The sequence below is a fragment of the Sphingobium sp. GW456-12-10-14-TSB1 genome, from assembly GCF_059424385.1.
Genome location: NZ_JBWKZI010000001.1, coordinates 1,525,645 through 1,640,987, shown reverse-complemented (window position 1 = coordinate 1,640,987; position 115,343 = coordinate 1,525,645). Strand labels below are relative to the sequence as shown.

At 63.6% G+C, this 115,343-nt stretch carries 105 protein-coding genes and 1 pseudogene (2 of these 106 only partly in view); 54 read left to right on the top strand and 52 right to left on the bottom strand.

Features of this window, described 5'->3' with window-relative positions; genetic code table 11:
- A protein-coding gene (locus tag AC07X9_RS07970) for an L-threonylcarbamoyladenylate synthase (RefSeq protein WP_017182780.1) crosses the window boundary here: on the bottom strand, positions 1–887 show its 5' portion. 70 nt of this gene lie to the left of the window's left edge; the window shows 887 of its 957 coding nt (coding positions 1–887); it begins with the start codon at positions 885–887; its stop codon lies off the left edge, out of view.
- A gap of 136 nt (positions 888–1,023) precedes the next feature.
- Here AC07X9_RS07970 and AC07X9_RS07965 point away from each other — a divergent pair, with 136 nt between their 5' ends.
- Positions 1,024–1,839: an ATP-binding protein gene (locus tag AC07X9_RS07965; RefSeq protein ID WP_017182781.1), complete on the top strand. Its 816-nt coding sequence runs from the start codon at positions 1,024–1,026 to the stop codon at positions 1,837–1,839.
- Between the two features lie 176 nt (positions 1,840–2,015).
- Here AC07X9_RS07965 and AC07X9_RS07960 read toward each other — a convergent pair whose 3' ends face one another.
- Together AC07X9_RS07960 and AC07X9_RS07955 are read right to left on the bottom strand one after the other, a co-directional pair.
- On the bottom strand, positions 2,016–3,341 hold the full coding sequence (locus AC07X9_RS07960; protein WP_017184731.1) for a PQQ-dependent sugar dehydrogenase: 1,326 nt from the start codon (positions 3,339–3,341) through the stop codon (positions 2,016–2,018).
- A gap of 60 nt (positions 3,342–3,401) precedes the next feature.
- Positions 3,402–3,575 carry a hypothetical protein gene (locus AC07X9_RS07955; RefSeq protein WP_017184730.1) on the bottom strand — a complete coding sequence of 58 codons (174 nt, stop codon included), beginning with the start codon at positions 3,573–3,575 and terminating at the stop codon, positions 3,402–3,404.
- Positions 3,576–3,810: 235 nt separating this feature from the next.
- Between AC07X9_RS07955 and AC07X9_RS07950 the strand changes: the two genes are divergently transcribed.
- The gene (locus tag AC07X9_RS07950) at positions 3,811–4,020 is read left to right on the top strand and encodes a hypothetical protein (protein ID WP_017184729.1); all 210 of its coding nucleotides are present in this window, start codon (positions 3,811–3,813) and stop codon (positions 4,018–4,020) included.
- Positions 4,021–4,047: 27 nt separating this feature from the next.
- On the opposite strand, the gene argC is transcribed toward AC07X9_RS07950, so the two are convergent.
- The 4 genes from argC to AC07X9_RS07930 all read right to left on the bottom strand — a co-directional run bounded on the left by argC (position 4,048) and on the right by AC07X9_RS07930 (position 7,721).
- Positions 4,048–4,992 (bottom strand): N-acetyl-gamma-glutamyl-phosphate reductase, encoded by a 945-nt coding sequence (argC, locus tag AC07X9_RS07945; RefSeq protein ID WP_017184728.1) that lies wholly within the window; start codon positions 4,990–4,992, stop codon positions 4,048–4,050.
- Entirely contained in the window at positions 4,989–5,897 is a 909-nt protein-coding gene (locus AC07X9_RS07940; RefSeq protein WP_017184727.1) for a C40 family peptidase, read from the bottom strand. Before AC07X9_RS07940 ends, argC begins: the two co-directional genes overlap by 4 nt.
- Positions 5,857–6,264 carry a MarR family transcriptional regulator gene (locus AC07X9_RS07935; RefSeq protein WP_017184726.1) on the bottom strand — a complete coding sequence of 136 codons (408 nt, stop codon included), beginning with the start codon at positions 6,262–6,264 and terminating at the stop codon, positions 5,857–5,859. Before AC07X9_RS07935 ends, AC07X9_RS07940 begins: the two co-directional genes overlap by 41 nt.
- A gap of 62 nt (positions 6,265–6,326) precedes the next feature.
- Positions 6,327–7,721, bottom strand: a complete 1,395-nt coding sequence (locus tag AC07X9_RS07930; protein ID WP_017184725.1) for a leucyl aminopeptidase family protein — start codon at positions 7,719–7,721, stop codon at positions 6,327–6,329.
- A gap of 144 nt (positions 7,722–7,865) precedes the next feature.
- On the opposite strand from AC07X9_RS07930, the gene AC07X9_RS07925 reads away from it, so the two are divergent.
- Together AC07X9_RS07925 and AC07X9_RS07920 are read left to right on the top strand one after the other, a co-directional pair.
- A complete protein-coding gene (locus AC07X9_RS07925) occupies positions 7,866–8,066 on the top strand; it encodes a hypothetical protein (protein WP_017184723.1) in 201 nt (66 codons plus the stop codon).
- Entirely contained in the window at positions 8,066–8,902 is an 837-nt protein-coding gene (locus tag AC07X9_RS07920) for a PdaC/SigV domain-containing protein (protein WP_017184722.1), read from the top strand. The genes AC07X9_RS07925 and AC07X9_RS07920 overlap by 1 nt, the downstream gene beginning before the upstream one ends.
- Before the next feature lie 222 nt (positions 8,903–9,124).
- On the opposite strand, the gene rimO is transcribed toward AC07X9_RS07920, so the two are convergent.
- The 5 genes from rimO to serS all read right to left on the bottom strand — a co-directional run bounded on the left by rimO (position 9,125) and on the right by serS (position 14,844).
- Positions 9,125–10,507, bottom strand: a complete 1,383-nt coding sequence (rimO, locus tag AC07X9_RS07915; RefSeq protein WP_017184721.1) for a 30S ribosomal protein S12 methylthiotransferase RimO — start codon at positions 10,505–10,507, stop codon at positions 9,125–9,127.
- 46 nt (positions 10,508–10,553) lie between these two features.
- Positions 10,554–11,543: a potassium channel family protein gene (locus AC07X9_RS07910; RefSeq protein WP_017184720.1), complete on the bottom strand. Its 990-nt coding sequence runs from the start codon at positions 11,541–11,543 to the stop codon at positions 10,554–10,556.
- A gap of 62 nt (positions 11,544–11,605) precedes the next feature.
- Positions 11,606–12,616 (bottom strand): M23 family metallopeptidase, encoded by a 1,011-nt coding sequence (locus AC07X9_RS07905; protein WP_017184719.1) that lies wholly within the window; start codon positions 12,614–12,616, stop codon positions 11,606–11,608.
- Between the two features lie 72 nt (positions 12,617–12,688).
- Positions 12,689–13,453, bottom strand: a complete 765-nt coding sequence (gene surE / locus AC07X9_RS07900) for a 5'/3'-nucleotidase SurE (protein WP_086485737.1) — start codon at positions 13,451–13,453, stop codon at positions 12,689–12,691.
- 110 nt (positions 13,454–13,563) lie between these two features.
- The gene (serS, locus tag AC07X9_RS07895; RefSeq protein ID WP_017184717.1) at positions 13,564–14,844 is read right to left on the bottom strand and encodes a serine--tRNA ligase; all 1,281 of its coding nucleotides are present in this window, start codon (positions 14,842–14,844) and stop codon (positions 13,564–13,566) included.
- 93 nt (positions 14,845–14,937) lie between these two features.
- Between serS and AC07X9_RS07890 the strand changes: the two genes are divergently transcribed.
- The 5 genes from AC07X9_RS07890 (at position 14,938) to AC07X9_RS07870 (ending at position 17,894) form a co-directional block, all read left to right on the top strand.
- Positions 14,938–15,378, top strand: coding sequence for a host attachment family protein (locus tag AC07X9_RS07890; protein ID WP_017184716.1), 441 nt, complete (start codon positions 14,938–14,940; stop codon positions 15,376–15,378).
- Positions 15,375–15,839 carry a hypothetical protein gene (locus tag AC07X9_RS07885; protein ID WP_254908062.1) on the top strand — a complete coding sequence of 155 codons (465 nt, stop codon included), beginning with the start codon at positions 15,375–15,377 and terminating at the stop codon, positions 15,837–15,839. Before AC07X9_RS07890 ends, AC07X9_RS07885 begins: the two co-directional genes overlap by 4 nt.
- Positions 15,840–15,866: 27 nt before the next feature.
- Entirely contained in the window at positions 15,867–16,427 is a 561-nt protein-coding gene (locus tag AC07X9_RS07880; protein ID WP_254908061.1) for a hypothetical protein, read from the top strand.
- A gap of 559 nt (positions 16,428–16,986) precedes the next feature.
- A complete protein-coding gene (gene dksA / locus AC07X9_RS07875) occupies positions 16,987–17,451 on the top strand; it encodes an RNA polymerase-binding protein DksA (RefSeq protein WP_006966545.1) in 465 nt (154 codons plus the stop codon).
- Between the two features lie 68 nt (positions 17,452–17,519).
- Positions 17,520–17,894: a PilZ domain-containing protein gene (locus AC07X9_RS07870; RefSeq protein ID WP_017184713.1), complete on the top strand. Its 375-nt coding sequence runs from the start codon at positions 17,520–17,522 to the stop codon at positions 17,892–17,894.
- A 146-nt stretch (positions 17,895–18,040) separates the two neighbouring features.
- On the opposite strand, the gene AC07X9_RS07865 is transcribed toward AC07X9_RS07870, so the two are convergent.
- Complete coding sequence (locus tag AC07X9_RS07865) at positions 18,041–18,199, bottom strand: YdcH family protein (RefSeq protein WP_006966541.1); 159 nt, start codon at positions 18,197–18,199, stop codon at positions 18,041–18,043.
- Between the two features lie 188 nt (positions 18,200–18,387).
- Between AC07X9_RS07865 and AC07X9_RS07860 the strand changes: the two genes are divergently transcribed.
- The 5 genes from AC07X9_RS07860 to AC07X9_RS07840 all read left to right on the top strand — a co-directional run bounded on the left by AC07X9_RS07860 (position 18,388) and on the right by AC07X9_RS07840 (position 26,329).
- Positions 18,388–18,567, top strand: a complete 180-nt coding sequence (locus AC07X9_RS07860; RefSeq protein ID WP_017184712.1) for a YdcH family protein — start codon at positions 18,388–18,390, stop codon at positions 18,565–18,567.
- A 121-nt stretch (positions 18,568–18,688) separates the two neighbouring features.
- A complete protein-coding gene (locus AC07X9_RS07855) occupies positions 18,689–19,168 on the top strand; it encodes a DUF1465 family protein (RefSeq protein WP_017184711.1) in 480 nt (159 codons plus the stop codon).
- 77 nt (positions 19,169–19,245) lie between these two features.
- Complete coding sequence (locus AC07X9_RS07850; RefSeq protein WP_174703634.1) at positions 19,246–21,288, top strand: BamA/TamA family outer membrane protein; 2,043 nt, start codon at positions 19,246–19,248, stop codon at positions 21,286–21,288.
- Positions 21,288–25,466 carry a translocation/assembly module TamB domain-containing protein gene (locus tag AC07X9_RS07845; RefSeq protein ID WP_086485734.1) on the top strand — a complete coding sequence of 1,393 codons (4,179 nt, stop codon included), beginning with the start codon at positions 21,288–21,290 and terminating at the stop codon, positions 25,464–25,466. The genes AC07X9_RS07850 and AC07X9_RS07845 overlap by 1 nt, the downstream gene beginning before the upstream one ends.
- 209 nt (positions 25,467–25,675) lie before the next feature.
- Positions 25,676–26,329, top strand: a complete 654-nt coding sequence (locus AC07X9_RS07840) for an outer membrane protein (RefSeq protein ID WP_017184708.1) — start codon at positions 25,676–25,678, stop codon at positions 26,327–26,329.
- Positions 26,330–26,411: 82 nt separating this feature from the next.
- Here the strand turns inward: AC07X9_RS07840 and pyrF are convergent, their stop codons facing one another.
- From pyrF to AC07X9_RS07820, 4 genes are all read right to left on the bottom strand, one after another.
- Positions 26,412–27,086, bottom strand: coding sequence for an orotidine-5'-phosphate decarboxylase (gene pyrF, locus AC07X9_RS07835; RefSeq protein WP_017184707.1), 675 nt, complete (start codon positions 27,084–27,086; stop codon positions 26,412–26,414).
- Positions 27,083–27,421, bottom strand: coding sequence for a LapA family protein (locus tag AC07X9_RS07830; protein ID WP_026002688.1), 339 nt, complete (start codon positions 27,419–27,421; stop codon positions 27,083–27,085). Before AC07X9_RS07830 ends, pyrF begins: the two co-directional genes overlap by 4 nt.
- 69 nt (positions 27,422–27,490) lie before the next feature.
- Positions 27,491–28,348: an aldose 1-epimerase gene (locus AC07X9_RS07825; RefSeq protein ID WP_017184705.1), complete on the bottom strand. Its 858-nt coding sequence runs from the start codon at positions 28,346–28,348 to the stop codon at positions 27,491–27,493.
- Positions 28,345–29,757 carry a sugar porter family MFS transporter gene (locus AC07X9_RS07820; protein WP_086485733.1) on the bottom strand — a complete coding sequence of 471 codons (1,413 nt, stop codon included), beginning with the start codon at positions 29,755–29,757 and terminating at the stop codon, positions 28,345–28,347. Before AC07X9_RS07820 ends, AC07X9_RS07825 begins: the two co-directional genes overlap by 4 nt.
- Positions 29,758–29,964: 207 nt before the next feature.
- On the opposite strand from AC07X9_RS07820, the gene AC07X9_RS07815 reads away from it, so the two are divergent.
- Positions 29,965–30,159, top strand: a complete 195-nt coding sequence (locus tag AC07X9_RS07815; protein ID WP_017184703.1) for a hypothetical protein — start codon at positions 29,965–29,967, stop codon at positions 30,157–30,159.
- 282 nt (positions 30,160–30,441) lie between these two features.
- Here AC07X9_RS07815 and AC07X9_RS07810 read toward each other — a convergent pair whose 3' ends face one another.
- Positions 30,442–30,882, bottom strand: coding sequence for an EF-hand domain-containing protein (locus AC07X9_RS07810; protein WP_017184702.1), 441 nt, complete (start codon positions 30,880–30,882; stop codon positions 30,442–30,444).
- A 281-nt stretch (positions 30,883–31,163) separates the two neighbouring features.
- Between AC07X9_RS07810 and purB the strand changes: the two genes are divergently transcribed.
- Entirely contained in the window at positions 31,164–32,480 is a 1,317-nt protein-coding gene (gene purB / locus AC07X9_RS07805; protein ID WP_026002687.1) for an adenylosuccinate lyase, read from the top strand.
- A gap of 92 nt (positions 32,481–32,572) precedes the next feature.
- Here purB and AC07X9_RS07800 read toward each other — a convergent pair whose 3' ends face one another.
- Positions 32,573–33,664, bottom strand: a complete 1,092-nt coding sequence (locus tag AC07X9_RS07800) for a LacI family DNA-binding transcriptional regulator (RefSeq protein ID WP_086485732.1) — start codon at positions 33,662–33,664, stop codon at positions 32,573–32,575.
- Between the two features lie 513 nt (positions 33,665–34,177).
- Between AC07X9_RS07800 and AC07X9_RS07795 the strand changes: the two genes are divergently transcribed.
- Genes AC07X9_RS07795 through AC07X9_RS07785 form a run of 3 tightly spaced genes read left to right on the top strand, consistent with a single transcriptional unit; the run spans position 34,178 to position 38,349 of the window.
- Entirely contained in the window at positions 34,178–35,464 is a 1,287-nt protein-coding gene (locus tag AC07X9_RS07795; RefSeq protein WP_017184699.1) for an MFS transporter, read from the top strand.
- Between the two features lie 3 nt (positions 35,465–35,467).
- The gene (uxaC, locus tag AC07X9_RS07790; protein ID WP_017184698.1) at positions 35,468–36,883 is read left to right on the top strand and encodes a glucuronate isomerase; all 1,416 of its coding nucleotides are present in this window, start codon (positions 35,468–35,470) and stop codon (positions 36,881–36,883) included.
- Positions 36,880–38,349, top strand: a complete 1,470-nt coding sequence (locus AC07X9_RS07785) for a mannitol dehydrogenase family protein (RefSeq protein ID WP_017184697.1) — start codon at positions 36,880–36,882, stop codon at positions 38,347–38,349. Before uxaC ends, AC07X9_RS07785 begins: the two co-directional genes overlap by 4 nt.
- 6 nt (positions 38,350–38,355) lie before the next feature.
- Here AC07X9_RS07785 and AC07X9_RS07780 read toward each other — a convergent pair whose 3' ends face one another.
- Positions 38,356–38,835 (bottom strand): Lrp/AsnC family transcriptional regulator, encoded by a 480-nt coding sequence (locus AC07X9_RS07780; protein ID WP_017184696.1) that lies wholly within the window; start codon positions 38,833–38,835, stop codon positions 38,356–38,358.
- 98 nt (positions 38,836–38,933) lie between these two features.
- Here AC07X9_RS07780 and putA point away from each other — a divergent pair, with 98 nt between their 5' ends.
- The gene (putA, locus tag AC07X9_RS07775) at positions 38,934–42,533 is read left to right on the top strand and encodes a trifunctional transcriptional regulator/proline dehydrogenase/L-glutamate gamma-semialdehyde dehydrogenase (RefSeq protein WP_086485963.1); all 3,600 of its coding nucleotides are present in this window, start codon (positions 38,934–38,936) and stop codon (positions 42,531–42,533) included.
- 31 nt (positions 42,534–42,564) lie between these two features.
- Here the strand turns inward: putA and AC07X9_RS07770 are convergent, their stop codons facing one another.
- The 9 genes from AC07X9_RS07770 to AC07X9_RS07730 form a co-directional block, all read right to left on the bottom strand.
- Entirely contained in the window at positions 42,565–44,235 is a 1,671-nt protein-coding gene (locus AC07X9_RS07770; RefSeq protein ID WP_017184694.1) for an MFS transporter, read from the bottom strand.
- Positions 44,236–44,414: 179 nt separating this feature from the next.
- A complete protein-coding gene (locus tag AC07X9_RS07765) occupies positions 44,415–45,437 on the bottom strand; it encodes a hypothetical protein (RefSeq protein ID WP_026002686.1) in 1,023 nt (340 codons plus the stop codon).
- Between the two features lie 91 nt (positions 45,438–45,528).
- Positions 45,529–45,942 carry a GFA family protein gene (locus AC07X9_RS07760; protein WP_017184692.1) on the bottom strand — a complete coding sequence of 138 codons (414 nt, stop codon included), beginning with the start codon at positions 45,940–45,942 and terminating at the stop codon, positions 45,529–45,531.
- A 1-nt stretch (position 45,943) separates the two neighbouring features.
- The gene (locus AC07X9_RS07755) at positions 45,944–46,789 is read right to left on the bottom strand and encodes an AAA family ATPase (RefSeq protein ID WP_026002685.1); all 846 of its coding nucleotides are present in this window, start codon (positions 46,787–46,789) and stop codon (positions 45,944–45,946) included.
- A gap of 87 nt (positions 46,790–46,876) precedes the next feature.
- Positions 46,877–47,557, bottom strand: a complete 681-nt coding sequence (locus AC07X9_RS07750; RefSeq protein ID WP_017184690.1) for a DUF6975 family protein — start codon at positions 47,555–47,557, stop codon at positions 46,877–46,879.
- Positions 47,558–47,929: 372 nt separating this feature from the next.
- Positions 47,930–49,987, bottom strand: coding sequence for an RNA polymerase sigma factor RpoD (gene rpoD / locus AC07X9_RS07745; protein ID WP_017184689.1), 2,058 nt, complete (start codon positions 49,985–49,987; stop codon positions 47,930–47,932).
- A gap of 77 nt (positions 49,988–50,064) precedes the next feature.
- Positions 50,065–51,966 (bottom strand): DNA primase, encoded by a 1,902-nt coding sequence (dnaG, locus tag AC07X9_RS07740; protein ID WP_017184688.1) that lies wholly within the window; start codon positions 51,964–51,966, stop codon positions 50,065–50,067.
- Positions 51,967–52,347: an endonuclease domain-containing protein gene (locus AC07X9_RS07735; protein WP_017184687.1), complete on the bottom strand. Its 381-nt coding sequence runs from the start codon at positions 52,345–52,347 to the stop codon at positions 51,967–51,969.
- Between the two features lie 63 nt (positions 52,348–52,410).
- Positions 52,411–52,863 (bottom strand): GatB/YqeY domain-containing protein, encoded by a 453-nt coding sequence (locus tag AC07X9_RS07730; protein ID WP_026002684.1) that lies wholly within the window; start codon positions 52,861–52,863, stop codon positions 52,411–52,413.
- Positions 52,864–53,020: 157 nt separating this feature from the next.
- On the opposite strand from AC07X9_RS07730, the gene carA reads away from it, so the two are divergent.
- The 6 genes from carA to AC07X9_RS07700 all read left to right on the top strand — a co-directional run bounded on the left by carA (position 53,021) and on the right by AC07X9_RS07700 (position 59,507).
- Entirely contained in the window at positions 53,021–54,199 is a 1,179-nt protein-coding gene (carA, locus tag AC07X9_RS07725; protein ID WP_017184685.1) for a glutamine-hydrolyzing carbamoyl-phosphate synthase small subunit, read from the top strand.
- Entirely contained in the window at positions 54,196–54,564 is a 369-nt protein-coding gene (locus tag AC07X9_RS07720) for a ribonuclease E inhibitor RraB (protein WP_017184684.1), read from the top strand. The genes carA and AC07X9_RS07720 overlap by 4 nt, the downstream gene beginning before the upstream one ends.
- Entirely contained in the window at positions 54,561–54,953 is a 393-nt protein-coding gene (locus tag AC07X9_RS07715; protein ID WP_140159581.1) for a hypothetical protein, read from the top strand. The genes AC07X9_RS07720 and AC07X9_RS07715 overlap by 4 nt, the downstream gene beginning before the upstream one ends.
- A complete protein-coding gene (gene carB / locus AC07X9_RS07710; RefSeq protein ID WP_017184682.1) occupies positions 54,953–58,288 on the top strand; it encodes a carbamoyl-phosphate synthase large subunit in 3,336 nt (1,111 codons plus the stop codon). The genes AC07X9_RS07715 and carB overlap by 1 nt, the downstream gene beginning before the upstream one ends.
- Positions 58,289–58,368: 80 nt before the next feature.
- Positions 58,369–58,845 carry a transcription elongation factor GreA gene (gene greA / locus AC07X9_RS07705; RefSeq protein WP_017184681.1) on the top strand — a complete coding sequence of 159 codons (477 nt, stop codon included), beginning with the start codon at positions 58,369–58,371 and terminating at the stop codon, positions 58,843–58,845.
- Between the two features lie 23 nt (positions 58,846–58,868).
- Entirely contained in the window at positions 58,869–59,507 is a 639-nt protein-coding gene (locus AC07X9_RS07700; protein WP_017184680.1) for a rhomboid family intramembrane serine protease, read from the top strand.
- A 4-nt stretch (positions 59,508–59,511) separates the two neighbouring features.
- Here the strand turns inward: AC07X9_RS07700 and AC07X9_RS07695 are convergent, their stop codons facing one another.
- From AC07X9_RS07695 to AC07X9_RS07675, 5 genes are all read right to left on the bottom strand, one after another.
- Positions 59,512–59,733, bottom strand: coding sequence for a DUF4170 domain-containing protein (locus AC07X9_RS07695; protein ID WP_017184679.1), 222 nt, complete (start codon positions 59,731–59,733; stop codon positions 59,512–59,514).
- Between the two features lie 104 nt (positions 59,734–59,837).
- On the bottom strand, positions 59,838–60,392 hold the full coding sequence (locus tag AC07X9_RS07690) for a DUF883 family protein (RefSeq protein ID WP_017184678.1): 555 nt from the start codon (positions 60,390–60,392) through the stop codon (positions 59,838–59,840).
- Positions 60,385–60,708 carry a hypothetical protein gene (locus AC07X9_RS07685; RefSeq protein WP_017184677.1) on the bottom strand — a complete coding sequence of 108 codons (324 nt, stop codon included), beginning with the start codon at positions 60,706–60,708 and terminating at the stop codon, positions 60,385–60,387. The genes AC07X9_RS07690 and AC07X9_RS07685 overlap by 8 nt, the downstream gene beginning before the upstream one ends.
- Positions 60,705–61,094, bottom strand: a complete 390-nt coding sequence (locus AC07X9_RS07680; protein WP_017184676.1) for a phage holin family protein — start codon at positions 61,092–61,094, stop codon at positions 60,705–60,707. Before AC07X9_RS07680 ends, AC07X9_RS07685 begins: the two co-directional genes overlap by 4 nt.
- Positions 61,095–61,134: 40 nt before the next feature.
- Complete coding sequence (locus AC07X9_RS07675; RefSeq protein WP_017184675.1) at positions 61,135–61,800, bottom strand: hypothetical protein; 666 nt, start codon at positions 61,798–61,800, stop codon at positions 61,135–61,137.
- Between the two features lie 231 nt (positions 61,801–62,031).
- Here AC07X9_RS07675 and eno point away from each other — a divergent pair, with 231 nt between their 5' ends.
- From eno to AC07X9_RS07655, 4 genes are all read left to right on the top strand, one after another.
- A complete protein-coding gene (gene eno, locus AC07X9_RS07670) occupies positions 62,032–63,306 on the top strand; it encodes a phosphopyruvate hydratase (protein ID WP_017184674.1) in 1,275 nt (424 codons plus the stop codon).
- Positions 63,307–63,383: 77 nt separating this feature from the next.
- Complete coding sequence (locus AC07X9_RS07665) at positions 63,384–63,695, top strand: FtsB family cell division protein (RefSeq protein ID WP_017184673.1); 312 nt, start codon at positions 63,384–63,386, stop codon at positions 63,693–63,695.
- Between the two features lie 224 nt (positions 63,696–63,919).
- Entirely contained in the window at positions 63,920–64,996 is a 1,077-nt protein-coding gene (gene pdhA, locus AC07X9_RS07660) for a pyruvate dehydrogenase (acetyl-transferring) E1 component subunit alpha (RefSeq protein ID WP_026002681.1), read from the top strand.
- Entirely contained in the window at positions 64,996–66,378 is a 1,383-nt protein-coding gene (locus AC07X9_RS07655; protein ID WP_017184671.1) for a pyruvate dehydrogenase complex E1 component subunit beta, read from the top strand. The genes pdhA and AC07X9_RS07655 overlap by 1 nt, the downstream gene beginning before the upstream one ends.
- Before the next feature lie 61 nt (positions 66,379–66,439).
- On the opposite strand, the gene AC07X9_RS07650 is transcribed toward AC07X9_RS07655, so the two are convergent.
- From AC07X9_RS07650 to AC07X9_RS07640, 3 genes are read right to left on the bottom strand one after another with little or no spacing between them, the layout of a single operon-like run.
- The gene (locus tag AC07X9_RS07650) at positions 66,440–67,117 is read right to left on the bottom strand and encodes a TadE/TadG family type IV pilus assembly protein (protein ID WP_017184670.1); all 678 of its coding nucleotides are present in this window, start codon (positions 67,115–67,117) and stop codon (positions 66,440–66,442) included.
- A gap of 10 nt (positions 67,118–67,127) precedes the next feature.
- Positions 67,128–67,748, bottom strand: coding sequence for a TadE/TadG family type IV pilus assembly protein (locus AC07X9_RS07645; RefSeq protein WP_017184669.1), 621 nt, complete (start codon positions 67,746–67,748; stop codon positions 67,128–67,130).
- Complete coding sequence (locus tag AC07X9_RS07640) at positions 67,745–69,814, bottom strand: TadE/TadG family type IV pilus assembly protein (protein WP_241763694.1); 2,070 nt, start codon at positions 69,812–69,814, stop codon at positions 67,745–67,747. The genes AC07X9_RS07645 and AC07X9_RS07640 overlap by 4 nt, the downstream gene beginning before the upstream one ends.
- A 71-nt stretch (positions 69,815–69,885) precedes the next feature.
- Between AC07X9_RS07640 and AC07X9_RS07635 the strand changes: the two genes are divergently transcribed.
- Positions 69,886–70,536 (top strand): hypothetical protein, encoded by a 651-nt coding sequence (locus AC07X9_RS07635; RefSeq protein WP_017184667.1) that lies wholly within the window; start codon positions 69,886–69,888, stop codon positions 70,534–70,536.
- Positions 70,537–70,571: 35 nt separating this feature from the next.
- Positions 70,572–71,036, top strand: coding sequence for an EF-hand domain-containing protein (locus AC07X9_RS07630; protein ID WP_017184666.1), 465 nt, complete (start codon positions 70,572–70,574; stop codon positions 71,034–71,036).
- Between the two features lie 77 nt (positions 71,037–71,113).
- Here the strand turns inward: AC07X9_RS07630 and trmFO are convergent, their stop codons facing one another.
- Positions 71,114–72,457 carry a methylenetetrahydrofolate--tRNA-(uracil(54)-C(5))-methyltransferase (FADH(2)-oxidizing) TrmFO gene (trmFO, locus tag AC07X9_RS07625; RefSeq protein ID WP_026002680.1) on the bottom strand — a complete coding sequence of 448 codons (1,344 nt, stop codon included), beginning with the start codon at positions 72,455–72,457 and terminating at the stop codon, positions 71,114–71,116.
- 126 nt (positions 72,458–72,583) lie between these two features.
- Positions 72,584–73,888 carry a dicarboxylate/amino acid:cation symporter gene (locus tag AC07X9_RS07620; RefSeq protein ID WP_017184664.1) on the bottom strand — a complete coding sequence of 435 codons (1,305 nt, stop codon included), beginning with the start codon at positions 73,886–73,888 and terminating at the stop codon, positions 72,584–72,586.
- A 329-nt stretch (positions 73,889–74,217) separates the two neighbouring features.
- Between AC07X9_RS07620 and AC07X9_RS07615 the strand changes: the two are divergent.
- Positions 74,218–75,584, top strand: a pseudogene (locus AC07X9_RS07615) (M20/M25/M40 family metallo-hydrolase).
- A 106-nt stretch (positions 75,585–75,690) separates the two neighbouring features.
- Here the strand turns inward: AC07X9_RS07615 and leuA are convergent.
- From leuA to miaA, 7 genes are all read right to left on the bottom strand, one after another.
- Positions 75,691–77,361 carry a 2-isopropylmalate synthase gene (leuA, locus tag AC07X9_RS07610; RefSeq protein ID WP_017184662.1) on the bottom strand — a complete coding sequence of 557 codons (1,671 nt, stop codon included), beginning with the start codon at positions 77,359–77,361 and terminating at the stop codon, positions 75,691–75,693.
- A 344-nt stretch (positions 77,362–77,705) separates the two neighbouring features.
- Positions 77,706–78,332 carry a YceI family protein gene (locus tag AC07X9_RS07605; protein WP_017184661.1) on the bottom strand — a complete coding sequence of 209 codons (627 nt, stop codon included), beginning with the start codon at positions 78,330–78,332 and terminating at the stop codon, positions 77,706–77,708.
- Between the two features lie 242 nt (positions 78,333–78,574).
- Entirely contained in the window at positions 78,575–79,594 is a 1,020-nt protein-coding gene (ilvC, locus tag AC07X9_RS07600) for a ketol-acid reductoisomerase (protein ID WP_017184660.1), read from the bottom strand.
- Positions 79,595–79,813: 219 nt separating this feature from the next.
- A complete protein-coding gene (ilvN, locus tag AC07X9_RS07595; protein WP_017184659.1) occupies positions 79,814–80,329 on the bottom strand; it encodes an acetolactate synthase small subunit in 516 nt (171 codons plus the stop codon).
- The gene (locus AC07X9_RS07590) at positions 80,329–80,688 is read right to left on the bottom strand and encodes a hypothetical protein (protein ID WP_017184658.1); all 360 of its coding nucleotides are present in this window, start codon (positions 80,686–80,688) and stop codon (positions 80,329–80,331) included. The genes ilvN and AC07X9_RS07590 overlap by 1 nt, the downstream gene beginning before the upstream one ends.
- A 10-nt stretch (positions 80,689–80,698) precedes the next feature.
- Positions 80,699–82,450 (bottom strand): acetolactate synthase 3 large subunit, encoded by a 1,752-nt coding sequence (locus AC07X9_RS07585; RefSeq protein ID WP_026002679.1) that lies wholly within the window; start codon positions 82,448–82,450, stop codon positions 80,699–80,701.
- A gap of 100 nt (positions 82,451–82,550) precedes the next feature.
- Positions 82,551–83,495, bottom strand: a complete 945-nt coding sequence (gene miaA / locus AC07X9_RS07580) for a tRNA (adenosine(37)-N6)-dimethylallyltransferase MiaA (protein WP_017184656.1) — start codon at positions 83,493–83,495, stop codon at positions 82,551–82,553.
- Between miaA and serB the strand changes: the two genes are divergently transcribed.
- The 3 genes from serB to AC07X9_RS07565 all read left to right on the top strand — a co-directional run bounded on the left by serB (position 83,494) and on the right by AC07X9_RS07565 (position 86,355).
- A complete protein-coding gene (gene serB, locus AC07X9_RS07575) occupies positions 83,494–84,372 on the top strand; it encodes a phosphoserine phosphatase SerB (protein ID WP_017184655.1) in 879 nt (292 codons plus the stop codon). The genes miaA and serB overlap by 2 nt on opposite strands.
- A 169-nt stretch (positions 84,373–84,541) precedes the next feature.
- The gene (locus AC07X9_RS07570; RefSeq protein ID WP_017184654.1) at positions 84,542–84,796 is read left to right on the top strand and encodes a hypothetical protein; all 255 of its coding nucleotides are present in this window, start codon (positions 84,542–84,544) and stop codon (positions 84,794–84,796) included.
- Positions 84,745–86,355, top strand: a complete 1,611-nt coding sequence (locus tag AC07X9_RS07565) for a L,D-transpeptidase family protein (protein ID WP_478048180.1) — start codon at positions 84,745–84,747, stop codon at positions 86,353–86,355. The genes AC07X9_RS07570 and AC07X9_RS07565 overlap by 52 nt, the downstream gene beginning before the upstream one ends.
- Positions 86,356–86,520: 165 nt before the next feature.
- Here AC07X9_RS07565 and ruvX read toward each other — a convergent pair whose 3' ends face one another.
- Together ruvX and AC07X9_RS07555 are read right to left on the bottom strand one after the other, a co-directional pair.
- Positions 86,521–86,991 carry a Holliday junction resolvase RuvX gene (gene ruvX / locus AC07X9_RS07560; protein WP_017184652.1) on the bottom strand — a complete coding sequence of 157 codons (471 nt, stop codon included), beginning with the start codon at positions 86,989–86,991 and terminating at the stop codon, positions 86,521–86,523.
- On the bottom strand, positions 86,988–88,106 hold the full coding sequence (locus AC07X9_RS07555; RefSeq protein WP_017184651.1) for a DUF3089 domain-containing protein: 1,119 nt from the start codon (positions 88,104–88,106) through the stop codon (positions 86,988–86,990). Before AC07X9_RS07555 ends, ruvX begins: the two co-directional genes overlap by 4 nt.
- A 140-nt stretch (positions 88,107–88,246) precedes the next feature.
- Between AC07X9_RS07555 and gatC the strand changes: the two genes are divergently transcribed.
- Genes gatC through gatB form a run of 4 tightly spaced genes read left to right on the top strand, consistent with a single transcriptional unit; the run spans position 88,247 to position 91,748 of the window.
- Positions 88,247–88,534 (top strand): Asp-tRNA(Asn)/Glu-tRNA(Gln) amidotransferase subunit GatC, encoded by a 288-nt coding sequence (gatC, locus tag AC07X9_RS07550; RefSeq protein ID WP_017184650.1) that lies wholly within the window; start codon positions 88,247–88,249, stop codon positions 88,532–88,534.
- A complete protein-coding gene (gene gatA / locus AC07X9_RS07545) occupies positions 88,531–90,015 on the top strand; it encodes an Asp-tRNA(Asn)/Glu-tRNA(Gln) amidotransferase subunit GatA (protein WP_017184649.1) in 1,485 nt (494 codons plus the stop codon). Before gatC ends, gatA begins: the two co-directional genes overlap by 4 nt.
- Position 90,016: 1 nt before the next feature.
- On the top strand, positions 90,017–90,250 hold the full coding sequence (locus AC07X9_RS07540; RefSeq protein ID WP_095687174.1) for a hypothetical protein: 234 nt from the start codon (positions 90,017–90,019) through the stop codon (positions 90,248–90,250).
- Entirely contained in the window at positions 90,243–91,748 is a 1,506-nt protein-coding gene (gene gatB / locus AC07X9_RS07535; protein WP_017184648.1) for an Asp-tRNA(Asn)/Glu-tRNA(Gln) amidotransferase subunit GatB, read from the top strand. Before AC07X9_RS07540 ends, gatB begins: the two co-directional genes overlap by 8 nt.
- 174 nt (positions 91,749–91,922) lie before the next feature.
- Here the strand turns inward: gatB and AC07X9_RS07530 are convergent, their stop codons facing one another.
- From AC07X9_RS07530 to AC07X9_RS07515, 4 genes are all read right to left on the bottom strand, one after another.
- Positions 91,923–95,126 (bottom strand): autotransporter outer membrane beta-barrel domain-containing protein, encoded by a 3,204-nt coding sequence (locus AC07X9_RS07530; protein WP_086485731.1) that lies wholly within the window; start codon positions 95,124–95,126, stop codon positions 91,923–91,925.
- 87 nt (positions 95,127–95,213) lie between these two features.
- Positions 95,214–97,637 (bottom strand): TonB-dependent receptor, encoded by a 2,424-nt coding sequence (locus AC07X9_RS07525; RefSeq protein WP_017184646.1) that lies wholly within the window; start codon positions 97,635–97,637, stop codon positions 95,214–95,216.
- Complete coding sequence (locus AC07X9_RS07520; protein ID WP_017184645.1) at positions 97,621–98,562, bottom strand: FecR family protein; 942 nt, start codon at positions 98,560–98,562, stop codon at positions 97,621–97,623. The genes AC07X9_RS07525 and AC07X9_RS07520 overlap by 17 nt, the downstream gene beginning before the upstream one ends.
- Before the next feature lie 55 nt (positions 98,563–98,617).
- The gene (locus tag AC07X9_RS07515) at positions 98,618–99,130 is read right to left on the bottom strand and encodes an RNA polymerase sigma factor (protein ID WP_017184644.1); all 513 of its coding nucleotides are present in this window, start codon (positions 99,128–99,130) and stop codon (positions 98,618–98,620) included.
- Positions 99,131–99,421: 291 nt separating this feature from the next.
- Between AC07X9_RS07515 and AC07X9_RS07510 the strand changes: the two genes are divergently transcribed.
- The 14 genes from AC07X9_RS07510 to istA all read left to right on the top strand — a co-directional run.
- On the top strand, positions 99,422–100,630 hold the full coding sequence (locus AC07X9_RS07510) for a serine hydrolase domain-containing protein (RefSeq protein WP_017184643.1): 1,209 nt from the start codon (positions 99,422–99,424) through the stop codon (positions 100,628–100,630).
- A gap of 85 nt (positions 100,631–100,715) precedes the next feature.
- Positions 100,716–103,184: a glycogen/starch/alpha-glucan phosphorylase gene (locus tag AC07X9_RS07505; RefSeq protein WP_017184642.1), complete on the top strand. Its 2,469-nt coding sequence runs from the start codon at positions 100,716–100,718 to the stop codon at positions 103,182–103,184.
- A 20-nt stretch (positions 103,185–103,204) separates the two neighbouring features.
- Complete coding sequence (gene glgB, locus AC07X9_RS07500; protein ID WP_017184641.1) at positions 103,205–105,364, top strand: 1,4-alpha-glucan branching protein GlgB; 2,160 nt, start codon at positions 103,205–103,207, stop codon at positions 105,362–105,364.
- Positions 105,365–105,420: 56 nt separating this feature from the next.
- A complete protein-coding gene (gene glgC, locus AC07X9_RS07495) occupies positions 105,421–106,683 on the top strand; it encodes a glucose-1-phosphate adenylyltransferase (protein WP_026002676.1) in 1,263 nt (420 codons plus the stop codon).
- An 8-nt stretch (positions 106,684–106,691) separates the two neighbouring features.
- Positions 106,692–108,140 (top strand): glycogen synthase GlgA, encoded by a 1,449-nt coding sequence (glgA, locus tag AC07X9_RS07490; RefSeq protein ID WP_017184639.1) that lies wholly within the window; start codon positions 106,692–106,694, stop codon positions 108,138–108,140.
- Positions 108,137–110,023, top strand: coding sequence for a glycogen debranching protein GlgX (gene glgX / locus AC07X9_RS07485; protein ID WP_017184638.1), 1,887 nt, complete (start codon positions 108,137–108,139; stop codon positions 110,021–110,023). Before glgA ends, glgX begins: the two co-directional genes overlap by 4 nt.
- Before the next feature lie 115 nt (positions 110,024–110,138).
- Positions 110,139–110,699, top strand: a complete 561-nt coding sequence (locus AC07X9_RS07480) for a PaaI family thioesterase (RefSeq protein ID WP_017184637.1) — start codon at positions 110,139–110,141, stop codon at positions 110,697–110,699.
- A 197-nt stretch (positions 110,700–110,896) separates the two neighbouring features.
- A complete protein-coding gene (locus tag AC07X9_RS07475; RefSeq protein WP_086485730.1) occupies positions 110,897–112,105 on the top strand; it encodes a tyrosine-type recombinase/integrase in 1,209 nt (402 codons plus the stop codon).
- On the top strand, positions 112,105–112,842 hold the full coding sequence (locus AC07X9_RS07470) for a hypothetical protein (protein WP_140159580.1): 738 nt from the start codon (positions 112,105–112,107) through the stop codon (positions 112,840–112,842). Before AC07X9_RS07475 ends, AC07X9_RS07470 begins: the two co-directional genes overlap by 1 nt.
- A 100-nt stretch (positions 112,843–112,942) precedes the next feature.
- Positions 112,943–113,143: a helix-turn-helix transcriptional regulator gene (locus tag AC07X9_RS07465; protein WP_086485729.1), complete on the top strand. Its 201-nt coding sequence runs from the start codon at positions 112,943–112,945 to the stop codon at positions 113,141–113,143.
- A gap of 177 nt (positions 113,144–113,320) precedes the next feature.
- A complete protein-coding gene (locus AC07X9_RS07460; RefSeq protein WP_140159579.1) occupies positions 113,321–113,506 on the top strand; it encodes a hypothetical protein in 186 nt (61 codons plus the stop codon).
- On the top strand, positions 113,503–114,414 hold the full coding sequence (locus AC07X9_RS07455; protein ID WP_254908060.1) for a DUF7146 domain-containing protein: 912 nt from the start codon (positions 113,503–113,505) through the stop codon (positions 114,412–114,414). Before AC07X9_RS07460 ends, AC07X9_RS07455 begins: the two co-directional genes overlap by 4 nt.
- Positions 114,411–114,701, top strand: coding sequence for an AAA family ATPase (locus tag AC07X9_RS07450; RefSeq protein WP_086485727.1), 291 nt, complete (start codon positions 114,411–114,413; stop codon positions 114,699–114,701). Before AC07X9_RS07455 ends, AC07X9_RS07450 begins: the two co-directional genes overlap by 4 nt.
- A 95-nt stretch (positions 114,702–114,796) precedes the next feature.
- Positions 114,797–115,343, top strand: partial view of an IS21 family transposase gene (gene istA, locus AC07X9_RS07445; protein ID WP_021238707.1) — the start only. Its footprint extends 968 nt past the window's final position; 547 of the gene's 1,515 nt are visible here — the first part of the coding sequence; it begins with the start codon at positions 114,797–114,799; its stop codon lies beyond the right edge, outside the window.

Below are 115,343 nucleotides of genomic sequence, written 5' to 3'. Positions count from 1 at the left end.
GCGATGCGCTGCTGCGCGCTCGCGTCGGCGATGTGCAGCGCGGCGAAGAGATTGGCCGCCGCCTCCCGCACGTCCGCCTCCGGGCTGAGATTGATGTGGCAGGGCATCAGGCCAAAGCCGATCAGATATTCGTCCCGCTCCGCCCGCATGGCGTCGAGCCGTACCGGCTTGGACGGCGCATAATGGCTTTCCAACTGGCCGGGCGCTTCGATCTTCGTTTCTCCCTTGCCGATCAGGACGGGCAGGCCGGTCGCTTCTTCCAGCATCGCCGCCGTCACTGAACCGGGGCGCAGCAGCCGCACATGATCATGCTCCGGCGCGGCGATGGTCGATTCCACGCCCTCGCTGGTTGGCCCTTCATCCAATATCAAGCGCACCCGGCCATTGAGGCTGGCCAGCACATGCTCGGCCCGTGTCGGGCTGATCGACCCGCTGCGATTGGCCGATGGCGCGGCAAGGGGGCGTCCGCTTTCGCGGATCAGCGCGCGCATCGCGGGGTGCGCTGGCAAGCGCAGCGCCACGGTGGGCAGCCCCGCCATCACCAGCGGGGACAGGCCGCTATCGGCCCGGACCGGCAGGACCAGCGTCAATGGTCCCGGCCAGAAACGATCCGCCAGACTGTTGGCGACGGGCGAGAAATCCGCCAGCCGCTGCGCCATCGCCCGGTCGGCGACATGGACGATCAGTGGATTGAAACTCGGTCGCCCCTTGGCGCTGTAGATGGCGGCGACGGCGTGGCTGTCGGTTGCATCGGCGGCCAGGCCATAGACGGTTTCGGTGGGCACCGCGACTGGCTCACCAGCGCGGATCAGCAACGCCGCCTCGCGCAGGGATTCTGCGCCGTAGCGGCAGGATCGGGTGGAATAGGCTGGATTTGGGATGGTCACGGCCCCCGCGATATAGACGGCGAACCGACCGAGTAAAAGGCCATTGCGTCAGTCGCATGACATGGGCTGACGAGTGGAGCCGATGCGAGGCGCGCCATGGCTTGCCGCGCTGTCGCTCGCCCGGTAAGTCCCCGCCATGACCGACGATCTCCTCATCCGCATTGCCGAGGCGCTGGAGCGGCTCGCGCCGCCGCCCGCGCCGTCCGCCGATCTTGCCGCGTCGCCTGCTTATGTATGGGACGGTCGGGCCATCCGGGCGGTGGAGGCATTCGCGCCGGTGGATTACAACCTGCTGACCGGGATCGACGCGCAAAAGGGCGCGCTGCTCGACAATAGCCGCCGTCATGCGGCGGGCCACGCGGCGCATGACGTGCTGCTATGGGGTGCGCGCGGGACGGGCAAGTCGGCGGTGGTGGCGTCCGTCGTCGGCCAGTTGCAGGGGGAGGGGCGGGACATCGCCCTGCTGCAATGCGCGATCGACGAACTGGCGAGCCTGCCCGCGCTATTCTCTCTGCTGCGCGGCACGAACCGGCCCTTCATCCTGTTCCTCGACGATCTGGGCTTTGACGAAGGGGTGGGCGATGCCCGGTCGCTGCGTTCCTTGTTGCAGGGGGGCACGGCGGCGCGTCCTGCCAATGTGCGGCTCTATGTGACGTCCAACCGCCGCCATATCGTGCCCCGGCATCTGTCGGAGCAGGATGACCCGATCAATCCGCGCGATGTGGTGGATGACCGGATGGCGCTGTCTGATCGGTTCGGTTTGAGCCTGGGCTTCCATGCGCTTGACCAGGACGCCTATGTCGCGATCGTGCGCGGCTATGCGGACAAGCTTGGCATCGGCTTCGATCCGATGGAGGCGGTCCAATGGTCGACCCAGCGCGGCAGTCGGTCGGGGCGGGTGGCATGGCAATATGTCGTCGAACTGGCGGGGCGCAACGGGTTGAAAGTCTAGCGGCAAAACCATCCTCCCCTTGCAGGGGAGGTGGCTGGCCGCAGGCCAGACGGAGGGGTGTTGGGCTATCGAGAGGGTGACACCCCTCCGTCATCGCTACGCGCTGACACCTCCCCTAAAAGGGGAGGATGAAGAACATCACACTCCCGCCTGCGCGGGAGTATGCGAGCCTTACATCACTTCCCTTTCGTCACCCGCCACACCACACCGCCGACATCGTCGCTGACCAGCAGCGCGCCCTTGGCGTCGGCGGTCACGTCGACCGGGCGGCCATGGGCCTTGCCATCCTGATCGAGGAAGCCAGTCAGCACATCGACCGGCTTGGCCTTGCCCGCCTCGCCATCGGTGAAGCCGACAAACACCACCTTATATCCTGAGGCAGGCTTGCGGTTCCAGCTGCCATGCAGGCCGACGAACGCGCCGTCGGTATAGGGCGCGCCCAGCGTCACCTTGTCAGCGAAGGTCAGACCCAGCGCGGCGACATGATTGCCCAGAGCATAGTCGGGACGCTTGGTATATTCACGGATTTCCGGGCGCTGCGGCTGGACACGACGATCCTCATACCCGCCCCAGTAATTCCACGGCCAGCCATAGAAGCCGCCAAATTCGATCCGCGCCAGATAGTCGGGCACCAGGTCGCTGCCCAGCATGTCGCGTTCGTTCACTACGCCCCACAGCGCGCCGCTCCTGGGTTCAAACGCCAGGCCCACCGGGTTGCGCAGGCCCGACGCCCAGATGCGATAGTCGCCGGTCCTGGGATTGACCTCCAGCACCGCTGCGCGATTGGCTTCCGTTTCCAGCCCGTTTTCGCCGATATTGCTGTTGGACCCGACGCCGACATAGAGCATCCCTTCGGGGCTGACGGTCAGGCTGCGCGTCCAGTGCATGTTGGGGGCCTGCGCGGGCAAGTTCAATATCTTGCGGCCCGGTGCGCTGATCCTGGTATCGCCCGGCTTGTAGGGGAAGGCCATCAGCGCGTCCGTGTTGGCCACGAACAGCGTATTGCCCAGCAGCGCCATGCCGTAGGGCGAATTCAACCCGGTCAGGAAGGCTGTCTTGGTTTCGGCCCGCCCGTCGCCATCGGCGTCGCGCAGCAGCGAGATGCGGTTTGGCGAAGGATCGCCAGCGCCCGCCTTGTTCATCAGATAATTCATCACCCGGTTGACGATGCCGCCGGTGGGGCGGGGCGGGCTGTTTGTTTCGGCCACCAGCACATCGCCATTGGGCAGGCGCAGCATGGAGCGGGGATGGGACAGTCCGTCGGCAAAACGGGCGACGGCCAGCCCCTTGGCGGGCACCGGCGCTTCGCCTGCGGTCCAGGGCTTTACTTCGGCGATATTGACCGTCGGGATCATCTCGCTGCGCGGTCCGGTGAATACCGGTTCGCGCCCCGTGTCCGCGCCGGGTGGCAACTGGGCCGTGTCCCCTTGCGCAAGATAGAGGAATGCGCCGCCGGCCAGCGTGAGGACGACGAGGGGGAGGGCGATCAGATGCTTGTTCATCCCCCACATCTATGTCGCCGTGCCGCATCGGGCAAGGTGGATGGGCGGCAGTTTCGACGCTTATTTGCGCCGGTCGCGCAGCCACAGCAGCACGGCGATCAGCACGCCAGCGGCCACGCCCGCCAGCAGGCCGATGCTGGGCTGGCCCATCATCCCGCCAGTGATCGCTCCCCCCAGGATGAGGAGGGCGATGATCGCGCCCGCGCCAGTCGGCTCTTTCCTGTCATTGCTCATGCGCAGCCCCTTGCCATGGACGATGCGACAAGGCCAGCGGCTTTGCTGTCACAGGGCCGCGGGCGTCGTTTCGGGACAGGCCGTGCCGTTGCGGGATGTTTGTCCCATCGTGGGACTTGGCTAATGACCTGTTCACCCTCGCATCCCGCCAACCCCGTCAAAGCGTTGAAATGGCACGGAGATTGAAGAAGGGAGCGAACCAATGGGTGTCGCCGGAAATATAATGGGGGTCGCAATGCAGTTGCCATATCTTTCGGGCCGAAAGAGCTATGAGGACGCCGCCGAACTGATGGCGCTGTTCGGCGAAAATGCCGGTTATGAAGCCGCTGCCCGCGCCGACCGCAGCCTGGACGTGGGCAATCATATCCATTTTTGCCACTGGCGGCAGATCGAACGCCTGATCGTGCTGCTGACCCATGATCAGCCGCTGGGCACGATTCACTGACGGTCGACCCGCGACGGGTTTGAAGTCCTAAAGGCGCAATCCGGCGGTTTCGGGCAGTCCCGCCAATATGTTCAGATTCTGCACCGCCGCGCCCGCCGCGCCCTTGCCCAGATTGTCGAGCGCCGCGACCAGCCGCGCCTGACCGGCGGCAGCATTGCCGAACACGAACAGTTGCAGCCGGTCGGTCGCGCCAACCTGTTCCAGATCGATCTTGCCCATGGCGTCGCTGTCGGCCAGCGCGGCGACGCTCACGATCGGCGATCCGGCATAGGCCGACGCCAAAGCCGCATGGACGTCCGCCAGCGTGGGCGATCCGGGCATCGCGCGCAATTGCAACGGCACTTCCACCAGCATCCCGCGATAGGCGTTGGCGACGGCGGGCGCGAACAGGGGCGCGTGAGCCAGTCCGGAATAGCGGGTCATTTCCGGCACATGTTTGTGCGCCAGGCCAAGGCCATAGGCGCGCAGAGCGGTCGGCGCGCCGTTGGTCCCTTCATATTCCGCGATCATCGCCTTGCCGCCGCCCGAATAGCCCGACGCGCCCGACACGGTGACGGGCCAGTCGGTCGGCAGCAGACCGGCCAGCGTCAGCGGCCGCACCAGCGCCAGAAAGCCGGTCGGCCAGCAGCCCGGATTGGCGACGAAGCGGCTGGCGGCCAGCTTCTCGCGATGCCCAGCTTCCAGTTCGGGAAAGCCATAGGTCCAGCCATCCGCCACCCGATGCGCGGTCGATGCGTCGATCACGCAGGTGCGGTCATTGTCGATTAGCGCTACGGCTTCGCGCGCAGCATCGTCGGGCAGGCACAGGATCACGACGTCAGCCGCGTTCAGTGCATCGCGGCGCGAGCGCGCATCCTTGCGATCCTTCTCGTCCAGACGGATCAGCGACAATTCGGGGCGTCCGGCCAGCCGGTCGGCGATTTCGATGCCGGTGGTGCCGACGCCGCCGTCGATGAAAACCTGTGTCGTCATGCGCCGATCCTCCGCCGCGCGATGATGGGTTGGGCATGATCCCCGGCCAGCCGCGCGACCACGTCGGCCAGGGGTTCCGCGACCACCGCCATCCAGTGTGCATTGGCGTGCAGCAGGGTCTTGCCGTCGATCATGATGCCGACATGGCGGGGGAAGAAGAGGATGTCGCCACGCTGCAACACGGCCTCGCTGTCGATCGGATTGCCGATCCCTTCGCATTGCAGGTCCGTGTCGCGCGGTACGGATATGCCGCACTGGCCGAGCGCGACCTGCACCAGCCCCGAACAGTCGATGCCGCGATGCCCGCGCCCGCCCCAGACATAGGGCTGGCCGAGATAACGCTCCGCCACGGCAACCCAATCGGCGGCGATGGTGTCCAGCGGGGTGGCATGACGCATATGGATGAAGCCTTCGGCGCAGGCGATGAAGCCATCCTCCGCCTCTCCCGAAAACAGCGCGCCGCCCGGCCAATAATCGGCGATCGGCGCCTTGATGTCCGGCGCGCTGAACAGCGGAGCGGTGTTGACGATGATCCGGTGGCTCACTGGCTCCAGCACGTCCAGCGCTTCCCGCCGGATATAGCCGACATAGCCGTCATGTCCGCAAAAGCCCCAGGCCCAGTCGGTCATCACGTCCAGCGCATGGAATGTTTCGCCGCGCAGCAATTCGCTGACCGCTTCGCCCGTCGCCGATGGCGCGGTCAGGATTGGCGAGCCGGGGGCGACGCAGGTAAGGGGAACGGCGCGGGCGTAATGGGCGGAAAATAATGTCCCCGCCAGCGCCAGGTCCGCCAGATCGCCACGCGCCGCGTGGACGCGGCGGTCGAGCGCGACGGAACGCCCGCCGAGCTTGAAGCGGGTTCTTTCAGGCGGTTCGTTCCGCGCGGGGTTGTTCGTACCTGTCATCGCGCGCGGTTCCTGCGATGAAAAGGTGAAAGGCGTCAAGAAATTCCGCCCCTTTGGTGGTCCGGGTGATAAAAATATTGCGCCGGTCGCTGACATCGCGTTCGCGGCGCAGATAGCCCAGGGCCGACAATTTGTTGAGCGCGCGGGTGATTACGGGCTTTGACACATGCAGCGCTTCGGCCAGACCCCGTACCGTATGTGGCCCGGCGGCAATATAGACGGTCAGCATCAGCGCCATCTGCCGGTTGGTCAGATCGGGCTTGCCCGACCGGACATAGTCAACAAGGGTGCGCATCCAGTGGGTCAGCGGCAGCAGGCCGGGCCGGTCGATTGCGGGCGAAAGATCGGTGGCGGGATGAGCGTTCATGTGGCCTTAACGCACGATGCACAATCCGGTTGCGTAACGGACGCCGACATTCTCGTGCAATATCAATCACGCCCGTATCGCTGCTGCAACAGTCGGAAAACCGCCCGTAATCCCAATGCTTCGCCACCCTTCGCCCGGCCCGGTTTCGCGCTCGGCCGCCAGGCGAACGTGTCGAGATGCAGCCAGGGCACATCGTCCGGCACGAAGCGTTTGAGGAAGAGCGCGGCGGTGATCGCCCCGGCAAATCCGCCTTCACCCGCATTGTTGATGTCGGCAATGTCGGACTTCAGCATGTCGGCATAGCCATCCCACAGGGGCAGCCGCCAGGTCGGGTCATCTACCGCCGTGCCAGCCGCCGCCATCTCCGTCGCCAGCGCATCGTCATTGGCGAACAGCGCGGGCAGGTCCGGCCCCACCGCGACCCGCGCCGCGCCGGTCAGCGTGGCATAGTCGATGATGAGGTCCGGCTTCTCCTCGCCAGCGCGGGTCAGCGCGTCGCCCAGCACCAGCCTTCCTTCGGCATCGGTATTGCCGATCTCGACCGTCAGCCCCTTGCGGGTGCGCAATATGTCGCCGGGGCGGAAGGCGTTGCCGCTGATCGCATTTTCCGCCGCCGGGATCAGCAGGTGCAGCCGCACCGGCAGGCGCGCGCCCATGATCAGTTGCGCCAGCGCCAGGGCATGGGCCGCGCCGCCCATATCCTTCTTCATCAGGCGCATGCCCGACGAAGGCTTGATGTCCAGCCCGCCACTGTCGAAGCAGATGCCCTTGCCGATGATCGCGATGCGGGGTGCTGCCGGATCGCCCCAGGTCAGTTCGATGAGGCGCGGCGCGAAGCTCTTGTCCGCAGCCTTGCCCACCGCATGGATCATCGGATAGCCCTGTTCCAGGGCGTCGCCGCGGGTCGTGCTGACGCTGGCGCCGAACGTCTTGCCGAGTTGCGACACGGCGGCTTCCAGATCGGCCGGCCCCATGTCGGCGGCAGGCGTGTTGACCAAGTCGCGCACCAGCGCGATCGCCTGCGCCAGCTGCACCGTCGATTCGATCCGCGCCACGTCGCTGGTCAGCAGCACGCGGGGCGTGACCGGGTTTTCGTCCTTGCGGTAGCGATCGAACCGGTAATGCGCGGTCAGCCAGCCAAGGGCCGCCGCATCGGGCGATCCTTCGGCCAGTCGATACATGCCTTCGGGCAGGGTCTCGGCGAGTTTCGCAAGGCACCAGGGGCTGGGCGCGGCCTTGTTGGCGATGCCCGCCACCACCCACCAGTCGCCTGCGGCTTCGCCCGGCACGATCGCCAGTTCACCCGGCTTTCCCTGAAATTTCTGCGCCGCCACGATCGCGCGGACCCGATCCGGCTGGGCCGCCAGCCAGTCGTCATAGCCTGCCGCCTCGACAAGGTGGATCGAACGGGCGGGCTGGTCGTTATCGGCTTTAAGCAGGGCTGAATAATCGGTCATGGGGTCGGTTTAGGAGAAAGGCGCAAGGGATGGAAAGCGCGAAATTTCATCGCCCGCATCGCACATGTCGCCCTTTCCCCATTTGCGTCCCGCGCCGCTGAGGCCTAGCTTCATCTGCATCGCAAAATGCCAAGGAGAGAGACGATGATTCATTCCGATGACCGCGGCCTCCAGGCCGCCCGCGCCCGTGCCTATGTGCTGGCGGAGAGCGGCCGTTTTGAAAATGGCCATGCCGTCGAACAGGCGCTGATCGCCGAGGGTTGGCCCAATGCCGGGCAGGCGCTGCAAAGCGACTATGCGCGCAAGGCGATCGGCGAACGCTGCCGCGCTGCGCGGGCGCACTGATGCGGCAGGGGGAACTGGCCCGGTCGGCGGGGCTTTTGGGTGTCGCCGCGATGCTGCTGGTTGCTTGCAGCCCCTCGCACGAGGAGGCGGGGGGCAATGATGCGGCCAATGTCGCGGCGACCCGCTTTGCCGACAGGATGGCGGGAACGCCGCCACCGGCTCCCCCGGCCAAACCCTTCAAGCAGACGGACAAGAGCGCGCTGCTGGAATTCGCCTATGCCTATCCAGCGCAGGCGGCTGCCATCCCCGCGCTGGTCGACAAGTTCGACAAGCAATTGACGACGTCCAAGGCCGATGCGCTCAAAATGGCGAAGGATGACAGCGCGTCCGCCAAGCAGGCCGGCTATCCGTTTCGCGCGCACAGCCTGGAAACGGAATGGAGCGTATCCGCCGATACCCCGCGCTTTTTGGCGCTCCAGTCGCAAACCTATGTCTTTACCGGCGGCGCGCACGGCATGACCGGCTATGACAGCCTGTTATGGGACAAGGCGCGCAGCCGCGAAACCAGCGTCAAGGCGGTGATGACCACGCCCGCCGCCTTCGCCGCCGCCATCCGCGACCGCTTCTGTGCCGAACTCGACAAGCAACGCGCGGAAAAACGCGGTGCGCCGGTGGTGCGGGACGCCGATGAATTCAGCCAGTGCATCGACCCGATGGAACAGGTGCTGGTGCTGACGTCCAGGGACGGCAAGGTGATCGACGGCGTGACCGTCGTGGTCGGCCCCTATAGTGCCGGGCCTTACGCGGAAGGGACGTATGAGGTCGCGCTGCCGGTCGATGCGGCGATGCGCAAGGCGATCAAGACGGAATATCAGGATGGGTTTGTGGCGGGGTAAGGTGATTTGCCCTGCTTTCCCATCCTCCCCTCGAAGGCAGAGTTATCGCGAATGGAACTGCCCCTGCCTTCATTGTCATGCTGAACTTGTTTCAGCATCCATTTCTCGTCCCCAGCGGCGGCTTTTGGCGCATGATGGATCCTGAAATAAATTCAGGATGACGTTGGAGGAATAACGAAAAGTCATGCGCGATAGTCCTCCCCTTGCAGGGGAGGATGAATGTTAAACCGGCACCCCATAGAGATCATGCTCGTCGGCATCCTCGATTGCGACGTCGATCATGTCGCCAGCCTTCCGCCCTTCGCCGACATCGCGCAGGAACACATTGCCGTCGATTTCCGGCGCGTCGGCCTGTGAGCGCGCAGTCGCGCCGATCGAGCCGTCCTCCTCGTCCGGTTCGCCCACTTCATCGACGATTACCGGCAGCACGCGGCCGACCTTGGCCGAGAGCTTGGCGGCGCTGATCGCGGCGGTCTTTTCCATGATCCGCTGATAGCGTTCTTCCTTGACCTCTTCGGGCACCGCGCCGGGCAGGGCGTTGGCCGCCGCGCCTTCGACCGGCTCGAAGCGGAACGCGCCGACACGGTCGAGTTGCGCTTCATCCAGCCAGTCGAGCAGATATTGGAAATCCGCCTCTGTCTCACCGGGGAAGCCGACCACGAAGGTCGAGCGGATGGTGATGTCCGGGCAGATGCTGCGCCATTTATGGATGCGGTCCAGCACCTTGGCTTCATTGGCCGGGCGTTTCATCGCCTTCAATACGCTGGGGGCGGCATGCTGGAAGGGAATGTCGAGATAGGGCGTCAGCAGCCCGTCGGCCATCAGCGGGATGACCTGATCGACATGGGGGTAGGGGTAGACATAGTGCAGCCGTACCCAGGGCGCGCGCCCTTCGGCGGTGCGCAGCTGCCCCAGTTCGCGCGCCATGTCGGTCATGTGCGCGCGCACGTCGCGGCCTTTCCACGACCGCGCCTCATGCCGCGTATCGACGCCATAGGCCGACGTGTCCTGGCTGATCACCAGCAATTCCCTGGTCCCCGCCGCGACCAGCTTCTCCGCCTCGCGCAGCACCGCGTCGATCCGCCGCGACACCAGATCGCCCCGGATCGAGGGGATGATGCAGAAGGAGCAGCGATGGTTGCAGCCTTCGGAAATCTTCAGATAGCTGTAATGGCGCGGCGTCAGTTTCAGCCCGCCTTCGGGCACCAGATCGACAAAGGCGTTGGGGACGGGCGGCGATGCGTCATGCACCGCGTTGACGACCTGCTCATATTGATGCGCGCCGGTGACGGCCAGCACTTGCGGGAATTTCGCGCGGATCAGGTCCGCCTCATCCCCCATGCAGCCCGTCACGATGACGCGGCCATTTTCGGCCATCGCCTCGCCGATCGCTTCCAGCGATTCCTCCTTGGCCGAATCGAGAAAGCCGCACGTATTGACCAGCACGACGTCGGCGCCGGCATAGTCGGCGGACATCTGATAGCCGTCGGAGCGCAGCTTCGTCAGGATGCGTTCGCTGTCCACCAGGTTTTTGGGACAGCCGAGCGAAACCATGCCGATTTTCGGCGCGTCAGGAAATTTGGTTGCCATGATGGCCGCGCACATAGGGATTTTTGTGCGGAATGTCACGCCGCGCGATTGGGGCGCGCTTTCAGGCCGGCTCGCCGCCTGTCCCCAGACCGTCGCTCTCGACAATCTCGATGATCAGGTCGCCGGTCTGAAGCTGCTGCGCGCCCGGCTCCCAGAAACCGATCGGCCGATCGTCGCGATAGATGCGCACGCCAAGGCCGGTGGTGATGGCGGACAGCGGCCCGCCAATTTCCTGCGGGCTGACGAAGCGCTCGTTCAGCTTCACCCGTCCGCCAGAGGCCGCCAGATCGGCCATATAGTCAGCGATATGCTTGCCGCTGGTGCTGCCCGCCAGCAGCAGCCCGGCAAAGCTGACCGGGTTGATCACCGTGGTTGCGCCCGCCTGCCGCGCGGGCAGTTCATTATCCTCGTTCCGCACGACGATGCTGATCGGCAGGCGCGGGGCGAGGTGGCGGGCGGTCAGCGTGATCAGGATCGACGTATCGTCGCGCCCGGCCGATACGATCATGCTGCGCGCGCGGTGGATCGCCACATCCTTCAACGTCCGGTCGCGGGTCGAATCCCCGCACAATATATTGCACCCCTGCGCCTCGGCCAGTTCCAGCGCGGCTTCGCTGCCGTCGATCACGACGATCTCACGCGGGTCGGTGCCGCGCGCCAGCAGTTCATGCACCGCTTCCTGCCCGCTGGTGCCAAAGCCGGTGACGATGATGTGATTGTGCAGATCGGCTTGTATGCGGGCCATGCGCCACCTGTAGAGGATGTTGCGGAGGAAAAGCGAATAGGCTGTGCCGAGGAAAATGAGCCACACGAACAGCCGGATCGGCGTGACGAACAGCGATTCGAACAATCGCGCTTCGGGCGTGACCGGGACAATGTCGCCATAGCCCACCGTCGTCACGGTGACGGTCGTGAAATAGAGCACATCGACAAAGCTGATATGATTGTCGAGATTGTCCTTCAGCCCGTCCCGCCCGACCCAGTGGAGCAGCAGCACCACCGCGATCAGCGCGAATACCAGGCCGACGCGCCAGCTCAGGTCCACCCACATCGGCAGGGAGGAGCGCCGCCGCAAAAAGCCTTCGGTCGTCCGCGATGATCCCCGGTTTATCCTCATGGCGCGGTCGGCAGATGCGCAACGGGGTTTACCGGCACCCGGTCCTTTCGCAATTCGAAATGCAGCTTGGGCTGGCTGGCATAGCCGGTGTCGCCGGTCAGGCCGATGGTCTGGCCGCGCGTGATTTTCTGGCCGCGCACCACATCCACGCGGCTGGCATGGCCATAGGCGCTGACCCAGCCGCTGCCATGGTTGATCAGCACCAGCCCGCCAAACACCGCCACCCGGTCGCCCGCATAGGCGACAACGCCGTCCGCCGCCGCACGGATCGGCGTGCCGGCGGGGACGCCGATATCGATGCCATTATTCTTCGCGCCGCTTTCGCCGGGGCCAAAGCGCGATAGCAGCTTGCCCTTGACCGGCCAGTCGAAACGGCCCGCAAAGCTGCCGGGCTGGGCGATCGGCACGTTGCTTGGCAGCGGGCGCGGCTGGGACGAAGCGACCGCCACCGGCGCATTTTCCGCCGCCGCTGGCTGGCCGCCGGTCAGCACATCGTCAATGTCGATATGGAACGCGGCGGCGCGCTGCTCCAGGCTGGGGGCCGTCGCCGGAGCCTCACCCGGCAACAGCAGCCGTTGTCCGCGGCGCAGCATGAACGGTTCCGTCAGGCCGTTGGCGGCAACGATGCGGCTCCACGCCACGCCATAGGCGGACGCGATCGCGATGCCCGTCTCCCCTTCCGCCACCAGATGATAGCGACCGCCCGGAATGGTGAGTTTCTGGCCGATGCGGATGGCAAAGGGCGGCGTCAGCCCATTGGCGCGCGCAATCGCTTCCGATCCCGCGCCGGTGCGATTGCCGATGCCGCGCAGCGTGTCGCCGGGCTGGACGACATAGGTGGACGTCGCCACCGTCTGCGCATTGGCGACCACCTGCTGCGCGGTCCATACCGGCTCGGCTTCCACCAGTTCGACGGCAGCCGCGTCGGCATTCAACTGGGGCGGGGGCGTTTCGTTGCGGGCCTCCATGGGGATACAGGCGGCCAGTATCAGCGGCGCGAGCAACATGGCGGATGGAAGAAGCGGACGTGACATCGCCGCCTGTCTATCGCATCGCGCCGCGCTTGCCACCCCCTGCCGCTATTGCCCGAACGCCGCCGCAGTCGCCGCCATGGCGCTGTCCTGCGTCAGGTCGTAATGGAGGGGGGTAACGGTGACATAGTCCTGCGCGATCGCCGCCAGATCGCTCCCCTCCGGCACTGCGTCGCTGCTGCCCAGGCTGAACCAGTGATAGCGGTAGCCGCGCGGATCGGTCCCTTCGATGATCTTCGTGCGATCGACATCGTGAAAGCCCTGCCGCACGACGCGGATGCCCTTGACCGCGTCGGGTTCGATCGCCGGGAAGTTGACGTTGAACAGCATCCGGCGCGAAGGCGGCATGGCGATCAGCGGGGCGATGGCCCTTGCGCCCCATGCCTGCGCAGCGGCAAAGGGCACCGTGTCGCCCATCCCCTCACGCGCATAGACCTGGCTCAGCGCAATCGACCTGATCCCCGAAATCGCCCCTTCCATCGCGGCGGCGACGGTGCCCGAATAGGTCACGTCCTCAGCCAGATTGGCGCCGCGATTGACGCCCGACAGGATAAGGTCCGGCCGCGCGTCCTTCATCAAATGCCCCACGGCCATCATCACTGCGTCGGTCGGCGTGCCGGTGACGCTGTAATGCTGCGCGCCATGCTTGCGGATGCGCAGGGGCCGGGTGAGCGTCAGGCTATGCCCCGCACCCGACTGTTCCTCGCTCGGCGCGACGATCCAGATATCGTCGGAAAACTGGCGGGCGATGGCTTCCAGCACTTTAAGGCCGGGCGCGTGAACGCCATCGTCATTGGTGAGAAGGATGCGCATGAACTAAACAACTCCGTTCGGGCTGAGCTTGTCGAAGCCTTCCGCTGAGCGAAGCGAAGCCGCCTCGCTAGCGCTCGGCATGGCCCTTCGACTTCGCTCAGGGCGAACGGCTAAGCCTTTGGCGTCAGGCGCGTCACCCCACCCATATAGGGCGCCAGCGCCTCCGGCACGATCACGCTGCCGTCGGCCTGCTGGTAATTTTCCAGCACCGCTACCAATGTGCGGCCCACGGCCAGACCCGATCCGTTCAACGTGTGGAGGAAACGGGTCTGCTTCTCTCCCTCCGGCTTGTAGCGCGCGTTCATCCGCCGCGCCTGAAAATCGCCGCAGTTGGAGACGGAGCTGATCTCGCGATAGGTGTTCTGGCTGGGCAGCCAGACTTCCAGATCCCATGTCTTGCGCGCGCCAAAGCCCATGTCGCCGGTGCAGAGCAGCATCTTGCGATAGGGAAGCCCAAGCGCCTGAAGGATACCCTCCGCCGCCGCGCACATGCGTTCATGCTCGGCCTCTGACTCGTCGGGCGCGCAAATCGCGACAAGCTCGACCTTCTCGAACTGATGCTGGCGGATGAAGCCCCGCGTGTCGCGCCCGGCGGACCCTGCTTCGGAACGGAAACAGGGGGTCAGCGCGGTCAGCCGGACGGGCAGGTCAGAGAGCGGCACGATCTGGTTCGCAACCAGATTGGTGAGGCTGACTTCGGCGGTCGGAATCAGCCAGCGGCCATCGGTGGTCCTGAACAGATCCTCGGCGAATTTGGGCAATTGCCCGGTGCCGAACAACGCCTCGTCGCGCACCAGCAGCGGCGGGTTGACCTCCTCATAGCCATTCTCAGCCGTCTGCCGGTCCAGCATGAATTGCGCCAGCGCCCGGTGCAGCCGCGCCATCTGCCCGCGCAACGCGGTGAACCGCGCGCCCGAAAGGGCCGCGCCGCCTTCAAAATCCAGCCCCAGCACCGGGCCGAAATCGGCATGGTCCTGCGGCGCAAAGTCGAAGTCGCGGGGCGTGCCCCACCGGCTGACCTCCACATTGTCGGCTTCATCGTCGCCCTGCGGCACATCGTCGGCGGGCAGGTTGGGGATCGCCGCCAGCATCGCGCCCAGCGCGTCGCCGACTTCGCGGTCCTGCGCTTCCAGAGCGGGGGTGCTTTCCTTGATCGCCGCGACTTCGGCCTTCAGCGCTTCCGCCTTGTCCTTGTCGCCCGCGCCCATGGCTTGGCCGATCAGCTTGCTCGCCTCGTTGCGGCGGGCCTGCCCGACCTGCAACTGCGTCTTGATCGCCCGGCTTTGCTCGTCCAGCGCCAATATCTGCGTGGACAGGGGGGCCAGCCCGCGCCGGGCCAGGCCAGCGTCGAAAGCGGCGGGATTTTCGCGGATGAAACGGATGTCGTGCATGGGCCAGTCCTATGCCGTCGTGCGACGAGCCACGCAACCCTGCGCGCTGCCGATCGTTGAACAGGCATCCGCTAAAATGAAAAGGACCAGGCGATGCAGATAGAACAGGACGCGCTCATATTGGTAGCTGACGGCCGCAAGATGCTGTTTTTCCGGAACAAGGGCGACGCCGCCATTCCCAGCCTGGAAACCGAGCAGGTCGAGAAGCAGGATAACCCGGCCGACCGCGAACAGGGCAGCGATACGCCCGGCCGCGCGTTCAATTCGGTGGGCGGCCATCGCAGCGCCATGTCGGAAACCAATTTTCACGATCTGGAGGAGGACCGCTTTGCCGCGCAGGCCGCCGACATCCTCAAGCATCGCGCCTTCGCCAATGATTATGAAAAGCTGATCATCGTCGCCCCGCCCGGCACGCTGGGCGAAATGCGCAAACATTATCACAAGGAAGTCGAAAGCCGCCTGGCAGGCGAGATCGCCAAGGATCTGGTCAATCATCCGATCGCGGACATCGAACGGATCATTGCCGACAATTGATCCGCACCAGTTTTGCCCCAACGAAAAGGGCGGCCCCCGATACCGGGAGCCGCCCTTTTTCATGTCATCGCCTGACGGGTCAGGCGGCCTTGTCGGCCTTGCGATCGGCGAAGCGACGGTGGGCGACCAGTGCGACCGCGGCGGCGCCGAACAGCAGGATCATCGGCGGGGCGGGGACGTCCGTACCGCCGCTGCTGCTGCTCGATCCGCCGCTGGAGCTGCTGGACGAGGAAGAAGAGCTGCTGCTGCTCGACGAGGAGGAACTGCTCGACCCCGAACTGCAGCTCGATCCGCTGCTGCCCGTGCTGCCGAAGCTGGACGATCCGCCCGACGAGGAGGAACTGCTCGACGAGGATGACGAGGAAGAGGACGACGAGCTGCTGCCGCTCGACCCGGAGCTGCCCGACGAACCGCTGCTGCCGCTCGATCCCGAACTGCCGCTGGAGCCGCTCGACCCGTGATCATGACCATGGCCAGGCTTGCCGGGCTTGCCGCCGCTCGATCCGCCCGAGCTGCTCGATGAAGAACTGGACGAGGAGGAGGACGATGACGAGCTGGAACTGGACGAGGACGAGCTGCTGCTGACATTGCCGCTGGACGTGGAGACATTACCGCTCGACGTCGAAACGCCGCTCGATGTCGACACATTGCCGCTGGAGGTGGATACGCCACCCGTTGACGTGGACACGCCGCCGGTGGAAGTCGAAACCCCGCCGGTCGATGTCGATACGCCGCCAGTGGTCGAGCTGGTCGAGCTGCTGATGCCGCCGGTCGAGCTGCTGGTCGAGGAGATCACCACCGACCCGCCGCCGCTGCCGCCGCCACCGCCGCCAAAAAAGCCGCCGATGAAGCCGCCGCCGCCAAAGCCGCCGCCACCGCCTATGACGACAGGAACCGCGCCACCGCCGCCGGACATGACCGGCATTTCGGCCATCGGCATCGGCGCTGGCAGGGGAATGGGAGCCTGTTGCGTGACGACTGTGACCGTGCGCGGCGTGCTGGTTTTCACCGTACGCACCACCTTGCGCTTCACTGTCCGCACGGCATAGCGTTTGCGCGGCGCTGCCGCCTTCGTGCTCTTGCTGCTATGAACCACTGCCGGCCGCGCATTTTCGGCGACATGCACCGCGCCACCGCCAATGATCGCTCCGCCGCAAGTGCAGGCGCATAACTTAGCCAATGCCATCCGTACCGACATAGGATCCACTCTTTACTTTGTTGCCCCCTGACCCGGCATTGGCTTTTTCCAATGATGGGCTGGTAGGAACTTCCTATGCGTAAGAACGCAAAAGAAAGCGTTAACTGCAACGCTGTTAACCCTGAATGTGATATTCAAGTCGAGGGAAATCCTACCTTCTTCCAAAGGGAAATGGTTAACGTCCCACTATGGAACGACTGTCGCGAGCCAGGTAAAAATCGCTTGATGCGTTTCGCCGATTTGCCTTGCGTGCGGGACTCGGCTGCGCCGGCGTCAAGCCCCGATGAAAACGAACCGCAGCAATATTGCCTGCTTGTGTCGCCCTTCGCCCGTCGCTATGACGCGCCCTCAATGAAAAGTCATGGGCGCCCGGTCGTTAAGCGCCGGCGTCCTCCGAGTCGGAGAGCCAGATGGCATCGGTCCTGAATTCCGATAAAGACGGCGACAAGCCGCCCAAATCGACTGTCGAACTTCCTGCAGACTACCGGCCTTCCGCCGATGAGGAATTCATGAACCCGTTGCAGCTGGAATATTTCCGGCAGCGCTTGTGGGACTGGAAAAAGCAGATCCATGCCGAAGCCGAAGGGACGCTTGCCGTCCTTCAGAATGAGCCGCTTCGCGAACCCGACCTGAACGACCGCGCATCGAGCGAGACCGACTGGTCGATCGAACTGCGCACCCGCGACCGCCAGCGCAAGCTGATCTCCAAGATCGAGGCAGCGCTTCGCCGGATCGAGGACGGCGAATATGGTTATTGCGAAGTCACCGGCGAACCGATTTCGCTGGGTCGGCTGGAGGCCCGGCCGATCGCGACCATGACGGTCGAGGCGCAGGAACGGCATGAGCGGCAAGAGAAGATTTCCCGCGACGATTAACCCTTTCTCCATCCCCCCGCGCCTATGGTGCCCGCCAATTATCTGGCATTTTATTCGCGGGTCTTGGCATGAACGACCAACAGGAATCTTCCGATCGGGGACCGGCCCGCGCCGCGCCGCGTGACAGCCTGTTCCTGCTTACCAGTTTCATGACGCCCGAAGGCGTACCGCTGGGCAAGGCCCGCGTCCGCAACCTGTCGGCCACCGGCCTGATGGCCGATTGCGAACGGGGAGTTCCGGCGGGCATCAAGGTGGAATTTGAACTGCGCGGCATCGGCAAGATGACCGGCACCGTCGCCTGGGCGCGCGGGGACAAGATTGGTTTGGCCTTTGACGAGCCGATCGACCCGCAACTGGCGCGCAAGCCTGTTTCGACGGGCGCGGCGCAGCAGACGGTGCCCGATTATCTGCGACTGCACCAGCGCGGCTTGCTGAGGCGCTGATCCAACCCGGACATAAACAGCCCCGCCTACCTGTTGGTTGCGGGGCTTTTTACTGTCTGAAAATGTGGACCGGAATGAAGGCGAAGGGCCGGACCGGCAGCCTGTAGCCGCCGTGTCCCGGCCTCCTCCCGTAGCGCGCTGGATGCTTAGTGCTGCGCTTCCAGTTCTTCCTTCAACCGCAATTTCTGCTTCTTGAGCGAAGCCACCAAAATAGCGTCGGGCATAGGCCGACTCGTCTCCGCCTTGATTCGGGCGTCGATACCTGCGTGCTTGGCAGAAAGAGCTGAAATGTGGCTGTTTTCCATAACATTCTCCAGATGAGGGGTGATGGACGACGAAGTAGATCATGAAATAATCATCGTGTCTCGCGCTGATTCGCACGCTGCGCCTGAATGAGAAAAATTTGCGATGGCCCGCGTCCGGGCGGCAGGGTATCAGGGGACATGACGAGCGTGGGTGACGGATCGGGGGCGCAGTGAGTCGGGAAGATATTATGCGCCGCCTGGAATTGTTGCGGGTGGAGCATCGCGACCTCGACAGCGCGATTGCCGTGCTGATGGAGTCGGGTGCGGGCGACCAGATGCAGATTGCCCGGTTCAAGAAACGCAAGCTGCGCCTGCGTGACGAAATCGCGCAGCTGGAAGACGGGCTGGTGCCCGACATCATCGCGTAAATCGGTGCTGGCGCGGAATTTTGTGGTTAACGTCGCGCTAACCGGCCCTGAATGGGACAGCCCCCGCTAAAAGCGCATCGATGGGCCTGACAAGGTTGCGATAATATGTCAGTCATCCTGCATGCAGAGCGCAGCTTTTCTGGATCGTGGCCTTCACCGGCGGCTGGTCGACGGCCTGTATCTCGAAGCCATGGTCATGGCTGACGAGGCACGGTCCTATTTCGACGGCAGCAACAGCCTGGACGAGGGGATGAGCGACCCGTTGCGCCGCGTCTCTTTCGCCTGCGAATCGCTGAAAGTGACCACCCGGCTGATGCACATCATTGCCTGGTTGCTCAGCCAGCGGGCCTGGCAGCGCGGCGAGATTGGCGATGCCGATCTGTCGGACGAGAAATATCGGCTTGGCCGCGCGACCCAGACGCCGCCCGAACTCGCCGCCGATTTTCCCTTCATGGCGCGGTCGCTGATCGATGCCAGCCAGGAATTATACGATCGCGTCGCGCGATTGCAGGACCGGATGGACATGATGCTGGGTCCGGCCACGGTCAGGGACGCCAACCCGGCGCGCGCGCTGATCGATCGGCTGCACAGCGCCTTCTGATCGTGTCGCGGCAACTGGCCGCATTCTACCGCTTCTAAGGCTGGCGCTTTCGCCCATATTTGGTCTAGACCATCGCCATGACCCATGGTTTGCGGACCTTTCGCCGCCCTCCTGGCCGCCCGCATTCCGCACGGCTCCTGCTTGTTCCTATGTTGCTCGCCTGTCCGGGCGGGGCGCTGGCGCAGTCCGTCGCGCCACCGCAAGCCGTGCCGGACCAGTCGCTCGACACCATGCCGGACATCGGCCTGGACTGGCCGGACATGGGGCAGGAAGACAGTGTGAAGCCGCTGCCCGCCGACCCGGCTGATACGCAGGTGGCGACGCCTGACGCTGTCCCTGACGCCGCCCAGCCGGTCGAGCCGGTCGAGGAAGCCGCGACCTTTGCTGACGCCGGGGAGGAACGGCGTTACACCGTGCAACTGAACGGCATCGACACGATTGCCGATGCGACCTTCAAGCAACGCTTCGAGGAATTGTCGGCGCTGCGGCAGGGCGATGGCAAGCCCGCCAACCTCGCGCAGATCAATCGTCGCATCAAAGAGGATAATGAACTGCTGGACCGGCTGCTGCGCGCCAAGGGCTATTATGCCGCGCGCATCCGGGGCGCGGTTGCCGCGCCGCCAGCGGGCAGCGATCGTCTGGCCGTCAGCTTCGACATTGTACCCGGCACGCAATATCTGCTCGATTCGGTCGATCTGACCGGCCTTGCCGAAACCGGCGACAAGGAAGCGCAATTGCGCGCCGCCTTCCCGCCCAAGGTCGGCGATCCGGTCGATGCCGACGCCATTCTGGCCGGGCGCGACGCGCTGTCCGTAGTGCTGGCCGAAACCGGGTTCCCCTTTGCCAAGGTCGATGAACCCGAAGTGCGGATCGACCATGAGGAGCGCAAGGGCGACCTTGACATCATCATCACGCCGGGCGGCTATCGCAGCTTCGGCGCGATCCGCATGAACAACGAAAAATTGTTTAGCGCGCACCATGTTCAGGAAATCGCCCGCTTCCATCCCGGCGATCCCTACAAGGCGTCGGATGTGGAGGATCTGCGCCGCGCCATCGTCGCAACCGGGCTTGTCTCCTCGGTCAATCTGACACCCAAAGAGGCGGGCGATGGTTCCCATGTCGATCTGGCGGTCGACGTCCGCCCGGCGCCACTACGCACCATCGCGGGGCAGCTGGGTTATGGCACGGGCGAAGGCTATCGCGCTGAAGTCAGCTGGCAGCACCGCAATTTCTTCCCGCCCGAAGGCGCGGTAACGGTGCGTGGCGTCGTCGGCACGCAGGAACAGACCGCGTCCTTCACCTATCGCCGCAACAATTTCCACCGTCGCGACAATGTGCTCACCGGCCTGCTGTCGGTCAGCAACATCAGGCGCGACGCCTATGATGCGCGCACCATCACCCTGGCAGGCGGGCTGGAGCGGCAGACGAACATCCTGTTCCAGAAGGACTGGGTGTGGCGCATCGGCGCGGAACTCATCGCTTCTGACGAAGCCGATGCCTTCAGCGGCGGTGCGCGGCGCACCTTCCTGATCGGCGCAATTCCTTTAAGCCTGACCTATGACGGCAGCGATGATCTGCTCAACCCGACCAAGGGCTTTCGTCTGGGTGGCCGGTTCAGTCCCGAACTTTCCTTTCAGGACAAGACCTTCGGCTATGCCAAGGTGCAGGTGGATGGCAGCATCTACCAGCCGATGGGCGAAAAGCTCGTCGTCGCGGCGCGTGCGCGCTTTGGCACGATCCTTGGCTCCACCGTCGATCAGATCGCGCCGTCGCGCCGTTTCTATGCGGGCGGCGGGGCGTCGGTTCGCGGTTATGGCTATCAGGCGATCGGCCCGCGTTTCGGCGTGGACAACGACCCGGTCGGCGGCAAGAGTCTCGCGGAATTCTCGCTGGAGGGGCGGGTGCGCTTTGGCAATTTCGGCGTCGTGCCCTTCATCGATGCAGGCAATATCTCCACCACATTCCTGCCGCGCTTCCGCGACCTGCGCATCGGCACCGGGCTTGGGCTGCGCTATTATAGCAACTTCGGCCCGATCCGCATCGACGTCGGTACGCCGATCAACCCGCAAAAGGGCGATCCGCGCGTCGCCGTCTATGTGTCGCTGGGGCAAGCCTTCTGATGGTGGACGAAGCGCCCGCCGCGAAGCCGCATCGCCGCCGCGCCTGGGATGGACGCTGGCAGCGCTGGGTGCTGGGCATCATCGTCACTTTGCTGCTGATCGTCGCGGGCGCGCTGGCCTGGCTCGACACGGCGCCCGGCCATCGCTTCCTCATCAGCCGGATCGCGACGATCAAGCCGCCATCGGGCCTGCGCATCCAGGTCGACCGGATCGACGGCAGCATTTATCACAAGGCCGTTCTCCACAATCTGACCCTGTCCGACCCGACGGGCCGCTTCTTCGACGCGCCACGGGTCGAACTGGACTGGTGGCCTTTCGCCTGGGCCTATAACCGGCTGGACATCGACCGGCTGGTCATCCCGCGCGCCACCCTGCACAAATTGCCCAAGCTCAATCCCAGCCGGAAGCAGGGGCCGATCCTTCCCGGTTTCGACATCCGGCTGATGGAATTTTCGGTCGGACGGCTGACGATCGCGCAGGGCATTACTGGCCGTGCGCAGCAGGCGACGATGGCGGGCGACGCGGACATTCGCGGTGGCCGTGCGATCATAGATCTGACCGCCCGCGTGATCGACGGGCAGGATGCGCTGACCATCGCGCTCGACAGTCGCCCCGACGATGATCGTTTCCGCCTGGACGTCACGGTCAATGCGCCAAGGGGCGGCGTTCTGGCGGCGATGGCGGGCCTGAAACAGGACGCCAATCTGCGCATCGGTGGCAAGGGCGGCTGGAGCCGCTGGGACGGTCGCCTGTCGGCCACGCTCGACGCCCAGCCTGTCGCCGATTTCGTGCTGGCCGCGCGCCAGGGCGCCTATTCGGCCCGTGGTTCGATTGAGGGCGGCGCGATCGCCGGCAATGGCCTTGTCCAGCGTATTGCCGCGCCGCGCCTGGTCGTGCGCGCCAATGGGACGATGGTGGACCGGGTGATTGACGGTCGCCTCTGGCTCCGTTCCGCCGCGATTGATCTGGAAGCCGACGGCGCGATCGACCTGCGCAACAACGCGCTCGACAATATGCTGGTGCAATTGAAGCTCGCCCGTCCACAGGCTTTGTTCAAGACTATGCGCGGGCAGGATGTCGCGGCGAAAATCCGCCTGGACGGTGCATTCGCGACGCTGGGCTATGAATATCTGCTCACCGCCCGCCAACTGGCGTTCGACAAGACGGTGATCAGCACCGTGCGGATGGATGGCAAGGGGCGTCGGTCGGAAAATGGCCCGGCGCTGGTCCCGGTACGCCTGCGCGCCGCGCGGCTCGATGGGCAGGGCGAACTGGTCGAAGGGATCGTCCGCAATTTCGCGCTCGACGGCGTGCTCCAGATCAAGGGCCAGCAGATCGTCAGCAATCCGATGGACGTGCGGTCGGACAAGCTGCGCGGCAAGCTGCTGATGCTCGCCGACCTCAGGACAGGTCGGTATGATTTTGGCCTGGATGGCCAGATTGTCGGCCTGGCCATTCGTGGCTTCGGCATCGTCGACCTGACGTCGAAATTGCGCGCGGTGCCCGGTCCCAATGGCAGCTTTGGCCTGAGCGGCAATGCGCTGGCGCGGGTGCGGCGGCTGGACAATGAATTTCTGCGCACGCTGGGCGGCGGCCTGCCGACCGTTCGCAGCGCGCTCGCGCTGCGCCCCGATGGCCAGTTGGCGCTCACCAATTTGCAGCTTGATGCGCCGCTGCTGACGCTGACGGGCAATGGCCTGCGCCATCGCGACGGCACGATGCATCTGGAGGGGCAGGGGCGGCATGGCCAATATGGTCCGGTCAGGCTGACGCTGGATGGCAGGATCGACCGCCCGACCATCGATGTGCTGCTGGCCAGCCCGATGAAGGCGCTGGGCCTGCGCGACGTGCGCGCAAAGCTGATCCCCGATGCAAGCGGATACAGCTATACCGCTGCGGGCGGATCGACCCTTGGTCCCTTCACCGGCCGGGGCGTCATCCTGTTGCCGCAGGGCGGGCAGGCGGTGGTCCGCATCGCGCGGATCGACGTGTCCGGCGTCACCGCCAGCGGCGATATTCGCCCGGTAACCGGCGGGCTGGACGGCCAATTGGCGGTCAACGGCCCGGTGACGGGCTATATCAGCCTGAAACCAGTGGATGCGATCCAGCAGGTCCAGCTCAAACTGACCGCCAACGATGCCAGCTTCGACGGACCGACCGTCATCGCGGTGCGACGCGGCACGCTGGATGCGACCATGTTGCTTGATCCTTCGCGCACGACGCTGACGGCCACGGCGCAGGCGCGGGGCCTGCGCGTCGGCGGGGTGCTGCTGGGGCGCTTTGCCGCCAATGCCGATCTGGTCGATGGTCAGGGCAAGATACGCGGCAGCCTGTCCGGGCAGCGCGGCCGCATCTTCGACATACAGGGCGAAGCGCAGGTCGATGCCGATCATATCCGCCTGACCGCTGGCGGCACTGTCGACAAGCGTCCCATCCGCCTGACCCGCGCGGCGTTGCTGACCCGTACCGATGATGGCTGGCGCCTGTCGCCTGCGACCATCAGCTATGCGGGCGGATCATTGCAACTGGCGGGCGAACTGGGCAGCGCGTCCACCCATGTCGAGGCGCGGATGCAGAAACTGCCGCTGTCCCTGCTCGACATTGGCTATGACAATCTGGGTCTGGGCGGCACCGCGACAGGCTCGCTCAGCTACGCCCAGCCGCGCGGCGGCGGCCTGCCGACCGGGACCGCGGAACTGCGCATCCGTGGCCTGTCGCGGTCTGGCCTGTCCCTGAGTTCCCGCCCGGTCGATGTGGGCGTCAACGCCGCGCTGACGGCGGACCGTCTCGCCACCCGCATGATCTTCGTTGCCGATGGCAAGACGATCGGCCGGGCGCAGGCGTTGCTCAATCCGCTGGGGCGTGAAGGCGGCCTGGTCGAACGGCTCAACCGCGCGCCACTCTTCGCGCAGCTGCGCTATGGCGGCACGGCGGACACGCTGTGGCGGCTGACCGGGGTGGAAATTGTCGACATCGGTGGCCCGGTTGATGTTTCCGCGGACATGCGCGGCACGCTGGGCAACCCGCAGATCACCGGATCGCTGGCGACCGAAAATGCCGCGATCAACAGCCCCGTCACCGGCATGCGGCTGAAAAATGTCAAGGCGCGCGGGCGTTTCTCCGGCGCGCAACTGGTCATTTCCAGCTTTGCCGCGACCGCGCAAAATGGCGGTAGCGTAAGCGGCACCGGGCGCTTCACCTTCAACGGCATAGCGGGCGTCGGCATGGACCTGGCCATGCAGGCGGACAATGCCGCCCTGCTGGAACGGGACGATATTGCCGCCACGGTCACCGGGCCGATCACCCTGCGTTCCGATGGCGTGGGCGGGACGATCGGCGGCGACCTGACGCTCAACAAGAGCCGCTTCACGCTGGGCCGCGCCGCCGCCGTGGCGCAGATTCCGGAACTGGCGGTGACCGAAATCAACAGGCGTGGCGAGGAGGTTGAGCGGGTGCGCGCCAACGTCCCCTGGGCGCTGGCGATCAAGGCGCGGGCGCGCAACCGCCTGACTGTCACCGGCCTTGGCCTAGACAGCGAATGGCGCGCCATTCTCGACATTGGCGGCACCGTCACCAACCCGGCGATTGCGGGTCGGGCGGAGCTGGTGCGTGGTGGCTATGAATTTGCCGGGCGCCGGTTCGACCTGCGCGAAGGGCGCATCCAGTTTGACGGCAAGACCCCGGTCAATCCGACGCTGGACATCGACGCGCAGGCCGACGTCAGTGATCTTACCGCCACCATCCATGTCGGCGGCACCGGCCTGAAGCCCGAAATCACCTTCACCAGCGTTCCCGCGTTGCCGCAAGACGAACTTCTGTCCCGCATCCTCTTTGGCACGTCGATCACCAACCTTTCCGCGCCCGAAGCCTTGCAGCTCGCTTCTGCGGTCGGTTCGTTGCAGGGCGGCGGCGGGCTGGACCCGATCAATGCGGTGCGCAAGGCGGCGGGGCTGGACCGGCTGCGCATCATCGCTGCCGATCCGACGCAGGGGCAGGGGACGTCGATCGCGGCGGGCAAATATCTGACCCGCAAGACCTATGTCGAACTGATCACCGACGGGCAGGGATACAGCGCGACCCGGATCGAATATCAGGTCACGCGCTGGCTATCGCTGCTTGGCGCCATATCGACGCTGGGCCGCGAAAGCGCCAACGTGCGCGTGTCGAAGGATTATTGATCACATCGACGCCGTCGATGCGGTGGAACGCTGAACGGCCTCCGATCGGCTCGTCGTCCAAAGCACTCAGGACGCGGACGAAACGGCCTGAACTGTGCCAATTCGGCAACATAAGTCCTTGTTTATCTTAGGTTCATGAAACCAACGGCTTTGTTCCGGCTTCAACGTCTCACCCCTGCGGGGCGTGAATGACAATTGGAGTTAAGCATATGCGTAAGTTTGTGGTCGCAACCCTTCTGGCCGGAACCGCGGTCGCCACACCTGCTCTGGCCCAGGACGTCGGCCCGACCTTCACCGGCCCGCGCGTCGAAGCGATTTTGGGCTATGACCATGTCGGCGCGGGCAGCGATGTCGACAATAATAATGGTCGCGACGACCAGTCGATCGACGGACTGCTCTACGGTGTGGGCGCTGGCTACGACATCAATCTGGGCAGCGCGGTCGTGGGCGTCGAAGGTGAATATACCGACTCGACCGCCAAGAGCGATCGCTACGACCTGACCGACCAGTTCGGTTTCGGCCGGGTCAGTCAGGGCCGTGACCTCTATATCGGCGCGCGCGCCGGTATCCTCGCCAGCCCCAATACGCTGGTTTATGTGAAGGGCGGCTACACCAACACCAAGCTCAACGTGCTGGCGGGCGATACCGACGAGACGACCGACACCGCGTTCAAGCTCGATGGCTGGCGCATCGGTGGCGGCGTGGAGCGCGCCATCAACCAGAACACCTTTGCCAAGCTGGAATATCGCTACTCCAAATATGACAGCGCCCATATCGACTATATGGACGGCGCCACCAGCAGCGAATTCGACATCGACACTGACCGGCATCAGGTCGTGGCCAGCGTCGGCTGGCGCTTCTAAAAGCAGGGCGGGGCGGGAGAAATCCCGCCCCGTTTCTCGTTACAGGATGAAACGTCCAACATCATCGTGAACGCATTATACCCTACAGCGTCGCTTCAATCTCGCGCGCGGCGAGATCGGGATTTTCCGCCAGGCTGATCGGCCGCCCGACGACCAGGATGGATGCGCCGCGATCCAGCGCCTGTCGCGGCGTCACGGCGCGCTTCTGGTCCCCCATCGCGCCGCCCGCCGGGCGCACGCCCGGCACGACGAAAAAGCCGTCGGGCCAATGTTTCTTGACCATCGCCACTTCCTCGCCGGAACAGACGATGCCGTCCAGCCCGGCATTTTGCGCCAGGTCCGCCAATCGCCGCACCTGATCCTCCGCCTTGCCGCCTACGCCGATGTCCAGCAGGTCGGCATCGTCCAGGCTGGTGAGCACCGTAACCGCCACCACCTTGGTCTTGATGCCCGCCGCGGCCTTCGCATCCTCCAGCATCGCCCGTCCGCCTGCGGCATGGACGGTCAGGATCGCCGGTTCCAGCATGTGCAATGCCTGCACCGCCTTGGCCACCGTATTGGGAATGTCGTGCAGCTTCAGATCCAGAAAGATCGGCAGACCGAACTTCATCATCTCATGCACGCCGTGATGGCCATTGGCGCAGAAAAATTCGAGACCCAGTTTCAGCCCGCCGACATGATGACGCACCTGCTGCGCCAGATTCTGCGCCTTGCCGAGGTCCGGCGTGTCGATCGCGACATAGAGGGGGCTGCTCATACGGGTCCTGTAGGATTGAGAGGGGAAAGGGGCGGAGAGGGGACGTCCGCGTCCAGAGGCGGGGTGACGACCGCAGGGGGCGTGGCGGCGGCGGTGACGGCCAGCGCGCGTTCCGCGCTGTCCAGTCGCCGCTTCAACCGCCAGCGCGTCGCGCGCGCCATGATCCAGAAGGGCAGCGCGCCCAGCAGAAATGCACCGATCAGCAAGACCGGCAACTTGGTTTCCATCACCATGTCGCCCCACAGGCGGACGGTCACGGGCACATAATTCGCCATGCAGAAAAAGGCCAGGGCGACCGCGATTACGACCCAGAAGGCAGTCCGCAAAAATTGCATCGGCATGTCCTCTTGCTGCTCAACAGGGGCAGCTTAGGCGATCCCGTCACATTTCGGAAGCGTCTCATCCTATTTGTCGATGCGGATCGTCATCGACAATTGGGTGGCGGCACCCGGTGCCAGCACGGTCATGCCGTCCGTCCGATTGATCGCGTCGGGACAGTGGCTCACTGGTTCGATACAGAAATCGGCTGAATTGGGCGGACGATAGACATGCAGCCAACCCGCGCCGCTCGCTGTCACGACGATGCGCAGGCCATCGCCGCGCGCAATGATCGCGTGTCCGTCCCATCCGCCATATACATTGTCGATCAGCGTGTCGCCCATCACCCTGGCCCCGCGCGACCAGTCGCCCAGCGTGTCGGCGGCGACTTCCCGGTCCGGCAGCATGTCGGGGGTCGAAAGCCACAGGCTGGTCGCTGCGAAGCGCAGCTGTGTCCCGGCGTCGGCCAGGAAATAAGGGTGGAATCCCAGCCCGGCCGGCATCGGCGCATCGCCGATATTGGTCAGCGTCAGGCGCATGTCGATCGCGTCGGGGCGTAGTGCCACATGCTGCTCGGCGCGATAGGGCCATGGCCATGCCGCGCCGCGCGCATGATCCTGAACCAGCCGTACCGCATTCGCTCCCTGATCGCCGACGGTCCAGGCCGCCTGCCAGCCAGTGCCATGGATGCTGTGCGGATGATCGCCGAAATTGCGCGGCAACTGATAGTCGCGCCCGTCAAAGCCGAACCGCCCATTCGCTATCCGGTTGGCATAGGGAATGAGCGGAAAGTTCGCCATGCCCAGGGGATCGTGGCAGTTATCCGGCGCGGGGCGCAGCACATCCTCGCCCCCATGGCGCAGCCATAGCAGCGATCCGCCCGCAGCGGGGGAAAGCGCCGCTTCCAGCGCCCCCGCCCGCAATACAAGCGGCCCGTCGCTCAACCAACCATCTCCTCAAGCTCGCGACCCTTGGTCTCCTGCACCATCTTGCGCACGAAGAAGTAGGAGATCGCGGCGAACAACGCATAGCCGCTAATAGTCATGACCAGCCCCGGCGATACAGCCAGCGCGGGAAAGCTGACCGATATGGCCGCATTGGCGATCCATTGGGCAAAACCCGCGACCGCCAGACCCGATCCGCGAATCTGGTTGGGGAACATTTCGCCCAGCATCACCCACATGATCGGGCCCCAGCTCATGTTGAAGAAGATCACATAGAGATTTGCCGAGATCAGGGCGATCAGGCCATTATGCCCCGGCAGCGTGACCCCGACATCCGCGCCGGTGATGGCGGTGGAAAAGGCATAGGCGACGATCGCCAGCGTCACCGCCATCCCCGCCGATCCGATCAGCAGCAGCGGCTTGCGCCCGATCCGGTCGATCAGCAGCATCGACCCCAGGCAAGCGCCGATCGATAGCACGCCAGACAATATATTGATCTGCAACGCATTATCTTCCGAAAAGCCGACGGCTTCCCACAGTGTCGCGCCATAATAGAATACGACGTTGATGCCGACCAGCTGCTGGAACACGGCCAGGCCGATGCCGGTCCACACGATCGGGCGGATCTTGCCGCTGCTTTTTTCAATGAGGTCGGACAATTTGGGCCGATGATGGTCGGCGGCCAGGCTGTCGCGAATCTCCACCACCTTGCGCGCCGCTTCCTGCGCGCCGAACAGGCGGGTCAATACCGCCAGCGCCTCGTCCTCGCGCCCGCGCGCCACCAGATAGCGGGGGCTTTCGGGAATGAACAACAGGGCGAGCAAATAGATCGCCGCCGGAATAGCCTGTAGCCAGAACATCCAGCGCCATGCCGGGAAATCGAGCCAGAGCGGGGCGGTCGATCCGCCGGCATGGCGCGCCAGCACGAAATTGGCGACGAAGGCGCCGGTCAGGCCGGAAATGATCATGACCTGCTGGACGCTCGACAGCCGCCCGCGCACGGCAGCCGGGGTGACTTCCGAAATATAGACCGGCGAAATCACGCTCGCCGCGCCGACGCCCAGTCCGCCGATGATCCGCGCAAGGATGAAGATGGCGGAAGAACCCGCGGCCCCGGCCATCAGCGCGCTGAGCAGAAACAGGATCGCCGCCAGCATCATGACGCCGCGCCGCCCGATCATGTCGGCCATCCGTCCCGCGCCAAAGGCACCGATCGACGACCCGACCAGGATCGCGCCGACATTGATGCCAATGCCCAGCTTGCCTAGGTCAAAGGCGCTTTCCAGCCCCTTCTGCGTGCCGTTGATGACTCCGCTGTCATAGCCGAACATGAAACCGCCGATCGTCGCCACCGCAACGATCGCCGCGATAAAGGCCATGTTGACCTTCTGCGCGCTGCCCTCACTCATCCTCTCGCGTCCTTCCCATCTTTATCTCGTTGCAACATGCCCGGCCATGCGACCGTTACTGATAGCGCTAACAACATCGTCATTGCTTGGAAGTCAAGGGGCAGGTTGGACAAGGATGGTGGCACAGGCGGATTGCGACGGATAGTTGTCATGTAGCCGCCTTTCATCTTTTCCCCGCCGCCGCTTTGCGGCATAGCTGTCGCTGTCATGAGCAAAACCGAAAAGACTGCGCCGGACACCGACGCTCCATCCGCCACCCCCGTGCAACCCGTCGACGACAAGCGCGACCTTGCCAGCGCGGCACGCAAATCCGCTGGCAAAGCCGCCTGGACCGGCGCGGCTGTCGGCATCGGCTCGGCCGCGATCGTCGCGGCATTGCTGTACGCGCGGAAACGCAGCTAGTGGATTGATTTTGACATTTGCATCCCCTGGCGGCTGGGATGGGTCTGCAAATGTCAAAATCGTAAAATCCACTAGAATCAAAAGATTGCTAGTGGTCCGAGAAGATTCTGACATTTGAACACGCCTTATCCCATAAGGTAGCAAATGTCAGAATCGGACCACTAGAGAAAATCCTGGCCACGCAAAAAGGGCGGCATGGTCTTCACCATACCGCCCATTTGTTGCGACCCTTTCGGGCTCTTCTTCTCCGTCCTTCGCGACGGGGAGGATCTCTGCGTCTGTTTAACCGGCGCCGCCGCTCAGATAGGCGACCAGTTCCGGCTTGCTGATGGACACGCTCTTGTCAGTGTCCGCCGTGGTGAATGCGCCGCTGGCCCATGCCGTGACCTGCTCGGCAGGCAAGCTTTTGCCGGTTGCCTTCATTTCCTGATCCTTCAGGGCAACCATCCATTTGGAAAATTCCGCCTGGTCGAGTTGGCCGTCGCTATTGGCGTCATAGGCCGGAAATTCGGTGTCGACGATCGAAGCGACTGCATTGCCGGGATTGGCTGGTGTTGCGGGAGTCGCTGGCGTTTCGGCCTGCGGCATGCCCGCCTGCGGATCGCCCGGCATGGCCGGCTGGGCAGGCGTCGCGGGCATTGCGCCCTGGGATGGCATCGTCTCCTGCGCGATGGCGGGAGCAGCGATAGCAAGGGCGCTCGTGATTAGAAGCGTGCGGATCATGGCAATCTCCTCGGTTACTTGGCCGTCACAGAATAAAACAATCTGTGCAGCATTGAATGACGAGGGGATAATGACCCAAAAGCGGGTAATGTTCCTGAACATCCGTTCATGTCTAACAGCTTGTCTTGGGAATATACTCGATTCGACTGTCTTTGCTGTTCCAATTGCGATCAGCCGAAGCGTTTAACTCGATTTTCTTTGGCGCAACCGGCGCGATTTGCCCCGGCGCAAGGACGCTGCTAGGCGCGCGGCACCTTTCCCTTCCTATGCAGGATTCGCCCATGGTCCCTCGCTACGCCCGCCCCGCAATGACCGCTCTCTGGGAACCGGAAGCCCGCTTCAAAATCTGGTTCGAGATTGAAGCGCATGCGACCGAGAAGCTGGGCGAACTGGGCGTGGTCCCGCCCTCGGCGGCCAAGGCGCTGTGGGACTGGTGGGCGACCAACCCGGTAATCGACGTCGCGGCGATCGACGCGATCGAGGCGGTGACCAAGCATGACGTCATCGCCTTTCTGACCTGGGTTGCCGAACAGGTGGGCGATGAAGCCCGCTTCATGCATCAGGGCATGACCAGCTCCGACGTGCTCGACACCTGCCTGGCGGTGCAACTTGCGCGCGCGTCCGACATTCTCATCGAGGATCTCGACAAGCTGCTCGACGTGATCAAGCGCCGGGCGTTTGAGCATAAGCTGACCCCGACCATTGGCCGCAGCCACGGCATCCATGCTGAGCCGGTGACCTTTGGCCTCAAAATGGCGGAAGCCTATGCCGAATTCACCCGCTGCAAGGCGCGCCTGATCGCCGCGCGCGCCGAAGTCGCCACCTGCGCCATTTCCGGCGCGGTCGGTACCTTCGCCAATATCGACCCCGCTGTTGAAGAGCATGTTGCGGCCAAACTGGGCCTTTCCGTCGAGCCGGTGTCGACCCAGGTGATCCCGCGTGACCGCCACGCCATGTTCTTCGCGACGCTGGGCGTCATTGCCAGTTCGATTGAGCGCCTGGCTGTCGAGGTTCGCCATCTCCAGCGCACCGAGGTGCTGGAGGCGGAGGAATATTTCTCGCCCGGCCAGAAGGGTTCGTCGGCCATGCCGCACAAGCGCAATCCGGTGCTGACCGAAAATCTGACCGGCCTGGCCCGCGTCGTGCGTGCAGCAGTCGTGCCCGCGCTGGAAAATGTCGCGCTGTGGCACGAACGCGACATCAGCCATTCGTCGGTCGAGCGCTTCTTCGGTCCGGACGCGACCATCACGCTCGACTTCGCGCTGGCTCGCCTGACGGGCGTGATCGACAAGCTGCTGGTCTACCCTGAGCGGATGATGAAGAATCTCGACAAGATGGGCGGGCTTGTCCATTCGCAGCGCGTGCTGCTGGCCCTCACCCAGGCGGGCGTCAGCCGCGAGGACAGCTATCGCTATGTTCAGCGCAACGCGATGAAGGTCTGGGAATCAGACGGCCAACTCTCGCTGCTCGAACTGCTCAAGGCCGACGCTGACGTCACAGCCGCGCTGCCGGTTGCCGAGATCGAGGACAAGTTCAACCTCGATTATCATTTCAAGCAGGTCGACACCATTTTCCGCCGGGTGTTCGGCGAAGCATAACTATCGAACAGTCGTTCGTTTCGCGCGAAGTCGAGAAACACAAGGCGCCGTGCCGGATGTTTCTCGACTTTGCGCGAAACGAACCGATGTTCCTACCGCCCGACTACCCTTGGCCGCACCCGCGGCGGAGCGTCGGATTGGCGCCGGATCAACTGATGATCCAGCACGAGATGCGCGGGCATGTCTTCATCCTGCGCGCGCCGCGCGCGTAGCATCTTGACCAGCAACTCCACCGCCGCGCGCGACATCGCGCTGATGGGCTGGCGGATCGTCGTCAGTTCGGGCCAGATCGTGGTTGCCAGCGAAGTGTCGTCAAAGCCGCATACGGTCAGGTCGCCCGGCACGTCCAGTCCGCCCCGATGGGCGATCGCCACGGTTGCGGCCGCCATGTCGTCATTGCTGGCAAAGATGGCCGTCGGCGCATCGGGCAGCGCCAATATATGTTCGGCGGCGTCCAGCCCGGATCGGTAAGTGAAATAGCCCTGGGCGATATAATCATTCTGGACGGCGATGCCTGCTTCGTCCAGCGCATCGACATAGCCTTCCAGCCGCCGGATGCTGGCGCTCTGATTGGGATGGCCCTTGATGAAGCCGATGCGGCTGTGCCCCAGCGAGACGAGGTGGCGGGTCATTTCATAGGCGGCCTGCCGATCGTCGATCCGCACCGCCGCCAGTTCGCCATCCGATCGCCCGGTGGCGACGGCGACGGCAGGAATATTGGCCGCGGCCAGGGCATGCGCCATGTCCTGAAGGTCGCAGAGCGGGGGCGGCAGGATCACCCCATCGATTCGCCCGCGCAGCAGATGGTCGATCACCGCCTTAATGGATGTTTGCTCATCCCATTTCTCGACCACCAGATGCACGCCGCTACCGCTCGCCTGCTCCAGGCTGCCGACCAGAAATTCGCTCAGATAGGATGAGGACGGGTTGCTGTAGAGCAGGCCGATCCGCATCTCCTCGCCACCGGCCAGGCTGCGCGCCGCTGCGCTCGGCGCGTAATTCAGGGCGGCAATCGCTACGTCCACCTTGGCGCGCGTTGCCGGGCGGACGGCCTTTTCCCCGTTGATGACGCGTGAGACCGTCATCGGCGACACCCCGGCCTCGCGGGCCACGTCATTGATCGTTGGCGCATTGCGCTGGCGGCGGGATGCTCTGCTGTCACTCAACGGATTGGGCCTTGTCATGCTAAATGTTTTACGGCGAGGTTCGTAGCGCAATCTGGCGTTCATCGCGAAGCGCAAAATGACACGCCACAATAGACATGAATTGGCCCAGCATCCGGCGCTATCGCGCGCGAGTTGTTCATGCTGCGCTGCACGATTGACAAGCCCGCTGCACTTGTTCCAATGGTACCGCTATCATTTATTCATCTCCACGCGGCGGCATCACTCGGATCGCACCGCCGGAAGCGTCGCAGCAGGACCGTTCCATGGCAAAGAACATTAAGGCCAAGCATTTCGTCACCTGTGACCGCCGCGATGGCGGTGCCGTCATGGCGAACGAGTGACGGCGACGCTGAATAGAGTTTTCCTCTCCTGCCGGGGGAGGGAAAGCGCGCCAATGGCGCGGAAGGGTGGGGGCGGTCTGCACGCCGGTCCTCACCCTTCCCATGGCCGGCCGAGCGGGTGTGACGCTCAAACATAATCGGTACCCCCGCCTTCGTCGGAAGGACGAATGATTTTCCCTGGAGCGTCTGCATGACCGACATCCCAAAGCCATCGGGTAAAATACGCTGGATCGTTTGTGCCCTGCTGTTCGCGGCGGTCGTGCTCTCCTATATCGATCGCCTCGTCCTGCCGACGCTCAAGCCGGATCTTCAGCAACGTTATGGCTGGACGGAGCGCGGCTATGCCGACCTCGCCATCTGGTTTCAGGCCGGTTACGGTATCGCCTATGTTCTTTTCGGCCGACTGATCGACAGGATCGGGGCGCGCGCGGGCTATGCGGTGGCGGTGACGCTGTGGACGATCGGCCATGTCGCCCATATCTTTTTCACCTCGACCGCGAGCATGCTGATCGCCCGCATCCCGCTCGCGCTGGGCGAAGCGGGCACCTTCCCCCCCGCGATCGCCGCAACCAATGAATGGTTCCCCAAAAAGGAACGGGCGCTCGCCATCGGTATCTTCAATGCCGGGTCCAACGTCGGCGCGATCCTGACCCCGTTGATCGTGCCGGTCATCGCCGTCACCATGGGCTGGCGCTGGGCCTTCATCCTCACCGGCCTGCTGAGCGTGGTCTGGCTGGCCGCCTGGCTCGGTTTCTACCGCCGCCCGCGCGAGAAAAAGAGCCTGAGTGCGCAGGAACTCGCCTGGATCGAAACCGACCCTGTCGAAGAACAACGCCCCGTCAAATGGACCGCGCTGTTTCGACTGCGCCAGACATGGGCCTATATGCTGGGCCGCTTCTTGATTGACCCGGTCTGGTGGACCTTCCTCTTCTGGTTGCCGGACTTCTTCAACAAGCAATATGGCGTCAAGATGCTGGATTTCGGCCCGCCGCTGGTCGCGGTCTATCTGCTGGCCGATGTCGGGTCGGTCGCTGGCGGCTGGGCATCCTCGCGCTTCATGGGGCGCGGCTGGAGCGTTAACCGCGCGCGCAAGAGCGCGATGTTTCTGGCGGCCCTGTGTGCCGTGCCGATCGCCTTTGCGACCCACGCGCCCAACATGTGGGTGGCGGTTGGCCTGATTGGGCTGGCCTGCGCCGGGCATCAGGGCTTTTCCGCCAATCTCTACGCATTGCCGGGCGATGTGTTTCCGCGCTGGATGGCCGGATCGGTCATCGGCCTTGGCGGGCTGGCGGGGGCCATCGGCGGCATGATGATGGCGAAATTTGCCGGAACGATCCTCGAAAATATCGGCAGCTACGGACCGATCTTCGCCGTCGCATCCTGTGCCTATCTCGTCGCGCTATGCGCCATCCACCTTGTCATTCCGCGTTATCAGGTCGTCACCACCGCTGGCATAGGCCGCGTCGAAGGAGCATGATTCTTGCCTAAGCCTCTCGTTCTGCATCCCGATCGTCTGTTCCCGGCCGAACCGTGCACCCGCGACATCGCCCGCGCGCTGTATGCCAGCGTCAGGGATCTGCCCATCGTCTCGCCCCATGGCCACACCGATCCGCGCTGGTTCGCCTATGACGAGCCATTCGCCAACCCGGCGGAGTTGCTGATCGTCCCTGACCATTATGTGTTCCGCATGCTGTTCAGCCAGGGCGTCAGGCTGGACGAACTGGGCGTTCCCACCGTCGATGGCAGCGCGACCGCCAATGATCCGCGCGCCATCTGGCGCATCTTTGCCGCCAACTATCATCTCTTCCGGGGCACGCCATCGCGCATGTGGCTCGACTGGGTCTTTGCCGAGGCGTTCGGCATCGACGTCCGGCTGGAGGCGGAGACGGCCGATCATTATTACGACCTGATCGACGCCGCGCTCAAAACCCCGCAATTCCGCCCGCGCGCACTGTTCGATCGCTATAATATCGAAGTCATCGCCACCACCGAAGGCCCGCTCGACCCGCTCGACCATCACCGCGCGATCCGCGCCAGCGGTTGGGGCGGCAAGGTCGTCACCGCCTATCGTCCCGATCCGGTGCTGGACCCCGACGATCCCAAGTTCATCGCCAATGTCCAGCGCTTCTGCGCCATGGCGGGCGAGGATGCGGGCAGCTATGCCGGCTATCTGCGCGCTCATGAAAAGCGCCGCGCGGATTTTCGCGCGGCGGGGGCGACCTCGACCGATCATGGCCATCCGTGCGCCTTTACCGCCAACCTGCCCCGCGCGGAGATTGAGGCGCTCTACGCCAGGGTCACCACCGGTCCGGTCAGCGCGGCGGCGGCGGAACTGTTTCGCGGCCATATGCTCACCGAAATGGCGCGCATGTCGATTGAGGACGGGATGGTGATGCAGTTGCACCCCGGCGTACACCGCAACCATAATGCCGCCGTGCTGGCGCGCTTTGGCAAGGACAAGGGCGCCGACATCCCGACCGCAGGGGAATTTGTCACCGCGTTGAAGCCCTTGCTCGACCTTTATGGCACCGACCCGCGCCTGACCCTCATTCTCTTCACCCTCGACGAAGATGTCTATTCGCGCGAACTGGCGCCGCTGGCCGGCCATTATCCCGCGCTCAAGCTTGGCCCGCCATGGTGGTTCCATGACAGCCCGGAAGGGATGCGCCGCTTTCGCGAGCGCGCGACGGAAACCGCCGGTTTCTACAACACGGTCGGCTTTAACGATGATACCCGCGCCTTCCTGTCGATCCCGGCGCGCCATGACGTTGCCCGCCGTATGGATTGCAGCTGGCTGGCGCAACTGGTGGTCGAACATCGCATGGAGGAGGATGAAGCGTTCGAGGTCGCCCGCGCGCTCGCCTATGACCTCGTCAAGCAGGCCTACAAGCTGTGACCCGCCTGTCGAGCCAGATGCTCGCGGCGCTTCCCGCCGACGTCATTCGCCCAAATTATGACCGTAGCCAGGTCAAGCCGGGAGTCGTCCATCTGGGCATCGGCGCGTTCCACCGCGCGCATCAGGCGGTGCTGTTTGACGACGCCCTGAACGCAGGCGACCTGCGCTGGGGCATCACCGCGGCCTCTCTGCGTTCGCCTGCCGTGCGCAACCAGATGGTGCCGCAGGACGGCCTTTATACCATGCTGGTGCGCGATGGCGGATCGGAACAGGCGCGCATCGTCGGCGCGGTGCAGGACGTCATCGTCGCGCCCAGGGCGCCGCAGGCGCTCATCGCCGCCATGGCAGCGCCCGACACCCATATCGTCACGCTCACCATCACGGAAAAAGGCTATAAGCTCGACCCTGCCACTGGCGCGCTGATCGAGGATGACGCGCAACTTGCCGCCGACCTCCTGTCGCTGGAACAGCCGCAGACCGCGCCCGGCTATATCGTCGCGGCGCTGGCACGGCGCAAAGCGGCGGGACTGCCTCCCTTCACCGCGATCAGTTGCGACAATCTTCCCCATAACGGCACCCGCCTGCGCAATGCCGTACTGGCGCTCGCCCGTCGTCACGACGCCGCTCTGGCGGAATGGATCGCGGCGGAAGGCGCTTTCCCCGAAACCATGGTCGATCGCATCGTTCCTGCGACCACGCCCGACGACATAGCCGCCCTGACCATGCGTCTGGGCGTTGAGGATCAGGCCATGGTCAAGACCGAACCGTTCATCCAATGGGTGATCGAGGATGATTTTTGCGGCCCGCGCCCGGACTTTGGCGCAGGTGTTCAGATCACCGCCGCCGTCGCCCCGTGGGAGGAAGCCAAGCTCCGCCTGCTCAACGGCGCGCACAGCGGCATCGCCTATCTGGGTGGCCTTGCCGCGATCGACTATGTCCATGACGTCCTCGTCCTGCCCGAAGCCCGCATCTTCGTCGAAACGCTATGGGACGAGGCGGAAACGACCCTTTCGCCCCCGGCGGAACTTGACGTGGCGGCCTATCGCCGCGAGCTGATGGCCCGCTTCGACAATCCAACCCTGCGCCACCGTACGCACCAGATCGCGATGGACGGATCGCAGAAACTGCCCCAGCGCCTGCTTGCCACCATCGCCGCGCGGATCGAGACAGGGCAGGGGATCGACGCCCTGTCGCTGGCGGTCGCCGCCTGGATTCGCTGGCAGGTGGGTCATGACGATCTGGGCAATCTGCATGTCGTGGACGATCCGCTGGCCGTGCCGATCGCCGCCATGCTGGGCGCGGCAGCGACGACGCAGGATCGGGTCGCCGCCATCCTCGCCTTCGACGCGGTCGTGCCGCCTGCTCTGGGCGCAAATCCGCTGTTCCGCGATATACTGGTCCGCTGGCTGACCATTTTGGAAATCTATGGCGCGCGCGCCGCGCTGGAGACTTTTCGCCCCAATTGACGCTGCCTATTTCCGCCTGCCTCCGGCCTCCAGCACCGTTTCCATCGCTACGAAGGTCGATGTGCTGGCGACATGGGGCAGGCTGGAAATCTTCTCTCCCAGCACGGTGCGATAGCGGCGGATGTCCGCCGTCCTCACCTTGAGCAGATAGTCGAAGCTGCTGGCGATCATATGGCATTCCTCGACTTCGGGAATGCGCCGCACCGCATCGTTGAACTCGGTCAGCGCACTTTCGCGCGTGTCGGACAGCTTGACCTCGGCAAAGGCGACATGGTCCATCCCCAGCTTGGCCGGATCGACCATCGCCCGGAACCCCCGGATCACGCCGCTTTCCTGCAATCGTCGCAGCCGTACCTGGCAGGGGGTCTTGGACAGCCCCACCGCCATGGCAAGGTCGGTCACGGTCATCCGGCCATCCTCCACCAGCGCGGCGATGATCCGGCGATCGAAATCATCCAGATCGACTATTTGTGGCGGTTTAACCATTCACATTGCCTGACATGATTTAATCATAGGTCATATCGATCATAAATGCGCGGATGAAAAGGCGGATTGACCTGATGAAATGCGATAGTCTGCACGCCATGACCGCTCAGCCACCTTTCGCCGCCTTTGCCCCTGCCATCCGCGCGCAATCTCCGCTGCGGCAGGCGATCACCGCCGCCTATCGCCGGGACGAGGCAGAGGCGCTTGCGCCGCTGATCGCCGCTGCAACCCTTCCCGACGCAACCCGCGCCGCTGCGCGCGAAACCGCCCGCACGCTTGTCACCGCGCTGCGCGCCAATCACAAGGGGAGCGGGGTCGAAGGGCTGGTGCAGGAATATGCGCTTTCCAGTCAGGAAGGGGTCGCGCTGATGTGCCTGGCCGAAGCCCTGCTGCGCATTCCCGATGCGGCGACGCGCGACGCGCTGATCCGCGACAAGATCGCCGATGGCGACTGGGGATCGCATCTGGGCACCGACAGGTCGCTGTTCGTCAACGCCGCCACCTGGGGTCTGGTGGTCACTGGCAAGCTGGTCGGCAGCGTCGATGATCGCGGGCTGGGCGCGGCGCTGGCCCGCCTGCTCAACCGCGCTGGCGAGCCGGTGATCCGGCGCGGCGTGGATCTCGCCATGCGGATGATGGGGGAACAGTTCGTCACGGGCGAAACCATCAAGGAAGCGCTCAAACGCGCCAAGATCATGGAGGCCAAGGGGTTCGCCTACAGCTATGACATGCTGGGCGAAGCGGCGACTACCGCGGCCGATGCCGCACGCTATTATGCCGATTATGAACGGGCGATCCATGCCATTGGCAAGGCTTCGGGCGGACGCGGCATCTATGCCGGGCCGGGCATCTCGATCAAGCTGTCCGCCCTCCATCCCCGCTATGCCCGCGCGCAGGCAGACCGGGTCATGGCCGAATTGCTGCCGCGCGTGCAGCAACTCGCCGCGCTCGCGAAGGGCTATAATATCGGCTTCAACATCGACGCGGAGGAGGCCGACCGGCTGGAGCTTTCGCTCGACCTGCTCGAAAGCCTGGCGCTTCATCCCGCGCTCACCGACTGGAACGGCCTTGGCTTTGTCGTGCAGGGCTATGGCAAGCGCTGCCCGTTCGTCATCGACTGGATCGTCGACCTCGCGCGCCGCGCCGACCGCCGGATCATGGTGCGGCTGGTGAAGGGCGCCTATTGGGACGCGGAAATCAAGCGTGCGCAGGTCGATGGCCTAGCCGACTTTCCGGTCTACACCCGCAAGCTGCATACCGACATCGCCTATATCGCCTGCGCCCGCAAGCTGCTCGCCGCGCCCGATGCGGTGTTCCCGCAATTCGCCACCCATAATGCCCAGACGCTCGCCACCATCTACCAGATGGCAGGCCCGGATTTCAGCATCGGCAGCTATGAATTCCAGTGCCTCCACGGCATGGGCGAACCGCTTTATGAACAGGTGGTCGGCGCGGGGAAACTCAATCGCCCCTGCCGCATCTATGCGCCGGTCGGCACGCATGAAACATTGCTCGCCTATCTCGTCCGCCGCCTGCTGGAAAATGGCGCGAACAGCAGCTTCGTCAATCGGATTGCCGACCCCGCCGTCTCGGTCGAGGAGATGATCGCCGACCCGGTCGATATGGTCAAGGCCATGCCAAAACCGGGCGCACATCATGATCTCATCGCGCTCCCCGCTGCCATCTATCCCGACCGCCGCAACGCGGATGGGCTGGACCTTAGCGACGAAACCACACTCGCCAGCCTGACCGAGGCGCTCCAGCACAGCGCGACGCTCGACTGGAGCGCCGCGCCCGCTGGCGGGGCAGGGGTGGCGCGCCCGGTCCGCAACCCCGCCGACCATCGCGACATCGTCGGCGCCGTCATCGACGCCACGGCGCAGGAGGCCCAGGCCGCCGCCATCCGCGCCGCCGCGTCCGCATGGCCCGTCACGCCCGTCGCCGATCGCGCCGCCGCGCTGGAACGGGCGGCGGACGCCATGCAGGAACGGATGCCCATCCTGCTCGGCCTCATCGTGCGCGAAGCGGGCAAGTCCATCCCCAACGCCATCGCCGAAGTGCGCGAGGCGATCGACTTTCTGCGCTACTACGCGCAGCAGGCCCGCGCCCGCCTTGGCGCGGAACAGACGCCGCTGGGCGTCGTCACCTGCATCAGCCCGTGGAATTTCCCGCTGGCCATCTTCACCGGCCAGGTCGCCGCCGCGCTGGTCGCTGGCAACGCCGTGCTGGCCAAGCCTGCCGAGGAAACGCCGCTGATCGCCGCTGAAGCCGTGCGCCTGCTGCATGAAGCGGGCGTGCCGACCGACGCGCTTCATCTGGTCCCCGGCGACGGCAGCATCGGCGCCGCGCTGGTCGCCGCGCCGCAGACCGCCGCCGTCATGTTCACCGGCTCCACCGATGTCGCCCGCCTGATCCAGCGCCAACTCGCCACCCGCCTGTCACCCACCGGCCATCCCATACCGCTGATCGCAGAAACCGGCGGCCAGAATGCGATGATCGTGGACAGCAGCGCGCTGGCCGAACAGGTGGTGGCCGACGTCATTGCGTCCGCCTTCGACAGTGCGGGCCAGCGTTGCTCGGCCCTGCGTGTCCTGTGCCTGCAAGAGGAAGTGGCCGACCGCACCCTCACCATGTTGAAGGGGGCGCTGGCCGAATTGCGCATTGGCCGCACCGACGCGCTGCGCGTGGACATAGGCCCGGTCATCACCGCGGAAGCCCGCGACGGCATCACATCGCATATCGACGCCATGCGCGCGCTGGGCCGCAAGGTCGAGCAACAAGCGCTCCCGCCCGAAACCGCGCACGGCACCTTCGTCGCGCCGACCATCATCGAAATCGACAGCCTGACCGACCTCGATCGGGAGATTTTCGGTCCCGTCCTCCACGTCCTGCGGTTCAGGCGCGACCGGATCGATGCGCTGGTCGATGCGATCAACGCCACCGGCTATGGCCTGACATTCGGCCTGCATACGCGGCTGGACGAAACGATCGCGCGGGTCACGAGCCGCGTGAAGGTCGGCAACATCTATGTGAACCGCAACGTCATCGGCGCGATCGTCGGGGTTCAGCCCTTTGGCGGATGCGGCCTGTCGGGCACCGGGCCAAAGGCGGGCGGTCCGCTCTATCTTGGCCGCCTCGTCACCACGCCCCCGGTCAGCGCCACGCGGGTTACGCCGCTCATCTCCCCGCTCAACAGTTTTGCGGACTGGCTCGACGCGCAAGGGGAGGGCGACGCCGCCACCCAGGCCCGCCGCATTGGCGACAGGTCCGCGCTGGGGCTGGAAGTGACGCTGCCCGGCCCTGTGGGGGAACGCAATCTCTACAGCCTCCACCCGCGCGGCACGATGCTGCTGCGCCCCGCAACCCGTGCGGGCCTGTTCCGGCAGATGGCCGCGATCCTCGCTACCGGCAACGACGCGCTGGTTCAGGGCATGGCGCTGCCGCCCGGCCTGCCAGCCGATGTGGCCGCGCGCTTCGCCAAACCCGCCGACACGCCCGTCGCCGCCGTGCTGGTCGACGGTGAGCCGGACATAGTCTCCGCCACGGTGCAGGCCGTCGCCGACTGGCCGGGCCGCATCGTCCCGGTCCATGCGCCGGGGCCTGATGGCTATTGCCTCGACTGGCTGATGGAGGAAGTGTCGACCTCCATCAACACGACAGCGGCGGGTGGCAATGCCAGCCTGATGATGATCGGCTGAGCAGGCCGATCACCATGTCGGCTTCACTGTCTCACTCGTCGATATTGCGCCGGAAGGTTTCGGGCAGGAACAGCAAGCCGACGACGACAGTGGCCGCCGCGATCAGCACCGGATACCAGAGGCCAGAATAGATATTGCCCGTCGCCGCGACCATGGCGAAGGCGGTCGTGGGCAGGAACCCGCCGAACCAGCCATTGCCGATATGATAGGGCAGCGACATCGACGTATAGCGAATGCGGCTGGGGAACAGTTCGACCAGCATCGCGGCGATCGGCCCGTAAACCATCGTCACCAGCATCGCCAGCGCCCACAAAATCGCGACCACCGCTACCTTGTCGATCCGCGCATTGTCCGCCTTTTCGGGATAGCCGGCCTGCGCCAGCCCGGCTTTTAGCGCATCCTGAAAGGCCGCGATTGCCGCCGTCTTGCCGGGGCTGGCCAGGGTCGCCGCGTCGGGCGCGGTGAAGCTGACGCTGCCCACCTTCACCACGGCGGAACTGCCCGCTGCCGCTTCGACATTGGCGTAGCTCACCCCGCTCTTGGCCATATAGGCTTTGGCGACGTCGCAGCTTGTCTGGTCAAACCGGTTCTTGCCGACCGGATCGAACTGGAATGAACATTCGCCGCCATGGGCGACGATCGTTACGGGGGCCGATGCCTGCGCCGCCGCCAGTGCCGGATTGGCGGCAGTGGTCAGCGCAGCGAACAGCGGAAAATAGCTGATTGCCGCCAGCGCGCAGCCACCCAGGATGATCGGCTTGCGCCCGATCTTGTCGCTGAGCCAGCCGAAAAAGATGAAGAAGGGCGTCGCCAGCGCCAGCGCGATCGCGATCAGGATGTTGGCCGTCGCCCCATCCATCCGCATCGTCTTTTCCAGAAAGAAGAGCGCATAAAATTGCCCGGTGTACCAGACCACCGCCTGACCCATCACCGCGCCCAGCAGCGCGATGATCACCCAGCGCAGATTGCCCCATTGCCCGAACGCCTCGGTCAGCGGCGCCTTCGACGTCGTGCCTTCGTCCTTCATCTTTTGAAAGACCGGGCTTTCGTTGAGTTGCAGCCGTATCCACATCGACACGCCCAGCAGCAGGATGGAAATGAGGAAGGGCAGCCTCCAGCCCCAGGCGGCAAAGGCGTCCTCGCCCAGCGCGAAGCGAAAGCCGATCACGACCAACAGCGCAGCGAACAGGCCGAAGGTCGCCGTCGTCTGAATCCAGCTGGTATAGAGGCCGCGCTTATTTTCCGGCGCATGTTCGGCCACATAGGTCGCCGCCCCGCCATATTCGCCGCCCAGCGCCAGCCCCTGCGCCAACCGCATGACCAGCAGGATGATCGGCGCGGCCATGCCGATGCTCGCATAGCTTGGCAACAGGCCGACCGCGAAGGTCGACAGGCCCATAATGCCCATCGTCACCAGAAATGTATTCTTGCGCCCGACCATGTCGCCGATCCGCCCGAACACGATCGCCCCGAACGGCCGCACCGCAAAGCCCGCCGCGAAGGCCGCGAGCGCGAAGATGAAGCCGGTCGTTTCGTTCACGCCGGAGAAGAATTGCGCCGAAATATAGGTGGCCAGCAGCCCGTAGAGATAGAAATCATACCATTCGAACACCGTCCCCAGCGAGGAGGCGGCGATGACCAGCTTCTCATTCTGGGTTGCGCCATGATGCTTGGGCAGGCCGCCCTCAATGTCGGTCACCATGACCCATTTCTCCCCAATGTTACCGTTATCATTCCTGCATGGCAGCAGTCGGGACGAAAATCCAGTGGCCAGATGCCTTGTCGGGCGCGCGTCGGAATGATCGTACTATCAACAGCCGCATGGTGGCGCGGTACGCATGGTCGATGCCGCAATCCGCTACGGACGGTTGCTGTGGCGCGTCAGTGCCGCACCATTGTGACCGCGCCATTGGCGGCATAGGCGGCGGTCGCCTCCGCCTGGGCCGTCTGGGGGTCTTTGCCGTCAAGGATCGCGGCGATCTGGCGGGGGCTGGGGACGCGGTCATAGACGCCATAAAGGTCGGTCTGCCCGACCATATGGATCGACAGCTTATATCCCTTGCCCGCCGCCGCCGGATCGAAGGCCAGCACCGTGCCGCTGTCATCCACCGGGACGATGATCGCGCCGTCGCTGCGCCCGGCCTGCTGAAGCATGTCATAGCTGCCATCGGCGGTGGTCACCGATCCGCGCACGCACAGGATGTCCTTGCCATCGCGCGGAATGCGGACTTCCTGCGGGATCGTGGCTGGCGTCGCTGCATCCTTGGTCAACTGCGCATCGCGCATGTCGGCGGCGGGGCAGGCGTCAAAGCGCGCTGGCCCGGTCCTGTGCAACGCAGCGGGATCGTCCAGCGCCAGTCCGGCCAGCATCCCGTCCAGCCCGGCCAGCACATCGGCGCGGCGTTCCGTCGGCCCGGTTACGCGGATTTTGACGATCCAGCGTCCGGCATGGACAAAGCCCGCCGCCGTCGTCAATTCGCCGTCGGCGGCATCGTCATAGACGGCGCGGATCGCGCTGTCCGCCTTGCCCGCCACTGGCGCGCTGGCGTAGGCGGTGCGGCGCGTGCGTGATCCGAACCGCTCCATGATCGCCTTGTCGGTCATATAGGCGGCCAGGGATGCGTCGGCATAGGTTGGCAGATAGACGTACAGCGTCGCCTGGATCGCGCCGTCGTCGGACAGGAATTGCGCATAATTGTCGACCGCGCGTCCGCCATTGGACGCCTCGCCGCTCTTCGTCAGGGACAGGCCGCCGATCGTCTGGGGCAGGCTGATCCCCGCTGTCGTGGCGCGGATAGCGGTTTCGGTAGGCGTCCATGCTTCCGCGTCATCCGCCGCGCGCGCCAGCGAGGGCACGGCCAGACAAAGGGCGGCTGAAACCATGATGAGGGCGCGCTTGGGCATCTGCATCCTTCTCCAGATCCAGACCGTCTTGGCGCGGCCTTGAATGTGAAGGAAAGGCTACAGGCAAAGCGCGTGCGCGCAAGAGTCTAAATCAGGCGACAGGCGGGAATTGTGCCGGATAATGGGGCAGGTCGGGATCATGATGGGCCCAGGCAGGGGCTGCATCGGTCCAGATAATGGCCTGCGGACCCAACAGTGCCGGATCGTCCAGCGCGCCAGCGCGGATGAAGGTCAGGTGCGAACGCGATTCGGCCAGGCTGAACAACGGCGTGCCGCAGGTCGGGCAGAAGCCGCGCTTCATCGCATTGCCGCTGTCGGCGACACTGTCATGCCAGCGCACCTCGCCGGTGGTGACGACATGCTCGCTGGGGAAGCAGATATTCACCGTGCCGGACCCGCCGCCCAGATATTGGCACAGGCGGCACCAGCATTGCCGCGCCGCCATCGGTTCCGCGTCGATCCTGATGCGGACGGCACCGCACAGGCATCCGCCTTCATGCGCCATGTCAGCGCCCCTGACGCCGGGCCATGAAGGCCAGCCGCTCGAACATCATCACATCCTGCTCATTTTTAAGGAGCGCGCCGTGAAGCGGCGGGATGGCCTTGGTCGGATCGCTGTTCTGGAGGACGTCCAGCGGCATATCCTCATTCAGCAGCAGCTTGAGCCAGTCGAGCAACTCGCTGGTGCTGGGCTTTTTCTTCAGGCCCGGCACGTCGCGGATGTCGTAGAAAATATCCATCGCCTTCGACACCAGGATTTTCTGGATACCGGGGAAATGCACATCGACGATCGCCTGCATCGTGTCGCGATCGGGGAATTTGATATAGTGGAAGAAGCAGCGACGCAGGAAGGCGTCGGGCAATTCCTTCTCATTGTTCGACGTGATGATGACGATCGGGCGATCCTTGGCTGCGATCGTCTCGCCAGTCTCATACACATGGAACGCCATGCGATCGAGTTCCTGCAACAGGTCGTTGGGAAATTCGATGTCGGCCTTGTCGATCTCGTCGATCAGCAGCACGGGCAGGGTGGGGGAGGTGAATGCCTCCCACAGCTTGCCCTTGCGGATATAGTTGGCAATGTCGTGGACGCGCTCGTCGCCCAGCTGGCCATCGCGCAGACGGGCGACGGCGTCATATTCATACAGGCCCTGATGCGCCTTGGTCGTCGATTTGACGTTCCATTCGATCAGCGGCGCGCCCAGCGCTGTCGCAATCTCCTGCGCCAGCACGGTCTTGCCGGTGCCCGGCTCCCCCTTCACCAGCAGCGGGCGGCGCAGCAGCACCGCGGCATTGACCGCGACCTTCAGGTCGTCGGTGGCGACATAATCCTGGGTGCCTTCAAAACGCATCATAGTTCGTCCGCTTGCCTGTCATGGCTACCGGACTAGGCAAAGCGATGCGGGTGCGCAAGTCGCGCGGGCTGTATAGCCTCAGGATCAGTTCTGGCGCGCGCGGATGTCGGCGCGGGCGGCCAGCAGATCCCACAGGCCGCGATGCTGGTTCAGCAACTGGCGTGCGCCGAACTGGATGGCCCGGTCGACCACGTCATCGCCGCCGATCGCGCGCGCGACCTCCAGCGTGGCGGCCCGTTCGGGCAGGGTGCAGCGGTGCGGCTCCATGCCGGCACGAAGCGCCGCCATGTCGAGAATGTGGCGCACCGCGCGCCAGTCGAGCACCAGCGCCATCGCCGCGCCCATGGCGCAACCGCGCCGGTCGGACTGGGCCAGCATGTCGAGCGCATGGCGTTGCTGGCCGACGGTGGTCTCGCAATCCGCCTGGCCCGCCGTGCTGGGGGCGGGGCCGACGGCGACCGAAACCTGGGTCAGATAGGCGCGTTCGGATGCGAAGGAATCGGCGGCCTCGATCAACCATGCACGCGCGGCATTGTCGGCCGATCGCGTGGCGGCATGATCGATCACGCCGGGATGCCGGCCATGCAGCAGGCACAGATAATAGGCGCCATCCGCCAGATCGCCCAGCGACAGAAGCGAATCCCGCGCCACGCTGGCGCCCGCGCGATTGGCATAGGCATGGGCCGCCGTGCCATCGGCAGCGACGAGTGCCTCCAATATCCGCGATATATCGCCAAATTGATAGCGTGGTGCCGCTTCGCTCATATGCCATTCCCTGTTCGCCCCGGTCCGCCAGCGGGGATTTGACGGTCAAGCTACGGGAACGGGGTAAAGGAGCGGTTTACGGACGAGAAAAAAGGCGATCACGATCTTTGCAAAGCGGCATTGACGTTTTGGAAAGCGCTCATCCTCCCCCCGGCGGGGAAGGTGGCTGGCCGCAGGCCAGACGGAGGGGTGTCGCCCTATCGATAGGGTGACACCCCTCCACCATTTGCTCCGCAAATGGTCCCCCTCCCCTTGCAGGGGAGGATGGGCCTGTCCAATCCGCCAATGCCTCGTCGGCAATCGACATGATCGCCATAAAAAAAAGGGCGGCCCAGTCAGACCGCCCTTTGATATTCACCGATAAGCAGCAGCTTATTGGTCGAGGAAACTGCGCATCTTGCGGCTGCGGCTTGGATGTTTGAGCTTGCGCAGCGCCTTGGCCTCGATCTGGCGGATACGTTCGCGGGTCACGCTGAACTGCTGGCCCACTTCCTCCAGCGTATGGTCGGTATTCATGCCGATGCCAAAGCGCATCCGCAGCACGCGTTCCTCGCGCGGGGTCAGCGACGCCAGCACGCGGGTGACGGTTTCCTTCAGGTTCGCCTGGATCGCGGCATCCACCGGGATGATCGCATTCTTGTCCTCGATGAAGTCGCCCAGATGGCTGTCTTCCTCGTCGCCGATCGGCGTTTCGAGGCTGATCGGCTCCTTGGCGATCTTCATCACCTTGCGCACCTTCTCCAGCGGCATGGACAGGCGCTCGGCCATTTCCTCCGGGGTCGGTTCGCGGCCCTGCTCGTGCAGGAACTGGCGGCTGGTGCGGACCAGCTTGTTGATCGTTTCGATCATATGGACCGGAATACGGATGGTCCGCGCCTGATCCGCGATCGACCGGGTGATCGCCTGCCGGATCCACCAGGTCGCATAGGTGCTGAACTTGTAACCGCGGCGATATTCGAACTTATCGACGGCCTTCATCAGGCCGATATTGCCTTCCTGAATAAGATCAAGGAATTGCAGGCCACGGTTCGTATATTTTTTAGCGATGGAGATGACGAGGCGCAGGTTCGCCTCGACCATTTCCTTCTTGGCGATCCGCGCCTCGCGCTCGCCCTTCTGCACCATGTTGACGATGCGGCGGAACTCGCTGAGCGACATGCCGGTCGCCTGCGCGATTTCGCTGACTTCGGTGCGGATGCGTTCCACCGCGCGCCCTTCGGCAGCGACGAAGGCGGTCCATTTCTTGTCGATGCCCGCAACCCGGTCCAGCCAGCCATCGTCCAGCTCATGGTTCACATAGCGGTCGAGAAAGTCCTTGCGCGGCACCTTGTGCCGTTCGGCCAGACGCAGCATCTGGCCGCCCAGCGCGGTCAGGCGCCGGTTATAGGCATAAAGCTGATCGACCAGATATTCGATCTTCTGCTGGTGGAACTGGACGCTTTCGACCTCGGCGGTCAGGCTTTCGCGCAGTTCGTGATAGCGATCCTCTTCCGCCTGGCTCAGGGCGTCGCCATTGCCCATGGCCAGCATGCGCGCGGCCTGGATGCTCGAAAAGGCGCGGAAAATCTCCGTGATGGTCGCAAACTTCTCCAGCGCCATCGGCTTGAGCGTTTCTTCCATCTGCGCGAGGGAGAGGGTGTTATCCTCTTCCTCTTCCTCTTCGGCGCGGCGGGTGCGACGCTCGCCCGATCCATCCTCATCCTCGTCGGCGTCGGCGGACTCCTCTTCGGGCTCCTCCTCTTCCTTGAAGCTGGGACCGGCAGTCTTTTCGCTTATTTCGCCATCATCATCCTCGGCGCCTTCTTCCAGGCTTTCGGGCGCAGGGTCTTTGGACAGCATCGCGTCGAGATCCAGAATCTCGCGCAGTTGCATTTCGCCATTGTTGAGCGCCGTCGACCATTCGATGATCGCGTTGAAGGTCGTCGGGCTTTCGCACAGGCCCAGGATCATGGTGTCGCGACCGGCCTCGATCCGCTTGGCGATGGCGATTTCGCCCTCACGGCTGAGCAGTTCCACCGCGCCCATTTCGCGCAGATACATGCGAACGGGATCGTCGGTGCGATCGACCGTTTCCTTCTTCTTTTCGGTGATCAGCCGGGGCGAGCCGTCATCGTCCTCCGCCACTTCATTGGCGTCGTCATTGTCATCCTCGCGCTGCTGGTCCTCGCCATCATCGCCGGCTTCTTCATTTTCGACGATGTTGACGCCCATGTCGTTGAGCGCGGACATGACATCCTCGATCTGCTCGGACGACATCTGGTCCTGGGGCAGGGCGCTGTTCAGTTCGTCATAGGTGATGTAGCCGCGCTTCTTGGCACGGGCGAGCAGCTTCTTGACCGAGGCTTCGTTCAGGTCGAGCAGCGGGGCATCGCCACCTTCATCTCCGCCATCACCCGCACCCGCACTTTTGCTGTTCGCCTTGGTCGCCATTTATTCGCCTTAACTCCGCCGCTCCTTCTTGCCGGAGCGATCATTCAAATCCCTCGTCCCATGACGGGACGATCATATCACTCAATGTCGTCGGACTGCGCGAGTTCCGCCAGGCGGCTTTCATGGTCCATTTTCAGCCGATGGACCCGTTGCTGCTCGGCATAGCTTGCCTCGTTGAGGTCTTCCCTCGCCCGTCTCGTCGCCTCCGCCAATGCAGCGTCCAGCTCCGGTCCCTGCGCCATCACCCGAATGGCCTCCTCCAGATCGCGGGTCACGCGATCGGCGTCGGTTGTCATCCTGTGGGGGGTGAATGTGAACGTGTCGGCCCGAAGCATCCCCTTCGCCATATTATACACTTCACCTCGCCCCAATATGGTAAGGAGGCCATCGGTTTCAACTGTTTCTTTGCGAAAGGATGCAGCAATCATCGCGGCGAGCAATTGACCCAGCGCCCGATCCGCCACTTGCAGGCTCGCCAGTGTCTCGCGATGGCGGACAATCTGGTCGGGATGGCGCAGCAAACTGGCCAGAATCGCGCGCAACAGCCGTTGTTCCATGCCGGTTGCGCCGATCGCGCGAGCTTCCTGGCCGACGGGGGCGATCGGCGGTTTCCAATTCCCCTTCTTGTCGCGCTGCCAACGGCCAGCATTATTGGCACCTTGCCCGCGCGGGGCGTTGCTGAAGGCGGGTCGGGCGAAAAACAGCGCGTCATAGCGCTCACGGAACGCATGGGCATAATGGGCGCGCACATCGGGATGGCCGATCGCCTCGGTAATCGCGGCCAGCCTTTGCTTGAGCGCCGCCTTTTGTTCGGGCGTATCGAGCGGCGCGACAGTCTGTTCGTGGCTCCACAGCCGGTCGACCAGCGGTTGCGCGGCGGCCAGCACCGCGTCCATCGCCGCTGGCCCTTCGGCGCGGATCAGGTCGTCGGGGTCTTTGCCCGCAGGCAGCGTCGCAAAGGCCAGGCTATGGCCGGGGCGCAGCAGGGGCAGGGCGCGCATCGCCGCGCGGATCGCCGCCTTCTGCCCCGCCGAATCGCCATCGAAGCACAGGATCGGCACCTCGACCATCTTCCACAGTCGTTCGATCTGATGCTCGGTCAGCGCCGTGCCCAGCGGCGCGACCGCGTCGGCAAAGCCCGCCTGCGCCAGCGCGACCACGTCCATATAGCCTTCGACCACGATCACCCGGCCGGTATTGCGGCTGGCGGGGGAGGCGCGGTCGATATTGTAGAGGGTGCGCCCCTTGTCGAACAAAGGCGTGTCGGGGGAATTGAGATATTTCGGCTCCCCTGCGCCCAATATCCGCCCGCCAAAGGCAATCACGCGCCCGCGAATGTCGCGGATCGGCAGCATCAGACGACCACGGAAACGATCGTACGTGTCGCGCTTTCTGGTTTTACCGCCATCCGGCTCGGCGCCGTCCGGGTCGATCAGGAGGCCAGCGTCGACCAGCATCGGTTCGCCAAAATCGCGCAGCGCGGTCTTCAGCTTGCCCCGCGAATCCGGCGAATAACCAAAGCCGAACGCTCGTCGCGTCGCATCGCTGATGCCGCGCTTGCCCAGATAGGCCCGCGCCTCCGCGCCCTCGATCCCGCCCAGTTGCTCCTCGAAAAAGCCCTGTGCCGCCGCCATCGCGTCATGCAGCCCTTTGGCCGCCTCCGCCCGTTTGGCCGCGCGCGGATCGGCCGCAGGCACGTCCATCCCCGCCGCCTGCGCCAGTTCCTTCACCGCCTCCATGAAGGGCAGGCCGCGCTGGTCCGTCATCCACCGGATAGCGTCCCCATGCGCGCCGCAGCCGAAGCAGTGGTAAAAGCCCTTCTCGTCATTGATCGTGAAGCTGGGCGTTTTTTCGTTATGGAACGGGCAGCACGCCTTATATTCGCGCCCCGCCTTCTGCACCTTCACGGTACGCCCGATCAGCGTGGACAGCGATGTACGCGCACGCAATTCATCGAGAAAGGCGGGGGTCAGGGACATTTAACTCCCCTCCCGCTTGCGGGAGGGGTTGGGGGAGGGCATGTCCGCCACGACGCGCATAATGTCCTCGATCACTCCGTCCAGATTGCCCAACACATCATTGTTCCAGAAACGGATCACGCGAAATCCCTGCGGTTCGATATAGCGCGTTCGTTCCGCATCGACGGCATCCTCGTGCTGGCCGCCATCAACCTCGATCACCAGACCAATGGATCGTGCCACAAAGTCGCAGATGAACGGGCCGACAGGCACTTGGCGGTTGAACCGGATGCCGGAAACTTTGCGCGCGCTGATCGCCTGCCACAGCACGCGCTCTGCGTCCGTCGCATTGTTGCGCAGGGCGCGCGCTCTTGCGGTAGGGCGGGCATAGCCTTTGTCCATCGGGGTCAAACATGCCCTCCCCTGACCCCTCCCGCAAGCGGGAGGGGAGCCACAAGCGCCAGTTCAGTTCAGCGCCGCCTTCACCAGCGCGCTTGCCTTGCTCATGTCGATCACCTGGCCGTGCCGTTCCTTCAGCACTGCCATCACCTTGCCCATATCCTTGACGCTCGCCGCGCCGACTTCGGCCTTGATCCCCTCGATCGCCGCCTTCGTCTCATCCTCGCTCAACTGTTGCGGCAGGAAGCTTTCGATCACGTCCAGTTCGCTCTGTTCCTTGGCGGCCAGTTCGTCGCGCCCGCCATTTTTGAACATGTCGATCGATTCGCGGCGCTGCTTGACCATCTTTTGCAGCACTTCGACCACCACCACATCGTCGTCGGGCACGCTGGTGGCCACGCGCAATTCGATGTCGCGGTCCTTCAGCTTGGCCAGGATCAGGCGCACGGCGGCCAGACGTTCCTTGTCGCCCGCCTTCATGGCTGTGATCTGGGCGCTCTTGATGGTATCGCGAATCATGGCGAAGCGAATCCTGTTCTGATCGGGAAAGAAGTAGATATAACGCCAAAAGAGATTTTTAACAGGCGTTGACCGCGACGTCGCACAGGCATAGGTGACCGGCCGTTTAACCCGCACCAGACGGGACCCCGCAAAAGCAAAAAAGGACCACCCGACCATGGCTGACGCCAAGACCCTCATTGTGCCCAAAGGAGCGACAGGGGTATTGGTTTTTGCCGATGGTTCCGCCGTGTTCGGCCGTGGCTTCGGCGCGGTGGGCGAAGCGGTGGGCGAACTTTGCTTCAACACCGCCATCACCGGCTATCAGGAAATCATGACCGACCCCAGCTATGCGGGCCAGGTCGTGACCTTCACCTTCCCCCATATCGGCAATGTCGGCACCAATGCCGACGATGTGGAAGCGGACACGCCCTTTGCGCTGGGCTGCGTCGTGCGGCAGGACGTCACCGAACCCAGCAATTTCCGCAACGTCCAGCCATTTGACGCATGGATGCGCGATCATGGCCGCATCGGCCTGTCGGGCGTCGATACCCGTGCGCTGACCCGGATGATCCGCGAAAAGGGCGCGCCCAACATCGTCATCGCCCATGATCCCGACGGTCAGTTCGACATCGCCGCGCTGGCTGCCAAGGCCGCCGCCTGGCCGGGGCTGGAGGGCATGGACCTCGCCATCGAAGTCACCGCCAAGGACAGCCGCTTGTGGAACGATGGCGGCTGGACGCTGGGCGCGGGCTATAGTCTTGGCGAGGCGGGCGCTGACCGCCCCCACGTCGTCGCCATCGACTATGGCGCGAAGAACAATATCTTCCGTAACCTGGTAAAGGCTGGCGCGCGCGTCACCGTGCTGCCCGCCACCGCGACCTTCGATCAGGTGTCGGCCCTGTCGCCCGATGGCGTGTTCCTCTCCAACGGTCCGGGCGATCCCGCCGCGACCGGCGCATACGCCGTGCCTGTGATCCGGCAGGTGCTGGACGCGGACATCCCTGTGTTCGGCATCTGCCTTGGCCACCAGTTGCTCGGCCTTGCCGTCGGCGCAAAGACCATCAAGATGCATCAGGGCCACCGCGGCGCGAACCATCCGGTCAAGCGGCTGGAGGACGGGCTGGTCGAGATTACCAGCATGAACCACGGCTTCGCGGTCGACGCGGCGACGCTGCCCGCCAATGTCCGCGCCACCCATGTCTCGCTGTTCGACGGCAGCAATTGCGGCATTGCGCTCACTGACAAAAATGCCTTCTCGGTCCAGTATCACCCCGAAGCCTCGCCCGGCCCGCAGGACAGCTTCTATCTGTTCCAGCGCTTCGTCGATGGCCTCAAAAAAGCCGTGGCGGCATGAGTATCAAGCTGCCTCCCGTCGATGAAGCGCGGCTGGCCGCCGAATGGGAAGCGGACCGCCAAGTCCTCGCCAACCTAGCCGCCAATGGCGACAAGGCGATGATCCCGCGCCCGGTGGACGTAAGCTTTCGCGGATCGGAAAAGGATTTCGAGCGCGTCCTGACCATCGCCAGCCAGTTCGGCATGGTCGAACTGGACCGGGAGGAAGATGAGGAAGGCGACCTGTTCCTGTTTCTGGAATGCGAACAGGCAGTCGACGAAGCCTCGATCCGCGCGCTGACGAAGAAATGCCTCCAGATCGAAATCCTCTGCGGCGTCGAATATGACGGCTGGGGGTGCGAGGCGCGGACGGGGGCGGTGCATTGAGCCGTGGCTTCCTAAAACCTATGGCAATCGGCGCGGCTCTGTCGGCAGTTTCTTGTTTTGGTGCTTGGGCTGTCCAACAACTCAGGGCTTCAAAGGAATGGCTGATCCTCGAATACCGCCGACCGACCGGCCAAGGTCCGGCTTGGCAAAAAGCTGGCGATGTCGATCCGGCTCGCCAAGCTAGAGACGTAAGCGCTCATCTCACCTTCATTGCTTCTCGTTGCCGACTGGCTGAGTGGCAAATGAGTTCGAATATTGGATGGTTGGATGTCGACGAAACTGCGCAGCTTCGTTTTCCGACCAAAGGTTTGAACGACGCTTCGTTTAGTTGCGTCTTGTCTTTCGTCAAACCGCCTTTCGTCCGCCTGCATCGCGAGAGCCAAAAATAATGCCCAAACGCACCGACATCTCCTCCATCCTCATCATCGGCGCTGGTCCGATCATCATCGGCCAGGCGTGCGAGTTCGATTATTCGGGCACGCAGGCGGTGAAGGCGTTGAAAGAGGAGGGCTATCGCATCATCCTGGTCAATTCCAACCCGGCCACGATCATGACCGACCCGGAATTTGCCGACGCCACCTATGTCGAGCCGATCACGCCCGAAATCGTGGCGAAGATCATCGAGAAGGAGCGGCCGGATGCGGTGCTGCCGACGATGGGCGGGCAGACCGCGCTCAACACCGCGCTGGCCTTGTTCAATGACGGCACGCTGGAGAAGTTCGGCGTCCAGATGATCGGCGCGGACGCAGAAGCCATCGACAAGGCGGAGGACCGGATCAAGTTCCGCGACGCCATGGACAAGATCGGCCTTGAATCCGCCCGTTCGCGCATTGCCCACTCCATGGAGGAGGCGCTGGAGGCGCTGGAATTTACCGGCCTGCCTTCGATCATCCGTCCCAGCTTCACCATGGGCGGCACCGGCGGCGGCATCGCCTATAATCGCGACGAGTTCATGACCATCGTGCGCGGTGGCCTGGACGCATCGCCCACCACCGAAGTGCTGATCGAGGAATCGCTGCTCGGCTGGAAAGAATATGAGATGGAGGTCGTGCGGGACCGCAACGACAATTGCATCATCATCTGTTCGATCGAAAATGTCGATCCGATGGGCGTCCATACCGGCGACAGCATCACGGTCGCCCCGGCGCTGACGCTGACCGACAAGGAATATCAGATCATGCGCAACGCATCCATTGCGGTGCTGCGTGAAATCGGCGTCGAAACAGGCGGTTCCAACGTACAGTTCGCGGTCAATCCCAAGGATGGTCGCCTGATCGTGATCGAGATGAACCCGCGCGTCTCGCGCTCCTCGGCCCTCGCGTCGAAGGCGACCGGCTTCCCGATCGCCAAGGTCGCGGCCAAGCTGGCCGTGGGCTATACGCTCGACGAGATTACCAACGACATTACCGGCGCGACGCCAGCGAGCTTCGAGCCGACCATCGACTATGTCGTGACCAAGATCCCGCGCTTCGCGTTCGAAAAGTTCAAGGGCGCAGAACCGCTGCTTGGCACCGCGATGAAATCGGTCGGCGAAGTCATGGCGATTGGCCGCAACATCCATGAATCGATGCAGAAGGCGCTGCGCGGACTGGAAACCGGCCTGTGCGGCTTCAACGATGTCGAACATCTGGTCGGCGCGCCCAAGGATGACATCGTCGCCGCCTTGTCCCAGCCCACGCCCGACCGATTGCTGGTCGCGGCCCAGGCGTTGCGCGAAGGGCTGAGCGTCACCGAAATCCACAATATCGCCAAGTTCGATCCCTGGTTCCTTGAGCGGATCAAGGAAATTATCGATGCGGAAGGCGAGGTTCTGGAAAACGGCCTGCCGCGCGATGCGGACGGGATGCGGCGCCTGAAATCCATGGGCTTTTCCGACAAGCGCCTTGCCTATCTCGCGCTCAAATCCGCCAATCTGCGTGGCATGGAACGCGGCATTGCGCGCGGTTCCGGCCTGATCCACGAAGCGGTCAAGGCGATGACCGGCGGCGTGACCGAGGATGAAGTGCGCGCGCTGCGCCATAAGCTGGGTGTGCGCCCGGTGTTCAAGCGTATCGACACCTGCGCCGCCGAGTTCGAGGCGAAAACGCCCTATATGTATTCGACCTATGAAGCGCCGATCTTTGGGGAAGCGGAAAATGAATCCGCCCCGACGGATCGCGAAAAGGTGGTCATTCTGGGCGGCGGGCCGAACCGGATCGGGCAGGGGATCGAATTCGACTATTGTTGCGTCCATGCCTGCTTTGCATTGAGCGACGTTGGCTATGAAACCATCATGGTCAACTGCAACCCCGAAACCGTGTCGACCGACTATGACACGTCGGATCGCCTCTATTTCGAGCCGTTGACAGCCGAGGATGTGCTGGAAATCCTCGACATCGAAAAATCGAACGGCACGCTCAAGGGCGTCATCGTCCAGTTTGGCGGCCAGACCCCGCTCAAGCTGGCGCAGGCGCTGGAGGATGCGGGCATCCCGATCCTTGGCACGTCCCCCGACGCCATTGACCTGGCCGAAGACCGCGAGCGTTTCGCGGCGCTGATCGACAAGCTGAAGCTGCGTCAGCCCGCCAACGGCATCGCCCGCAGCCGGGAGGAGGCGATCGCGGTCGCCAACCGCATCGGCTATCCCGTCCTCATGCGCCCCAGCTATGTTCTGGGTGGCCGGGCGATGGAGATTGTCGACGGGCAGGCGCAACTGGAAGAATATATCACGACCGCCGTTCTGGTGTCGGGCGAATCGCCTGTGCTGATCGACCAGTATCTGCGCGACGCGATAGAGGTTGACGTCGATGCCCTGTGCGACGGCGCCGATGTCGTCGTGGCTGGCGTGCTCCAGCATATCGAGGAAGCCGGCGTCCATTCGGGCGATAGCGCCTGTTCGCTGCCGCCCTACAGCCTGAGCAATGACATCATCGCGGAAATCGAACGGCAGACCGAAATATTGGCCCATGCCCTGTCGGTGCGCGGGCTGATGAACATCCAGTTCGCGGTCAAGGATGGCACGGTTTACCTCATTGAGGTGAACCCGCGCGCCAGCCGCACCGTCCCCTTCGTGGCCAAGGCGATCGGCACCCCCATCGCCAAGATCGCCGCGCGCGTGATGGCGGGCGAGATGCTGGAAACGCTGCCCACGATCGACCGCAACGCGATCAACCATGTCGCGGTCAAGGAAGCGGTATTCCCCTTCGGTCGCTTCCCAGGCGTCGATCCGGTCCTGTCACCGGAAATGAAGAGCACCGGCGAAGTCATGGGAATCGATAGCGATTTCGCCACCGCCTTCGCCAAGGCGCAGATCGGCGCTGGCACCATGTTGCCGACTGGCGGCACGGTGTTCATATCGCTGAAGGATGGCGACAAGCAGGTCATCCTGCCCGCTGCCAAGAAGCTGGCCGCCATGGGATTCCGCATCATCGCGACCGGCGGCACCGCGACTTTCCTGGCCGACCATGGCATCGCGGTCGAAACCGTCAACAAGGTGGCGCAGGGCCGTCCGCACATCGTCGACCGGATCACCGACGGCGACGTGCAGCTGATCTTCAACACCACCGAAGGCTGGCAGTCCTTGAAGGACAGCAAGGCGATCCGCACATCGGCTCTACGGGCGAAGATTGCCAGTTTCACCACGGCCGCTGCCAGCGTCGCCGCGGCGGATGCAATCGAGGCTTTGCGGGACCATCCCCTTGAAGTGCGGTCGCTCCAGTCCTATTATCCCCTGTCGCAAGCCTGATCCCCTGCACAAGGACACACGCTGCGGGTGGCACCATGTTGGTCGCCGCCAAAGGGAAGTTTTGACGAAGGATTTGCATAATGGCGACCGTTGAGAAGATGCCGATGTTGCAGGTGGGCTATGACAAGCTCATGGGGCAACTCCGCGAACTCAAGGCTGAACGGCCATTGATCGTTGACGCCATCGAAGAGGCGCGCGCCCATGGCGACCTGTCGGAAAATGCCGAATATCATGCGGCGAAGGAACGTCAGGGTCAGGTGGAGGCCACCATTTCCGATCTGGAGGACAAGCTTTCGCGCGCGCAGATCATCGATCCCAAAAGCCTGTCGGGCGACAAGATCGTGTTCGGCGCGACCGTCACCTTGCTGGACGAGGATGACAAGCCGGTCAAATATCAGATCGTGGGTCAGGCCGAGGCGGACGCGAAGCTGGGCATGATTTCCTATAACAGCCCGCTTGGCCGAGCGCTGATTGGCCGCACGGTCGGTGAAGATGTGGAAGTGTCGGTCCCGTCGGGCGACAAATTCTACCAGGTCGAAAAAATCGATTTCATCTGATCGTGAGATTACCTGCAGGCAAGATGACAAACGGGATCGCGGCGATAACCTTCGTCGCGTTTCTGCTGCTTGATCTGACCGGGCGCACGGATGATGCGGCCATCATCGGCGGCTTCATTCCTGCGCGCATTGCCGATCCGGCGCTGCTGGACGGCATGGCGGCTGTCCCTGCCTGGCTGACGCCGCTCAGCTGCACGCTGATCCACGCAGGCTGGCTGCATATCGGCTTCAACCTGCTGATGCTGGTGTTTTGCGGGCGGCAGGTCGAACAGGTGTTGGGGAAGGGCGGTACGCTCTGCCTCTATCTGACCGGCGCTTATGGCGCATGCGCCGCGCAATGGGCGATCGACCCCGGTTCGACCAATCCGATGGTCGGCGCCAGCGGTGCGATTTCGGCGATCATGGCGACCTATGCCCTGCTATACAGCCAGCAGACGGTGCGTAGCATTGGGCCGATCTCGGCCAATATCGTGCGCCTTCTCTGGCTGGCGGCGGCGTGGATCGGCTTGCAACTGATGATCGGTATCGCGACCGCTGGCGGGATGAGGCAGCTTGGCCAGATCGCCATTGCCGCGCATATTGGCGGCTTTCTTGTGGGGCTGGTGCTGACGCGCCCGCTGTTGCGATGGCGTTTCCGAAAGCCGCCCCAGCCCCTCAACTAAATCATCAGCTGGACGGCAGTTCCGGTTCCAGCAGCCGGTGCAGATGCACGATCACATAGCGCATTTCCGCGTCGTCGACGGTCCGCTGCGCGGCGCTGCGCCACGCTTTCTCCGCCGACACATAGTCAGGGAACACGCCGACAAGATCGACCTTGCTCAGGTCCTGAAAATCCAGTGTTTGTGGATCGGTAACGCGACCGCCCATCACCAGATGCATTTTGCTCATGGCGTTATCTGTCCTCTTTTGGGTGAACGCTGCTCCTAGCAGCGGTGCAGCGTCCATCCAAGGGGGGCAGAGGGGGCAATTGCGTGCTTTTGCTGCCGGCGCGATTAGTTTTTCGGCAATCGCGCCTTTATCGCATCGGCCAGCGCGTCAACCTTGGCGTTGACGAGGGCCACGACATCTTCGGTAATGTGCGTAGCCTTGCCCGGCAGATCGCTCGACGCTGCCGTCTTGCGCGCCGTGGCGGCCAGATCGCTTGCGCTCTGCTTGATCGATTCCGCGCCGTCGGTCGCTGCCGATCGGGCAGCAAGCGCTGCCTCGACCACGCGCGCACCAGCGGCGCTGGCAATGCCCGGCAATGCTTTCATGGCAGCCCGGCTCTTGGGGAACATCCATGCGACCAGCGCGCCAGCCGCGACGGCGCCAGCGACGGCCACGACCGGATGCTCCTGCACGATCTGGTTGGCGCGCGTCGCGATTTTTTGCGTGCGGTCGCGCGCGTCGCCATAGGCTTCGCTCGCTTTATCCCGGCTGGTCTGGATCAGTTCGCCTGCGCCTTCGCGGGCTTTTCCGGTGCCATCCTTGATCTTGTCCGTCGCGCTTGCCGCGACATCATTTGCCGCTTCGCGAACGCGGCTCAGTTGGGCGCGAATATCAGCCATTTTCAGTCTCCGAATGGTCGGGGTTCGTGTCGGTATGTCCAACGTACAGCCGCCCGAAAAGTGCCGCGAGCGGGCGACGGACAAGGAAGAGCAGGATGGCCGCGCCCGCCGCCCCCACCATGGCTGGCCGCTGGCGTGCCGTGGCGGCGGCATAGGCCATGCCGTCCATCGCAGCATCCACCACCTTGGTCGTGGCGTCCTGCTTCAACCGGGCGGGCGTTACCCGCGCCCTAGCGGCCTGAGCGCTGGAAATCAGGCTTTGTTTTGCGGCCTCGGCCCGCGCGACAGCCTCGCGATATTGCAACGCACCACTCATGGGGTAATCGCCTTCTTCATCCGGGAGATCCGTGCCTTTGCCATCAGCAAAAGCCCGGTCGTGACCAGCAGGCTGGCGCCCAGCACCGCGAAGGTCGCCCAAAGCGGGCCAAGCTGTGGCGATAGCGCGATGATCAACCCGATCAGGAGCGCCACCAGCGTGGCGAATATCAGCATGATCGCCACCACGGCAAAGATCGCGGCATCGCGCACGCCTGCTCCGATAAGGCCGGCGCGCGCCTTCTGCTTGTCCGCTTCCGCCGCTGCATAAGCACGGCCATCGGCATAGAGACGGGCAAAGACATCACGCACCGATTCGTCGGGCGCGCCGTCCTCATGCCCGTCGGCTTGCGGCGTGACCGCCGTTTCCGCTGGCTTGTCTGTCAAATCTTCCTCCGCCCCGTTCGCCGGGGCCTTTGCGCAGATGTCAGGTGTCGCTGTCCGAACCCTTGGCCAGACGCATCAACACGAAACCGACCACCGCCGCCGCGCCGATGGCGACAGCCGGGCTTTTACGCACGAAATCGCGCGCTTCGTTCATCAACTGGTCGACATCCTTGCTGTCCAGCGTGTCCGCCGCGCCGGCAACCGATTCGGCCGCCTGCCGGGCATAATCGCCATATTGCGGGCCGAGCTTTGCATCGACCGTGCCCGCCGTATCGGAAATCAGCTTGGCCAGGCTCTGCATCGCCGTGCCGGTCTTTTCCTTGGCGACGCCAGCAGCCGACTTGGCGGTCTTGCCTGCCTGTTCCTTGATCGGGTCGATATGCGACTTCCAGTCGACAGCGCCCAGCGCGTCGGTGGCGGATTTGGCCGCCTGTTCCGCCTTCGCCTTGATGGGCGCGATCTGCGCCGACCAGCCGGTCGATGCTGCGCCGTTGCCGGGCTTCTTCGTGGCCTTCGCGCTGGTGGTCGCCTTTGCGGTCGTTGCCTTTGCGGCCGCTACCTTGCGCACGGGCGTCTTGCGCACTGGCGTTGCCTTGACCACGGGGGCGCTGGCTGCGGTGGCCTCGACCGGCTTGGCCTTGCGCGGCCTGCCGACCGACTTTTTCGGCGCTGTCTTGGCGGGCGGGGTGTCGGGCGTGTCGGCCATGGTCCTAAGTCTCCCTTTCGGTTGCGCGGCTGGGGCGCGCGCCGCGGCAAATGATACTTGGGTCAAATGCTTTGCGGTCGCTCACAGTTCCGTAGCCGTTCCAATTTCGACCATCGGCATTTTTTCCGCCCATGCAAGCCCCTCTGCATTGCCAAGCACGGGGGCGCTGGCTAAGCGGAGCGCGAAAATAGGCGTCCTGCCGCAGCGCAGGCCATATTTCAGGGAGCGACCATGACCGCCATTCTCGACATTCACGCCCGCCAGATTTTCGACAGCCGGGGCAACCCCACCGTCGAAGTCGACGTCACCCTTGAAGATGGCAGCTTTGGCCGCGCCGCCGTCCCGTCCGGCGCATCGACCGGCGCCTATGAAGCGGTGGAAAAGCGCGACGGCGACAAGAGCCGCTATATGGGCAAGGGCGTGCTGCAGGCGGTTGCCGCCGTCAACGACACGATTGCCGAACAACTGATCGGCCTGGACGCGGAAGATCAGGGCGAAGTCGACGCCGCGATGATCGAGCTGGACGGCACCGACAACAAGTCGAACCTCGGCGCCAACGCGATCCTGGGCGTCAGCCTGGCGGTGGCGAAAGCGGCTGCCGATGCGCGCGGCCTGCCGCTCTACCGCTATGTCGGCGGCGTGTCGTCGCATGTCCTGCCGGTGCCGATGATGAACATCATCAACGGCGGCGAACATGCCGACAATCCGATCGACTTTCAGGAATTCATGATCATGCCGGTCGGCGCGGAAAGCATCGCCGACGCCGTGCGGATCGGGTCGGAAATCTTCCACACGCTGAAAAAAGGCCTGCATGACAAGGGGCTGGCGACGTCGGTGGGCGACGAGGGCGGCTTTGCCCCCAACATCGCCTCTACCCGCGATGCGCTGGATTTCATCATGCTGTCGGTCGAAAAGGCGGGCTACAAGCCGGGCGACGATGTCGTGCTGGCGCTCGATTGCGCCGCGACCGAATTTTTCAAGAACGGCAAATATGAGATTTCGGGCGAAGGCCTGTCGCTCAGCCCGGTCGAAATGGCCGATTATCTTGCCGCCCTGTGTGCCGACTATCCGATCAAGTCGATCGAGGATGGCATGAGCGAGGATGATTTCGAAGGCTGGAAGGCGCTGACCGACAAGATCGGTGGTTCGGTCCAGCTGGTCGGCGACGACCTGTTCGTCACCAATCCCAAGCGTCTGGCCATGGGCATCGACATGGGGCTGGCCAATTCGTTGCTGGTCAAGGTCAACCAGATCGGCACGCTGACCGAGACGCTGGCGGCCGTCGATATGGCCCATCGCGCGCGCTACACTGCCGTCATGTCGCATCGGTCGGGCGAAACCGAGGACGCGACCATCGCGGACCTCGCCGTCGCCACAAATTGCGGTCAGATCAAGACGGGTTCGCTCGCGCGTTCCGACCGGCTCGCCAAATATAATCAGCTCATCCGTATCGAGGAAGAACTGGGCGACATCGCCGTCTATGCGGGCCGCTCCATCTTCCGCTAAAACTGTCGGGATTCGGTTGGCCGCAAGTTAACCATTTTTTACTTGCGGCCAGTCTCTCCCTGTGATTCATCTTGGTCATGGCGCACATCGCGAAGCTTCGTTCCCTTCTTTTCTCGGCCTTTGGTCCGGCGGTCGCGCTGCTGCTGCTGCTCGTCTTTGCCCTCTATGTCGTGCTGGGGTCGAACGGGGTGCTGGCGTGGGGCGATTATTCGCGTCAGTTGCGCGCAGCCAAGGCCGAACTGAAAAGCACGCAGGCGACGCGCGCCGAATTGCGCAATCGCGTCGAGGCGCTCGATCCGCGCCGTGTCGATCCCGATCTGGCCGATGAACTGATCCGTCGCCAGCTCGGCGTCATCCACCATGACGAAGTGATCGTTCCGCTCAACTGAGCCGCCTTCAAGGAAAACGTAAGGTTTTTGCGTAGAAATCGCCGTAGCCGCAATTTTACTGCGGACGGATTGATCTTGGCTTTGCAAACTTCGCAGATGGGGTGAAGTTTGCGGAATTCTTATTGATCTGGCCCGGATTCAGGGGCTTCGTCGTTGCAATATCTCCAGCTCTCCCGCTATATCGGACTTCCTTCCATCCTACCCCACGCAAAAGGATAAGAGCCTTGGCGAAACCAACGACGCCGCGTCCTTCACGCGCAACGGCAAAGGCGGCTGCACCCGCCGCCGGCGCGGACCATAACCGGCCTCGCCCTGAAACTCCCACTGATTACAAGGCATCCAAGGAAGAGTTGCTGGAATTCTACCGACAGATGGTCCTCATCCGCCGGTTTGAAGAAAAAGCCGGGCAGCTTTACGGCCTGGGCCTTATCGGTGGCTTCTGTCATCTTTACATCGGCCAGGAAGCGGTTGCCGTCGGCATCCAGTCGGCGCTCAAGCCCGGCAAGGACAGCGTCATCACCGGCTATCGCGACCATGGCCATATGCTGGCCTATGGTATCGACCCCAATGTCATCATGGCAGAACTGACTGGCCGTGAAGCGGGTATTTCCCGCGGCAAGGGCGGTTCGATGCACATGTTCAGCGTCGAACATAAATTTTACGGCGGTCATGGCATTGTCGGTGCGCAGGTGTCGCTGGGCGCTGGGCTGGGCTTTGCGCACAAATATAATGGCGATGGCGGCGTGTGCGTCGCCTATTTCGGCGACGGCGCGGCCAACCAGGGCCAGGTCTATGAATCCTTCAACATGGCCGAACTGTGGAAGCTGCCGATCATTTTCGTCATCGAAAATAATCAGTACGCCATGGGCACCAGCGTCAACCGCTCGTCCGCCGAGGACCAGCTCTATCGCCGGGGCGAAAGCTTCCGCATTCCCGGTATCCAGGTCAACGGCATGGACGTGCTGGCCGTGCGCGGCGCGACCGAGGAAGCGCTCAAATGGGTGCAGGGCGGCAATGGCCCCATCCTGCTGGAAATGAAAACCTACCGCTATCGCGGCCACTCCATGTCCGACCCGGCCAAATATCGCTCGCGTGAGGAAGTCCAGGCGATGCGCGACAAGTCCGACCCGATCGAGGGCGTCAAAGCCTATCTCTCCGCGCAGGGCGTGGGTGAGGACGAACTCAAGAAGATCGATCAGGACATTCGCAAGATCGTCAGCGAAGCGGCTGATTTTGCTGAAACATCGCCTGAGCCGGAGATGGCTGAACTCTATACAGACGTGCTGGTGGAGCAATATTAATGGGTATCGCAATCAAGATGCCGGCGCTCTCGCCGACGATGGAAGAGGGCACGCTGGCCAAATGGCTGGTCAAGGAAGGTGATGAGGTCCGTTCGGGCGACATTCTGGCCGAAATCGAAACCGACAAGGCGACGATGGAATTCGAGGCGGTCGACGAAGGCAAGATCGGCAAGATCATGATTGCCGAGGGCACCGAAGGCGTGAAGGTCGGCACCGTGATCGCCGAGATGGCGGGCGAGGGCGGCGAGGAAGCCGCGCCCGCACCCAAGGCCGAAGCCAAGGAAGCGCCCAAGGCGGACGCCGCGTCCGAAGCGCCGAAGAAGGCCGAGAGCGGCACGTCCAAGCTGGCCAGCAACGTCAAGGCGTCGGTCCAGGATCCTGCCATTCCCGAAGGCACCGAGTTCGTGAAAACAACGGTCCGCGAAGCGCTGCGCGACGCCATGGCCGAGGAAATGCGCGCCGATGAGCGCGTGTTCGTGATCGGTGAGGAAGTCGCCGAATATCAGGGCGCCTATAAGGTAACGCAGGGGCTGCTCGACGAGTTCGGCGCCAAGCGGGTCATCGACACGCCGATCACCGAATATGGCTTTGCCGGCATCGGCACGGGCGCGGCGATGGGCGGTTTGCGCCCGGTCGTGGAATTCATGACCTTCAACTTCGCCATGCAGGCGATCGACCACATCATCAACTCGGCGGCCAAGACTAACTACATGTCCGGCGGCCAGATGCGTTGCCCGATCGTGTTTCGTGGTCCCAATGGCGCGGCCAGCCGCGTGGGTGCGCAGCATAGCCAGAATTACGGCCCCTGGTATGCCGCCGTCCCCGGCCTGATCGTCATCGCCCCTTATGACGCCGCCGATGCCAAGGGGCTGCTCAAGGCCGCGATCCGCAGCCAGGACCCGGTCGTGTTCCTTGAAAACGAACTGCTCTACGGTCGCAGCTTCGACGTGCCCAAGATCGATGATTATGTCCTGCCGATCGGCAAGGCACGGATCATGCGGCCGGGCAGCGACGTCACGCTGGTCAGCTATTCGATCGGCGTTGGCCTCGCCCTCGAAGCCGCCGAAACGCTGGCGGCAGAGGGTATCGATGCGGAAGTCATCGACCTGCGCACGCTGCGCCCGCTGGATACGGCGACGGTGCTGGAAAGCCTGAAAAAGACCAACCGCCTTGTCGTGGTGGAAGAAGGCTGGCCGACCTGCTCGATCGCGTCGGAAATCGCCGCCGTGGTCATGGAACAGGGCTTTGACGATCTCGATGCCCCGGTCCTGCGCGTCGCGAACGAAGACGTGCCGCTGCCCTATGCCGCGAACCTGGAAAAGGCAGCGCTGATCGATTCGGCCCGCGTCGTCGCGGCGGCGAAGAAGGTCTGCTACAAATAAATATCAGGGAGCGGGCGGCGGACGAACGCCGCCCGTTTCTTCCTTCAGTCGCTACTGCTCGTCAGGAGCAGGTCGAGGCTGTGACATTTTCCGAATTGTAAACCTGGGTCAGATCGCGGCTGTCGCGGACATTGAAGGCTGAGGTTTCGGTGATGTCATTAAGCGGCAACCAGAATAACGGCATCAGCCTTTTGTAACGATATCGGATTTCTACGAACATCACGGCGGTTCCGGTTGCGGCTTTCAATTCCTTGCCGGTCGGTCCCATGCCCGCGAATGATGTACCGGTTGCGCCAGTGCCCTGCGTGCCATAGGCCGACGCATAGTTGACCGCTCCAAAACAGCGCTGCCATTTGATCGTCTGTCCGCCATCGCCGTTCAGTTGCAGGCTGGACAGGATGATGCGGCTGTTGGCTGCCAGGTTCAGCCCCGATGCCTGAAGATCCGCGCCGATGAACACATCGTTGATTTCCGCTTCGCTGATCGGTTTGTCGTTGATCGCGCTTTGCGCGCCCATGCGGGACGCATTGTCCGACACCATCACGCCCAGTTCGCCGACCCGTTTTACCGTGATGGCATAGTTGGTCAGTTCCAGCGCCGATGTCGTCAGGATCATGAGGAAAGGCAGGACCATGGCGAATTCCACCAGCGCCATGCCGCTTTCACTGCGCCGCAGACTGCGCGCATGAACTCGCCATCCGTTGCGAAGGGCGGAGGGGGAAGGCAGGATCGCGGTCATGCTGTGATCTTCATATGCAATTGCCGGTGAGGGGTTCGGACTGCTTGTCGAAGGGCTGGTTGCGCAGGATGGTGCTGGACGCCATGGTCACTTGTTGCGACCAGCCCAGCAGATAGGCCATCGGGAAGATGCGATTGTAGCGCAGCGTCACGGTATAAATGGTCACGTCTTTCGCACCGCCCTGGCCAGTCACGCCTGAATCCAGATCGCGCACATTGTTGCCGTTGGCGTCATCGAAGGTTTCGTTATTGTTGCATATGCCGTCGCCATTGCCGTCGACAAAGGCTTCGGCCTTCGATTGCGCGCGGCCATAGGATTTGTACGCCATGCGCGAGAAGCTGAAGTCGCCGCCCGCCACGAGGCGCTTTACCGACGCTTCCACAACCCCGTCGAGCGCATCGCGATTGGCTTGGGTTGCCGTTTCCAGCGCCGATGCGCGCCCGGCTGCCTGTACCTCCCCGCTCAGGATCGCCCGCGCATAAAGATAATAGGCAGTGTCGAACAGGAACATCAGGATGAGGATCAGCACCGGCGCGACAAAGGCGAATTCCAGGACCGTCACCCCGCGCTTGTCACGGCGCAGGGCGCGCAGCAGCCCCCTGCCGGGCCATCGCGAGACAGCGCGTTTCATCGTGTGATCCGCAATTGGGCGATCTGCGACGCGATCTGGGAGAAGGTCGTCGTCAACTGATCGGCATTGTCCGCCTGATAGGCACGGCCCGGCGACGCGCAATTGGACAACATCGTACTCAGATTGGTGCCGAAGGCGATGACCCAGACGGTGATATTCTTCTGGGTCTTGGCAATCGTGCACAATTCACTCAGCCGTGCTTCGGTGATGGCATTCTGATCGGCGTTGGTTGGGATGGACGCCGTGGATGTCCGGCGCCGGGACACGGCGGACACACCCCATGCGTCATAGCTGCCAATGCGCGTATCGGTTTCACCGTCGGTCATGAAGATGAGGTTGCGGGCGTAGCGCCCGGTCGATTCCGCTGCGGCATGTTCCGCCGCGAACAAGCCTTCGCGTGACATGAGACGCAGGCCCCAGAGCATGCCGATATCATGATAGGTAAAGCCCGCCGTCGTCAGCCCTTTCATGTAGGTCGACAGGGTAGAGGAGTCGATTTCCGCCAGCTTGCGCGCATAGGTCGGGCAGGCGCCATATTGGTCAGGTGAGCCGTTGGGCGTGTAATAGTCGGTCGTGGAATTGGGCGACACGACGCGGGTGTAGGTCGGCGCCGAACCGCTATATTCCCAGCCCGACGTCGAGGTTGCACCACTGGCGCGGCGGCCATAGACAACGCCAGGGAGGAATGGCTTCCATTGCGTTTCAGGCTTGGCCGGATCGGGAATCAGATCGATGTCCATGTCGTAACGGGGAACATCAGTCCCTTCATTGTTGCGACGGGTGGCGCGTTCCTCAATGCAGGCGTTGGCCTGAGTCCAACTGATTTTTCGAGCCGCGGCGAACTTATTGGATACTGGTGCTGTGAAAAAGCCGCCGCTCACCAGTTCATCGCCCGAACCGGCGCCCTTCAAATCGGCTGCGGGGTATGTCACTGGCTTGTAGATCCAGTGATAGGCTGTCCCATCCGCATTCTGGTCACCGGCGTTGGGATTTTCTGACACAGTCTGGGTATAGGTTTCGATCAAATTATTATAGTTGGTCGGCGTTATCCAGCACACGCCTTTATTCAGGCCTGCCGAATAGGTGACGCCGTTGCGCGTCCGGACTCGTGTCCGCGATCGCGGCAGGGCGGTGGCGGACGGCGACCATGCCGACCATGCGGTGTAGTTATCGCTCAGCGAATTTGCCGGCGCGGAGCATGTTTCCGAAGAGCCCTGATATTTGGTGCCCGTCGACGTATTGCCACTATCCACGACAGATGTGTTGGTAGTGATGGTTCCGCCCTGTGTTGACCCAGGAATAACCGACGTTCCGTCCGGCACGCGGGAATCATAGACCGGATTGTCCTGAATCCAGTTGCGCTTGAGCAACATGCCGACATTGACCGTCGAGGAATAGGGCACGAAACCATAGCGGATATGACTGCCCGCCGGCTTCACCTGTTGCAGGGCGTTGTAGAAATTCTGGACGGCAGTGCGTAGCACGGCGATGCGGCTTTCGCTGTCGCCGGGGTTGACGTCGTTCATCGACAGGGTGGTGTCGAGCACGAACATGACGTCCGTGTTGGGCAGTTGCAGGTCCGCCGTGCATTCAGCCGAAATGGTACGGCTGCTGAAGCCGAACAATTTCATCAGCGTCATCGGCACCGCGACGGACGCAGTGCCGGTCACGGCGCCGGTGTTTGATGCGGCATAGTGGATCGTGGGTGCCCCCGCGCCATATTTGTTGGCGGGAAAATTCAGATTGAAGAAATTCTTGGCGGTTTCTTCATTGCTGTTCGTGCCGGTCGTCCAGGTAATGCCGGACATGGAGCGGCGCCCCGCCAGCGCGCCCGCGTCGCATGCCTGCTGAAGGCGGGTCTTGGCCAGATAGAGCCGACTGACGTCGATACCCCCGCCGATCAGGCCCGCCAGCGGGAAAATCGCCGCGGCGACGATGGCAAGGACATTGCCAGCCTCGTTATGCGCCAACCGGGCCATAAACCCGTTCGTCCGATTGATCTGCTTGCCCATCTGTCCGCAATCACCCATGTCGCGCCCAACACCCCCCATGTCCGGGCGGGGCAATTCTGTTCGCCTATGCAGGCACTCTGGTTAGAATGTGTATGAGGAAGATGGTTAAAGGACCGATAACTACCGTGCCTGATGATGGCCTTTCCCCGCTGGCGACGCTGCTCAGCGCCCATGCGGGGGCGGACGGGGCGCGGCATCGGGCGATCTGGGCCTATGATGGGCGGCTGGCGCATATCGCGCGATCGACCCGCGAACCCACGATCGGCCAGATGCGGTTGGCATGGTGGAATGACGTCATCGACGATGCGTCGGGGACGAAGGGGCAGGGGGAGCCAGTGATCGACGCGATGCGCGCGACGGGCGCCGCCGCCGCGCCGGGACTGGTCGCGATGATCGACGGCTGGGAAATATTGGTGGTGGAGCCGGAAATCGATGTGGCGGGCCTGCGCAGCTATGCAGTGGGACGCGGCGGCGGGCTGTTCCGCGCCCTGGCGGGCCAGGCGGACGCCCCCGACTGGCTGGTGCAGGCGGGGCAGGTCTGGGCATTATGGGATCTTTCGGGCCATGTCGGCGATGATCGGCTGGCCGATGAAGCGTTGGCGCTGGCCAAGCAACTCGTGACGGACCCGCCACCCGCCTGGCCGCGCGCCTGGAAGCCGCTGCGGATCGCCTATACGCTCGCCCGGCAGGATGTGCTGGCCGGACGCCGCGCGCCTGCCGCCATGCCGCGCGCCTTGGCGTTGCGGCTGTTGCGGGTTGCGCTGTTCGGGCGCTAGGATAGGCTGGCGAAGCAGCCGGGGAGAATGAGGGCATGGGGCGATTGCTGGCAGGCGCGATGGCGATGCTGCTGCTGATCGCGGGCGGCCTGTTCTGGTGGCAGGGGCGAGCGAGCAACCAGCCGGTCCCGCAACTCGCATTCGCCCCGCCGCCACCGCCGCCGGTCGAGAGTTTGCCGCAGGGCGATCCTGACGCCATCGGCGACGCGCCGCCCATGCCGGCCGAGGCCAGCCCGCAAAGCCGCGAACAGCGGCGCTTTGCCCGTTACGACCGCAATCGCGATGGCGTCATCACCCGGATCGAGATGATGGGCAGCCGGACCAAGGCGTTCAAGGCGCTCGACAAGGATGGCGACAACCTCCTCTCTTTCGAGGAGTGGGCGGTCGCGACATCGGATCGTTTTGGCGCGGCGGACGGGAACAAGGACGGCAAGCTCACCCCGGCGGAGTTCGCGGCGACAGCGCCGAAACGCAGCGCAAAGCCCAAGTGCAAATGCTGATCCGTGTTCCCGCGCAGGCGGGAACCCAGTCCCACGCTCCGAACTAGGCTCCCGCCTACGCGGGAGCACGTTGTTCTTCAGGCGATCTTCATCTCGCCCAGCCACGCCCCCAGCGATGCGCGCGCGCGCGCCGTATAGGCCTCCTTGCGCTGCTTTTTCTTGACCTCGTCCAGCGTCGGAAACAGGCCGAAATTGACATTCATCGGCTGATAGTCGGCACTCACGACATTGCCCGTCACATGGCCAAGCAGCGCGCCCAGCGCAGTGTCGGCGGGCGGCGGCGTCATGACGCGGCCCTGCAATTCCGCCGCCGCAAACCGCCCCGCCAGCAGCCCGATCGCGGCACTTTCGACATAGCCCTCGCACCCCGTCATCTGCCCGGCAAAGCGGATATGCGGCGCGCTTTTGAGGCGCAGCGTCGGATCGAGCAGCTTGGGCGACTGGATGAACGTATTGCGATGCAGCCCGCCCAGCCGCGCAAATTCGGCCTTCTCCAGCCCCGGTATGGTGCGGAACAGCTCCACCTGTGCGCCATGTTTCAGCTTGGTCTGGAACCCGACCATGTTCCACAACGTGCCGCTGGCATTGTCCTGCCGCAGTTGCACCACGGCATAGGGCCAGCGCCCGGTACGCGGATTGTCCAGCCCCATGGGCTTCATCGGCCCATGACGCAGCGTTTCCGGGCCGCGTGACGCCATCACCTCGATCGGCATGCAGCCCTCGAAATAGGGGGTGTTGGCCTCCCACTCCTTATACTCGGTCTTTTCGCCGTCGATCAGCCCCTGGACGAAAGCCTCATATTGCTCCCGGTTCATCGGGCAGTTGATATAATCCTTGCCCTCGCCACCGCCGGGGCCGATCTTGTCCCAGCGATTGGCCATCCAGCACTGATCCATGTCGATGCTGTCATGATGGACGACCGGCGCGATCGCGTCGAAAAAGGCCAGATGCTCCATGCCAGCCGCCTGGCCGATGCTGGCCGCCAGCGCAGGCGCGGTCAGCGGCCCGGTCGCCACGATGGTCATGCCGGACGTGGGCAGCGTGTCGATCCGTTCGCGGACAATCTCGACATTGGGATGATCGGCCAGCGCGCGGGTCACGCCGCCCGAAAAGACGTGCCGATCCACCGCCAGAGCGGAGCCGGCGGGCACCTTGGCCGGCTCGGCCTGCGCCATGATGACGGAATCGAGCCGCCGCATTTCCTGATGCAGCAGCCCTACGGCATTCTTGTCGGCATCATCGGATCGGAAACTGTTGGAACAGACCAGTTCAGCGAGGCCCTCGGTCTGGTGCGCAGGGGTCATATCCCCCGCGCCGCGCATTTCCGACAGGCGCACCTTCACCCCCGCCTGCGCCAATTGCCACGCCGCCTCGGACCCGGCCAAACCGCCGCCGATGATATGCACCTGATACTCTGTCACTGATCCGCCTTGATGTCGCAATTCTGCCGTTCGGGCCAAGGTCTATAGACCAAGGTGAAGCGGCAGGACAGGGCAGTGATGCAGCTTCATAGCCATGCGATCGTCATGGCGCGGACCGGCGGGCGCTCAAGCCCCCACCAACGCGCGCTCGCCATAATAGGCGCTTTCGTCCAAAATCCCCTCGCGCTTGGCCACGATCACGCCCACCAGCACCTGACCCGTTACGTTGACCGCCGTACGGCCCATGTCGAGGATCGGGTCGATCGCCAGCAGCAGCCCTGCGCCCTCCAGCGGCAGACCGAGAGTCGACAGGGTCAGCGTCAGCATCACGGTCGCGCCGGTCAGGCCAGCCGTTGCTGCCGAACCGATCACCGATACCAGCGCGATCAGCGCATAATCGACCGCGCTTAGCGGGATGCCGTAAAAGCCCGCGACGAAGATCGCCGACAGCGCGGGGTAGATTGACGCGCAGCCATCCATCTTGGTGGTCGACGCCAGCGGAATGGCGAAGGCGGCGTAGCTTTTGTCGACGCCCAGCCGTTCGGTCACGGCTTCGGTGACCGGCATGGTGCCGACCGACGAGCGGGAGACGAACCCCAACTGGATCGCGGGCCATGCCTTGGCAAAGAAGGGCAGGGGCTTCAGGCCGTGGGCGATCAGGAGCGTGGGGTAAACGATCAGCAGGACGATCGCCAAACCCAGATAGATGGCGCCGGTGAACACACCCAGCCGCGCCAGCGCGTCCCAGCCATAGGTCGCGACCGCCGCGCCGATCAGGCCTGCCGAGCCGATCGGCGTCATGCGGATGACCCAGCCCAGCAGCGCCCGCACGACAGCCAGCAGGGACCGGACGAAGGCAAGGAACGGCTCTGCCTTCTCCCCGACCTTCAGCGTCGCCAGCCCGACGGCGATGGCGATGACCAGCAATTGTAGGATGTTGAAACCGATGCTGGTGCTGGCCGTGCCATCCGCACCGACCGAGGTGCTGCCGCTCAGCGCCAGGCTGTTGCCCGGCACCAACCCTTTGAGGAAATCGAGCCAGCCGCCCACGGAGTCCGGCTGCTTGGCGGCAAGCGCAGCGGTGCTAAGCCCCACGCCCGGCTGGACGATCAGGCCGATGGCAAGGCCGATGATGACCGCGATCAGGGCCGTGATGGCAAACCATAGCAAAGTCTGCCCGGCCAGCCGCGCGCCATTGTCGAGCGCGCGCAAATTGGCGATCGACGCGACGATGGCCGCGAACACCAATGGCGGGACGATGGCTTTCAGCAGGGAAACGAAGATCGACCCGACCGTCTGGAGCGTGGTCGCCAGCCAGTTGAGGTCGCCATCCGGTCCCGCGCCGATCTGGCGGGCGACAAGGCCCAGCGCCAGTCCGGCGACCATGCCGACCAGCACCTGAAATCCGAAACTGCGATAGGGTAGGGCCATGGCTGAACGTCCTGCGGGGCTAAGGCCGATCAATATGGGACGACGACATATAATTGCGCGCAAGCAAAAATTGCGCCGGGTTTAGTTTTTGCCGGGGTGGGTCGGGGGTCTGGCATCCCCCGTTCGCGTTCAGTCACCAACAACCGTTCGGGCTGAGCTTGTCGAAGCCTCGTCCTTTCTGCCTTGAGAAGAAGGACGTTCGTTGATCTTCGGTCGCCTTCGGCTCGACAGGCTCAGGGCGAACGGACGTAGAGTTCTTTCATGCGATCAGATTGGCGGCTGCCCACCACTATGCCACATTGCCGGGCAAATGGATCGAAAGGGCATATATGAACTGGCGACTGGGGCTGTTGGCGGGCGCGGCGGCGATGCTGCCACAAGGGGCGATGGCGGCGGCTGACCCGGCGGCGGCGAAGGAGATATTGATGCGCTCGGTCGCCTTCCGCACGGTCGAGGGGGCGGGGCAGGTGCCAAAGCTGGCGGCCTATTATGCATCGGTGCTGAAAAGCGCTGGCTTTGCCGATGCGGACATCGTCATCACGCCAATGGGCGAGACGGCGACGCTGGCCGCGACGATCAAGGGCCGCGACGCCGCATTGAAGCCGCTGCTGATGATCGGCCATATGGACGTGGTGGCGGCGGATCGGGCGGACTGGACCCGAGACCCCTTCGTCCCGGTCGAGGAAAATGGCTATATTTTCGGGCGCGGTGCAGAGGACAATAAATATGACGTCGCGATGATGGTCGCGACGCTGGCGCAACTGAAAAAGCAGGGCTGGACCCCGCGTCGCACCGTCATCCTGCTGCTGTCAGGCGATGAAGAAACCGCGATGGTGACGACCAGGGCGCTGGCCGCGCAATATAAGGACGCGGAAATGCTGCTGAACGGCGATGGCGGCGGCGGACTGCTGAATGAGGAGGGGAAGCCGGTCCTCTATCAATTGCAGGCCGGTGAGAAGACCTATGCCGATTTCGAAATCGCCTTCACCGATCCGGGCGGGCATTCGAGCGCGCCGACGCCGGGCAATCCCATCTATCGGCTGGCCAAAGCAATCGACAGGATCGCCGCCTATCAATTCCCTGCCATGCGCAATGAACTGACCAGGGCGTCGCTGGCGCTGTCGGCAAAGCGGATCGGCGGGGAGGTTGGCGCGGCGATGCGGCGTTATGCCGAAACGGGCGATGCGGCGGCGGCGGAATTGCTGTCGACCAGGCCGGAATTTGTCGGGCAGGTCCGCACCACATGCGTCGCCACCATGGCGCAGGCGGGCCATGCGCTCAACGCCCTGCCGCAAAGCGCCAAGGTGATGGTCAATTGCCGCATCTTCCCCGGCGTGGCTATTGAGGCTGTTAAGGCGGAACTGGTGAAAGTGGTGGCCGACAGCGGCGCGACCGTCAAAACGCTGGGCGATCGCTGGCCAGCGATGCGTCACCCCTGCGCACCGACGTCATGAAGGTGGTGCGCGACGCGGTAACCGCCCGTTCGCCTGACATCATAGTCATGCCCGGCATGTCGGCGGGCGCGACCGACAGCCTCTATTTCCGCGCGCTGGGGGTGCCGAGTTACGGCGTCTCCAGCCTGTTCATGAAGGCGGAGGACGGCTTTGCCCACGGTCTGAACGAGCGGGTGCCGGTCGCTGGGATCGGGGAGTCGCTGCTGCAATGGGACACCGTGCTGCGGGCGTTGGCGAAGTAGATGACAGGCTAATCCCTGATCCGTTCGGTTCGAGCCGCTTCGAGCGAAGTCGAGAAGCGTCGGTCGAGAACAGTTCTCGACAAGCTCGAACCGAACGGTGAGGATATTACCCCCGCGCCACAGCATTGGCGGCCGACAGCACCGCCTGCACCGAAGCCGTCGCGACGTCGGCGTCCGTCCCCACGCCGAATATCGTGCGCCCGTCGGGTGTGCGGCATTCGACATAGGCGGCGGCGTTCACGTCGCTGCCCGATCCGATCGCATGTTCGCTATAGTCGGCGATTTCCAGTTCGACGCCCAGTTCCTCGCGCAGCGCGGCCAGCACGGACGACAGCAGGCCGTTGCCACGCCCCGAAATCGAGCGTTCGCCGCCCTTGTGCGCGATCTTGCCGGTGAAGATGCGGTCGCCTGCCGCGCCGCCTTCCTGATAGTCGATCAGGCGATAGGCCTGTTCGCCGCCCAGATGATAATGGTCCTGGAACGCGGTCCAGATGTCGGCGGCATTGAGTTCGCGGCTGGACTGGTCGGCCATGCCCTGCACCACGCGGCTGAAATCGGCCTGCATCCGCTTGGGCAGCTTGAAGCCCTTGTCCTGCTGCAATACCCAGGCGACGCCGCCCTTGCCCGACTGCGAATTGACCCGGATCACCGCCTCATAGTCGCGGCCCAGATCCTTGGGGTCGATCGGCAGGTAGGGCACGTCCCAGATCAGGTCGTTGCGCGCTTCCTGCGCGGCAAAGCCCTTCTTGATCGCGTCCTGATGGCTGCCGGAAAAAGCGGTGAACACCAGTTCGCCGGCATAGGGATGGCGCGGATGGACGGGCAGCTGGTTGCAATATTCGACCGTCTGAATGACCTCGTCAATGTCGCTGAAATCGAGGCCGGGGTTGATCCCCTGCGTGTACATGTTGAGCGCCACCGTCACCAGATCGCAATTGCCGGTGCGCTCGCCATTGCCGAACAGACAGCCTTCGACACGGTCCGCGCCCGCCATCAGCCCCAGTTCCGCCGCTGCAACGCCAGTGCCGCGATCATTATGCGGGTGCAGTGAGATGACGACACTGTCGCGCTTGCTGATATGGCGGCACATCCATTCGATCTGGTCGGCATAGATGTTGGGCGTGGCGCACTCGACCGTGGCGGGCAGGTTCAGGATCAGCGGCTTGTCCGGCGTGGGCATCAAAATGTCCATCACCGCCTCGCAACATTCCAGGCTGAAATCCAGTTCAGCGGTGGAGAAGGTTTCGGGCGAATATTCAAAATGCCAGTCGGTATCGGGCTGGGCCGCCGCATTGTCGCGCAGCAGCTTGGCAGCGGTGACGGCGATCTCCTTGATCTGTGGCCGCTCCATGCCGAACACGATCCGCCGCCAGGCAGGCGACACCGCGTTATAGACATGGACGATCGCCTTCTTCGCGCCGCGCAGGCTTTCGAACGTCGTCGCGATCAGATCCTCACGCGCCTGCGTCAGCACCTGCACCATCACATCGTCGGGAATGCGCCCATCCTTCACCAGCGCGCTGATGAAGTCGAATTCGGTCGCGCCCGCGGACGGGAAACCGACCTCGATCTCCTTGACGCCGACTTTCACCAGCAGGTCGAAGAAGCGGCTCTTCTTCTCTGCATTCATCGGGTCGATCAGCGCCTGATTGCCATCGCGCAGATCGGTCGAGAGCCAGCGCGGGGGGCTGGTGATGACATTGCCCGGCCATTGGCGGTTGGGCAGGTCGATCTGTGGGAAGGCGCGATATTTCTGGGATGGATCAGTCAACATCATGGGTCAGCTACTTCTTTTGCGAACGGGCGCGCGGCTATTCGATGGCGCGCAGCCCGGTTAACGATGATCAGCGAAAAGGAAGCCCTTAGGCGTATCGTTGCTGCCCATAATCGAAAGACAGCGCAAAAACCACGCCTAAGGGCGTGTAAGTCGTAGCAGGGGAAGAAGCGTCGCGCTCTGCATGATGGGGACGGCATAGCCGCTTTTGTGGCGGGGCGTCCAGTGGTTATTGCCCAACCCGGATCCGTCATCCTGACGAAAGTCAGGATCCAGGGTCCGGCACACAGCGCCGGACGCTCTGGACCCCGGAGCAAGTCCGGGGTGACGGAGGTGGATTGATGGCCTTACTTCTGGAACGCGGCGACGATTTTCAGTTCGATCGCGTCGCCAACCATCGGCACGCCATAGGCCATGCCGAAATCGCTGCGCTTGATCGTCGTGGTGGCGACGAAGCCAACATTTTCCTTGCCGCCCGCCATCGCCGGAGCCTTGCCCGCGCCGTAAAGTTCAGCGTCCAGCGTCACGGGCTTGGTCACGCCCTTGATCGTCAGATTGCCGGTGATGTCCGCCCCGGTCGCGCCATCGGGCTTCACGCTGGTCGACACGAAGGTCGCGGTCGGGAATTTGGCGGCGTCAAAGAAATCCGCCTTCATCAGATGCTCGTCCAGCTTGGGTACGCCCGTGCGCAGATTGGCGACCGTGAAGGTGACGGACACTTTGGACGCGGCCGGGTTCGCCTTGTCCAGCGTCAACGTGCCGGTCGGTTCGGCGATGGTCCCCATATTGCTGGTGAAACCCATATGGTCCCACGCAAAAACCACCTGGGTATGGCCCGGATCGACGGTGTAGGTGCCGCCTGTCACCTTGGCCGGATCCTTGGTGCCGGGCGCGGTCATCGGCGCCTGCGCGATCAGGACGGTGCCGCCGGTCAGGGCGATCAGGGCAGCGGCGGGGATGAGATATTTTTGCATGGGAAAACTCTCCACAACGATCAAGGGGCGCTACCACAATAGGCAGCGCCCCCGACAAGTTCCAGAGCCGTAACCAGAAACGGATCGTTCCCGTTCTAACATGACTTTGCAAAATCCTCCCCCTGTGGGGGAGGTGGCATCGCGCAGCGATGACGGAGGGGTGTCGCCCTCACGATAGCGCGACACCCCTCCACCACCGCTACGCGGCGGTCCCCCTCCCCTTGCAGGGGAGGAATGATCGGTCAGTTCTTTTCCTGATCCACCAGCTTGTTGGCGGCGATCCAGGGCATCATTGCGCGCAGCTTCGCGCCGGTTTCCTCGATCGGGTGACGCTTGGCCGCGATGCGGCTGGCCTTCAGCTCCGGCTGACCGGCGCGGTTGTCGAGCACGAAGTCCTTGACGAAGCGGCCCGACTGGATGTCGGCCAATACGCGCTTCATTTCCTTCTTGGTTTCTTCTGTGATGATGCGCGGGCCGGTCTTGATGTCGCCATATTCGGCGGTGTTGCTGATCGAATAGCGCATGTTGGCGATGCCGCCTTCATACATCAGGTCGACGATCAGCTTGAGCTCGTGCAGACATTCGAAATAGGCCATTTCGGGCGCGTAACCGGCTTCCACCAGCGTTTCGAAACCGGCCTGGACCAGCGCGGTCGCGCCGCCGCACAGCACGGCCTGCTCGCCGAACAGGTCGGTTTCGCATTCCTCGCGGAAGTTGGTTTCGATGATGCCGCTGCGGCCGCCGCCAACGCCGCTGGCGTAGGACAGGGCGATGTCATGGGCGTTGCCGGTCGCGTCCTGATAGACGGCGATCAGGCAGGGGACGCCGCCGCCGCGCTGATATTCGCTGCGCACGGTGTGGCCCGGACCCTTGGGCGCGATCATGATGACGTCCACATCCTTGCGCGGCTCGATCAGGCCGAAATGGACGTTCAGGCCATGGGCAAAGGCCAGTGCCGCGCCGGGGCGCAGATTGGCGTGGATGTCGTCGGCGTAGATGGCGGCCTGATGTTCGTCGGGGGCCAGGATCATGAGGACATCGGCCCAGGCGGCGGCTTCGGCGTTCGGGAACACCTTGAACCCGGCGCCTTCGGCCTTCTTGGCAGACGCCGAACCGGGGCGCAGCGCGATGGCGACTTCCGCAACGCCGCTGTCGCGCAGGTTTTGCGCATGGGCATGACCCTGCGAACCATAGCCCAGAATGGCGATCTTCTTGCCCTTGATCAGGCCGATGTCCGCGTCGTGATCGTAATAAACCTTCATGAGTGTCTCTTCCCTCGAACCGTGCCATTTTCCTCGCCCCTTCAGGGGAGAGGATACGAAATCTTGGCGCGGCGAAGCCGTGCCTAGATGAAGTTGGAGAGGGGGACCGCTGTGTCAGCCCTCTCTCCAGCTGCGACCAGGCAGTCGATCAGAGTCATGTGCTCTAAATCGACTGCCTGGTCTCGCTTCCTCTCCCCGCCGGGGAGAGGAGAATTCAGGTTAAATCGCTTCTTTCCCCCGGATCAGGCCGACCACACCGGTGCGGCCAACCTCGACCAGGCCAATCTGGCGCATCAGGCCGACGAAATTGTCCACCTTGTCGGTCGTGCCGGTGATTTCGAAAATGAAGCTTTCGATCGTCGTGTCGACCACCTTGGCGCGGAACACATCGGCCAGGCGCAGCGCCTCGATCCGGTCCTCGCCTGTGCCCGACACCTTGACCAGCGCCAGTTCGCGCTCGACGAAGGGGCCGCTTTCGGTCAGGTCCGTCACCTTGTGCACCGGGACCAGCCGGTCGAGCTGGGCGATGATCTGGTCGATCACCTTGGGCGGGCCATTGGTGACGATGGTGATGCGGCTTACGCCATGGTCGGGGGTGATGTCGGCCACGGTCAGGCTGTCGATATTATAGCCGCGCGCGGTGAACAGGCCCGCGATGCGCGCCAATATGCCGGCCTCGTTCGAGACGGTCAGCGACAGGACGTGTCGCTGGCTCAATTCTTCCTGAATATGCATCAGATGCTTGTCCCGTTTTCCTGCTCTGCGTCCCCGTCCGCCTTGTCGGGTCGCTGCGAAATCATCGCCGTAAAGGCATAGTGCCAGCCGCCATCCTGCCGGTGGGCGAGGCGGACGGGAAAGCCCGTAACCGCATCGAACATCCGGCTCAGATGCTCGCCCACATAGCGCGGGCCGATCAGCAGCGTGCCGATATGGCGCTCATGATGGTCGAACCCCTGGTCCAGATGCACTTCCCATTCGTCATTGTCCGGGTCGGCATGGTCGATGGTCCAGCCGGTCAGCTCGGCGCTGCCCACGTTCCGCTCGAAATCCCATGGTTCCGTGACGTGAATGCGCAGTTTCAGATGCTGCGTCACACCGTCATCCTCATACCAGCGCCTTGGCTTCGTCCGTCATGCTGCCCTTCACCTGGCTGGGGTCGAGCAGCATGTCGGTGTGCGCCGCACCCGACGGGATCATCGGGAAACAGTTGGACAATTTGGCCACGCGGCAGTCGACGATCACCGGGCCGGGCGTGTCGATCATGGCGCGGATGCCGCTTTCCAGATCGTCCGGCCCCTCGATCCGAATGCCGGTCCAGCCATAGGCTTCGGCCAGCTTCACGAAATCGGGCAGGCTGTCGGAATAGCTGTTGGAATAGCGGCTCTGATAGGTCAGTTCCTGCCACTGGCGGACCATGCCCATATATTCATTGTTCAGGATGAAGATCTTGACCGGCAGGCGATATTGGCTGGCCGTTCCCATTTCCTGAATGTTCATCTGGATCGACGCATCGCCCGCGACGCAGATGACCAGGCTGTCGGGATTGCCCATCTGCGCGCCGATGGCGGCCGGGAAACCATAGCCCATCGTGCCAAGGCCCCCGGAGGTCAGCCATTTGTTGGGCGCGTCGAAGCCGAAATGCTGCGCCGCCCACATCTGGTGCTGGCCGACTTCGGTGGTGATGATGACGTCCTTGCCGGTCGCGGTGCAGGCCGTGTACAGGTCGGCGATCGCGCGTTGGGGCATGATTTCGGCGCCGTCTTCGGCATAGCCGAGCGACTTTTTCGCACGCCAGCCGTCAATCTGCGCCCACCAGGCCGACAGGTCGGCGGCTTCATGACCGCGCGCCTTCCACAGCGCCACCATGTCCGCCATCGCGCTGCCGACATCGGCGACGATGGCGACGTCGACATCGACGATCTTGTTGATGCTGCTGCGGTCGATGTCGATATGGACCTTGCGACTGTTGGGCGCGAAAGCGTCCAGACGGCCGGTAACCCGGTCGTCGAAACGCGCGCCGACGCAGATGATGAGGTCCGCCTTGTTCATCGCGAAATTGGCTTCGTAGGTGCCGTGCATGCCCAGCATGCCCAGCCATTGCGGGCCGGTCGCGGGATAGGCGCCCAGACCCATCAGCGTCGACGTGACGGGCGCGCCGGTCAGGGCTGCAAGTTCGCGCAACAGGGTGGATGCTTCCGGCCCGCTGTTGATGACGCCGCCGCCCGTATAGAAAACCGGCCGTTCCGCCGCGGCCAGCATCTCGACCGCAACGTCGATCCCGGCGGCATCCGCCTTGGTCTGCGGATGATAGCTGGCATGGGCGACCGGCGCGGGACGCTTGTAGGGCGCGGTGGCGATCTGGACATTCTTTGGAATGTCGATGACGACGGGGCCGGGGCGGCCAGTCGTGGCGATATGAAACGCCTCATGAATGACGCCCGCCAGTTTGGCCGGGTCTTTCACCAGATAATTATGCTTGGTGCAGTGGCGCGTGATGCCGACCGTATCCGCTTCCTGAAAAGCGTCGGTACCGATCAGCTGGGTTGGAACCTGGCCGGTGATGACGACCATGGGGATCGAATCCATCAGCGCGTCGGTGATGCCGGTGACGGCATTGGTCGCGCCGGGGCCGGACGTGACCAGGACGACGCCGGGCTTGCCGGTCGACCGGGCATAGCCCTCCGCCATATGGGTCGCGCCCTGTTCGTGGCGGACCAGCACATGCTTGATCGTGGGATGATTGAAGAGTGCGTCGTAGATGGGCAGCACTGCGCCGCCCGGATAGCCGAACACGACTTCGACACCCAGATCCAGCAGGCATTCGACCAAAATGTCCGCGCCGCTCTTTTCGGCCACGATAGATTCCTTCGCATTGTTCAAGCCGGGCCCTTTGCGTCAAGCGACGCGAAATGGCAAGGTAGCCGCCACTATCTGACACAAAATGACGTGTCAAATACTATTGTTGTAATTTAATTGCCAATTCGTCGATAATTTTATCATCAATATGCCGCCTTTCACGCGTCCAGCCTGGCGGCGGCTGGTTCGAAAACCAGGTATATTGCCGCTTTGCATATTGCCGCGTCGCCAGCCGACCTTTTTCAATTGCTATGTCCAGCTTAGTGTCGCCTTTGATCCAGCCGCGGATTTCCGGTACGCCGATCGCCCGCATTACCGGCAGGTCGGGGTGCAGATTGCGCGCCAGCAGCGCCTCCACCTCCGCCACTGCGCCCTGTTCCATCATCTGCCCGAACCGCCGGTCGCACCGTTCCATCAGCCACTCGCGCGGCGGCAGCAGGATCATCGGGATCAGGGTGATGGCGTCGCCGATGCCGCCGCTTTTATGCTGCTGCCAGGCTTTGAGCGGCTTGCCGGTCGATCGCACGACCTCCAGCGCCCGCGCCACCCGCGTCGTGTCGGCTGGGGCCAGCCGGGCGGCGGCTTCGGGGTCTTCGACGCGCAATGCCGCATGGGCGTCAGCCACCGGAAGCGCCCGCACCGTCGCGCGAATCTCCGGGTCGATCTCAGGCACCGGCGCGATGCCGTCCAGCAGCGTGCGGATATAAAGGCCGGTCCCGCCGACCAGCACGGGCAGGCGTCCGGCGCCATGGGCGGCAGCAATCTCTGCCTTGGCCTCCGCCGCCCAGCGCGGCGCGGTACAGGCCTCCGCGCCGTCGATATGGCCGAACAGCTTGTGCGGCACATCGCCCATTTCCTCTGGCGAAGGCCGGGCGGACAGGATCGCCAGATCGGCATAGACCTGGCTGGCGTCGGCATTGATGACGATGCCATTGGCGGCTTTGGCCAGCGCAATGGCAAGCGCGCTCTTGCCGCTGGCGGTCGGCCCGGCAATAAGCGCGACCCGTGGGCGGGATTCGCCCTCTTGTGGTTCAGGAGTGTGCATGTTCGTCGCGACCTTAGTGGCAAGCGCCTCGATGGGGCAGGGGGATATTGCGCAAGGGGCGGACAGACTCGCCCAGGCGGGATGCAGGCCGGGCGATATAATCTGGCTGGACGCGGGCAAAGCTGCCGACATCCTTTTCGCCGCCGACCCGGTCGGAGCCCGTGCTGCGCTTGCCGATCTGGGGCAGGGCATCGACGTGATCGTCCAACCCGCCGCCACCCGCGAAAAAAAGCTGATCATCGCCGACATGGATTCGACCATGATCACGGTCGAATGTATCGACGAACTGGCCGACTATGCCGGGATCAAGCCGCAGATCGCCGAGATCACCGAACGGGCGATGCGCGGCGAACTGGACTTTGCAGGCGCGCTGGACGAGCGGGTCGCGCTGCTCAAAGGGCTGGAGGACAGCGCCATCGACCGCTGCCGCGCCGAACGGGTGACAATTATGCCCGGCGCCAGGGCACTGGTTCGCACGATGAAGGCGCGGGGTGCCAAAGCCCTGCTGGTGTCGGGTGGCTTCACCCGTTTCACTGGACCAGTGGCTGAGGAAATCGGCTTCGATGCTGCTGTCGCCAATGTGCTGGAGATTGCCGACGGCGCGCTTCTGGGCACTGTCACCCGCCCGATCGTCGATGCCGCGCGCAAACGCGCCGAACTGGAAGCCATGATCGCTGGCGGCATGGATCGCGCGCTGACGCTGGCTGTGGGCGATGGTGCCAATGATATTCCGATGATCGAGGGGGCGGGGCTGGGCGTCGCCTATCATGCCAAGCCCAAGACTCGCGCGGCGGCCGCAGCGGAAATCGTCCATGGCGACCTTTCCGTGCTGCTCTATGCGCAAGGCATCGCCTCGGCCGACTGGGTGCAGGACTGATTTTCGGCCATTTCGTCGCATTATCGTGGTTAAGCCACTGTTCGCCGTCATTTCGCTCCGGTAATGGATTATTTTGCGTGGTTCGCACGTTGCCCTCGCGTCGCACCTGCTGCGGCTAGAGGTCAATGCGGCGTCCGGCGATCCCCGCCATCGCGCCCAGGGAGAAGATATGAAAATCAACCATATGGCTTTGGCTGCCGCCGGGCTGTTCGCGCTGAGCGCCTGCGCCAAGAATGAACCGCCCGTTACCGTTGCGCCGCCCGTCGGGCCGGGCGCGATTGCCGGTACGGTCGCTGCCGATCGCGATGGCGACGGCTATGTCGATGGCTATTACACGTCGGACGGCATGTATCATGCCGTGCAGGGGCCGCCTTGCCCGCCGCCGCCCCCGCCGCCGCCGCCCCGTCGCGGAGAACGCGGCTGATCCGTAAGATGAACCGGGCGCGGCACCACCGCCGCGCCCGCGCCTTTCCCCTCGCTCTGCTGCTTGCGGCCTGCGCCGTCGCGCTGCCTGTGTCCGCGCGTGCCCAGCCCGCCGATGCGCCTGCGGACGCGGCGAAAGCCAGCGTCGCGAGCGAAATTCGCGCGGGCGTGAGCGGAAAGCTCAAGGATTTTTACGGTCCGCGCGGCTATTGGCCGCTCTGGGTGGAAAAGGACGCGATCGGGCCGCAGGCCGACGCATTGCTGGCGCTGATCGCCAGCGTCGATGTCGATGGCCTCGACCCGCGTGATTATGATCCGCGCGGCCTCCAGCGCCTGATCGAGGAAGCGGACGCCAGCCCCACGCCCAAGGCACTGGCCCGCGCCGATCTGGCGCTGTCAAAAGCCTTTGCCGCGCTGGTCGCAGACATGCGCCGTCCCGCACGCGGCATCGGCATGCGCTATTTGGACCCGGAAGTCGAACCGCGCGATCCCGATCCATCGGACCTGCTGCGTGCCGCTGCCGTGACCCCGTCGCTCACCGACTATATTCAGACCGCTGGCTGGATGAGTCCCTTTTACATGCGCCTGCGCACGGCCCGCGCCGATTACCGGGCGCGCTGGGGCGACCTGCCGGGCGTTACGGTGCCGGAAGGGGTGAAGCTGCGCCCCGGCGGCAGCACGCCGGAAATCGCTCTGCTGCGCCATCGGCTCGGCTTGGCCCAGGGCGCCGCCTATGACCGGGCACTGACAGCGCGTGTGCGCGCGTTCCAGAGCGATCATGGGCTGTCCGCGGACGGCATAGCGGGCGGGCAGACGATCAGCGCGCTCAACCGGGGACCGGCTTATTATGACCGGCAGTTGGCGCTCAATATGGAGCGGGCCCGGCTGCTTCCCGGACCCTGGGTGCGGCATGTCGTGGTGGATGCCGCATCGGCGCGCCTCTGGTATTACAGCAAAGGCGCGCTCGACGGCACGATGAAGGTCGTGGCTGGCGCCAGGGAATCGCAGACGCCGATGATGGCGGGCATGATCCGCTACGCCACGCTCAACCCCTATTGGAACATCCCGCCCGATCTGGTGCAAAGCCGGGTCGCGCCAAAAATCCTGAAAGGCGCTTCGCTCAAGGGCATGCATTATGAGGCATTGGCCGACTGGAGCGCCAATCCCGCGCCTCTTGCCCAGAGCGCGGTCGACTGGGGTTCGGTCGCGGCGGGGCGCAGCGAAGTGCGGGTGCGGCAATTGCCGGGCGGCGACAATGCCATGGGCCGGGTGAAATTCATGTTCCCCAACGACCTTGGCATCTACCTGCACGACACGCCCTCGCGCGACCTGTTCGCCAAGCCTGCGCGCCATTTCAGCAATGGCTGCGTCCGCCTGGAGGATGCGCAGCGCCTTGGCCGCTGGTTCTTCGGCAAGCAGCCGGTGGCGGACGGCAGCGCGCCGGAACAGCATCAGCCTTTGCCGCAGCCGGTGCCGGTATATCTCACCTATCTGACCGCCGTTCCGACCGCGCAGGGGGTGCAGTTTCTGCCGGATGTGTACGGGCGGGACGGGGATTAGGGGCGCATCAAATGCGGGGCTATCATATATGACTCCGCCCCCCCGCCATCATCGTCATGCTGAACTTGTTTCAGCATCCATTTCTCGTCTCCAGCGGCGGCTTTTGGGGCACGATGGATCCTGAAATAAATTCAGGATGACGGTGAGGATGGAGCATTCGCTGGCCTAAAGACCCGCCACCAGCCCATCAATCGCGCCCTGCAAAATGTAACTCGCCGCCAGCTTGTCGACCAGTACCTCGCGCCGGGCACGGCTGGCGTCGGCTTCCAGCAGGGTGCGGGTGACGGCCTGGGTCGACCAGCGTTCGTCCCACAACAGGATGGGGAGGCCCAGATCGGTCAGATTTTGCGCAAAGGCGCGGCTGGACTGGCTGCGCGGGCTGCCTGTGCCGTCCAGGTTGAGCGGCAGGCCGATGACGATGCCCTTGACCTGCTGCTGCGCGATGAAGGCGGCGATCGCGATCTTGTCCTTGGTGAACTTGCCGCGATTGATCGTGTGGGCCGGGCTGGCGATCGACCAGCGATCGTCGCACAGCGCCAGTCCGATCGTCTTGGTGCCGACATCCATGCCGATCAGTCGCCCGCCTTCGGGCAGGCATTCGCGAAAGGCGACGCGATCCGTGGTCAGCAGGCTCATGACTTCAGGAATGCGGCCAGCCGCTGCCGGGCGTCGTTGCGGACGTTGGCCCAGAACAGGCTGTAATCATACACATGGTAGTTGTTGCCGGGCAGGGTGAAGGGGCCCATGTCCACCGGTTCGCCGATCATCAGCACGCCGCTGGTGTCGCAGCGGGCGGGCACGATGCCTGACAGGAGACGCGGGGGCTTGCCTGCGTCGCGGCTGTCGAGCGTGCCGCGATTGGCGCTGGCGGGCGCTGCGCCGTTGAACGCGCCGGTGATGGGGTTGGTGCAGAGCATGTGGGTGCCCTTGCGCGGCTTGCCGGTATAGCCGGTTTTCTTGCCGAATGTTTCGATCACCGCTGACGGATCGGCCGGTTCGGCATAGCTTTGCCAACTGACGATGCAATGCGCCTGCGCTGCGCGCGCGCAGGCAGGCAGGCCGAGTGCGGGCAGGTCTGCCTCGACCGAAATCGGCCAGCCCACGGCATAGACAGCGGCGATCCGCTTTTCGACCGGCTTGCCCGCGACTTGTTCGCGCAGCAATTGCAGCAGGTGGCGCGACCCCTGGCTATGCCCGGCCAGTATCAGCGGCCCGGTAGGATTGGCTTTCAGGAAAGCAGCGAACGCCTGGGCCACGTCGCGATAGGCGACGGCAAGCGCCTTGTCCCCCTCCGGCCCGTCGGTCAGAAAGGCGCCAAAGTTGGCCTGGCGATAGCGCGGCGCCCAGATATTGCCAGCCGCATTGAACGCACTGGCCTGGCCGGTCACGAAGCGGCGCGCGGTTGCGTCAGCTTCCTTCTCGCCAATCGGCGCGTTCCAATGAGCGTTGCTAAAGGTGGTGATGTAGCTGGTAGGGTGGATGAAGAATACCGCAGCCTTTTCCGGAACGGGCGCATCCTTGACCCCCTGTGGCGTCCAGAGCGCGGGATTATCCTTTAAGATGTCGGGCCTGGCGATCCACATCGCCTGCTTGTCATAAGCGTCGGCAGGCAGGGGTTGAAGGTCGCTAAACGCTTCGCGCGGGACCATTGCAATACGCATCAATTGGGGCTGCAAGATTCCATAAGCCAGCTTACCCACGATCACCAACACAATCAGGCCAGCGAATACATAGAGGAATTTGCGCGCCACGACTGCTCTCCGATGTCGGGTGGACCCTGGCCCGCCCTTCTCCCCGCCTGTCTGGCGCAAGCGCTGCGCCTGCGCAAGATGAACCATGGTCGACAGGTCGCCCCTTGAAGCAGGTTGAACCGAGTGCTAGCGGCGAAGCCATGTCGATAGACCTTCAAACTGTAAAAAAGATCGCCAGCCTTTCGCGCATTTCGGTGACTGACGCCGAAGCGCAAGCGATGGTGCCCGAACTCAACAACATCCTTGGCTGGGTGGAGCAATTGGGCGAGGTGGACGTCACCGGCATAGAGCCGATGACCGCCGTCATTCCCAATGTTCAGCGCCTGCGTGAGGATGTCGTGACCGACGGCAATGTCCGCGAACTTGTGCTGGCCAATGCCCCCCAGGCCGAACATGGCTTTTTTGCCGTTCCCAAGGTGATCGAGTGACCAATCTGACTGACCTGACCGTAGCCGAAATCCGCGACGGGTTTCGCGCTGGCGATTTTTCCGCGCGCGAAGTGGCCGAAGGGTTCAACGCCAATGTCGCGGCGGCCAAGGCGCTCAACGCCTTCATCGTCGAGACGCCGGACAAGGCGCTGGAAGCCGCCGACGCGGCCGACAAGGCGAAGGCTGCTGGCGAAACGCCGGGCGCGCTGGCCGGTGTGCCGATCGGCATGAAGGATCTGTTCTGCACCAAAGGGGTGCAGACCACCGCGGCGTCGCACATGCTGGAAGGGTTCGTCCCGACCTATGAATCCACCGTATCGGGCAAGCTGTGGGCGGCAGGCGCGGGGATGCTGGGCAAGCTGAACCTGGATCAGTTCGCCATGGGATCGTCCAACGAGACCAGCTATTTCGGCAATGTTATCTCCCCATGGAAGCGTGGCGGTGGCGACAATGCCGCACTCGCGCCCGGCGGCTCTTCGGGCGGTTCTTCCTCGGCCATTTCCGCGCGGCTGTGCCCGGCGGCGACCGGCACGGATACTGGCGGCTCGATCCGCCAGCCTGCCGCCTTCACTGGCATTTCGGGGATCAAGCCGACCTATGGCCGCTGCTCGCGCTGGGGCATCGTGGCCTTTGCGTCCTCGCTCGATCAGGCCGGGCCGATGGCGCGGACGGTTCGCGACAATGCGATCCTGCTGGAAGTCATGTCGGGCTTTGACCCCAAGGATTCGACCAGCCTCGACCTGCCGGTGCCGCAGTGGGAAGCCAATCTGTCGAGCGACCTCAAGGGCAAGACGGTCGGCATTCCGAAGGAATATCGTCCCGATGGCCTGAACGCCGAAATCTCCGCCATGTGGGATCGCGGCATCGAATGGCTGAAGGACGCAGGCGCCAATGTGGTGGAGGTATCGCTGCCGCATACCCAATATGCGCTGCCGACCTATTATATCATCGCGCCTGCCGAAGCGTCGTCCAACCTCGCCCGCTATGACGGCGTGCGCTATGGCCAGCGCGACCTGCCCGATGGCGCTGGTTTGCAGGATATGTATGCCGCAACCCGCGCCGCCGGTTTCGGGCCGGAGGTCAAGCGCCGCATCATGATCGGCACCTATGTGCTGTCTGCCGGCTTCTACGACGCTTATTATACCCAGGCGCAGAAGGTGCGGGCACTGATCGCGCGCGACTTCGAACTCGCGTTTGAAAAATGCGACCTGCTGCTGACGCCGACCGCGCCCAGTTCCTCCTTCGCGCTGGGTGAGAAGCAGGCCGATCCACTGGCCATGTATCTGAATGACGTATTCACCGTGCCGGGCTCGCTGGCGGGGCTGCCCGCGATGGCTGTGCCGGGCGGGCTGGATTCGGCGGGGCTGCCAATCGGATTGCAGGTGATCGGCAAGGCGCTGGACGAGCAGACTGTGCTGAACGCTTCGCTGGCGATCGAGGAGCGTTCGGGCTTCACCGCGCGACCGGACAAGTGGTGGTAATATGAGTTTCGCAGAACTGGTGGGGGGACTTGTCGATTTGCTTGGTTCCTTCACTGTTTCTGAGAAACAGCGATATCAGCGTAAGGATGATCGACCAGCCAAGCGGCAGAAGATCGTCATGGCGACGGCGGAAGCGACATCCGATCGTCCCAGGACCAGCCTGTGGGTTAAGGGTCGCCGAGGCAAAGGTCGGATCGCTCCGACAGAAATTGATGGGCAAGAAGCGAATGACTGAATCAACCTATCGCATCCAGGGCGCAACCGGCGAGTGGGAGGTCGTGATCGGCCTGGAAGTCCATGCGCAGGTGACGTCGAATGCCAAGCTGTTTTCCGGCGCGGCGACTGCCTTCGGGGCAGAGCCGAACACGCAGGTCAGCCTGGTCGATGCGGCCATGCCCGGCATGTTGCCTGTCCCCAATCGCGAGTGCATTCGCCAGGCGGTCCGCACCGGCATGGCGATCGAGGCGCAGATCAACAAATGGTCGCGCTTCGACCGGAAGAATTATTTCTATGCCGATCTGCCGCAGGGCTATCAGATCAGTCAGCTCTATCACCCGATCGTGGGAGAGGGGCAGATCGAGATCGTGCTGGACGAGAAGAACCCGGACAGCAGCACCAAGGTGATCGGCGTCGAGCGTATCCATGTCGAGCAGGATGCGGGCAAGCTGATGCATGACCAGCATCCCACCAGTTCCTATGTCGACCTCAACCGGTCGGGCGTGGCGCTCATGGAGATCGTGTCGAAGCCCGACATGCGCTCGCCCGCCGAAGCCGGGGCTTATCTGTCCAAGCTGCGGACGATCCTGCGCTATGTCGGGTCGTGCGACGGCAATATGGACCAGGGATCGATGCGCGCCGACGTGAACGTGTCGGTTCGCAAGCCCGGCGAAGAATTCGGCACCCGCACCGAAACGAAGAATGTCAACTCGGTCCGCTTCGTCATGGCCGTGGTCGAGCATGAGGCCAACCGGCAGGTCGATGTGCTGGAGGCCGGCGGCAAGATCGTGCAGGAAACGCGGCTCTACGATCCCGATCGCAACGAAACGCGGTCGATGCGGTCGAAGGAAGATGCGCACGACTATCGCTATTTCCCCGATCCCGACCTGTTGCCGCTGGTGCTGGACGATGCGTTTCTGGACGAATGCCGCGCCTCGCTGCCGGAACTGCCCGACGTCAAGCGTAAGCGCTATGAGCAGGCGCTGGGCCTGTCCGCCTATAATGCCGCGACCCTGACCGCCGACGCCGACACGGCGCGCTGGTTCGAGACGCTGGTGGCCGAAGCCGCGCGCATCCAGGGCAAAAGCGAGAGCGATGTCGCGAAAGCATCGGCCAACTGGCTATTGTCGGAACTTTATGGCGCGCTCAATCGGCTGGGCAAGACGCTGGAGACCAGCCCGGTCGGCCCGACCGATGGCGCGGAATTGCTGGCACTGGTCGCCGACGGCACGATCAGCGGCACGATCGCCAAGCAGGTGTTCGAGATCATGCTGGAAACTGGCGACAAGCCCGGCAAGATCGTCGAGGAGAAGGGTCTGAAGCAAACGTCCGACACTGGCGCGATCGAGGCGGCGGTGGCCACGGTGCTGGCGAACAACGCCGACAAGGTCGAACAATATCGCGGCGGCAAGGAAGCGCTGTTCGGCTTCTTCGTGGGTCAGACCATGAAAGCCATGCAGGGCAAGGCCAACCCACAGGTCGTGAACGAACTGGTGAAGAAGGCATTGGCCGGGTAAGCGGAAAATTCATCCTCCGGCTGGCGAGGATGGGGCAAATTTAAGGGGCGTCGCCGGTGGGGATGGCGACGCCCCTCTTTTGTGCCCGGCCCCTGGGGGAGGGATCATGCCGGGGCGGAAATGGACGGGCCGGGAAGTCTGTGGGGTGTGGCCCGTCCATTCATAGGCAAGACGTCACAGCACGAAGTTAACCGTCGCCCGAAATGAGATGGCGACGTGATTTTGCTGTTCTTCCGCGCCGAATTCGCCGCCGACCCGGAATGTGTCGGTGCCGCCATAGAGGCGCGCGCGGCCTGTCCAGCCATTGGTGCGATCGTCGGCGACCAGGGTGAAACGATCGCCATCCTTGAAATTGGCCACCGTGTCGCCCAGCGATCCGCCAATGATCTGGCGGCGGCCACCCTCCAGTTCCAGTCGAACCCAGCGATCTTCACGCTTCAGGCTGCCAAAGTCATAGCCCGCCGTCACTGTGCCGCTGGCCGTGGTTTCATCGCTGGTCCGGCCCAGCACGGTGAGGTTGAAGGCGTCGCCGCCGCCGCTCTCACTATAGCCATCCTCCTTCAGGCGATAATAGTCGATGCCGATCGCCGGGCGCAGGCTGATGCGGCCCATCTGCCACTGGTAGGAGGCACCGGCCGTGGCGGAATAGAGTTTGCCGTTCCAGTTGCCGTTCGCGGTGCGGGTGACATCGCCATTGTCGAAACGGCGGGTGCCGTCAAAGCCGATATGGGCGGCGGACAGACGGGCAAAGGCCAGCAGCGGACCCCATTGGCCGCGCCAGTGCGCCGCCAGTTCATATTGATCGGAATCGACCGCATTGTTGGAACTGCCGCCGCTGTCGCTGGCGTGGATATAGGCGAAGGAGCCGCCGAACGCGCCCAGATCGGTCAGATATTCGACCCCGCCGCCTGCGCCCCAGCCGTTGATGTCGTAGGAGGCTGTATCGCCCACGCTCTTGGCGCCGCCAAATCCCACCTGTTGCAGCCAGAAGCCCAGCCGCCCGTCCTTGGTCCGATAGACGCCATTGGGGTCCGACAGGATGCGCGCGGTCGCGCGCGATCCCGACGTCACTGCTTCGAACGTGCCGCCCGCATGATCGGGCAGCATCTGGCGCAGATTGGTGGCCAGAGTCGTGCCATCGCTGATGCCGAGATAGGCGGTGGCGACGGCGGCATCATTATCGAGCGCATTGAAGATCGCCGGATAGGCACGGGCGAGCGAGCCGGTCAGCCCCAGTTCGGTCACGCTTTTGGCGGCAATCGAGAGGGTGACGGTCCCGGCATTGCTGTCGCCGCTGATATTGCCCTTGAACAGATAGGGGAGCAGGGTGCTGGTCGCCAACGCCGGGGCTCCACTGAGCGATCCGGCACGGACGATGACATAGTCGCCCGCCGATCCGCCGACCTGGGTCAGGTTGACCTTCACCTGCGATCCGCTGGCGAAGCTGGCCGCGCCCGCCACATTATAGACGGTGGCGGCATTGGTCGCCGCGTTGATGGTGACGCCCAGTGTCGATGTGCCGCTGGCGGACAGCGACGCAAGAGAAACCGGGCCGCTGTTGGTGGCATTGAGCGTGCCGCCGTTCAGTACGACCGCCATGTTACCGCTGTTGCTGATCGCGCCGGTCAGCGCCGACGTGCCGCCCAGGGTCAGCGTGCCGCTGCCGCTGCCGAAATCGACCGCGCCGTCCAGTCTGGCGCTGTCGGCCAGGGAGAGGTTCGCATTGCCGACACCGAAGTCGACATTGCCGGTCAGGTTGGATGCGCCTGACAGGGCGATGCTGTCATTGCCTGCGCCCAGCGTCAGATTGCCGGTGATGCTGCCGGCCGAAACGGTGAGCCCGTCATTGCCCGATCCCAGTCGAATATCGCCGATAATGGTCGGCGCAGCGGCTGTCGAGGACGCGAGCGCCTGCGTCAGGGTGACGCCGCTGCTGTTGGCGGTCAGGTCTATGGCGGTGTTGGTCAGGCCGCCCGATGCGCTGATCCGGCCAGTGTTGGACAGGCTGGCGAGCGTGCCGGAGGAATCGAGTATGGCGATCGCCGTACCTTTTTCCTTATTGGCCGCTGACGCGCTGACGGTGCCGCTGATGGTAAGCGCGTTGGCCGACGCGCCAGCGTCGATGACGATGGCGCGAGCCGATGTGCCAGCCAGCGCCGATCCTGCCGCGCCGACCGTGCCGCCTACCTTGATCGTGCCGGTACTGGCGCCCGATCCAAGCCGCAATGCAGTGGCGCTGCTGTCGTAGGAGACGGCGGACACCGTCCCGTCGATCCCGATGCCGTTGGCGATGGTGACATTGCCGCCCAGTCCGCCGATGCTCAAACCATTGGCGGCAACCCCGTCATACACGCCAAAGCCTCCGATCTGGCCCTTGACGATCAGGCCATAGCCCGAACTGTCGGCCGCGACCGCGCCGATGACGGTGTCGGCATTGGAAGCGCCGACCTGCACCGCAGCGGCGGAGCCATAGGTGACGATCGAGGCGCTGCCTTCGCTGGCGTCGGGCAGGCCGTCATCGTCCACGTCGGTATCCGTGCTGCTGGGCGTCGGCGGTACATCGAAGATCACGCCGCCGCTCACATTGCCAGCGATGACGACGGCGGAGCCGCCCTGCAACAGATCGTCGGCATCCAGCTTGGTCACGTCGGTCGGACGGGTGGTGGAGCGATAGCCAGTGCTGGCGATGTTGCCCTGGATTTTGAGCGCGCCATTGATGTCGCCCAGCAAAGCCGCGCCAATGCTGTTGGCGCCCTGCACCGACGTCGAACCGCGCAGCGTGACGTTGCCGGTAACGGCATTGGCGACCAGTCCGTAGCTATTGTCGCCGGTGATATTGGTGATGCCGCTGGTCGACAGATTGCCGGTCAGCGCACCGTCCAGCCGAAGGCCCGCCGACTGGTTACCCTCGATCGTGATTGTACCACTATGGCCGATATTGCCGACATGCGGCGCACCGGGCTGGACCCGGATGCCGGTCTTGCCCGATCCTTTGGCGAAGGGGCCGTCTATGTCGCCGTCACTGTCGGTGTCGGTCGCGGTATAATTTTCGGTCAGGGTGATCGTACCGCTGTTGGTGATGTCCCCCGTCGTGCCGGGTGCGGCGAGGATGGCGGTAACATCGTTCGCATCATTGATCGTGATCGTGCCGGCATTGCTGACGTCATGGTTGCTATCGAGCGTGATCCCGGTGCCGCTGGTCAGGGTGATCGATCCAGCGGAACTGATGACGATGTCGTCCGCCGATCCGTTCGCGACGGTCGACGTCTTGACTGAGGTGGTGGTCGACGTGCCGATCGTGGTGGCGGCCGTTGCATTGGCCAGCGTCAGCGCGACCAGCGCCGGGGCGATGGCCGTGCAGGCCAGTAGATGTCGCATGATGTCTCCTCTGCGTCCCGCGCCTGATTTTTATGCGCGCGTGCAGGAAGGACGGTGCCGGATCGGCATTTCCGTCTGAACCGATGTTCAGAAAGCGAAATCCATGCCGATGCGGACGGTGCGGGGGCGTAGCGGGGTGTAATAGTCGGTATGGAGGTCGAACGGCGTACCGAGCGAGAAACGGTTGCCGTCGCTGTCGAGCAGGTTGGCCAGCGAAAGGGATATTTGCACCGGGCCGCGCGTCACGCTGGTCGACAGGCTGGTGTCGACATAATCGCCCTGCGTCCGCCCCAATATCGGGCCGACGCCCAGTTGCGACTTGCCGACATAACGGGCCGATCCAGACAGATGCAGACGCATCCCATTGCCCATCACGGTGCGATAGTCGAACCCCAGCCGTCCGCCCAGATTGGCGACGTTGGGCAAGTCCAGCGAGCGCCCTTCGAAGGACAGCGCCCGCAGGAATTGCGCCGGCCGGGTCAGGCGGCTGTCATTATAGATGATGCTGGCATCCAGCGTCAGGCGCTGGATCGCGCGCACGACAATGCGTCCTTCGGCGGTGTATATGCGCCCATCGCCGATATTCGCGGTGGTCGGCAGGCCGATCCGGTCGGTCACGTCGGCCTGGATGTTGCGCCAGTCGGTATAGGCGAGGTTGGCGCTGATCGCGATGGCGTCGCGCCCCGCCACGCCTTTGCGAAAACCGATCTCGGCCGTCGATATGCGGTCATTCTGGAACCGGCGGACGCGCTGGTCATCCACCGCCAGACCGCCGGGCCGGAAGCCCTGTTGATAGCGGGCGTAGAGGGTGACGTCGGGGATCGCGTCCGTCAGCAGCGCGAAGGAGGGCAGGAAGATGGTTTCGCTGCGGTCCGCCTGCGCTTCGGCGCGGGCGATATCGGCAAAGGACAGGGCGGCAATGGGATCGAGCGCCTCGCCCGACAGGCGGCTGTTGGTCAGCCGTCCGCCAACGGTCGCGATCAGGCCCCTGACCGGCTCGAAAGAGGCTTCGCCGAACAGGGTCGCTTCCTTGACCTTGTTGCGGACCCCGGTGGCGGTGGCGGGCAAGCCGCGGCCGATCATGGGCACGCCGGGGATCACCTGCGGCTGGAACATGGCGGTGCCATAGGAGGTCAGCGATCGCCGGAGCTTCGACTGGCTTTGCAGATAGGATGCGCCCAATATCCAGCCCAGACCGTTGTCGAGATCGCGCACGAGCCGATTTTCGGTCGAAAAGATGTCGATGTCATTGCGCTGGCGGAACAGCGCGCTGGGTCCATCCTGTTGCGTGGCGTCGTAGCTTTCGGTGAGTTCATGATGGACGAAGCCGGTGGAGGAGACGAAGCGCAGGCTGTCCCATTGGCGCTCGACCCTGATATTGCCAAGCAGATAGTCGGAAAAATAAGGCTGTGCGACGCTGGAGGCGCGCTGGAGCCGGTCGAGCGACTGGGTCGCATATTGCGCGTCGCGACCATGAATATGCTGGTACACGCCGTTCAGGTCGACGGTCCAGTTTTCGTCCGGGGCAAAGCGCAAAGCCGCCCGGCCACCATAGGTACGGGTGCGATTGACATCGTTCAGGTCGCGGCTGACATCGTCAATATAGCCACCCTCCTGCACGCCATAGCCAACGACCCGCAGCGCAATTTTTTCCGGCATGATCGGCAGGTTGATCGTCGCCGACAGATCGCCCCCCGGCGCGCCATGCTGGGTGGCGGAAAGGCCCGCCGATACCTGCCCGCCAAATTCGCCCAGATTGGGGGCGTTGGGCATGATGCGGATGATGCCGCCAAGCGACCCCGCGCCGTACAACGTCCCCTGCGGTCCTTCCAATATCTCGACCCGGCCGACATCATAGAGTTTGAGGTCCGGGTCAGGCGCGGCATAATTGAGGCGCATGTCGCCCAGATATTGGCCAGTGGTCGCCTGGGTTGGTCCCGCGACGCCGGAATCGGCGATGGCGCGGATGAACAGTTTGTTGCGGCCATTGCCCGCATGGGTGGAACTGAGGCTGGCGACCCGCGCCAGCAGCGTAGCCGTGCCGCCCGACGCTTCGCCGCTGGAAAAGAGATTGGCGTCGATCGCTTCGACCATGCCGGCATAGCGGGGCAGGGGCGTGTAGCGTTTGGACGCGGTGACGATGATTTCCGCAACGGGTTGATCGGGCAGGGGGGCTGCCGGTGCGCGGGCGGGGGTTTGGGCGGTTGCCACCGGGCGCGCGCGTACGATGCGCCAGGTCGAGGCGTCGATCATCATGGCCCTGGCACCGCTGCCCCGCAGCAGGCGCTTGAGCGCCGCGTCGACCGACAGGCGGCCCTTGACGGCGGGGGTGGCTATGCCGGCGAGCGACTGGTCCGACATGCCGACGCTGACGCCGGTTTGACGGCCAAGCGCCACCACGGCCTCGCCCAGCCGTGAAGGGGCGATGCTGATAGTCTGTCTGTCCGCTGCGTGCGCGGGCGTTGCGATCGCTAGGGCGGTGACGATCAGGAGCTCAGCTTTGCGGCCCATTCCCTTCCTTCAGCACCCAGCCGTCGCCAGTGCGTATCGCGCTCAGCCCCATGAGCGGCGCGGCCCCGGCGAAGAAGCGCGCCGGGTCTTTGTCCAGCCGGATCGTGCCAGTGAAGCGCATTGCCCGCGCGCCGGGCGTGGTGGTCAGCACGATGCCGAGCGAGCGGGCGATGTCCTGGCTGATGTCGGCCACGGCGGCATTGGCGTAGACCAGGCGTCCCTGCCGCCAGCTGGCGACGGCGGCGGGGGCGACGTCCATCACCCGCAATCCATCGCCATCATCGGCCAGTGCGCGTCCGGCGGGCAGGCTGATCGCTTCGGCCTGCGGATTGTAGATCACCTTGCCTTCGGATACGCCGATCCGGGTCGCATCGCCGGTATAGACGATGTTGAACACGGTGCCCGCATCCTCGAACACGGCATCGCCCACGGTTACGCGGAAGGGATCGGCCGCATCATGGCGTACGGTGAAGGCCGCTTCGCCGCTGTCGAGCGCGGCAAAGCGGGTATCATTGCGGTCGAGCCGCAGCGTCGTGCCGCCATTGACGTCGATCCGCGTGCCATCGTCCAGCGCGATGGTCTGCGTTTCGCCGGGCCGGGTGGTGATGGTGTAGATGTCGGCGCGATTCATCATGCTCAGCGAAATGGTCGCGACCAGCGCTGCTGCAATCGCGCCGCCGCCAACCCAGCGCCATGTCCGGTGCCGGGGTTCGCCCGGATCATTGGCGGCAATGGGCAAGGCAGCGGGCAGGGCTGCGGGACTGGACGGGATGATGGCGTCCAGGTCGGCGTCGGCCGCCATCAATGCGTCATAGGCGGCGGCGCGCGCAGGGTCGCCCTCCAGCCACAGCGTGAACGCCTCCCAATCGACAAAGTCGGGATCGCGCGTGCGGATGACCCATCCCAGCGCTTCCTCTTGCATCATGGCTCCAGCCCTGTTCATTTCTTGCCCCTTGCAGAGACTGACGCCGCCGACCCGCTCATGCCGTATCCATTTTCTGCTTGAGCGCGATCATGGCACGATAGGCCTTTTGCAGATCCTTCTCCACCGTGGTCAGGCTGACCCCCAGTTCCTCGGCGATCGCGCGTTGCCCCACCCCCTCGATACGGAAGCGACGGAACACCAACTCGACCCGCGGGCCGAGCGCGCGCAGCGTCTCGCGCGCTTCGTCCAGCGTCTGGTTGAGGATCAGTCGTTCGTCGACCGGCATGTCGTCGACCGGATCGGCCATCACGCCGCCTGCCCCTTCCGCCCAATCCTGTTCGCGCCGTTCGCGCCGCGTGGCGGATCGGTATCGGTCCAGCATCAGATTATTGGCCATGCGATAAAGATAGGGGAGCGGATCGGCGACCGGGCCGATATCCTTGGCCTCCAGCTTCATCCACATGTCCTGAATCAAGTCCTCCGCATTCTCCCCGGCACCGCGCGCCCGCAGGAAGCGCAGCAAGGCGGCGCGGTTTGCCATGAATAGTGCGGAGAGGCCGGTGGCCATGCCTGTCTATATCCAATGCGAGGCAAGTCTTGGCATGTTGCCATAGATGGCCAAGCGGGGTCTTGGCAATCGGCAAGCGGTTTACGGGCGTGCATTGCTGTTTTAGGGTCGGACCTGATCCAGACTTCAACATCCTCTCCTGGAAGGGGATGTGTCAGCGCGGAGCGATGACGGAGGGGCGTGAAGCCATCGATAGCTTGCCCCCCACCGTCTGGCCTGCGGCCATCCACCTCCCCTTGCAGGGGAGGATGGGTTCAAATCTCTTAATCCTTGTAGGGAGCAGCGTTGAGCATGACAGATGGCGTGGACAAGGCGGCGACGCAGGCGGCGGGGATGGACCCCGACCGGCTCGGTGCGCTGATCGACCATCTCGACGCGACCTATCTGGCGTCGGGCAAGCTGGCGCACATGCAATTGCTGGTTTCGCGCGATGAACAACCCGTGTTGACGGCGGCGCGCGGCGCGGCGCGGGCGACAGGCGAGCCGCTGCGGGACGATGCCTTGTTCCGCATTGCGTCGATGACCAAGCCGATCACGTCGGTCGCCTTCATGATGCTGGTGGAGGCTGGCAAGGTCGCGCTGGATACGCCGGTGGCAGACGTCATCACCGAATTCGCCAACCTGCGCGTCGGACGGGGTAATCGCGCGCGGCCCAAGCAGGTGATGCGGATGGTCGACCTGCTGCGGCACATGTCGGGGCTGACATATGGGCTGCAACGCCAGACGCCGATCGACGCGCGATACCGGCAACTTGGGCTGGACGAATTTCAGCAGAAACGCACGTCGGACGAATTCATTGCCGATCTTGCCCGGCTGCCGCTGGAATATTCGCCCGGCGAGCGGTGGATCTACTCCGTGTCGACCGATGTGCTGGGCGTGGTGGTTGAACGGCTGAGCGGCATGGACCTGGGCGCGTTTTTCCGCGCCCGCATATGCGATCCGCTGGGCATGATCGACACCGGCTTCGTCCTGCGCGACGATCAGGTCGAGCGGATGACCGATGCCTGGCGGCTGAACGAGGATGGCGAACGCGTCATCGCAGACCTTGGCGCACGTAGCGGCTGGCGGCGGCAGGGCCGCTTCCTGTCCGGCGGCGGCGGGCTGGTGTCGGGCGTTTCGGATTATCATCGCTTTGCGCGCATGTTGCTGCGCGGCGGAGAATTCGATGGCGCGCGGCTGTTGCGGCCCGAAACCGTGGCGATGATGCGGGACAATCAGTTGCCGGGTGGCAGCGACCTGGCCCGCCATTCGACCGGCATGTTCAGTGAGGCCGACTATAATGGCGTCGGCTTTGGCCTCGGCTTTGCAATGGATCTCAAAAGCCAGGAATATTATTGGGGCGGGGTGTTTTCGACCTTTTTCTGGATCGATCCGATCGAGCGACTGATCGGCATTTTCATGACCCAGTTGCTCCCGTCCAGCGCCTATCCGGTGCGGGCCGACCTGCGCGCTGGTGTCCGGGCTTCGATCGTCGATCATCGGGGCGGTCAGGCGCACTGATTTTTTTGCTGCGCCGCAAAAACCCTTTGGCTTGGGCCGCGACGCTGTGCCATCATCGCCCCGACAATATAGGGGGACCAGCCGCATGAACCTCAAGGGCCAGACCAAACTTCCTATCCCCGAACCGCGCCGGGTCGATCCCCAGGTCCTGGCCCATGAGATTGTCGAGCGGCTCACCTATCGCATCGGCAAGAATGCCGCCGCCGCCAAGCCGCACGACTGGCTGCACGCCGTCATCCTTTCCATCCGCGACCGGGTGATCGACGCCTGGATCACGTCGACCCAGAAAACCTATGAGGAAGAAGGGCGGCGGGTCTATTATCTGTCGCTGGAATTTCTGATCGGCCGCCTGATGCGCGATGCCGCGTCCAATATGGAAATGCTGGACGACATGCAGGCCGCGCTTGCCTCGCTGGGCGTCGATATAGACATTATCGCGGCGCTGGAGCCGGACGCGGCGCTGGGTAATGGCGGGCTTGGCCGTCTGGCCGCCTGTTTCATGGAGAGCATGGCGACGACGGACGTGCCAGCCTATGGCTATGGCATCCGCTATGTGAACGGCATGTTCCGGCAGGAAATTTCCGACGGCTGGCAGGTGGAACTGCCCGAAACCTGGCTGGCGCACGGCAATCCGTGGGAGTTTGAGCGGCGCGAGGCCAGTTACGAGATCGGCTTTGGCGGGCGGGTCGATCCGGTCGAGAGCGAGGATGCCGGACCGCATCAAATGCACTGGCATCCGTCCGAACGGGTGATCGCGACGCCCTATGATACGCCGATTGCCGGCTGGCGCGGCAAGCGGGTCAATACGCTGCGGCTGTGGCAGGCGCAGCCGATCGATCCGATCCTGCTCGAAAAATTCAATGCGGGCGACCATCTGGGGGCGCTGGCCGAAAGCAATCGTGCCGAGGCGCTGACCCGTGTTCTCTATCCCGCCGACAGTTCAGCCGCGGGGCAGGAATTGCGGCTGCGGCAGGAATATTTCTTCTCGTCCGCGTCCCTGCAGGACATTGTGCGGCGGCATCTGCAATATTTCGGCAGCATCCTGACCCTGCCGGACAAGGCCGCGATCCAGCTTAACGACACCCATCCGGCGGTTGCGGTGGCGGAGCTGATGCGAATATTGCTCGACGATCACGGGCTGGATTTCGGCGAGGCTTGGGACATCACCCGGCGCACCTTCAGCTATACCAACCATACGCTGCTGCCCGAAGCGCTGGAAAGCTGGCCGGTGCCGCTGTTCGAGCGATTGCTGCCCCGGCACATGCAGATCGTCTATGCCGTCAACAGCCGCCTGCTGGCCGAAGCGCGCAAATCCGGTCAGTTTGACAACCATGGGATTGGCGCCATCTCCCTGATCGACGAGGGCGGCGACCGGCGGGTGCGGATGGGCAATCTGGCCTTTGCCGGATCGCACAGCGTCAATGGCGTGTCGGCGCTGCATACCGATCTGATGAAGGTCACGGTCTTTGCTGACCTGCACAATCTCTATCCGACGCGGATCAACAACAAGACGAATGGCGTCACCTTCCGCCGCTGGCTGATGCAGTGCAATCCGGGGCTGTTCGCGCTGATCCGCGAGGCGATTGGCGACCGTTTCATGGACGATCCCGAAGCGCTGCGCGACCTTGATCCCTTTGCCGACGACAGCGCCTTTCAGGAGAAATTCCTGGGCGTGAAGCGGGCCAACAAGGAAGCGCTGTCCAATATATTGCGCCAGAAGGTGAACGCCCGGATCGATCCGGGCGCTATGTTCGACATCCAGATCAAGCGTATCCACGAATATAAACGGCAATTGCTCAACATCGTCGAGGCCGTGTCGCTCTATGATCAGATCCGGTCGCACCCGGAAAAGAACTGGGTGCCGCGCGTCAAATTGTTCGGCGGCAAGGCGGCATCGAGCTATCACAATGCCAAGCTGATCATCAAACTGGCGGGCGACGTGGCGCGCGCGGTCAATCATGATCCGGCAGTGCAGGGGCTGCTCAAATTGCAGTTCGTGCCCAATTATAATGTGTCGCTGGCCGAAGTCATGATCCCGGCGGCTGACCTGTCCGAACAGATTTCGACCGCGGGCATGGAGGCGTCGGGCACCGGCAATATGAAGTTCGCGGTCAATGGCGCGCTGACCATCGGCACGCTGGATGGCGCCAATGTCGAAATGCGCGATCATGTGGGTGATGAGAATATCATCATCTTCGGCCTGACCGCGCAGGAGGTGAACGAGCGCCGTGCCAACGGCTATAATCCGCGTGAGGTAATCGACCAGAGCCGCGAATTGTCCCAAGCGTTGAACGCGATTGCCAGCGGCGTATTCTCGCCCGACGATCCCGATCGCTACAAGGGGCTGATCCAGGGCATCTATGACCATGACTGGTTCATGCTGGCGGCGGATTTCGACAGCTATTCCGCCGCGCAGCGCAATGTCGATGCGCTCTGGACGGATGGCGCTTTGTGGGCGAAGAAGGCGATACATAATGTTGCCCGGATGGGCTGGTTCTCGTCGGACCGGACCATCCGCGAATATGCGACCGACATCTGGAAGATAAAGCCATGAGCGGAATGCGAGGATAAGCGGTGTTGACGCCGGAACAGATTGACCGGCTGATACAAGGTCGCGAGGACGACCCCTTTGCCACGCTTGGCGTGCATCCGGCTGAAAGCGGCTTTACTGCCTGTGTGCTGCTGCCCGAAGCGGTTGGCGTCAGCGCCCAGACGTTGGATGGCAAGCCGGTCGGCGAACTGGCGGCGATCCACCCGGACGGGCTGTTTTTCGGCAAGGTGAAAATCCGCAAGCGCCAGCCGTTGCGTTACGTCGCCCATTATGGCGATGGCGGCGACCATGTCATGATCGATCCCTATGGCTTCGGCCCGGTCCTGGGGCCGATGGATGATTATTATTTCGCGCAAGGATCGCACGGACGCCTGTTCGACAAGCTGGGCGCGCATGCAATGACCCATGACGGAGTGACCGGCACGCATTTTGCCGTGTGGGCGCCCAATGCAAAGCGCGTGTCGGTGGTGGGCGACTTCAATCGCTGGGATGGCCGCCGCGCGCCGATGCGCCGCCGGGCGGATGCTGGCGTGTGGGAGATTTTCCTGCCCGATGTCGGGCCGGGCAGCGCGTATAAATATGAGATTATGGGCGCGGATGGCGTCATCCTGCCGCTCAAGGCCGACCCCTTTGCCTTTCAGTCCGAACTGCGCCCCTCGACCGCGTCGATCGTCGCCGCGCCGCTTGACCATGAATGGGGCGACGAACGGCATAAGGACCATTGGCAGAAGGCCGATGCGCGGCGTGAGCCGGTGTCGATTTACGAAGTCCATGCCGGGTCATGGCAGCGGGACGAGTCCGGCGATTTCCTGAGCTGGGATGAACTGGCGCGGCGGTTGATCCCCTATGTCGTCGGCATGGGCTTTACCCATGTCGAATTTCTGCCGATCAGCGAATATCCCTATGATCCCAGTTGGGGATACCAGACGCTGGGTCTCTATGCGCCGACCGCGCGGTTCGGCGATCCGGCGGGCTTTGCGCGTTTTGTCGACGGGGCGCACCAGGCCGGGATTGGCGTTATTCTGGATTGGGTGCCGGCGCATTTCCCGACCGACGAACATGGGCTGGCCTATTTTGACGGCACGGCGCTGTATGAACATGCCGATCCGCGCAAGGGATTCCACCCCGACTGGAATACCGCCATCTATAATTTCGGGCGGCGCGAGGTATCGCAATATCTGGTCAATAATGCGCTGTTCTGGGCCGAGCGCTATCATGTCGACGGGCTGCGCGTCGATGCCGTCGCCTCGATGCTCTATCTCGATTATTCGCGGGCGCCCGGCGAGTGGGTGCCCAACGATCATGGCGGGCGGGAGAATGTGGAGGCAGTGGCCTTCCTCCAGCAACTCAACACCGTCCTGTACGGCACCCATGGCGGGGTGATGACGATCGCGGAGGAATCGACTAGCTGGCCCGACGTGTCGCGCCCGGTGCATAGCGGTGGCCTGGGTTTCGGTTTCAAATGGAATATGGGGTTCATGCACGATACGCTGCGCTATTTGCAGCGCGATCCGGTGCATCGCTGCCATCATCATGACGACATCACCTTCGGCCTGCTCTACGCCTTTACCGAGAATTTCGTGCTGGCGCTGAGCCATGACGAGGTGGTGCATGGCAAGGCGTCGTTGCTGCACAAGATGCCGGGCGATGACTGGCAGAAATTCGCCACGCTGCGGGCCTATTATGGCCTGATGTGGGGGTATCCCGGCAAGAAGCTGCTGTTCATGGGGCAGGAGTTCGCCCAGCGCGGGGAGTGGAGCGAGGACCGGGCGCTCGACTGGCATCTGGTCGATCATCCCCCCCACCAGGGGGTGCAGCAATGGGTGAGCGATCTCAACCATCTCTATCGCTCCCGACCGGCGCTGCATGCGCGCGATTGCGAGCCGGAGGGGTTTGAATGGGTGCTGGTAGATGCCGCCGCCGACTCCGTCTTTGCGTGGGTGCGGCGGGCGCCCGGCGCGCGTCCGATCGTCGTCATCAGCCATTTTACGCCATTGCTGCGGCATGGTTACCGGATGCGTTTGCCATCGGGCGGAACGTGGCGCGAAATATTGAACAGCGACGCGGCCGGTTATGGCGGCAGCAATGCAGGAAATATGGGCATGGTGACGGCGGATGAGGAGGGATGGGCCAATGTAACCATTCCCCCATTCGCGACGTTGATGCTGGAACTGGATATTTAAGGAAGCCGACGGGCGCGTGCAGGCGACGGACGGGGCAATGCGAGGAGAGGCCCGAAATGCAGCAACCACGAAACCAGCCGATCGCCCGTGACGCCATGGCCTATGTGCTGGCGGGAGGGCGCGGCAGTCGCCTGGCGGAACTGACCGACAAGCGCGCCAAGCCTGCCGTCCATTTTGGCGGCAAGGCGCGGATCATCGATTTTGCCCTGTCCAATGCGCTTAACAGCGGTATTCGCCGCATCGGCGTGGCGACGCAGTATAAGGCGCATTCGCTGATCCGCCATTTGCAGCGCGGCTGGAACTTCTTTCGTCCCGAACGCAACGAGAGCTTCGATATTCTGCCCGCCAGCCAGCGCGTGTCGGAAAGCCAATGGTATGAAGGGACCGCCGACGCCGTGTTCCAGAATATCGACATCATCGAAAGTTATGCGCCCGAATATATGGTGCTGCTGGCGGGCGATCATGTCTATAAAATGGACTATGAGCTGATGCTCCAGCAGCATGTCGATAGCGGCGCGGACGTGACGGTCGGCTGCATGGAAGTGCCGCGTAGCGAGGCGTCCGGCTTTGGCGTGATGCATGTCGATGAAAAGGACTGGATCACCGCCTTCGTCGAAAAGCCAAAAGACCCGCCAGCCATTCCCGGCCAGCCCGATATGGCCCTGGCGTCGATGGGCATCTATGTTTTCCAGACCCGGTTCCTGATCGAGCAGTTGCGCCGCGATGCGGACGATCCGGCCAGCAAGCGCGACTTTGGCGGCGACATCATCCCCCATATCGTCAAGCATGGCAAAGCGGTGGCGCACCGCTTTTCGAGCAGTTGCGTGCGTGCCGAAAGCGAGCTGGTTCCCTATTGGCGCGACGTGGGGACGATCGATGCCTATTGGCAGGCGAGCATCGACCTGACCGACGTGGTGCCCTCGCTGGATCTGTATGACCGCAGCTGGCCGCTATGGACCTATTCCGAAGTCACTCCGCCCGCCAAGTTCGTGCATAATGAGGATGGACGGCGCGGGTCCGCGACATCGTCGCTGGTGGCCGGCGGTTGCATTGTGTCGGGTTCATCGCTGCATCGCAGCCTGCTGTTTTCCGGGGTCAAGACACATAGCTTTTCGTCGGTCACCGACAGCGTGATCATGCCCAATTGCGAGATCGGGCGCGGGGCGCGGTTGCACAAATGCGTGCTCGATTCCGGCATCATCATCCCGCCCGGCCTGATCATCGGCGAACATCCGGAGGAGGATGCGCAGCGCTTTCGCCGGACCGACAGCGGCATATGTCTGGTCACGCAGCCGATGATCGAGCGGCTGGTGGCTTGAGCGGTCGCATGGCGATGAAATTGCTGTCGGTTGCATCCGAAATCTATCCGCTGGTCAAGACGGGCGGCCTGGCCGACGTCGCAGGTGCGCTGCCGGGGGCGCTGGCGGCGCAGGATGTGCAGGTGCGCACGTTGGTGCCGGGTTATCCCGGCGTGATTGCGCGTCTGGGCAAGGCGAAGGTGGTGCGTCGCTATGAGGCGCTGTTCGGCGTTCCCGCGACGGTGCTGGCGGCGAGCGTCGACGGACTGGACCTGCTGGTACTGGATGCGCCCGATTTCTACGCGCGCGAAGGCGGTCCCTATGGCGATCCTGCGGGCAATGAGTGGCCTGACAACTGGCGGCGTTTTGCGGCCCTGTCGCGGGTGGGGGCGGATATTGCAGCGGAAGGACTGAAGGGCTGGCGGCCCGATGTCGTCCATGTCCATGACTGGCAGGCTGCGATGACCGCGGCCTATATGCGCTTTGGTCCGGCCCATGGCGTGCCCAAGGTGGTGACGATCCACAATCTGGCGTTTCAGGGGCGGTTCGGCGCGGACATCTTTGCCGCGCTGGGCCTGCCGCAGGAGGCGTGGGGGGTGGATGGCGTCGAATATTATGGCGGCATCGGTTATTTGAAGGCGGGGCTGGTATCGGCGGATGCGATTACGACAGTCAGTCCGACATATGCGGAGGAAATTCGTTCGCCGGTCCATGGCATGGGGCTGGACGGCCTGATCAACGGGCGGGTGGACCGCCTGCACGGCATATTGAACGGGGTCGATACCGACATCTGGAATCCGGCAAATGATGCTTTGATTTCAAAGCCTTATTCCGCACGGTCGCTTGGTGGGCGGACGACCAACCGGCGGGCGCTGGAAAGCCGATTTGGCCTGGATCATGACGGCGCGCCGATCTTCATCATCGTCAGTCGGTTGACCTGGCAGAAGGGGATGGACCTGCTGGTGGACGCGATCGATCATCTGGTCGGGCTGGGTGCGAAGCTCGCCGTGCTGGGATCGGGCGACCATCCGCTGGAGGGTGCATTTCTGGGCGCGGCGGACCGGCATCGCGGACGGATCGGCGTGCAGATCGGCTATGATGAGCCGCTGTCGCACCTGATGCAGGCGGGGGGAGACGCCATATTGATCCCGTCGCGATTCGAGCCGTGCGGACTGACCCAGCTTTATGCGTTGCGCTATGGCTGCGTGCCGGTGGTGGCGCGGGTCGGCGGGCTGGCCGATACGGTGATCGACGCCAATGAGGCGGCGCTGGCGGCGCTGGCGGCGACAGGCATCGTCTTTGCCCCGTCCGATCTGCTGGCCTTGCATGGTGCGATCGGCAGGGCGGTGCGATTGCATGGACAACGGCCTGTCTGGCAGGCGATGCAGCGGGCGGGGATGCGCAGCGAAGTGTCGTGGGATCATAGCGCGGCGCGCTATGCGGCGCTGTACCGGGCGTTGCTGGCGGAGGTGGCGTGAGCGGGGGCGGATGTGCGCCGGTCATCGGCGCTGCCGCCACCCGCTTTTCGATCTGGGCGCCGGACGCCGAACAGCTATGGCTGTGCCTGTTCGATGACGCGGATCGGGAGCGGCGCGCGCCGATGCTGCGCGACGTCGATGGCGTGTGGCATGTCGAGTTGTCCGGCGTCGGGGCGGGCGCGCGGTACGGCGTGCGCGCGGATGGCCCTTATGATCCGGCGGCGGGGCTGTGGTTCGATCCCGACAAGCTACTGCTCGATCCCTATGCTCCGGCAGTCGACCGGGCCTTCGTCTATGACCCGGCGCTGACGGCCAAGCGGGGGGAGGGCGAGGACACGGCGCCGCTTTGCCCGAAGGGGGTGGTGGTTGCGCCGTCGATGCCGCTCCCCGCCAGGCCGCCGCATTTTACGCCGGGCGGCCTGATCTACGAACTGCATGTGCGCGGCTTTACGATGCTGCATCCCGATGTGCCGGAGGCGCTGCGCGGCACCATCGCCGCGCTGGCCCATCCGGCGATCATCGCGCATTTGAAGCAGTTGCATGTGTCCGCCGTGGAGCTGATGCCGATCAACGCCTGGATCGACGAGCGGCATCTGGGGCCGATCGGCCTGACCAACTATTGGGGCTATAATCCGGTCAGCTGGTTCGCGATCGACCCGCGCCTGGCGCCGGGCGGCATGGCGGAACTGCGCGCCACGGTGGCGGCTTTGCAGGACGCAGGGATCGGCGTGATCCTGGACATGGTCTATAATCATAATGGCGAGAGCGACATGCAGGGACCGACGCTGTCGCTGCGTGGCCTCAATGCCCGCGACTATTTCCGCCATGCCGATAGTGGGGAACTGATCAACGATACCGGGACCGGCAACAGCATCGCGTGCAACCAGCCGATGGTGCGCCGCCTGATCCTGGATTCACTCCGCCATTTCGTGACGCAGGCGGGGGTGGATGGCTTCCGTTTCGATCTGGGGCCAGCGCTGGGGCGGATGACGGACGGGTTCGACCCCCATGCGCCGTTGCTGGAGGAGATGCGGGCCGACCCGGTGCTGGCCGACCGGGTGATGATCGCGGAGCCATGGGATATTGGACCGGGCGGTTATCAACTGGGCCGGTTCGGGCAGGAGTGGCTGGAGTGGAACGACCGCTATCGTGACGACATGCGGCGCTTCTGGCGGGGGGACGCCGGGATGCTGGGTGGATTTGCCACGCGCCTGGCGGGATCGTCCGACATATTCGGCGGGGATGCGACCCGGACCGTCAACTTTCTGGCCGCCCATGATGGTTTCACGCTGGCGGACCTTACCGCCTATGAGCAGCGGCATAACCACGCCAATGGCGAGCAGAATCGCGATGGCCATGGCGAAAATCTGAGCTGGAACAATGGTGTCGAGGGGGTGAGCGACGATCCCGTCATCATAGCGGCGCGGCGGCGTGACGTGATGGCGCTGCTCTCCACCCTCTTCTGTTCGCGCGGCGCGATCATGCTGAGCGCGGGCGATGAATTTGGCCGCAGCCAGCAGGGCAATAATAATGCCTATGCGCAGGATAATGCGATTGGCTGGATCGACTGGGCCGGGCGTGACCGGGAGATTGAAGCCCACGCATTCACCCTGGCAGCGCTGCGGGCGCGATGTCCTGATTTTAAGGATATTGCCATGCTGCGTGAGGAGGATGTGGCATGGACCGACCAGAGCGGCCGCGCCATGGACGTTGCCCAATGGGAGCAGCCGGAGCGACGCTGCGTTGCGCTGCATTTCCTGCGATCGGGATGGACATTGTGCGTGAATGGCAGCGCAGAGCCCTGCGAATTTCACCTGGGCGATGATCGCTGCGTAACTGTTGCCAGCCGAAGCCTGTTGTTGCTCGATCCATTACCCCGCTAAGGGGCGTGAGTCTCCCGACGGTCGGGACTGGAACGAGCAAGAGAAAGTTGACCTGATGCCGGACGAACACCCCCCCATATTTCGAGGCTATCGGCGCGGAAAGATCAGGGGGTCCATGCCGGGTTCGGCCTATCCAGCGATGATCGACACGCTGCGCGATTTTCTGGACGATCTCGCCGCCGCCAAGCTTGATGAAACGACGATCGAGGCGCTGGCAGCGGACCTGCAGCAATGGCGCGGGCGACTGGCACCGTTGAAGGCAAGCGAGGAACATCGGATGTTCGGGCGGGTCGACAATGTGCCGGGTCACGGCCAGGTCATGTGTCCCGCCATCGACATCGAAGAGCTGGATGAGACGTCTGTTCGGGCGCAGGTGACCTTTGGCGACTATTTTCTGGGGGGCAATGCGGCCGCTCATGGCGGCGCGGTGTCGCTCATGTTCGACGAACTGCTTGGCATGTCGGCCAATGCTGGTCCGGGCGGCGTGGCGCGCACTGCCTATCTGCACATCAATTATCGCGCGATCACACCCATGAACCGGCCATTGACGGTGACCGCGACCGTTTATGCAATCGAAGGCAGAAAGCGGTTCGTGCGCGGGGAATTGAAGGATGGGGAGCGGCTGTGCGCCGATGCCGATGGGCTGTTTCTGGAACTGCTGCCCGGCCAGCAATGATGTGGTGAGTCCAGCTGGGTTCGAACCAGCGACCTACTGATTAAAAGTCGGGTCCGCCATCTGCAAGAGAGGCAAACTATCAGTAAGTTTGCGCTTGAAAACCCTGTAAATCCGTGCGTAACATGCAAAAGACGCCAACTCGGGCTAACTACAGGAAAGCCCGGAAGTTAGCCTGACGTTAGCCCGGAGCCTCCCCCATGGCCGCACCCGTTCAATTGCTCAAGGGATTTGCCAAGGTCGCCGTGACGACCAAGCCAGACCCAAAGAAGCGCCTTACGATCTCCGATCCCGATACGCGCGGGCTGTATGTTCGGATTACGCCCAAGGGTGCCCGGACCTGGACGATCGTTGCCCGCGACCCTGAGGGCAAGCAGGTATGGCGGGAGGTCGGTGACGTCGATTTGATGAGCCTGTCTGACGCGCGGGAAAAGGCGCGGGAGGGGGTGGCCCGGATCAAGGCGGGGCAGTCCGCATTTGAGGAAACGGCACCCACGCCGCCCATGCCGGACCTGTTCCCCACGGTCCTCGATACCTTCATTACGCGTCATGTGAAGAAGGCGGGCCTGCGCAGCGCGCCGGAAATCGAGCGGGCGTTCAAGAAATATGTCACGCCCGAATGGAAGGAAAGGCCGTTCGCCAGTATCCGGCGTAGCGACGTGACAAAATTGGTAGACAAGATCGAGGACGAGAACGGCCCGGTGCAGGCCGATCGGACGCTTGCCTACCTGTCCAAGCTGTTTAGCTGGTATCAGTCACGCGAGGATGATTATGTTTCGCCGGTCGTGCGGGGGATGCGGCGGACGAACGCCAAGGAGCGTGCCCGCGATCGTGTCCTGTCCGATGAGGAAATCCGGGCGCTGTGGAGCGCAGCGTCGGGTGCTGGTGCTTTCGGTGCATTCCTCCAGCTTTTGCTTCTGACGGGCCAGCGGCGGGCCAAGGTGATGGCAATGCGCTGGGAGGATGTCAGCGAAGATGGGGTCTGGACGATCCCGACCGAGGCGCGCGAGAAGGGCAATCCCGGAACGATCAAGCTGCCCAAGATGGCGCGCGATATCCTGGCGGCTCGAACGCCGGTGAAGGACAACCCATTCGTGTTTCCCGGTCGTGGCGAAACAGCGATGGCGCTGGGCGACAAGCTCAAAAAAGACTTTGACGAGATAACAGGCTTTTCCGACTGGCGGTTGCACGATCTGCGGCGCACAGCCAAGACGCTGATGCGTCGTGCGGGCGTGAGTGGCGAGATATCCGAGCGTGTTCTCGGACACGTCATAGGCGGCGTCGAGGGCGTCTATGATCGGTATGACTATGAGGCAGAAAAGACTGCGGCGCTGGAGAAGCTGGCGGGGCTGGTGGCACTGATCCTCGATCCGCAGGATAATGTGGTACAAATGGGGAGGGTTACCTGATGTCCAACATAGTTCGATTCAAGAAGCGGTTGCGACCCGCAACTACTATCTACCGGCTGCCGGACGATGCTCCCCGAATCGATCCAACCGCGCCTGCTGACTGGGGCATTCTATCCGCAAAAATAGCCGATGCTGGGGGTGTTGCGTTATCATCGAAAGCGACTGACTGCCTTTGGTCGGCAATTTTTTGGTATGGTGTCCGCGCGCCGATCGCCTCTGCAAAACATCTCACGCAAGCAGCCCAACGAAGGAAGCTAGAGCGAATAGCTGGAGCAGCGGAAGCTCTAGGAAATCATCTTTCCGATATCTTGGAGCAAGAGAACCCTACTTCGACTTGGCCTTTAATCTCCAATGCAGATTCATCACTTGATGGCAGCGGGCTTCTGGAAATCATCGGCAAACTGAAAGATGCTAGCACGGCAGCGGCTAATAATGTCCCCCCCCGGCGATCAAGCACTGGCCGTCCATCTTTTCCTGGCTTCTCGGAATTCGTTCGGTGCGTGGCGACCATCTACCATTTTGCGGGCGGTCACATTGCAGCCAATAATTCTGCTGATGGCGGACCCCAGGGACCGTTTGTGCGGTTTGTCGAAGCCGCGTTTGAACAAGTGACCCTACCAATAAGTGTTGCGACGCCTACCGCCTTCGGCGACGCCGTGCGTAACGAACTGCGGCGTGATGACGGAGCTTATGACACGCCGTTGGTTCAGCACATTGCAAACGTTTTGAGCGAATAATCCGACAGGGTAAAACTTGAATTTGATTGCGAGATTATACCCTTTTTACGCGCGGCAAGGTCAAACTTAGCAAAGTCTCACCAACTAGGGAGACTTTGCGATGACCGACACTATCCTCAGGAAGGGCCATATCCGGGAAATCACCGGCTGGTCTGATACTCACATCCGCGCACTGGAAGCGGAAAACAAATTCCCTCGCCGTTTCAAGATGAACCCAGATGGCAAGGCTGTCGGCTGGCTCGCTAGCGAGGTCCAGGACTGGATCGCTGCCCGCGCTGCTTCGCGTGGCGCAGGTGCGTAATGTCCATTCAGCAAAACGCCCCCGCCCGTAAGGGCGAAGGCGCTATGTGTCTTCTGGCGGTTGACACTGGCGCATATAACACCGGATCGGCGCGCTGCCAATATCTGGCATCTCGTTTCGGACTTCCTGTCCACCGCGCCGCGCTCGTCGCTGGCCTCGCTTTCGGGGAGGCCCGTCATGCCTGATAGTATCGTCATATCCGAATGTGTGTTCGGCGGGCGCTTCGTCGTTACGTTCGAGCCGCGCACTATCGCTTGGCGCAGTCTGGAATTCCGCAGCCATGCAGAGGCGCTGGCTTGTGCCGACGCACATCATAAAGCGCACAGCTGGCCGGTGATTGACAAGACGGGAGGGCCGTCATGATTGCTCATCTCGATATCATAGCGATCCGGCAGGCTCATCCTCTGCCGGTCGTTGCCGGTGCCACCGTGAAGCTTCATCGGGCGGGAGCGGAGTTCAAAGGCTGCTGTCCGTTCCATAGCGATCGATCTCCATCCTTCACGATCTTTGCCGGGGGTGAGCGTTTCTATTGCTTCGGCTGCGGCGCGACAGGCGATGTCCTTGATTTCGTCCGCCGCGCCCATGGTGTGACGCTGCGCGAAGCGGCGGCGATGCTGGGTAGTGAAAATCTGCCAGCGGTGCGCATTGCTCCGGTCATCAAGGATGAAAAGCCCGAGCGGATCAATGAGGCGCGCGCGATCTGGCGGGATGCTGTGTCGGTTCGCGGCACGTTGGCGGAAACCTATCTCCGTTCGCGGGGGCTGCATCTGCCGATCCCCGAAAGCATCCGCTTCACCCGGCTTCGCTATGGCAAGCGCGGTCCTGAGCGTCCCTGTCTGGTGGCCTGTGTCGCTTCGGTCGATAACAAGCTGGTCGGTATCCAGCGCACGTATCTGAATGATGATGGGAGCGGCAAGGCGGCTGTCCCAAAGCCCAAATTGTCGCTGGGACAGGTGGCAGGCGGCGCGATCCGTCTTGCTCCTGCTGCGGGCCGTTTGATCGTCTGCGAAGGGCTGGAGGACGGCCTGACTCTGATGCAGGAGTTGGGCAGGGCTGTCTGGGTCGCTGCTGGGGCGTCCATGCTTCCTAAGATGATGTTCCCGATCGGCGTCAACAATGTCGCAATCGGGGGTGATGGTGATGATGTCGGCCAGCGCGCCGCCGCGATTGCTGTCCAGTCCTTCGCGTTGCGCGGCCTCAAGTCGAGGGCGTTCTTCCCGCTCGAGGGCTACAAAGATTTCAATGATGAACTGCGGGGGTTGCGCGCATGAAGGTATCTCCCCCCCAAGATCGCGCAGGCGAGACCGAAAATTCGCCGCCTGCTTATATGGCTGGCGTTACGGCTCGGGCGCTCATGTCCAAGTCGTTCCCGCCGATCCAATGGATTGTGCGCCCCGTGCTGGTCGAGGGTCTGACAGTGTTCGCGGGACCGCCCAAGCTCGGCAAGTCCTGGGCGATGCTTGGCGTCGCACTGGCCGTCGCATCTGGCGGTATCGCACTTGGCATTTCCCGCTGTGAGCAAGGTGATGTCCTCTATCTGAGGATCAGCGTGCAATAGGCACCCCCTTCGTGGGGTGATCGGCGTGCAAAAAGGACCCCTTCATCCCGGGGATTTAGTCGGCCGACTGGTTTTGATCAGTTGGCGAGAACGGGATGTTGATCGTGGAGACAGTGGTTCGGATTCGGCGTGAGCATGCAGCGGGTAAGGCGATCAAGGCGATCGCTCGTGACCTTCGTTTGTCGCGGAAGGTCGTCCGCAAAGCGATCCGGTCGCCGGAGGCGGCGTTCAACTATCAGCGCAAAGTCCAGCCGCTGCCGCGGATCGGTCCTTATCAGGATCGTCTCGATGCGCTGCTTGAGGAGAACGAAGGTCGCGGCCGCCGCGATCGGCTACGGATGACGCGTATCCATGACCTGCTGGTGCGCGAGGGGTTCGATGGATCCTATGATGCGGTGCGCCGCTATGCGGCGCGCTGGCGTGCTGCGCGGCGGAAGGATGCTGGCGAAGGCGCACCGGCGTTCATCCCGATGACCTTCCAGCCGGGTGAGGCCTACCAGTTCGACTGGAGCCACGAGGATGTGGAGATCGCCGGCAAGCCGATGCGGGTGAAGGTGGCGCATATGCGTCTCTGCGACTCGCGCGCACCCTATGTCCGGGCCTATCCGCGCGAGGGCCAGGAGATGCTGTTCGATGCCCATG

Coding starts and splice junctions, on each gene's coding strand:
- AC07X9_RS07960 (WP_017184731.1), bottom strand. CDS start 3,341: ATGAACAAGCATCTGATCGCCCTCCCCCTCGTCGTCCTCACGCTGGCC.
- AC07X9_RS07480 (WP_017184637.1), top strand. CDS start 110,139: ATGCCGGGTTCGGCCTATCCAGCGATGATCGACACGCTGCGCGATTTT.
- AC07X9_RS07650 (WP_017184670.1), bottom strand. CDS start 67,117: ATGACCGCGATCCTGCCTTCCCCCTCCGCCCTTCGCAACGGATGGCGA.
- AC07X9_RS07965 (WP_017182781.1), top strand. CDS start 1,024: ATGACCGACGATCTCCTCATCCGCATTGCCGAGGCGCTGGAGCGGCTC.
- AC07X9_RS07460 (WP_140159579.1), top strand. CDS start 113,321: ATGCCTGATAGTATCGTCATATCCGAATGTGTGTTCGGCGGGCGCTTC.
- AC07X9_RS07720 (WP_017184684.1), top strand. CDS start 54,196: ATGAGTATCAAGCTGCCTCCCGTCGATGAAGCGCGGCTGGCCGCCGAA.
- AC07X9_RS07525 (WP_017184646.1), bottom strand. CDS start 97,637: ATGGGCCGCAAAGCTGAGCTCCTGATCGTCACCGCCCTAGCGATCGCA.
- AC07X9_RS07470 (WP_140159580.1), top strand. CDS start 112,105: ATGTCCAACATAGTTCGATTCAAGAAGCGGTTGCGACCCGCAACTACT.
- rpoD (WP_017184689.1), bottom strand. CDS start 49,987: ATGGCGACCAAGGCGAACAGCAAAAGTGCGGGTGCGGGTGATGGCGGA.
- glgA (WP_017184639.1), top strand. CDS start 106,692: ATGGCGATGAAATTGCTGTCGGTTGCATCCGAAATCTATCCGCTGGTC.
- AC07X9_RS07620 (WP_017184664.1), bottom strand. CDS start 73,888: ATGGCCCTACCCTATCGCAGTTTCGGATTTCAGGTGCTGGTCGGCATG.
- AC07X9_RS07940 (WP_017184727.1), bottom strand. CDS start 5,897: ATGACAGGTACGAACAACCCCGCGCGGAACGAACCGCCTGAAAGAACC.
- AC07X9_RS07645 (WP_017184669.1), bottom strand. CDS start 67,748: ATGAAACGCGCTGTCTCGCGATGGCCCGGCAGGGGGCTGCTGCGCGCC.
- AC07X9_RS07675 (WP_017184675.1), bottom strand. CDS start 61,800: ATGGCCGACACGCCCGACACCCCGCCCGCCAAGACAGCGCCGAAAAAG.
- AC07X9_RS07510 (WP_017184643.1), top strand. CDS start 99,422: ATGACAGATGGCGTGGACAAGGCGGCGACGCAGGCGGCGGGGATGGAC.
- AC07X9_RS07795 (WP_017184699.1), top strand. CDS start 34,178: ATGACCGACATCCCAAAGCCATCGGGTAAAATACGCTGGATCGTTTGT.
- AC07X9_RS07450 (WP_086485727.1), top strand. CDS start 114,411: ATGAAGGTATCTCCCCCCCAAGATCGCGCAGGCGAGACCGAAAATTCG.
- AC07X9_RS07840 (WP_017184708.1), top strand. CDS start 25,676: ATGCGTAAGTTTGTGGTCGCAACCCTTCTGGCCGGAACCGCGGTCGCC.
- AC07X9_RS07570 (WP_017184654.1), top strand. CDS start 84,542: ATGAAAATCAACCATATGGCTTTGGCTGCCGCCGGGCTGTTCGCGCTG.
- AC07X9_RS07515 (WP_017184644.1), bottom strand. CDS start 99,130: ATGGCCACCGGCCTCTCCGCACTATTCATGGCAAACCGCGCCGCCTTG.
- AC07X9_RS07520 (WP_017184645.1), bottom strand. CDS start 98,562: ATGATGCAAGAGGAAGCGCTGGGATGGGTCATCCGCACGCGCGATCCC.
- AC07X9_RS07770 (WP_017184694.1), bottom strand. CDS start 44,235: ATGGTGACCGACATTGAGGGCGGCCTGCCCAAGCATCATGGCGCAACC.
- AC07X9_RS07735 (WP_017184687.1), bottom strand. CDS start 52,347: ATGGACAAAGGCTATGCCCGCCCTACCGCAAGAGCGCGCGCCCTGCGC.
- AC07X9_RS07690 (WP_017184678.1), bottom strand. CDS start 60,392: ATGGCTGATATTCGCGCCCAACTGAGCCGCGTTCGCGAAGCGGCAAAT.
- gatC (WP_017184650.1), top strand. CDS start 88,247: ATGTCGATAGACCTTCAAACTGTAAAAAAGATCGCCAGCCTTTCGCGC.
- AC07X9_RS07730 (WP_026002684.1), bottom strand. CDS start 52,863: ATGATTCGCGATACCATCAAGAGCGCCCAGATCACAGCCATGAAGGCG.
- dksA (WP_006966545.1), top strand. CDS start 16,987: ATGGCATCGGTCCTGAATTCCGATAAAGACGGCGACAAGCCGCCCAAA.
- AC07X9_RS07815 (WP_017184703.1), top strand. CDS start 29,965: ATGAGCAAAACCGAAAAGACTGCGCCGGACACCGACGCTCCATCCGCC.
- putA (WP_086485963.1), top strand. CDS start 38,934: ATGACCGCTCAGCCACCTTTCGCCGCCTTTGCCCCTGCCATCCGCGCG.
- AC07X9_RS07475 (WP_086485730.1), top strand. CDS start 110,897: ATGGCCGCACCCGTTCAATTGCTCAAGGGATTTGCCAAGGTCGCCGTG.
- ruvX (WP_017184652.1), bottom strand. CDS start 86,991: ATGAGCCTGCTGACCACGGATCGCGTCGCCTTTCGCGAATGCCTGCCC.
- AC07X9_RS07655 (WP_017184671.1), top strand. CDS start 64,996: ATGGGTATCGCAATCAAGATGCCGGCGCTCTCGCCGACGATGGAAGAG.
- AC07X9_RS07855 (WP_017184711.1), top strand. CDS start 18,689: ATGCAGAGCGCAGCTTTTCTGGATCGTGGCCTTCACCGGCGGCTGGTC.
- AC07X9_RS07910 (WP_017184720.1), bottom strand. CDS start 11,543: ATGTGGGTGGACCTGAGCTGGCGCGTCGGCCTGGTATTCGCGCTGATC.
- AC07X9_RS07605 (WP_017184661.1), bottom strand. CDS start 78,332: ATGCAAAAATATCTCATCCCCGCCGCTGCCCTGATCGCCCTGACCGGC.
- leuA (WP_017184662.1), bottom strand. CDS start 77,361: ATGATGTTGACTGATCCATCCCAGAAATATCGCGCCTTCCCACAGATC.
- carA (WP_017184685.1), top strand. CDS start 53,021: ATGGCTGACGCCAAGACCCTCATTGTGCCCAAAGGAGCGACAGGGGTA.
- AC07X9_RS07890 (WP_017184716.1), top strand. CDS start 14,938: ATGCAGATAGAACAGGACGCGCTCATATTGGTAGCTGACGGCCGCAAG.
- serS (WP_017184717.1), bottom strand. CDS start 14,844: ATGCACGACATCCGTTTCATCCGCGAAAATCCCGCCGCTTTCGACGCT.
- AC07X9_RS07845 (WP_086485734.1), top strand. CDS start 21,288: ATGGTGGACGAAGCGCCCGCCGCGAAGCCGCATCGCCGCCGCGCCTGG.
- AC07X9_RS07920 (WP_017184722.1), top strand. CDS start 8,066: ATGCGGCAGGGGGAACTGGCCCGGTCGGCGGGGCTTTTGGGTGTCGCC.
- AC07X9_RS07810 (WP_017184702.1), bottom strand. CDS start 30,882: ATGATCCGCACGCTTCTAATCACGAGCGCCCTTGCTATCGCTGCTCCC.
- AC07X9_RS07955 (WP_017184730.1), bottom strand. CDS start 3,575: ATGAGCAATGACAGGAAAGAGCCGACTGGCGCGGGCGCGATCATCGCC.
- AC07X9_RS07505 (WP_017184642.1), top strand. CDS start 100,716: ATGAACCTCAAGGGCCAGACCAAACTTCCTATCCCCGAACCGCGCCGG.
- AC07X9_RS07465 (WP_086485729.1), top strand. CDS start 112,943: ATGACCGACACTATCCTCAGGAAGGGCCATATCCGGGAAATCACCGGC.
- AC07X9_RS07865 (WP_006966541.1), bottom strand. CDS start 18,199: ATGGAAAACAGCCACATTTCAGCTCTTTCTGCCAAGCACGCAGGTATC.
- AC07X9_RS07870 (WP_017184713.1), top strand. CDS start 17,520: ATGAACGACCAACAGGAATCTTCCGATCGGGGACCGGCCCGCGCCGCG.
- AC07X9_RS07665 (WP_017184673.1), top strand. CDS start 63,384: ATGGCGCACATCGCGAAGCTTCGTTCCCTTCTTTTCTCGGCCTTTGGT.
- AC07X9_RS07925 (WP_017184723.1), top strand. CDS start 7,866: ATGATTCATTCCGATGACCGCGGCCTCCAGGCCGCCCGCGCCCGTGCC.
- AC07X9_RS07760 (WP_017184692.1), bottom strand. CDS start 45,942: ATGGCGCATGAAGGCGGATGCCTGTGCGGTGCCGTCCGCATCAGGATC.
- AC07X9_RS07750 (WP_017184690.1), bottom strand. CDS start 47,557: ATGAGCGAAGCGGCACCACGCTATCAATTTGGCGATATATCGCGGATA.
- AC07X9_RS07685 (WP_017184677.1), bottom strand. CDS start 60,708: ATGAGTGGTGCGTTGCAATATCGCGAGGCTGTCGCGCGGGCCGAGGCC.
- rimO (WP_017184721.1), bottom strand. CDS start 10,507: ATGTGCGCGGCCATCATGGCAACCAAATTTCCTGACGCGCCGAAAATC.
- surE (WP_086485737.1), bottom strand. CDS start 13,453: ATGCGCATCCTTCTCACCAATGACGATGGCGTTCACGCGCCCGGCCTT.
- AC07X9_RS07935 (WP_017184726.1), bottom strand. CDS start 6,264: ATGAACGCTCATCCCGCCACCGATCTTTCGCCCGCAATCGACCGGCCC.
- AC07X9_RS07530 (WP_086485731.1), bottom strand. CDS start 95,126: ATGCGACATCTACTGGCCTGCACGGCCATCGCCCCGGCGCTGGTCGCG.
- AC07X9_RS07950 (WP_017184729.1), top strand. CDS start 3,811: ATGCAGTTGCCATATCTTTCGGGCCGAAAGAGCTATGAGGACGCCGCC.
- dnaG (WP_017184688.1), bottom strand. CDS start 51,966: ATGTCCCTGACCCCCGCCTTTCTCGATGAATTGCGTGCGCGTACATCG.
- pyrF (WP_017184707.1), bottom strand. CDS start 27,086: ATGAGCAGCCCCCTCTATGTCGCGATCGACACGCCGGACCTCGGCAAG.
- AC07X9_RS07905 (WP_017184719.1), bottom strand. CDS start 12,616: ATGTTGCTCGCGCCGCTGATACTGGCCGCCTGTATCCCCATGGAGGCC.
- greA (WP_017184681.1), top strand. CDS start 58,369: ATGGCGACCGTTGAGAAGATGCCGATGTTGCAGGTGGGCTATGACAAG.
- carB (WP_017184682.1), top strand. CDS start 54,953: ATGCCCAAACGCACCGACATCTCCTCCATCCTCATCATCGGCGCTGGT.
- AC07X9_RS07780 (WP_017184696.1), bottom strand. CDS start 38,835: ATGGTTAAACCGCCACAAATAGTCGATCTGGATGATTTCGATCGCCGG.
- AC07X9_RS07755 (WP_026002685.1), bottom strand. CDS start 46,789: ATGCGTTTTGAAGGCACCCAGGATTATGTCGCCACCGACGACCTGAAG.
- AC07X9_RS07695 (WP_017184679.1), bottom strand. CDS start 59,733: ATGAGCAAAATGCATCTGGTGATGGGCGGTCGCGTTACCGATCCACAA.
- argC (WP_017184728.1), bottom strand. CDS start 4,992: ATGACGACACAGGTTTTCATCGACGGCGGCGTCGGCACCACCGGCATC.
- AC07X9_RS07850 (WP_174703634.1), top strand. CDS start 19,246: ATGACCCATGGTTTGCGGACCTTTCGCCGCCCTCCTGGCCGCCCGCAT.
- miaA (WP_017184656.1), bottom strand. CDS start 83,495: ATGCACACTCCTGAACCACAAGAGGGCGAATCCCGCCCACGGGTCGCG.
- AC07X9_RS07860 (WP_017184712.1), top strand. CDS start 18,388: ATGCGCCGCCTGGAATTGTTGCGGGTGGAGCATCGCGACCTCGACAGC.
- AC07X9_RS07820 (WP_086485733.1), bottom strand. CDS start 29,757: ATGAGTGAGGGCAGCGCGCAGAAGGTCAACATGGCCTTTATCGCGGCG.
- AC07X9_RS07630 (WP_017184666.1), top strand. CDS start 70,572: ATGGGGCGATTGCTGGCAGGCGCGATGGCGATGCTGCTGCTGATCGCG.
- glgC (WP_026002676.1), top strand. CDS start 105,421: ATGCAGCAACCACGAAACCAGCCGATCGCCCGTGACGCCATGGCCTAT.
- AC07X9_RS07455 (WP_254908060.1), top strand. CDS start 113,503: ATGATTGCTCATCTCGATATCATAGCGATCCGGCAGGCTCATCCTCTG.
- AC07X9_RS07830 (WP_026002688.1), bottom strand. CDS start 27,421: ATGCAATTTTTGCGGACTGCCTTCTGGGTCGTAATCGCGGTCGCCCTG.
- ilvN (WP_017184659.1), bottom strand. CDS start 80,329: ATGCATATTCAGGAAGAATTGAGCCAGCGACACGTCCTGTCGCTGACC.
- AC07X9_RS07540 (WP_095687174.1), top strand. CDS start 90,017: ATGAGTTTCGCAGAACTGGTGGGGGGACTTGTCGATTTGCTTGGTTCC.
- AC07X9_RS07930 (WP_017184725.1), bottom strand. CDS start 7,721: ATGACCGATTATTCAGCCCTGCTTAAAGCCGATAACGACCAGCCCGCC.
- AC07X9_RS07800 (WP_086485732.1), bottom strand. CDS start 33,664: ATGACAAGGCCCAATCCGTTGAGTGACAGCAGAGCATCCCGCCGCCAG.
- serB (WP_017184655.1), top strand. CDS start 83,494: ATGTTCGTCGCGACCTTAGTGGCAAGCGCCTCGATGGGGCAGGGGGAT.
- AC07X9_RS07700 (WP_017184680.1), top strand. CDS start 58,869: ATGACAAACGGGATCGCGGCGATAACCTTCGTCGCGTTTCTGCTGCTT.
- AC07X9_RS07765 (WP_026002686.1), bottom strand. CDS start 45,437: ATGCCCAAGCGCGCCCTCATCATGGTTTCAGCCGCCCTTTGTCTGGCC.
- eno (WP_017184674.1), top strand. CDS start 62,032: ATGACCGCCATTCTCGACATTCACGCCCGCCAGATTTTCGACAGCCGG.
- purB (WP_026002687.1), top strand. CDS start 31,164: ATGGTCCCTCGCTACGCCCGCCCCGCAATGACCGCTCTCTGGGAACCG.
- gatB (WP_017184648.1), top strand. CDS start 90,243: ATGACTGAATCAACCTATCGCATCCAGGGCGCAACCGGCGAGTGGGAG.
- ilvC (WP_017184660.1), bottom strand. CDS start 79,594: ATGAAGGTTTATTACGATCACGACGCGGACATCGGCCTGATCAAGGGC.